The sequence below is a fragment of the Corynebacterium striatum genome (genome assembly GCF_016728105.1).
Classification (GTDB): domain Bacteria; phylum Actinomycetota; class Actinomycetes; order Mycobacteriales; family Mycobacteriaceae; genus Corynebacterium; species Corynebacterium striatum.
In genome coordinates, this window is sequence record NZ_CP068158.1 from 1,140,415 (window position 1) to 1,255,757 (window position 115,343).

91 protein-coding genes, 1 tRNA gene and 7 pseudogenes (2 of these 99 only partly in view) are annotated in these 115,343 nt (G+C 59.5%); 48 read left to right on the forward strand and 51 right to left on the reverse strand.

Annotated elements, in window-relative coordinates; genetic code table 11:
* From I6I72_RS05390 to I6I72_RS05400, 3 genes are all read left to right on the forward strand, one after another.
* Window positions 1–1,243 carry the 3' portion of a long-chain-fatty-acid--CoA ligase gene (locus I6I72_RS05390; protein WP_049145107.1) on the forward strand. It extends 491 nt beyond the left edge of the window, so only the last 1,243 of its 1,734 coding nucleotides appear in the window; its start codon lies off the left edge, out of view; the stop codon is at window positions 1,241–1,243.
* 245 nt (window positions 1,244–1,488) lie between these two features.
* Complete coding sequence (locus I6I72_RS05395) at window positions 1,489–3,297, forward strand: long-chain-fatty-acid--CoA ligase (protein WP_236592694.1); 1,809 nt, start codon at window positions 1,489–1,491, stop codon at window positions 3,295–3,297.
* Window positions 3,298–3,589: 292 nt separating this feature from the next.
* On the forward strand, window positions 3,590–12,640 hold the full coding sequence (locus I6I72_RS05400) for a type I polyketide synthase (RefSeq protein ID WP_201807640.1): 9,051 nt from the start codon (window positions 3,590–3,592) through the stop codon (window positions 12,638–12,640).
* 117 nt (window positions 12,641–12,757) lie between these two features.
* Here the strand turns inward: I6I72_RS05400 and I6I72_RS05405 are convergent, their stop codons facing one another.
* Window positions 12,758–13,132, reverse strand: a complete 375-nt coding sequence (locus tag I6I72_RS05405) for a hypothetical protein (RefSeq protein ID WP_201807644.1) — start codon at window positions 13,130–13,132, stop codon at window positions 12,758–12,760.
* Window positions 13,133–13,698: 566 nt separating this feature from the next.
* Window positions 13,699–14,926, reverse strand: a pseudogene (locus I6I72_RS05410) (IS3 family transposase).
* A gap of 170 nt (window positions 14,927–15,096) precedes the next feature.
* Between I6I72_RS05410 and I6I72_RS05415 the strand changes: the two are divergent.
* From I6I72_RS05415 to I6I72_RS05430, 4 genes and pseudogenes are all read left to right on the forward strand, one after another.
* Entirely contained in the window at window positions 15,097–16,596 is a 1,500-nt protein-coding gene (locus tag I6I72_RS05415) for an integrase core domain-containing protein (RefSeq protein ID WP_046646292.1), read from the forward strand.
* 318 nt (window positions 16,597–16,914) lie between these two features.
* Window positions 16,915–17,499 (forward strand): annotated as a pseudogene (locus I6I72_RS05420) (IS1634 family transposase); the annotation flags it as partial.
* A 63-nt stretch (window positions 17,500–17,562) separates the two neighbouring features.
* Window positions 17,563–18,756, forward strand: a pseudogene (locus I6I72_RS05425) (IS3 family transposase).
* A gap of 253 nt (window positions 18,757–19,009) precedes the next feature.
* Window positions 19,010–20,239: a hypothetical protein gene (locus tag I6I72_RS05430; RefSeq protein WP_005531803.1), complete on the forward strand. Its 1,230-nt coding sequence runs from the start codon at window positions 19,010–19,012 to the stop codon at window positions 20,237–20,239.
* On the opposite strand, the gene I6I72_RS05435 is transcribed toward I6I72_RS05430, so the two are convergent.
* Complete coding sequence (locus I6I72_RS05435) at window positions 20,229–21,410, reverse strand: HtaA domain-containing protein (protein ID WP_049063270.1); 1,182 nt, start codon at window positions 21,408–21,410, stop codon at window positions 20,229–20,231. The two genes, I6I72_RS05430 and I6I72_RS05435, sit on opposite strands and share 11 nt — an antisense overlap.
* Before the next feature lie 84 nt (window positions 21,411–21,494).
* On the reverse strand, window positions 21,495–22,166 hold the full coding sequence (locus I6I72_RS05440; protein ID WP_201807650.1) for a phosphate signaling complex PhoU family protein: 672 nt from the start codon (window positions 22,164–22,166) through the stop codon (window positions 21,495–21,497).
* A 139-nt stretch (window positions 22,167–22,305) separates the two neighbouring features.
* On the opposite strand from I6I72_RS05440, the gene I6I72_RS05445 reads away from it, so the two are divergent.
* Complete coding sequence (locus tag I6I72_RS05445) at window positions 22,306–23,847, forward strand: IS1634 family transposase (RefSeq protein ID WP_201807653.1); 1,542 nt, start codon at window positions 22,306–22,308, stop codon at window positions 23,845–23,847.
* Between the two features lie 120 nt (window positions 23,848–23,967).
* Here the strand turns inward: I6I72_RS05445 and I6I72_RS05450 are convergent, their stop codons facing one another.
* The 5 genes from I6I72_RS05450 to I6I72_RS13660 all read right to left on the reverse strand — a co-directional run bounded on the left by I6I72_RS05450 (window position 23,968) and on the right by I6I72_RS13660 (window position 27,104).
* The gene (locus tag I6I72_RS05450; protein ID WP_114975880.1) at window positions 23,968–24,273 is read right to left on the reverse strand and encodes an IS3 family transposase; all 306 of its coding nucleotides are present in this window, start codon (window positions 24,271–24,273) and stop codon (window positions 23,968–23,970) included.
* Window positions 24,270–24,404 carry a hypothetical protein gene (locus I6I72_RS13820; protein WP_265342603.1) on the reverse strand — a complete coding sequence of 45 codons (135 nt, stop codon included), beginning with the start codon at window positions 24,402–24,404 and terminating at the stop codon, window positions 24,270–24,272. Before I6I72_RS13820 ends, I6I72_RS05450 begins: the two co-directional genes overlap by 4 nt.
* Window positions 24,405–24,612: 208 nt before the next feature.
* Complete coding sequence (locus I6I72_RS05455; RefSeq protein WP_080986236.1) at window positions 24,613–25,380, reverse strand: ATP-binding protein; 768 nt, start codon at window positions 25,378–25,380, stop codon at window positions 24,613–24,615.
* Window positions 25,377–26,315, reverse strand: coding sequence for a Mu transposase domain-containing protein (locus tag I6I72_RS13655; RefSeq protein WP_236592675.1), 939 nt, complete (start codon window positions 26,313–26,315; stop codon window positions 25,377–25,379). The genes I6I72_RS05455 and I6I72_RS13655 overlap by 4 nt, the downstream gene beginning before the upstream one ends.
* Window positions 26,316–26,483: 168 nt before the next feature.
* Window positions 26,484–27,104 (reverse strand): hypothetical protein, encoded by a 621-nt coding sequence (locus I6I72_RS13660; protein ID WP_236592676.1) that lies wholly within the window; start codon window positions 27,102–27,104, stop codon window positions 26,484–26,486.
* Here I6I72_RS13660 and I6I72_RS05465 point away from each other — a divergent pair.
* On the forward strand, window positions 27,049–27,510 hold the full coding sequence (locus tag I6I72_RS05465) for an MFS transporter (protein WP_407644964.1): 462 nt from the start codon (window positions 27,049–27,051) through the stop codon (window positions 27,508–27,510). The two genes, I6I72_RS13660 and I6I72_RS05465, sit on opposite strands and share 56 nt — an antisense overlap.
* A 262-nt stretch (window positions 27,511–27,772) precedes the next feature.
* Here the strand turns inward: I6I72_RS05465 and I6I72_RS13665 are convergent.
* Window positions 27,773–28,873, reverse strand: a pseudogene (locus tag I6I72_RS13665) (IS3 family transposase); the annotation flags it as partial.
* Window positions 28,874–29,074: 201 nt separating this feature from the next.
* On the opposite strand from I6I72_RS13665, the gene I6I72_RS05480 reads away from it, so the two are divergent.
* Complete coding sequence (locus I6I72_RS05480; protein WP_034657440.1) at window positions 29,075–30,352, forward strand: Fic family protein; 1,278 nt, start codon at window positions 29,075–29,077, stop codon at window positions 30,350–30,352.
* Window positions 30,353–30,489: 137 nt separating this feature from the next.
* Here the strand turns inward: I6I72_RS05480 and I6I72_RS05485 are convergent, their stop codons facing one another.
* On the reverse strand, window positions 30,490–31,650 hold the full coding sequence (locus I6I72_RS05485) for an RtcB family protein (RefSeq protein ID WP_049063227.1): 1,161 nt from the start codon (window positions 31,648–31,650) through the stop codon (window positions 30,490–30,492).
* A 161-nt stretch (window positions 31,651–31,811) separates the two neighbouring features.
* Here I6I72_RS05485 and I6I72_RS05490 point away from each other — a divergent pair, with 161 nt between their 5' ends.
* Together I6I72_RS05490 and I6I72_RS05495 are read left to right on the forward strand one after the other, a co-directional pair.
* Window positions 31,812–32,075, forward strand: a complete 264-nt coding sequence (locus tag I6I72_RS05490; RefSeq protein WP_152908270.1) for a hypothetical protein — start codon at window positions 31,812–31,814, stop codon at window positions 32,073–32,075.
* A gap of 141 nt (window positions 32,076–32,216) precedes the next feature.
* Window positions 32,217–32,546 (forward strand): annotated as a pseudogene (locus I6I72_RS05495) (hypothetical protein); the annotation flags it as partial.
* A gap of 1,764 nt (window positions 32,547–34,310) precedes the next feature.
* Here I6I72_RS05495 and I6I72_RS05500 read toward each other — a convergent pair.
* Window positions 34,311–34,616 carry an SDR family oxidoreductase gene (locus tag I6I72_RS05500; protein WP_049062434.1) on the reverse strand — a complete coding sequence of 102 codons (306 nt, stop codon included), beginning with the start codon at window positions 34,614–34,616 and terminating at the stop codon, window positions 34,311–34,313.
* Between the two features lie 76 nt (window positions 34,617–34,692).
* Here I6I72_RS05500 and I6I72_RS05505 point away from each other — a divergent pair, with 76 nt between their 5' ends.
* Both I6I72_RS05505 and I6I72_RS05510 read left to right on the forward strand, forming a co-directional pair.
* Window positions 34,693–35,079 (forward strand): hypothetical protein, encoded by a 387-nt coding sequence (locus tag I6I72_RS05505; RefSeq protein WP_049062435.1) that lies wholly within the window; start codon window positions 34,693–34,695, stop codon window positions 35,077–35,079.
* A 55-nt stretch (window positions 35,080–35,134) separates the two neighbouring features.
* The gene (locus I6I72_RS05510; protein WP_201807669.1) at window positions 35,135–38,389 is read left to right on the forward strand and encodes a DEAD/DEAH box helicase; all 3,255 of its coding nucleotides are present in this window, start codon (window positions 35,135–35,137) and stop codon (window positions 38,387–38,389) included.
* On the opposite strand, the gene I6I72_RS05515 is transcribed toward I6I72_RS05510, so the two are convergent.
* A complete protein-coding gene (locus tag I6I72_RS05515; RefSeq protein ID WP_005531161.1) occupies window positions 38,386–39,600 on the reverse strand; it encodes an ATP-binding protein in 1,215 nt (404 codons plus the stop codon). The genes I6I72_RS05510 and I6I72_RS05515 overlap by 4 nt on opposite strands.
* Before the next feature lie 155 nt (window positions 39,601–39,755).
* Here I6I72_RS05515 and I6I72_RS05520 point away from each other — a divergent pair, with 155 nt between their 5' ends.
* Window positions 39,756–40,838 carry an alpha/beta hydrolase gene (locus tag I6I72_RS05520; RefSeq protein WP_049062437.1) on the forward strand — a complete coding sequence of 361 codons (1,083 nt, stop codon included), beginning with the start codon at window positions 39,756–39,758 and terminating at the stop codon, window positions 40,836–40,838.
* Window positions 40,839–40,876: 38 nt separating this feature from the next.
* The gene (locus I6I72_RS05525; protein ID WP_046645682.1) at window positions 40,877–41,335 is read left to right on the forward strand and encodes an S-ribosylhomocysteine lyase; all 459 of its coding nucleotides are present in this window, start codon (window positions 40,877–40,879) and stop codon (window positions 41,333–41,335) included.
* A gap of 16 nt (window positions 41,336–41,351) precedes the next feature.
* On the opposite strand, the gene I6I72_RS05530 is transcribed toward I6I72_RS05525, so the two are convergent.
* The 3 genes from I6I72_RS05530 to I6I72_RS05540 all read right to left on the reverse strand — a co-directional run bounded on the left by I6I72_RS05530 (window position 41,352) and on the right by I6I72_RS05540 (window position 44,445).
* A complete protein-coding gene (locus tag I6I72_RS05530; RefSeq protein ID WP_065420371.1) occupies window positions 41,352–42,263 on the reverse strand; it encodes an aldo/keto reductase in 912 nt (303 codons plus the stop codon).
* Between the two features lie 120 nt (window positions 42,264–42,383).
* Complete coding sequence (locus I6I72_RS05535; RefSeq protein ID WP_049062440.1) at window positions 42,384–43,229, reverse strand: PDDEXK family nuclease; 846 nt, start codon at window positions 43,227–43,229, stop codon at window positions 42,384–42,386.
* Window positions 43,230–43,341: 112 nt separating this feature from the next.
* Window positions 43,342–44,445, reverse strand: coding sequence for a UDP-N-acetylmuramate dehydrogenase (locus I6I72_RS05540; RefSeq protein ID WP_049062441.1), 1,104 nt, complete (start codon window positions 44,443–44,445; stop codon window positions 43,342–43,344).
* A gap of 24 nt (window positions 44,446–44,469) precedes the next feature.
* On the opposite strand from I6I72_RS05540, the gene I6I72_RS05545 reads away from it, so the two are divergent.
* Genes I6I72_RS05545 through I6I72_RS05555 form a run of 3 tightly spaced genes read left to right on the forward strand, consistent with a single transcriptional unit; the run spans window position 44,470 to window position 46,638 of the window.
* Entirely contained in the window at window positions 44,470–44,961 is a 492-nt protein-coding gene (locus I6I72_RS05545) for a DUF2505 domain-containing protein (protein WP_005531167.1), read from the forward strand.
* 18 nt (window positions 44,962–44,979) lie between these two features.
* Window positions 44,980–45,792: a class I SAM-dependent methyltransferase gene (locus I6I72_RS05550; RefSeq protein ID WP_049062442.1), complete on the forward strand. Its 813-nt coding sequence runs from the start codon at window positions 44,980–44,982 to the stop codon at window positions 45,790–45,792.
* A gap of 51 nt (window positions 45,793–45,843) precedes the next feature.
* Window positions 45,844–46,638: an LmeA family phospholipid-binding protein gene (locus I6I72_RS05555; RefSeq protein ID WP_049062443.1), complete on the forward strand. Its 795-nt coding sequence runs from the start codon at window positions 45,844–45,846 to the stop codon at window positions 46,636–46,638.
* A 12-nt stretch (window positions 46,639–46,650) separates the two neighbouring features.
* Here the strand turns inward: I6I72_RS05555 and I6I72_RS05560 are convergent, their stop codons facing one another.
* The 8 genes from I6I72_RS05560 to I6I72_RS05595 form a co-directional block, all read right to left on the reverse strand.
* The gene (locus tag I6I72_RS05560) at window positions 46,651–47,121 is read right to left on the reverse strand and encodes a deoxyribose-phosphate aldolase (protein WP_049062444.1); all 471 of its coding nucleotides are present in this window, start codon (window positions 47,119–47,121) and stop codon (window positions 46,651–46,653) included.
* Window positions 47,122–47,123: 2 nt separating this feature from the next.
* Complete coding sequence (locus I6I72_RS05565) at window positions 47,124–47,414, reverse strand: DUF2516 family protein (RefSeq protein WP_005531171.1); 291 nt, start codon at window positions 47,412–47,414, stop codon at window positions 47,124–47,126.
* Window positions 47,415–47,427: 13 nt separating this feature from the next.
* Window positions 47,428–47,889: a hypothetical protein gene (locus I6I72_RS05570; protein WP_049062445.1), complete on the reverse strand. Its 462-nt coding sequence runs from the start codon at window positions 47,887–47,889 to the stop codon at window positions 47,428–47,430.
* Window positions 47,890–47,910: 21 nt separating this feature from the next.
* Complete coding sequence (locus I6I72_RS05575) at window positions 47,911–49,197, reverse strand: DUF445 domain-containing protein (protein ID WP_049151243.1); 1,287 nt, start codon at window positions 49,195–49,197, stop codon at window positions 47,911–47,913.
* A 102-nt stretch (window positions 49,198–49,299) separates the two neighbouring features.
* The gene (locus I6I72_RS05580) at window positions 49,300–49,671 is read right to left on the reverse strand and encodes a hypothetical protein (RefSeq protein WP_049062447.1); all 372 of its coding nucleotides are present in this window, start codon (window positions 49,669–49,671) and stop codon (window positions 49,300–49,302) included.
* 47 nt (window positions 49,672–49,718) lie between these two features.
* On the reverse strand, window positions 49,719–50,468 hold the full coding sequence (locus I6I72_RS05585) for a succinate dehydrogenase/fumarate reductase iron-sulfur subunit (protein WP_049151245.1): 750 nt from the start codon (window positions 50,466–50,468) through the stop codon (window positions 49,719–49,721).
* A complete protein-coding gene (locus I6I72_RS05590; RefSeq protein ID WP_049062448.1) occupies window positions 50,468–52,483 on the reverse strand; it encodes a fumarate reductase/succinate dehydrogenase flavoprotein subunit in 2,016 nt (671 codons plus the stop codon). The genes I6I72_RS05585 and I6I72_RS05590 overlap by 1 nt, the downstream gene beginning before the upstream one ends.
* 14 nt (window positions 52,484–52,497) lie before the next feature.
* Complete coding sequence (locus tag I6I72_RS05595; protein ID WP_005531187.1) at window positions 52,498–53,253, reverse strand: succinate dehydrogenase cytochrome b subunit; 756 nt, start codon at window positions 53,251–53,253, stop codon at window positions 52,498–52,500.
* Window positions 53,254–53,644: 391 nt separating this feature from the next.
* Here I6I72_RS05595 and ramB point away from each other — a divergent pair, with 391 nt between their 5' ends.
* Window positions 53,645–55,051 (forward strand): acetate metabolism transcriptional regulator RamB, encoded by a 1,407-nt coding sequence (gene ramB, locus I6I72_RS05600; RefSeq protein WP_005531188.1) that lies wholly within the window; start codon window positions 53,645–53,647, stop codon window positions 55,049–55,051.
* Between the two features lie 203 nt (window positions 55,052–55,254).
* On the opposite strand, the gene lpdA is transcribed toward ramB, so the two are convergent.
* Window positions 55,255–56,667, reverse strand: a complete 1,413-nt coding sequence (gene lpdA / locus I6I72_RS05605) for a dihydrolipoyl dehydrogenase (protein WP_049146106.1) — start codon at window positions 56,665–56,667, stop codon at window positions 55,255–55,257.
* A gap of 610 nt (window positions 56,668–57,277) precedes the next feature.
* Between lpdA and I6I72_RS05610 the strand changes: the two genes are divergently transcribed.
* From I6I72_RS05610 to rfbA, 7 genes are all read left to right on the forward strand, one after another.
* Entirely contained in the window at window positions 57,278–58,690 is a 1,413-nt protein-coding gene (locus I6I72_RS05610) for an alpha/beta hydrolase (protein WP_201807671.1), read from the forward strand.
* 39 nt (window positions 58,691–58,729) lie between these two features.
* Window positions 58,730–59,815, forward strand: coding sequence for an alpha/beta hydrolase (locus I6I72_RS05615; protein WP_049146103.1), 1,086 nt, complete (start codon window positions 58,730–58,732; stop codon window positions 59,813–59,815).
* Window positions 59,816–59,876: 61 nt separating this feature from the next.
* Window positions 59,877–61,229: a M1 family metallopeptidase gene (locus I6I72_RS05620; protein WP_049146101.1), complete on the forward strand. Its 1,353-nt coding sequence runs from the start codon at window positions 59,877–59,879 to the stop codon at window positions 61,227–61,229.
* Between the two features lie 108 nt (window positions 61,230–61,337).
* Window positions 61,338–62,768: an HNH endonuclease signature motif containing protein gene (locus tag I6I72_RS05625; protein WP_049146100.1), complete on the forward strand. Its 1,431-nt coding sequence runs from the start codon at window positions 61,338–61,340 to the stop codon at window positions 62,766–62,768.
* 100 nt (window positions 62,769–62,868) lie between these two features.
* The gene (rfbB, locus tag I6I72_RS05630; protein ID WP_193391045.1) at window positions 62,869–63,867 is read left to right on the forward strand and encodes a dTDP-glucose 4,6-dehydratase; all 999 of its coding nucleotides are present in this window, start codon (window positions 62,869–62,871) and stop codon (window positions 63,865–63,867) included.
* A gap of 53 nt (window positions 63,868–63,920) precedes the next feature.
* The gene (gene rfbD, locus I6I72_RS05635; protein WP_049146098.1) at window positions 63,921–65,264 is read left to right on the forward strand and encodes a dTDP-4-dehydrorhamnose reductase; all 1,344 of its coding nucleotides are present in this window, start codon (window positions 63,921–63,923) and stop codon (window positions 65,262–65,264) included.
* A gap of 10 nt (window positions 65,265–65,274) precedes the next feature.
* The gene (gene rfbA / locus I6I72_RS05640; RefSeq protein WP_049146097.1) at window positions 65,275–66,141 is read left to right on the forward strand and encodes a glucose-1-phosphate thymidylyltransferase RfbA; all 867 of its coding nucleotides are present in this window, start codon (window positions 65,275–65,277) and stop codon (window positions 66,139–66,141) included.
* 27 nt (window positions 66,142–66,168) lie between these two features.
* Here the strand turns inward: rfbA and I6I72_RS05645 are convergent, their stop codons facing one another.
* The 3 genes from I6I72_RS05645 to I6I72_RS05655 all read right to left on the reverse strand — a co-directional run bounded on the left by I6I72_RS05645 (window position 66,169) and on the right by I6I72_RS05655 (window position 68,847).
* Window positions 66,169–66,789, reverse strand: a complete 621-nt coding sequence (locus tag I6I72_RS05645; protein ID WP_049146096.1) for an MBL fold metallo-hydrolase — start codon at window positions 66,787–66,789, stop codon at window positions 66,169–66,171.
* A 19-nt stretch (window positions 66,790–66,808) separates the two neighbouring features.
* Window positions 66,809–67,924 carry an S-(hydroxymethyl)mycothiol dehydrogenase gene (locus tag I6I72_RS05650; protein ID WP_049146094.1) on the reverse strand — a complete coding sequence of 372 codons (1,116 nt, stop codon included), beginning with the start codon at window positions 67,922–67,924 and terminating at the stop codon, window positions 66,809–66,811.
* Between the two features lie 110 nt (window positions 67,925–68,034).
* Entirely contained in the window at window positions 68,035–68,847 is an 813-nt protein-coding gene (locus I6I72_RS05655; protein WP_049146092.1) for a GDSL-type esterase/lipase family protein, read from the reverse strand.
* Between the two features lie 232 nt (window positions 68,848–69,079).
* On the opposite strand from I6I72_RS05655, the gene I6I72_RS05660 reads away from it, so the two are divergent.
* The gene (locus I6I72_RS05660) at window positions 69,080–70,729 is read left to right on the forward strand and encodes an AMP-binding protein (RefSeq protein WP_049146091.1); all 1,650 of its coding nucleotides are present in this window, start codon (window positions 69,080–69,082) and stop codon (window positions 70,727–70,729) included.
* Window positions 70,730–70,870: 141 nt separating this feature from the next.
* Here I6I72_RS05660 and nagE read toward each other — a convergent pair whose 3' ends face one another.
* The 5 genes from nagE to I6I72_RS13670 form a co-directional block, all read right to left on the reverse strand.
* Window positions 70,871–72,994, reverse strand: coding sequence for an N-acetylglucosamine-specific PTS transporter subunit IIBC (gene nagE, locus I6I72_RS05665; protein WP_049146090.1), 2,124 nt, complete (start codon window positions 72,992–72,994; stop codon window positions 70,871–70,873).
* Between the two features lie 42 nt (window positions 72,995–73,036).
* Window positions 73,037–73,816, reverse strand: coding sequence for a glucosamine-6-phosphate deaminase (gene nagB, locus I6I72_RS05670; RefSeq protein WP_046647861.1), 780 nt, complete (start codon window positions 73,814–73,816; stop codon window positions 73,037–73,039).
* 19 nt (window positions 73,817–73,835) lie between these two features.
* Complete coding sequence (locus I6I72_RS05675; RefSeq protein WP_049146086.1) at window positions 73,836–74,993, reverse strand: N-acetylglucosamine-6-phosphate deacetylase; 1,158 nt, start codon at window positions 74,991–74,993, stop codon at window positions 73,836–73,838.
* A gap of 177 nt (window positions 74,994–75,170) precedes the next feature.
* Entirely contained in the window at window positions 75,171–75,854 is a 684-nt protein-coding gene (locus I6I72_RS05680; RefSeq protein WP_235590987.1) for an alpha/beta hydrolase family protein, read from the reverse strand.
* A complete protein-coding gene (locus tag I6I72_RS13670) occupies window positions 75,833–76,048 on the reverse strand; it encodes a hypothetical protein (protein ID WP_235590986.1) in 216 nt (71 codons plus the stop codon). Before I6I72_RS13670 ends, I6I72_RS05680 begins: the two co-directional genes overlap by 22 nt.
* Before the next feature lie 336 nt (window positions 76,049–76,384).
* Here I6I72_RS13670 and I6I72_RS05685 point away from each other — a divergent pair, with 336 nt between their 5' ends.
* The 3 genes from I6I72_RS05685 (at window position 76,385) to I6I72_RS05695 (ending at window position 79,627) form a co-directional block, all read left to right on the forward strand.
* Entirely contained in the window at window positions 76,385–77,533 is a 1,149-nt protein-coding gene (locus I6I72_RS05685; protein WP_236592677.1) for an MFS transporter, read from the forward strand.
* A gap of 136 nt (window positions 77,534–77,669) precedes the next feature.
* Entirely contained in the window at window positions 77,670–78,251 is a 582-nt protein-coding gene (locus I6I72_RS05690; protein ID WP_080986250.1) for a hypothetical protein, read from the forward strand.
* Between the two features lie 818 nt (window positions 78,252–79,069).
* Window positions 79,070–79,627 (forward strand): DUF4442 domain-containing protein, encoded by a 558-nt coding sequence (locus tag I6I72_RS05695; RefSeq protein ID WP_236592678.1) that lies wholly within the window; start codon window positions 79,070–79,072, stop codon window positions 79,625–79,627.
* Window positions 79,628–79,773: 146 nt separating this feature from the next.
* On the opposite strand, the gene I6I72_RS05700 is transcribed toward I6I72_RS05695, so the two are convergent.
* A complete protein-coding gene (locus tag I6I72_RS05700) occupies window positions 79,774–80,790 on the reverse strand; it encodes a DUF3644 domain-containing protein (RefSeq protein ID WP_070433096.1) in 1,017 nt (338 codons plus the stop codon).
* Window positions 80,791–81,244: 454 nt separating this feature from the next.
* Here I6I72_RS05700 and I6I72_RS05705 point away from each other — a divergent pair, with 454 nt between their 5' ends.
* Genes I6I72_RS05705 through I6I72_RS05715 form a run of 3 tightly spaced genes read left to right on the forward strand, consistent with a single transcriptional unit; the run spans window position 81,245 to window position 82,729 of the window.
* Window positions 81,245–81,451, forward strand: a complete 207-nt coding sequence (locus I6I72_RS05705; protein WP_049146082.1) for a type II toxin-antitoxin system Phd/YefM family antitoxin — start codon at window positions 81,245–81,247, stop codon at window positions 81,449–81,451.
* Between the two features lie 24 nt (window positions 81,452–81,475).
* Window positions 81,476–82,444 (forward strand): type I restriction-modification system subunit M, encoded by a 969-nt coding sequence (locus I6I72_RS05710; RefSeq protein WP_049146080.1) that lies wholly within the window; start codon window positions 81,476–81,478, stop codon window positions 82,442–82,444.
* A 27-nt stretch (window positions 82,445–82,471) separates the two neighbouring features.
* On the forward strand, window positions 82,472–82,729 hold the full coding sequence (locus I6I72_RS05715; RefSeq protein ID WP_049146078.1) for a hypothetical protein: 258 nt from the start codon (window positions 82,472–82,474) through the stop codon (window positions 82,727–82,729).
* Window positions 82,730–82,933: 204 nt separating this feature from the next.
* Here the strand turns inward: I6I72_RS05715 and I6I72_RS05720 are convergent.
* Window positions 82,934–84,160, reverse strand: a pseudogene (locus I6I72_RS05720) (IS3 family transposase).
* Window positions 84,161–84,294: 134 nt separating this feature from the next.
* Between I6I72_RS05720 and I6I72_RS05725 the strand changes: the two are divergent.
* Window positions 84,295–85,353: pseudogene (locus tag I6I72_RS05725) on the forward strand (recombinase family protein); the annotation flags it as partial.
* A gap of 44 nt (window positions 85,354–85,397) precedes the next feature.
* Here I6I72_RS05725 and I6I72_RS05730 read toward each other — a convergent pair.
* Window positions 85,398–86,590 (reverse strand): IS3 family transposase gene (locus I6I72_RS05730; protein ID WP_370633393.1). Its coding sequence is split into 2 segments (ribosomal slippage): window positions 85,398–86,308 and window positions 86,308–86,590, totalling 1,194 coding nucleotides; the frame shifts between segments, so codons are not numbered across the junction.
* Window positions 86,591–86,689: 99 nt separating this feature from the next.
* Here I6I72_RS05730 and I6I72_RS05735 point away from each other — a divergent pair.
* Entirely contained in the window at window positions 86,690–87,196 is a 507-nt protein-coding gene (locus I6I72_RS05735) for a hypothetical protein (protein ID WP_051879572.1), read from the forward strand.
* Here the strand turns inward: I6I72_RS05735 and I6I72_RS05740 are convergent.
* The 3 genes from I6I72_RS05740 to I6I72_RS05750 form a co-directional block, all read right to left on the reverse strand.
* Entirely contained in the window at window positions 87,165–87,683 is a 519-nt protein-coding gene (locus I6I72_RS05740) for a ClbS/DfsB family four-helix bundle protein (protein WP_011273047.1), read from the reverse strand. The two genes, I6I72_RS05735 and I6I72_RS05740, sit on opposite strands and share 32 nt — an antisense overlap.
* 190 nt (window positions 87,684–87,873) lie before the next feature.
* A tRNA-Thr gene (locus I6I72_RS05745) sits at window positions 87,874–87,949 on the reverse strand.
* A gap of 102 nt (window positions 87,950–88,051) precedes the next feature.
* Window positions 88,052–89,299 (reverse strand): DNA polymerase III subunit delta', encoded by a 1,248-nt coding sequence (locus tag I6I72_RS05750; RefSeq protein ID WP_080986266.1) that lies wholly within the window; start codon window positions 89,297–89,299, stop codon window positions 88,052–88,054.
* Between I6I72_RS05750 and I6I72_RS05755 the strand changes: the two genes are divergently transcribed.
* A complete protein-coding gene (locus I6I72_RS05755) occupies window positions 89,298–90,830 on the forward strand; it encodes an adenylate/guanylate cyclase domain-containing protein (protein ID WP_049147246.1) in 1,533 nt (510 codons plus the stop codon). The genes I6I72_RS05750 and I6I72_RS05755 overlap by 2 nt on opposite strands.
* 60 nt (window positions 90,831–90,890) lie before the next feature.
* The gene (locus I6I72_RS05760) at window positions 90,891–92,159 is read left to right on the forward strand and encodes a DUF418 domain-containing protein (RefSeq protein WP_235590984.1); all 1,269 of its coding nucleotides are present in this window, start codon (window positions 90,891–90,893) and stop codon (window positions 92,157–92,159) included.
* On the opposite strand, the gene I6I72_RS05765 is transcribed toward I6I72_RS05760, so the two are convergent.
* Together I6I72_RS05765 and topA are read right to left on the reverse strand one after the other, a co-directional pair.
* The gene (locus I6I72_RS05765; RefSeq protein ID WP_049147250.1) at window positions 92,107–92,766 is read right to left on the reverse strand and encodes a hypothetical protein; all 660 of its coding nucleotides are present in this window, start codon (window positions 92,764–92,766) and stop codon (window positions 92,107–92,109) included. The two genes, I6I72_RS05760 and I6I72_RS05765, sit on opposite strands and share 53 nt — an antisense overlap.
* Before the next feature lie 2 nt (window positions 92,767–92,768).
* A complete protein-coding gene (gene topA, locus I6I72_RS05770; RefSeq protein WP_049147252.1) occupies window positions 92,769–95,729 on the reverse strand; it encodes a type I DNA topoisomerase in 2,961 nt (986 codons plus the stop codon).
* Between the two features lie 279 nt (window positions 95,730–96,008).
* Between topA and I6I72_RS05775 the strand changes: the two genes are divergently transcribed.
* A complete protein-coding gene (locus I6I72_RS05775; protein WP_049147268.1) occupies window positions 96,009–96,638 on the forward strand; it encodes a DedA family protein in 630 nt (209 codons plus the stop codon).
* A gap of 36 nt (window positions 96,639–96,674) precedes the next feature.
* Here I6I72_RS05775 and I6I72_RS05780 read toward each other — a convergent pair whose 3' ends face one another.
* Window positions 96,675–96,878 (reverse strand): cold-shock protein, encoded by a 204-nt coding sequence (locus I6I72_RS05780; RefSeq protein WP_005531231.1) that lies wholly within the window; start codon window positions 96,876–96,878, stop codon window positions 96,675–96,677.
* Window positions 96,879–97,067: 189 nt separating this feature from the next.
* Between I6I72_RS05780 and I6I72_RS05785 the strand changes: the two genes are divergently transcribed.
* Window positions 97,068–99,431, forward strand: a complete 2,364-nt coding sequence (locus I6I72_RS05785) for a DEAD/DEAH box helicase (protein WP_049147254.1) — start codon at window positions 97,068–97,070, stop codon at window positions 99,429–99,431.
* On the opposite strand, the gene I6I72_RS05790 is transcribed toward I6I72_RS05785, so the two are convergent.
* The 7 genes from I6I72_RS05790 to ssd all read right to left on the reverse strand — a co-directional run bounded on the left by I6I72_RS05790 (window position 99,428) and on the right by ssd (window position 103,791).
* Window positions 99,428–99,751, reverse strand: coding sequence for an Rv3654c family TadE-like protein (locus I6I72_RS05790; protein WP_005531234.1), 324 nt, complete (start codon window positions 99,749–99,751; stop codon window positions 99,428–99,430). The genes I6I72_RS05785 and I6I72_RS05790 overlap by 4 nt on opposite strands.
* Complete coding sequence (locus tag I6I72_RS05795; protein WP_005531236.1) at window positions 99,748–100,065, reverse strand: hypothetical protein; 318 nt, start codon at window positions 100,063–100,065, stop codon at window positions 99,748–99,750. Before I6I72_RS05795 ends, I6I72_RS05790 begins: the two co-directional genes overlap by 4 nt.
* A 3-nt stretch (window positions 100,066–100,068) precedes the next feature.
* On the reverse strand, window positions 100,069–100,260 hold the full coding sequence (locus tag I6I72_RS05800) for a DUF4244 domain-containing protein (RefSeq protein WP_005531238.1): 192 nt from the start codon (window positions 100,258–100,260) through the stop codon (window positions 100,069–100,071).
* A gap of 66 nt (window positions 100,261–100,326) precedes the next feature.
* A complete protein-coding gene (locus tag I6I72_RS05805; protein ID WP_049147255.1) occupies window positions 100,327–100,857 on the reverse strand; it encodes a type II secretion system F family protein in 531 nt (176 codons plus the stop codon).
* The gene (locus I6I72_RS05810) at window positions 100,854–101,591 is read right to left on the reverse strand and encodes a type II secretion system F family protein (RefSeq protein ID WP_236592679.1); all 738 of its coding nucleotides are present in this window, start codon (window positions 101,589–101,591) and stop codon (window positions 100,854–100,856) included. Before I6I72_RS05810 ends, I6I72_RS05805 begins: the two co-directional genes overlap by 4 nt.
* A 32-nt stretch (window positions 101,592–101,623) precedes the next feature.
* The gene (locus I6I72_RS05815) at window positions 101,624–102,769 is read right to left on the reverse strand and encodes a TadA family conjugal transfer-associated ATPase (protein ID WP_049147258.1); all 1,146 of its coding nucleotides are present in this window, start codon (window positions 102,767–102,769) and stop codon (window positions 101,624–101,626) included.
* Entirely contained in the window at window positions 102,766–103,791 is a 1,026-nt protein-coding gene (ssd, locus tag I6I72_RS05820; RefSeq protein ID WP_049062465.1) for a septum site-determining protein Ssd, read from the reverse strand. The genes I6I72_RS05815 and ssd overlap by 4 nt, the downstream gene beginning before the upstream one ends.
* A 421-nt stretch (window positions 103,792–104,212) precedes the next feature.
* Here ssd and I6I72_RS05825 point away from each other — a divergent pair, with 421 nt between their 5' ends.
* Complete coding sequence (locus I6I72_RS05825) at window positions 104,213–105,112, forward strand: HAD family hydrolase (protein ID WP_370876094.1); 900 nt, start codon at window positions 104,213–104,215, stop codon at window positions 105,110–105,112.
* On the opposite strand, the gene I6I72_RS05830 is transcribed toward I6I72_RS05825, so the two are convergent.
* The gene (locus I6I72_RS05830; RefSeq protein WP_049147260.1) at window positions 105,109–105,822 is read right to left on the reverse strand and encodes a hypothetical protein; all 714 of its coding nucleotides are present in this window, start codon (window positions 105,820–105,822) and stop codon (window positions 105,109–105,111) included. The genes I6I72_RS05825 and I6I72_RS05830 overlap by 4 nt on opposite strands.
* 109 nt (window positions 105,823–105,931) lie before the next feature.
* Here I6I72_RS05830 and I6I72_RS05835 point away from each other — a divergent pair, with 109 nt between their 5' ends.
* The 7 genes from I6I72_RS05835 (at window position 105,932) to I6I72_RS05865 (ending at window position 115,122) form a co-directional block, all read left to right on the forward strand.
* Window positions 105,932–106,426, forward strand: coding sequence for a phage holin family protein (locus I6I72_RS05835; RefSeq protein ID WP_049147261.1), 495 nt, complete (start codon window positions 105,932–105,934; stop codon window positions 106,424–106,426).
* Between the two features lie 121 nt (window positions 106,427–106,547).
* Window positions 106,548–107,483 carry an alpha/beta fold hydrolase gene (locus I6I72_RS05840; protein ID WP_049147263.1) on the forward strand — a complete coding sequence of 312 codons (936 nt, stop codon included), beginning with the start codon at window positions 106,548–106,550 and terminating at the stop codon, window positions 107,481–107,483.
* Window positions 107,484–107,718: 235 nt separating this feature from the next.
* Window positions 107,719–109,317, forward strand: coding sequence for a peptide ABC transporter substrate-binding protein (locus tag I6I72_RS05845; RefSeq protein WP_201807673.1), 1,599 nt, complete (start codon window positions 107,719–107,721; stop codon window positions 109,315–109,317).
* Window positions 109,318–109,573: 256 nt separating this feature from the next.
* Complete coding sequence (locus I6I72_RS05850; RefSeq protein WP_049151271.1) at window positions 109,574–111,148, forward strand: peptide ABC transporter substrate-binding protein; 1,575 nt, start codon at window positions 109,574–109,576, stop codon at window positions 111,146–111,148.
* Window positions 111,149–111,543: 395 nt separating this feature from the next.
* Window positions 111,544–112,470, forward strand: coding sequence for an ABC transporter permease (locus tag I6I72_RS05855; RefSeq protein WP_005531255.1), 927 nt, complete (start codon window positions 111,544–111,546; stop codon window positions 112,468–112,470).
* Window positions 112,463–113,422, forward strand: coding sequence for an ABC transporter permease (locus I6I72_RS05860; protein WP_005531257.1), 960 nt, complete (start codon window positions 112,463–112,465; stop codon window positions 113,420–113,422). The genes I6I72_RS05855 and I6I72_RS05860 overlap by 8 nt, the downstream gene beginning before the upstream one ends.
* The gene (locus I6I72_RS05865) at window positions 113,422–115,122 is read left to right on the forward strand and encodes a dipeptide ABC transporter ATP-binding protein (protein WP_046645709.1); all 1,701 of its coding nucleotides are present in this window, start codon (window positions 113,422–113,424) and stop codon (window positions 115,120–115,122) included. Before I6I72_RS05860 ends, I6I72_RS05865 begins: the two co-directional genes overlap by 1 nt.
* A gap of 202 nt (window positions 115,123–115,324) precedes the next feature.
* On the opposite strand, the gene I6I72_RS13905 is transcribed toward I6I72_RS05865, so the two are convergent.
* Window positions 115,325–115,343: the 3' portion of an integrase core domain-containing protein gene (locus tag I6I72_RS13905; RefSeq protein WP_201807675.1), read on the reverse strand. 452 nt of this gene lie beyond the right edge of the window; 19 of the gene's 471 nt are visible here — the last part of the coding sequence; its start codon lies beyond the right edge, outside the window — the gene reads right to left on this strand; the stop codon is at window positions 115,325–115,327.

A 115,343-nucleotide genomic window follows, 5' to 3' on the forward strand; every position in this document is an offset into this window, starting at 1 on the left:
GCGCCGCCAGCAACTCCTGTTGCGCATCCCAATTCCGCCGATTACGGAAAAGCGCGATCAGCTCACTGCCGCTGCCCCGAATACGGTTCCATGGAACGTGCTCACCGGCACCGCCATCGGCGGCAACGGCCACAAGCTCGAGGACGCCACGGTAAAACCCGATGACACCGCGATCATCTTGTACACCTCCGGTACCACCGGTAAACCAAAGGGTGCTGAGATTACCCACGCGAACGTGTGCGCCAACGTCAAGCAAGGCGTGGCCTGGGTTCCTAACTTCGGGGCTAAGCCCGAGCGCATGCTCGCCGCCTTGCCCATGTTCCACATCTACGGCCTGACTCTCCTCGCAGCCCTCGGCGTGTATGTAGGCGGCGAGTTGGTACTTACTCCTGCCCCCAAGATCCCGCTCATCATGGACATCATGAAAAAGCACCGCCCAACCTGGTTGCCTGGTGTTCCTACTTTGTACTCCAAGATCATCGAGACAGCAGAGGAAAAGGGCGCAGACATCACCGGCATCCACAACTCCCTGTCAGGTGCTGCGGCGCTTCCCCCAGAAACCGTGGAGAAGTGGGAGTCGCTCACTGGCGGTCTGCTGGTTGAGGGCTACGGCCTCACCGAGACCTCGCCGGTCCTCACAGGTAACCCGATGAACAATAACCGACGCCCAGGCTACATCGGCATTCCGTTCCCGGACACCGAAATCCGCATCGCCAACCCAGAAAATCTTGACGAAACCATGCCCGACGGCGAGGCTGGCGAGTTGCTAGCCCGCGGCCCGCAGGTGTTCAAGGGCTACTTCAAAAACCCCGAAGCTACGGAGAACACTTTCCACGACGGCTGGTTCCGAACTGGCGATATGGCTGTCATGGAATCAGACGGCTTTATCAAGATCGTCTCCCGCATCAAGGAAATGATCATCACCGGCGGCTTCAACGTCTACCCAGGCGAGGTTGAAGAAGTCATCGCCACGCACCCAGACGTGGAAAACGTCGCCGTCGTTGGCCTGCCGCGCGCGGACGGTTCCGAGGACGTCGTCGCCTGTGTCATTCTGCGCGACGGTGCCGCGCTTGACCCCGAGGGAATGAAGGACTTCGCCCGCAAGAACCTCACTCGCTACAAGGTGCCGCGCACCTTCTACCACTTCGAGCACCTCGCCTCCGATCAGCTGGGCAAAATTCGCCGCCGCGAAGTCCAGGCAGACCTCATCGCCCTTCTCGAAAAGAATAAGGCGAAGAACTAAAGCATCCACACACTAACGTCGATTCGCTTTTTGGGCGAAAATTTCAGTTAATTCCCCGTTTGCACCTTTTGCGAACGGGGCTTTTTCTAGCTAAAACAAGGCGAATTCGCACCTTATAGTGACTTCCCCCCAGAAACTCACCAATATTAGCAAGTTTTTCAAGACTTAACACGTTAGTTAACTCACATTAGCAACTACACTGTGTTGCAACTAATACTTAGCCTCAGAAACTGAAAGGCATGATCATGGGAGCTTTTGACAACGCCGCTTGGCTTCAGCACTACGCCGAGTGGACCCCTCATTCCATCGACTATGGCGACACCACGTTGGTTGATATCTACACCAACAGCCTCGCGGTCAATGCCGCAAACCCTGCGACCTACTTCTTCGGCAAGACAATGACCTACGCGGATCTCGACGCCCAGGTTCGCGCCGCCGCCGCCAGTCTCAAGGCCTTCGGCATCCGCCCAGGCGACAACGTCGCCATCCTTCTACCCAACTGCCCGCAGCACCTCATCGCCTTCTACGCCATTACCCGCCTCGGTGCGACAGTCGTGGAACACAACCCGCTGTACACCGCCCACGAGCTCGAGTCCCTGTTCCAAGACCATGGCGCCCGCGTAACCATCGCCTGGGACAAAGCCGCCTGCACGCTCGAAAAGCTGCGTGACGTCACCAACCTCGAGACGGTCATCTCTGTGAACATGATCGACGAGATGCCACCCCTCCAGCGCCTCGCGCTTAAACTCCCGCTCCCACCGCTGAAGGCCAAGCGCGAGGCCTTGTCCGCCGACGCTCCAAACACCGTCCCGTGGTCCACCTTTATCAGCACCGCCATCGGTGGCGACGGCCGCCGCATGCAGTTCCCCGAGATATCGAAGGATGACATCGCTCTCATCCTCTACACCTCAGGAACTACCGGCAAGCCCAAGGGCGCCCAGCTCTCTCACGGCAACCTCGCCGCCAACGCCTTGCAGGTCGATGCCTGGGCCCCAGACCTCGGCCGCGGCCACGAGCGCTTCATGGCTGTGCTGCCCATGTTCCACTCTTATGGCTTCACCATGTCCATCATCTTAGGAATCCTGGCTGGTGCGGAAATCATCCTCCTTCCTTCACCGCAGCTCCCGCTCATCATGGACATCTTGAAGAAGCACACCCCCACTTGGTTCCCAGCCGTACCCACTATTTACGAAAAGGTGCTCGCTGCCGCCAAGGAAGAAGGCGTCGAGGTCAACGGCATCCGCTACGCCATCTCGGGCGCTGCCACCCTGCCCGTACACACTGTCTCCGAGTGGGAGACTGATACGGGCGGCACGTTAGTTGAAGGCTACGGTCTTACCGAAGCCTCGCCGGTCGTCACCTGCAATCCGCTGACCGACGCCCGCCGTGCCGGCCACATCGGACTCCCCTTCCCAGACACTGAGGTCCGCATCGCGAATCCAGATAACCTCGACGAGACTCAGCCGGACGGCGTCGAAGGCGAGCTTCTCGTCCGCGGCCCGCAGGTCTTCCAGGGCTACCTCCACAACGAAGAAGCCACCGCTGCCAGCTTCCACAACGGTTGGTTCCGCACTGGCGACATGGCCGTCATGGACGAGGAAGGCTTCATCCGCTTGGTCTCCCGCATCAAGGAAATGATCATCACCGGCGGCTTCAACGTCTACCCGGCAGAAGTCGAGGCGATCATCAATCAGCACCCCGACGTGGTCAATGTCGCGGTTGTGGGACGCCCACGACACGACGGCTCCGAGGACGTCGTGGCTTGTGTCATCCTGCGCGAAGGCGCGGCGCTCGATCCGGAAGCCCTAAAGGACTTCTGCCGTGAGCGTCTCACCCGCTACAAGGTCCCGCGCACCTTCTACCACTTCGAGCACCTCGCCTCCGATCAACTGGGCAAGATCCGTCGCCGCGAGGTACAGGCTGATCTCATGGCACTTCTGGAAGAGCCCGACCAACGCCGCCCGGACCACCACGGAGACTCTGCCACCGACACCAACGCCGACGCACACGCCGCAGCCAGCCCGGCAGATGCCAAGGCACCTATCTCGGACTAGCCCACCAGCTGGCGTACCAAAACTCATCGTTTGCGCTAAGTCAGCGATGAGCCGCAAAGACACCTCCGCAACGCCATAGCGTGTGTTCTCCTTCTTCCGCCGCGCCAAGCGCAACCCCGCGCCGCGCGGCAGCGTCACGCCATCGTCACCCCGCTCAAACATGAGAAAAACCTCACATTAAGACGCGTCAAGCACATACCTACGCCCAAGTAGGCTACGGTGGCGTAATCGCTTTTAGTTTTTTCACACTAACTAAGCGCATTTCAAACGTCACCAGACTTTAAGAGGGAAAATGTCTTTGACTCCATTACATTCCATGCCTAATCCAGCCGTCATTTTCGCAGGACAAGGCTCCAATTGGCAGGCCACGCTAAGCGATGCCGCGCAGGCCCCCGCCACCGCACAGAACCTGCGGGAGGTGCTCGCTGAGGCCCGCCGCATCACCGGCCCTGCCGCACGAACCATCGCCTCGACCTGCCCAGGCGCCATCGAGCGCCTCGAGCAACTGCTCGAAGGGGATGCTGCCACTGCCGCCGCGCTCGATGCCTCCCCGGCCGTATCTATCCCCGGCATCGTGCTCAGCCAAATCGCCACCATCGAACAGCTGCGCAACCTCGGAGTCATCATCGACGAGACCGCCGGACACTCCCAGGGAACCTTGGGCGAAATGGCCGTCGACAAGCCTGCGGAAGCCCTAGCCCTCGCCCTGCTGATGGGCACCGCCGCCAACGCCGTAGGCGGTTCCGATACCCGTTCCCAGATGTTGTCCATCCGTGGCCTTTCCCGTGAATTCATCACGGAGAACCTGCGCGGCACCACGGTAATCGCCGTGGTCAACGCCCGCCAGCATTTTGCGCTCTCCGGCTCCCCGGAGGATCTCGCTGCAACCCGCACAGCGCTCGACTCCGCAGTACAGGCCTTCAACGATTCCCTCGAAGAGCGCACCATCGGCGGCGACCCCCTTGAGCCGCAATACACCGAGCTGCCCGTGGCTCTTCCTTTCCACAACGCCATTCTCGCGCCCGCTGCCGAGCGCACCGTCGAACTGGCCACCGCCTGTGGCCTCGACGCTGAAAACGCTCGCGAGCAGGCAGAATCTATCCTGGTCAACGAGCACAACTGGCCGCAGGTCCTGGCTAAGCTGAAGTCTCGTCACTTCATCGTGCTGGATCGCTCGCTGGCCAACATCACTAAGCGCGTCGTCGAAGGCAGTGGCATCGTCGTGGTGTCTGCGGGCAGCCCGCAGGATCTCGATGCTCTAGCAATCCCCGGAAATTCCCTCCCCACGTCCGTGGACTACTCCGAATTCGCGCCGCGCGTTGTCGAGCTGCCGGGCGGCCGCGCGTTTACCCAGACCCGCTTCTCTGATCTCACCGGCCTGTCCCCCATCATGCTGGGTGGCATGACGCCGACCTCAGCTGATGGCGAGATCGTGGCCGCAGCAGCCAACGCCGGGCACTGGACCGAGATGGCCGGCGGCGGCATGTACTCCGACGAGGTCTTCCGTGCTCACCTCGCCGTGATGGAAAAGCACCTGGAGCCAGGCCGCACTGCGCAGTTCAACACCATGTTCTTCGACCGCTATCTGTGGAACCTGCAGTTCGGCCAGGCTCGCATCGTGCCGAAGGCCCGCGCCGCTGGTGCTTCCTTCAACGGCGTCTGCATCTCCGCGGGTATCCCGGAGGTAGACGAGGCCGGCGAGCTCCTCGCCCAGCTTCACGCCGATGGCTTCCCTTACATCTCCTTCAAGCCGGGCACTGCGAAGCAGATTCGCGACGTCCTCAAGATCGCTGCCGCTTACCCGGATGACCAGATCATCATGCAGGTCGAGGACGGCCACGCAGGCGGTCACCACTCGTGGGTCAACCTCGATGACATGCTGCTCGAAACCTACGCCGAGGTCCGCGCGCACCGCAACGTCGTTCTCGCCGTCGGCGGCGGCATCTACTCCCCGGAGCGCGCGGCGGACTACCTCACCGGCGAGTGGGCACAGGCTTATGACCTGCACGCCATGCCTGTCGACGCCGTGTTCATCGGCACCGTCGCCATGGCCACCAAGGAGGCTAAGGCCACCGACTCCGTCAAGGACCTGTTGGTGAAAACCTCCGGTATTTCACCAACCGAAAATGATGGTTGGGTCGGCCGCGGTGCCGGTACCAACGGCGTGGCCTCCTCCCAGTCGCACTTGTTGGCAGACATCCACGACCTGGACAACTCCTTTGCGGCTGCCTCCCGTCTCATCACTTCTTTGAGCATCGAGGACTACCCCGCCCACCGCGAAGAAATCATCACCGCGCTGAACAAGACGTCGAAGCCTTACTTCGGCGACGTCGAGAAAATGACCTACGCCGAATGGCTCGAGCGCTTCGTCGAACTGGCTCACCCGTTCGTGGACCCCACGTGGGATGACCGCTTCTTCGACCTCCTTCACCGCATCGAGGCGCGACTCAACAGCGCTGACCACGGCGAGATCGATACCCTCTTTGACTCCATCGACAAGGTCCACGACGCTCCGGCCGCGGCGGCGCGTTTACTGGCGGCCTACCCGGAGGCGACGTCGACAAGCGTGTCCCCGCGCGACGCCGCATGGTGGATTTCCCTGCACTACAAGCACGTCAAGCCGATGCCGTGGGTGCCTGCCATCGATGGCGACCTCAAGGTCTGGTTCGGCAAGGACACCCTGTGGCAGGCACAGGACGAGCGCTACACCGCAGACCAGGTGCGCATCATCCCGGGCCCAGTGGCCGTCGCTGGCATCACCAAGAAGAACGAGCCGGTAGCCGAGCTGCTTGCCCGCTTCGAACAGGCCACCACGGACTCCCTGCTGGCCGCGGGCCAGACCCCGCAGCAGGTCTTCTCCCGCCTGCAGGCCGCACAGGACGAGGCCGCCTTCATCAAGGCCGCACCGACCTTGGTCTGGCATGGCCACCTCATGGCCAACCCGGCCTATGAGATGGACGATAACGCCTACAGCCTGCGCCAAGACGCGGACGGCAACTGGGAGATCGTCATCACCGCCGATTCTTATTGGGACCACCTGCCGGAGGACCAGCGCCCGTTCTACGTCCGCGAGGTCACCGTTCCTGTCGACCTTCCCGAGGGCGTTGCTACCGGCGGCTCCCCGGTGGTCTCGGAGGAGCGCCTCCCGGCCTCCGTCTTCACTCTGCTTGAGGGCCTGGCCGGCGTGGGTTCCATGTCTGAGCAGGGCGACGAGATCACGCAGATGCCGCGCATTGAAGAAGGTTCAATCAGCGAGGACGCACCTTATGGCGTGGCCCACTACTCCTTCCACCTGCCGGCCTCCTTGCTGGAGGCGCACACCGCAGTCACCGGTGCCGCGCTTCCTGCCAGCGAGGACGCCACCGTGGGCACCCCGGACGTCCTCGTCGGCCCCTGCTGGCCGGCCATCTACACCGCGCTAGGTTCGGGCCTTTTGGAGGACGGCTACCCCGTCATCGAGGGCCTGCTCAATGCTGTGCACTTGGACCACGTCGTGGACGTCCGCGTTCCGCTTGCGACTCTCGCCGACGGCCGCCGCATCGACGTCATCTCCAAGTGCACCGCCATCGACGAGTCCGTCTCCGGGCGCATCGTCACCGTAGAGCTAGAGCTCAAAGACCACAGCACCGAAGAGATCGTCGCAACCCAAATGCAGCGCTTTGCCATCCGCGGCCGCGCCACCGGCACCGCGATGCCGAAGCCTGCGCCTGAGTGGGGCGGCGGCAAGTCGGCCTCCAAGGTCGAGTCCACGCCGCGCTCCTTCGTGGATCGTGCCACCGTCACCGCGCCGCACGACATGACCCCATTCGCGCTGGTCTCCGGTGACTACAACCCCATTCACACCTCCTACAACGCCGCACAGTTGGTGAACCTCCAGGCACCGCTGGTCCACGGCATGTGGCTCTCGGCCACTGCGCAACACCTGGCCGCGCGGCACGGCCAGGTCGTGGGCTGGACCTACTCCATGTACGGCATGGTTCAGTTGCACGATGTCATTGACATCGTCGTCGAGCGCGTGGGCCGCAAGGGTATCCACGTGGCCCTCGAAGTCACGTGCCGCATAGGCGGCGAGGTCGTTTCCCGGGGCCAGGCACTGCTTGCGCAGCCGCGCACCGCTTATGTCTACCCAGGCCAGGGCATCCAGACCGAGGGCATGGGCAAGGGCGACCGCGACGCTTCCCCAGCCGCCCGCGAGATCTGGCGCCGCGCCGACCAGCACACCCGCGAAGCACTGGGCTTTAGCATCCGTCACATCATCGACGGCAATCCCACGTCCCTGCGCGTCGGCGAGCAGACCTTCGTGCACCCACAGGGTGTTTTGCACCTGACCCAATTCACCCAGGTCGCCCTGGCAGTCGTGGCGTACGCACAGACCGAGCGCCTGCGTGAGAACAACGCCATCGGCTCCAACTCGATGTACGCCGGCCACTCCCTCGGTGAGTACACTGCTCTGGCATCGCTGGCTAACATCTTTGATCTTGAAGCGGTCATCGACATCGTCTACTCCCGCGGCTCCGCGATGGGCAGCCTCGTTCCACGCGACGCGGAGGGGAATTCCGAGTACGCCATGGCCGCGCTGCGTCCGAACATGATCGGCGTGAGCGGCGATGAGGTGGACGCCTACGTCGCCTCCATTGCGGAAGAAACCGGCGAGTTCCTAGAAATCGTCAACTACAACATCCGCGGTCAGCAGTACTCCGTGGCTGGCACCAAGGCCGGCCTGCGCGAGCTGGTCCGCCGCGCCAACGCTGTCAAGGAACGCGCAGCCGTGATGGTTCCGGGCATCGATGTCCCGTTCCACTCCCGCGTGCTGCGCGATGGCGTGGCCGCGTTTGCGGAGAAGCTCGACGAGCTCCTCCCGGCTGAGCTTGACCTCGACGCGCTGGTCGGCCGCTACGTGCCGAACCTCGTGGCAGTGCCGTTCGAGCTGACCCAAGAATTCGTCGACACCGTGGCCCCGATGGCTCCTTCTGGCAAGCTCGACGGCCTCGACGCCTCCTCGCTTGGGCCGCAGGCACTCGCCCGCCTGCTTCTCATCGAGCTGCTGTCCTGGCAGTTCGCCTCCCCGGTGCGCTGGATTGAGACCCAGGAACTGCTCTTCGACGAGGTCGATCAATTAATCGAGGTCGGCCTTGCCGCCTCCCCAACCCTGACCAACTTGGCCAAGCGCTCCCTGGCCGTGGCAGGCCGCGACCTGCCCGTATTCAACGTCGAGCGTGACCAAGACCAGGTCATGCTCCAGGACGTCCAGGCAGCACCAGAGCCCGAGACAGAGGAACCGGCTGTCGAGGCCGCGTCGGTCCCAGCTGCTCCAGCCACCCCAGCCGCTGAATCCGCGCCAGCCCCGGCCGAGTCCGCTCCCGCAGTTCCTGCCCCGGCTGCGCCTTCCGCAGGTGCCGCCCCCGAGCTCACCTTCCGCGCGGCCGAGGCCATCATGGTGCTCTTCGCGTTCCAGAACAAGATCCGCATCGACCAGATCAACGACTCCGAAAACATCGAGGAGCTCACCAACGGCGTTTCCTCGCGCCGCAACCAGCTCCTGATGGACATGTCCGCTGAGATCGGCGTGCCTGCAATCGACGGCGCCGCAGACGCCGACGTCGCCTCGCTGCGCGAAAAGGTCAACGCCGCCGCCCCTGGCTACGCGCCTTTCGGCAGCGTCCTTGGCGAAGCCGTCACCGCACGCCTGCGCCAGCTGCTCGGCGCTGCGGGCCTCAAGCCCACCGCGGTGGCCGAGTACGTCACCGGCACCTGGGGCCTGCCCGAGTCTTGGGTCGCCCACGTCGAGGCTGAAATCCTGCTCGGCTCCCGCGACGAGGATTCTGTCCGCGGCGGCAGCCTGAACACGGTTCCGTCCAGCGCCACCAGCAAGTCCGCGGCGCACGAGCTTATCGACGCCGCCGTCCAAGGCGTCGCCAATGCGCACGGCGCCAGTGTCTCCAAGGGCGCTGCCGCAGGTGGAGCCTCCGGCGGGGTCGTGGATTCCGCTGCCCTCGAGGCCTACGCCGAGACCGTGACCGGTGAGAACGGCGTGCTCGCCACCGTGGCCCGCCAGGTCCTCACCCAGCTCGGCCACGTCGCCGAGCCTGCCGAGGCCACCGCCCCAGACACCGAGGTCATCGAGACCGTCGAAGCCGAGCTCGGTTCCGGCTGGCTCAAGTCCGTCACCCCTTCTTTCGACGCGGCACACGCCGTGCTTTTCGACGACGCCTGGGCCACCGCCCGCGAGCGCCTCGCCCGCGTAGCACTTGGCGAGATCGCGGCCGACGACGAGCGCGCGCAGCCTGCCGCTTTCCAGGGCGCCGGCGCCACCGTGGCTGAACAGGCCCGTTGGTGGGCACGCTCGGGCAACACCGCCGTCGAGAATGCCCACTTCGAGCAGATAGCCGCAGCCGCCGAGTCCACCGCACACGGCGCTTACGCCGGTGACGTCGCCCTCGTCACCGGTGCCGCTCCTGGTTCCATCGCCACCGCACTTGTCGAGCGCCTCCTCGCAGACGGTGCAACCGTCATCATGACGGCATCGCGAGTGACCCAGTCCCGTAAGGAATTCGCCCGCCGCCTCTACGCCGAGCACGGCCGTCAGGGATCTGCCCTGTGGTTGGTTCCGGCCAACCTCACCAGTTTCCGCGACGTGGACTCCCTGGTGGAGTGGATCGGCTCCGAGCAGCGCGAATCCGTGGGCAACGAGGTGAAGATTCTCAAGCCAGCGCTCACCCCAACCTTGGCATTCCCATTCGCGGCACCGTCTGTTTCCGGCTCGCTTGCAGACGCCGGCTCCTCCACGGAGACCCAGGCTCGCCTGCTGCTGTGGTCGGTCGAGCGCCTCATCGGCGGTCTCTCTGACCTCGCGGTTAAGGCCCCGAGTCCCACCCGGTGCCACGTGGTCCTGCCGGGCTCGCCCAACCGCGGCACCTTCGGCGGCGACGGTGCTTATGGCGAAGTCAAAGCCGCGCTCGACGCCATCCTGGCCAAGTGGAACGTCGAGGCTGGTTGGCCTGCCGGCGTCACCCTTGCGCAAGCCAAGATCGGCTGGGTCGCAGGCACTCACCTCATGGGCGGCAACGATGTCCTCGTTCCAGCCGCGCAGAAGGCCGGCATCCACGTGTGGTCGCCGGAGGAAATCTCCTCTGAGTTGCTAGACCTAGCTTCCGCCGAGTCCCGCGCCCGCGCCACCGAACGCCCGATCGAGGCAGACCTCACCGGCGGTCTCGAAGGATTCTCGCTGACTTCTCTAGAGGTCGAGAAGCCTGCTGCACAGTCCGCTACAGAAAGTGCCGCCAAGGACACCACCGCCCGCATCAAGGCACTGCCTTCCCCGGTGCGCCCGGTGCAGCCGCAGCTGGCTGAGGAACTTGGCGACATCACCACCGATCTCGACGACATGGTGGTCATCGCCGGTATCGGCGAGGTAAGCTCCTGGGGTTCCGGCCGCACCCGCTTCGAGGCCGAGTACGGTCTGCAGCGCGACGGCTCCGCCGAGTTGACCGCCGCCGGTGTCATCGAGCTCGCGTGGATGACCGGCCTCATCGCATGGCACGAGGAGCCCACGCCGGGCTGGTTCATCGGTGAGACTGACGAACAGATTGCGGAAGAGGACATCTACGAGCGTTTCCACGACGAGGTCGTGGCCCGCGCCGGCATCCGCGAGCTCACCGATAAGTACCACCTGGTTGACCGCGGCTCCATCGACCTGACCACAGTGTTCTTGGACCGCGACATCACCTTCACCGTCGATTCCGAGGCCACCGCCCGCGACATCGCCGGGGCCGACCCAGAGTTCACCAGCATCCGCGAGGCTGACGGCGAATGGGAGGTCACCCGCCGCAAGGGCGCCATCGCAAAGGTGCCGCGCAAGGCCACGCTCACCCGCACCGTGGCCGCGCAGATGCCAGACAACTTCGACGCCGCCCGCTGGGGCATCCCGGACCACATGCTCGACGCACTCGACCGCATGGCGGTCTGGAACCTGGTCACGGCCGTCGACGCCTTCATCCAGGCCGGCTTCTCCCCTGCTGAGCTGCTGCAGTCCATCCACCCAGGCCAGGTTGCCACCACGCAGGGCACCGGCATCGGCGGCATGGAGTCCCTGCACAAGGTCTTCGTCTCCCGCTTCCTCGGCGAGGAGCGCCCATCCGACATCCTGCAGGAAGCACTGCCGAACATCATCGCGGCTCACACCATGCAGTCCTTGGTCGGCGGATACGGCTCGATGATCCACCCCATCGGCGCCTGCGCCACGGCCGCGGTGTCCATCGAGGAGGGCGTCGACAAGATTGCACTGGGCAAGGCCGACGTCGTGGTCGCCGGTGGCATCGACGACGTTCAGGTCGAGTCGCTGCAGGGCTTTGGCGACATGAACGCCACCGCGCAGACCGCAGCGATGACTGCGAAGGGCATCGACGAGCGCTTCATCTCCCGCGCCAACGACCGCCGCCGCGGCGGCTTCCTCGAGGGCGAGGGTGGCGGCACCGTCCTGCTTGTGCGAGGTAGTCTCGCGCAAGAGCTGGGCCTTCCGGTGCTCGCCGTGGTCGCCCACGCCGCTTCCTACGGCGACGGCGCCCACACCTCCATTCCAGCTCCGGGCCTCGGCGCCCTGGGCGCCGGTCGTGGTCGCGAGAACTCTCGTCTCGCACGCTCGCTGCGCGGGCTGGGCTTAACGCCAAACGACGTCTCGGTCCTGTCTAAGCACGACACTTCCACCAACGCCAACGACCCGAACGAGTCTGAGCTGCACTCCCTGCTGTGGCCGGCGATCGGGCGCGACGCGGAGCAGCCGATGTTCGTCATCTCGCAAAAGACGCTCACCGGCCACTCCAAAGCCGGCGCGGCGCTGTTCCAGACCGGCGGTATCATCGACGTCTTCCGCACCGGGCGCATCCCCGCCAACGTCTCGCTGGACTGCGTTGATCCGCTCATCGCACCGAAGGCGAAGAACCTCGTGTGGCTGCGTTCGCCGCTGGATCTGGCAGCCTCGGGCCGCAGCGTGAAAGCCGCGGCGCTCACCTCGCTCGGCTTCGGACACGTCGGCGCACTCATCGTGTACGCGCACCCGGGCGTGTTTGAGAAGGCCGTCGCCAAGCAGCGCGGCACTGACGCTGCAGCTGCTTGGCGCGAGCGTGCCGAGCAGCGCCTCGCCGCGGGTCATGCCCGCTTCGAGGCCGGCATGCTGGGCCGCGCGCCGCTCTTTGAGATCATCGACGGCCGCCGCCTGCCGCACGCCGACGCCAAGGTGATGATTGACGGCTACGGCCTCGTCGACGCCGACAAGGCCGCGGAAATCTCCATGCTCCTCGACGCCGGTGCGCGCCTGGGCAGCAACGGTAAGTTTCCGAGTGCGTAGCCTCTAGCAATCAGGGCCAGTTCGTACTTGAACTGGCCCTTTACTTTTGACCAAGCATCGTTTCGCTCTATGTCGCGACGATGTTTGCTCACCGACTCTTTTCAATTAAATGTTCCATCACACGCTTTCAAACATCCGCCGAAAAATATTGACAAGCATGATTACGGAATCAGCGATTATGCCAGCTTCACGGCGCGATGAGTTCGGTGCGTGTTTTATCGAATGAGCTAACGAAACTGCCTTACGAACAAAACTACGCAGTTCACTATTCGCTGGTCCTGGAAGTTCTACTTCAACAACTCGTGCCAGCCGATTTTTTGAGTTTCCCTCATTAAATCTATCCGCATCATCACCATTCCGTAAGTGACGAGTTTCGTCAAAGGCTACGCGGTTCAATTCATGTTGGCGGACATGAATAACTGACCAGTGGCGGACACGGGATTTAGGGGGTTGGGGGTTTTTATTGGGGGTAGGAAAATAAGGGGTCTTCATCCGATGTTCGATAGAAGAGTCTAACCGGACTCATCTAGCGAAAAGCGCGGTCGGACCTGACTCCGTCTCTAATCAGCAGCAATTGTCTTCTAGAAGAAGTAGGGGTGAAGTTGAGGTGTCAGGTCTGTGGCCCCGCCGGCGCCGATGGTGACTCCAACACCGGGTTCCTCGTGCCTATCGAAGGCAACCACAGCACGCGGCCGCGCCGTCGGCACGTTCCGTGAAATCACATGTGCCAAGCTTCACGGACCTCATGCCACAGGTGCGCCCGACACCGAACAACACGGCTCCCATCGGTCGGCTGATGCACCACGTCATCGTCGTTCGAACTCGAGGAGCATCCCAGCGCTAGATCGACGTCACAACAGGGCTCTGAACCAGAGGGGATAAGTTCGCTTACCATACTCCAACAGGACGAGTCAATCATTCGAACACGCCCTGCCCCCGTGGTGTCCGCCACTGGTCAGTTTCTCATGTCCGCTAACAATTCATCGAGAATGCGAACCCCCCGATTACCGACATCACTGAAGTCACTTTGAAGCGTCCTGGGTTTAGTTCCGCTTCTTTTACGGCCCCGTGTTGATGGGCTCGGTGAGATAGTACTCGGTTTCTACTTCCTGTGGGGTAGCGTAGTCCAAAGCTTCATGAAGCCGCTTGGTGTTCCACCAATGCACCCACCGCAAGGTGGCCAATTCGACTTCTCCGACCGACGTCCACGGGCCCCGGGCATGAATCAGTTCAGCCTTGTAGAGACCATTGACTGTTTCGGCTAGAGCATTGTCATAAGAATCGCCGACTGTTCCCACACTCGGACGGATTCCGGATTCGGCTAGCGCGGTGGAATACTTCAGTGACACGTACTGGCTGCCCCGATCACTATGGTGAATTAACTGGTTTCCATGGATTCGCCCTGCAGTCGTTAACGCATGCTCCAAAGCTTCCATGGGCAGCGCATCGGTACGCATCGTCGAGCGTGTAGCAACACCAACAATTTTTCGGCTAAATACATCCACGACAAACGCGGTATAGGCGAATGCTGACAGGGTGCGAACGTAGGTAATGTCGGCAACCCAAAGCCTGCCTGGTGCCTGCGCACGGAAGTTTCGGCGGACAAGGTCTGGGCGATGATCCGGTGCCTTCGGGCTAATCGTTGTCACAGGGGTTCGCCCACGTCTGCGGCCAGAAACACCTGCTAGCTTCATCAGGCGTGCAGTCTTGTCGCGGCCGATATGAAAGCCTTCACGGTTCATCGCGTGCCACATTTTGCGGATTCCGTAGACCGAGAAATTCTCCGCGTGAACACGCTGTATTTCTGGGATGAGCAGGCTATCGCTTAAGGCCCTTGCGCTGGGAACACGAGTGGTCGCCTTGCGGTAGCCGCGTGAAGTAATGAATCCACGATCTGCTTGTTTAAGGACTCGGCAGATGGGCCCGGGCCCCAAACTGATCTTTATACGTGTCGATGTAGGAGATCATTTGGTCGTGGATCGGTCGAGTTCCGCTGCGAAAAAAGCCGAAGCTGTCTTAAGAATCCCGTTTGCGCGTTTTAGTTCGCGGTTTTCACGGCGCAGACGCCCCAAGCTCTTCTTCCATTGTCTCGCCGCCTGAAGCGTCAGAGTCATCACGTACTGAAGCGCTGTCACGGTACCAAGCCCGCAACGTGTGGTGAGATACTCCAAGGAGCTCGCCGACCTCCGTGTAGGCGCGTTGCAGTGAGCAAGACTCCAGGCGGACCATTTCGATGATCTGATGGACCGCCTTCTCCTTGAACTCGACGGAATACTTTCTAGGCATAGTTCAATCCTTCCTTAGCTGAGGTATGTGATGTCTATGGAGTTTTTGGTCACGGAGTCTAATGGCTTTTTGGACGGGGAGTCCAGATAGTTTTTGGTCACGGAGTCCAAAGACTTCCTTGTCGTGATGTCTCAAGACTTTTTGGACAGTCGGTGGGTTGGAATACCAAGATGGCTATTTCAACCCATCTCCGCAAGAAAATAGCGGACTTCGACCCAGTAAGAGACGGACGAACCGTCACCCAATTCTGCAAGGATATTGGCGTATCTCGCCAAACCTATGCCAACATCAAACGCCGCGTTGAACAACGCGGCCGTGCAGGCATCCTGCCTGACTCCACCGCCCCGCATTCCCCAGCCAGAATCTACGATGATCACCTTCGTCAGAAAGTCATCACAGCTCGATCAGTGCTCAAGGCCCAGGGACGGGACTATGGCCCGTGGTCAATCTATTACTACCTCATTGATGACCTTGGTTTAGAGCACCCACCGGCACGGTCTACGATTGCGCTTTGGCTCCACGAAGCTGGTGTTGCTGAGGCCAATGCCCGTAAACGTCCTCGTAAAAGCTTTAAACGCTGGGCACGCGATAAAGTCGATGAGCTGTGGCAACTCGACGGGTTTGTCTACCGACTCTTTGACACTCCACATACCCAGATCACTATCTACCAGCTGGTTGATGATGCCAGCCGGTTTGATCTGGGCTCACAAGCCTTCGCCGCCAAAGAAAACGGATTCGATGCTCGCACTACCTTGGCCGCAGCAATAGAAACGTATGGTCGCCCGCAGGAACTTTTGACCGATAACGGTGAAGCTTTCGCCACCTATCACCGGGGCCGGTTGTCCGATACCGAGCGCTGGCTCGCCGCCCAAGGTATCTGGTCCATTGCAGGTTTTGGCCCGCAAACCCAAGGCAAAGATGAACGCTCGCATCAAACCATGACCAAGTTTCTCGATGCACGCCAACCTACAACACTTCAGCACGTCAAACAGCTGTTGGACGACTACCGCGAGTTTTACAACACCAGGCGCCGCCATCAAGGCCTGCTAGTCGGCAAAATGCACATCACTCCAGCCCAAGCCCGTGAGCACTTCGCCCACGCTCAATCCCCAACACAACCCATTGACCCGGATGTGCTGTGGGCCAAGATTGTGAAGTCATACCGGGATACACACTCAGAAAGCGCGATACACCACGAGCATCGTATCGAGAATGGGGTTAAAGAGGCGATGGCGCCGGTTGTGGGAGAAGTTGCAGCTTCTCCCACAACCATCGATGACGATAACGAACCAATCCAGCAAGAATCATCTCCTACCATCAGTCCCACCGTAGACGGTCTATCCGCCCAGTCAAGCAACGCCTGGGGTATCCCCGACACACTGTGGATCAACAAAAGCGGAGTGGTGCGCATCCTGGGCTATGGATTCTATGTAGGACTCCGGTTTAAAAACCGGCTCATATACAGCCACGTTACCGATGACACCGCTGAGTTCTTCACTGATCATGATGGTGAAGCACTGTTTTCATTCCCACTGCCCATCAAGCTACTTGAGCGTCCAGCCGGCGGACAGATCAACATCGGGCATGTCGAAGGAATGTGGCACCGCCGGCCACCAGAGATCAAACCAATCCTGTCGCGTCCGCGCCCGTCGAGACGAAAGAAACCATAACCGGTAAGACGAGCTAGAGACTGTCCAAAAACACCAAAGACTCCCTGCCCAAAAAGCAGGGAGACTCCACGTCCAAAAAGTCATTGGACTCCTAGCCCAAAAAGCTACTGGACTCCGTGTCCAAAAAGCCCATGGACATAACATCCTTAGCTGAGGTAGGAACTAAACCTAGGACGCTTCATTCGATCACGGCCTGACTTGGCTCATTTTGGTGTGTTGTAGTTCATATTGACGTTTCTGCCTGTGGGGTTGGGTATCAGAGTGCGGGTTTTGTCTGACTAAGCGGGTAGCGGTGGGGGTGCCGGTAGGCTGTTGAATATGTCACCGAGTATCCGCCGGGTCCCGACGGCGTCGGGTGCGACCGCTGTTCAAATCATCTGGCGGTACCGCAACCGCAAACCTGAAATCGAACACGTCGGCTCCGCCCATACCGACCACGATCTCGCAGCGCTGATGGTCAAGGCTCAGCGGCTTGTCGATGGCGAGCAAATTTCACTTGACCTCAAAGTGTTGCCTTCTGCGGTTGCTGTGTCTGGAACAGGCACGGTTGATAATCCCGTCACGGTATCCGGTGAACGCGCAGGTCTTCTCCTGGACGCGATTCGCGGGGCCTTCCAACTCCTTGGCCTGGATACGGCAAGCGGCAAGGACGAGGTGTTTTTCAACCTGGTCCAAGCCCGTATTATCTCGCCGGGTTCCAAGTTTGATTCCATTGAAACTCTGGCAGAAGTCGGCGTGGCCTCGGCTTCATACGCGACTATAAAGCGCTACCTTCCGCGGTATGCCGACAAAGACTTCCGCGACCAGATAACCCACGCCCTAACCACACACGCGGCCATTGGTCCTGGTGTGATGGTTCTCTACGATGTGACAACCTTGTATTTTGAAACTGACGGACCTGACCCCTTTTTGGTGGACACCTGATATCCAGCCCGGTTGGGTTGGGAAGAAAGGTAAACTACCACCATGTCCAGGTACTCCGAACAGTTCAAACGTGATGCTGTGGCCCTCTATGAAAACAATGAGGACCTTTCACTTCACGCGGCTTCAGCAGAGCTCGGTATCAACCGTGCCTCGCTTCATTCTTGGGTCAAGAAGTACGGCACCGGCAAACGTGCCCGCATTAAAGCCGCGCATGATAAAGCCCAAGCGGCGAATGATTCCGAGCGAATCCGCCAGCTCGAAAAAGAAGTCTCGAAGCTGCGCGAAGAACGCGATATCCTGCGCAAGGCCGCGAAATATTTTGCTTAAAGAGACACGCTGGTGATCCGCTTCCAGTTTGTCTATGACCACCGAACCGAGTACTCGGTCAAGCGGATGTGCCACGTGTTAAAGCTCAATCGCTCCTCGTTCTACAAATGGGTCAACACCCGCGAAAAACGCAGGTTAAAGACGTGTTCCGATGCCCTTATTGGTGCGAGAATTACAACCATCTTCGATGATGAGCACGGGCTTTATGGTGCTAAACGCATCGCTGCAAGCCTCAACGACGATACGAGCTTTGGCCCGATAAATCACAAGAAGGTTGCACGCATCATGAAATCCATGGGGCTAAAAGGCTTTACCAAGCGCCGCCGATGCGTCACTACCAGGCGCAAGCCTGGACACCGTGTCATGCCGGACTTAGTAGGCCGCACATTCACAGCCAACGAGCCAAACCGCGTTTATGTCGGCGACATTACCTACCTGCCCTGTAAGGGTGGCAAGAACATGTATTTGGCCACAGTCATTGACACGTATTCACGGAAACTTGCAGGTTATGCGCTCGCAGACCACATGCGCGTCTCACTGGTCGTCGATGCACTAGCCCACGCGCGCGGTGTGCGTAGCAGTCTTGACGGGGCTGTATTCCATTCCGATCACGGCAGTGTGTACACCTCACAAACCTTTAGAAGCTATTGCTCGTCGTTGGGTGTGCGCCAATCCATGGGCGCGGTAGGAACGAGTGCGGATAACGCCCTAGCAGAATCTTTTAACGCCACCTTAAAGCGGGAAGTCTTGCGTGATAGGAAAGTCTTTGACAATCCGATCGCCTGCCGCCAGGAAGTCTTCCGGTGGTGCATGCGCTACAACACACGCAGGCGACACTCGTGGTGCAACCTTCTAGCCCCCGATACCTTCGAAGCACTCACATCAGCTACACTGACCAAAGCAGCATAGCTAACCCCCGACGTGTCCACTTTCCGGGGGTCGGGCCCGATCAAGCCAACACCAGCCCCTACCACACGCTGCTGTCCCACTCCGGTATTTCGCCGCCCCGACGCGGATATAAGCTCCAGGAGCATATACTTTCCGGATTACCCCTGATCAACCCAAACAAATCGACGAATCCGGACACACTTTTTGTCGTTTAACCCCCACTTGACTAAGGTGAACCTAACTATCCTTCCAACTATAGATTGAGAGGTTTGCTTTGAACGCTTCCCTTCGGCGCCGCCTTGTCATTGGCGCCACCGTGCTTGCGCTCTGCGCCCCCGCCTCTGTCACGGTGAATGTGGCGCACGCTCTTCCGACGATCGACGCAGCCGATGCTCCTGGCTGTGCCGGTGAACGGGACACCCGCCACCCGAACATCGGCGTGGAATTGGATGTCACTGGTCCTGATGAAATCGACGTGACCAAGGACATGACCTTCAAGCTCAAGGGCACCGGCATTCATCCGAAGTCCACCCCAGGTGCCTCCAACGGTATGTACGTGGTACTCACACCCACGAGCGTGTGGCGCATTGGGCACTGCAGCACCATGACCGGTGACGGTGATGCGCTCATCGCACGTTGGGTCCCTGCTGGCGAGTTTGAAAAGAATGGCGGCAAACTCGACTTGGATCTGAAGGTGGAAGCGAACTCCCTCCAGCCAGGGCAGACCTATTCCCTCGGGTTCATGGCAGCGCACGGTCTCGCGCTCAGCGAGCGCTACTTCGACCGCGGCATCACCTTTAAGGTTCCCGCGGTTGGGTCGGACAAGGTGGAAACTCCCTTTGGCGTCCGTGGTGAGGTCAACGACAAACGCGACATCACCGTGAAATGGGACTACTCCCAGTCGGTGCCAGGCACCGCGTGGCGTGCCCAGGTTGAATGCGTCGAGCACTGCACCAGCGCAAAGACGCTGCGCACACTGGACAACAATGACCCCAATACCCGCTCTGTCACATTCGAGGACGGTGATGCGGGTGTCTACCAGGCTTCCGTTAACGCGAGCCGTTGGGTGAACGGTAAGTATGTGACGACAGATTTTGGGGTGTCGTCGAGGTTTGTGGTGGGGGACGTCGATAAGCCAATCAGTCAGCGACTCCACGCGACCGGAATTGAGCATGACTACGGCGAGTACGTGGCGCCTGGCACTGAAATCACCCTGAAGTCCCCGATTGAGGGGAAAACGGAGTGGACTGTCGCCGGTGTGAAGAAATACACGGTGGATCCGGCAACGCAGGCGCTGCGCTTCACCATGCCCACCAACCCGGTGCAAGTGGAAGCTGCGGCAGCGAAGGAGGAGCCGGCGCCCGTTGCTCCCGCGGGTTCGGCGCAGCTACCCGCATGGGGTGCTGCGCTGATCGGGATGGCAGCAACCTTGCTGGCAGTAGTTGCCGGCTTGGCTGCCCATTCCCCCGTGCTGAAAGAGCTATTGAAGCGCTTTAACCCTTAAACAGGTAGGCGGCCGCGATCGTGTGGATCGCGGCAATGCCACCGAGAAGCGTCGCGATGACACCGAGCACGATCGCCACGATCGACTCCGGCGCCATCGGCTGCTTCGCAGGGGCAGGCATGTCCACCGGGTCCAGCATCGTACCGTCCGTCAGGGTGATGACGAGCTGACCCGCCGCATTCGTGGTTACGGAGGCGATGCCGCGCCCCTCTTTGCCGTTATTACCGTCCTTACCGTCCGCGCCAGCCTGGCCGTCCTTACCGTCCGTGCCCGGCTTTCCTTCGGCGCCGTCCTTACCGGTGACCTTGCCTAGGTCCTTCGTCGTGCCGTCGGTGAAGGTGAGGATGAGGTGGCCAGCGTCGTTGATCCGCGCGTCCTTGACGCCGTTGGTGGCCCCAGTGTCGGACCCAGTGTCGGAGCCAGTACCGGGCTTATCTTCACCCAGCGTCAGCGTCGCGGTAAACGGCGACGGCTTCTTCTGGTCGTCCCAGCGCGAGCCGGAAGCATAGAACCAGGAGCGGACGGAGTCCGTGATGTTGTTGATCAGCTCGGTCGGCCACGCGTCGTCGTAGGAGATGTCCTCGTCGCGGACGTAGGTCACGCCTTCGTAGTTGGGGGTGGCGGTGATGGTGGCGGTGGTGCCGTCGATAGCAATTTCGGCGCCTTTAAACGTTGCCACGGTGACGCGCTTTGCGTCCTTGTTGTTGGCGGGCTGGTTGGGGTCCGTCGAGCTCACGGTGGCGGTGATGATACCGGAGCCCCCGGTGACCTCCAGTGCGAAGTCTTGGAAGGTGATGGTCTGTGCCCCGTTGATGGTGTAGGTCACGCTGCCCGGCCACTGGACCGAGGCGTCCTTGGTGTCCTTGTTTACCCAGCCGGTGGCTTTGGTGAGTTTGAGGCTTCCGTTGGCTGGCTCGAACTCGTCGGCGGGGACGATGGAGACTCCTTCGCCACTGGCCTTCGCGTCCCAGAGGAGTGCACGCTTGCTCAGTTCCCACTGCAGGGTCTGCTCGGCGGTGGCTGCGAGTGGGGTCGTGCCGGAGGCGACAGTGACAGTGGCCGCATTGTCCACCGCCTGCGCGGGAATGGCGAGTGGTGCGAACGTGAGGCTTGTAGCAACTGCTGCTGCGGGGAGGGCCGTGTGGACCCAGCGACGGGAAGAAATGAACATCAGGAATTATCCTCCTTTAGTTGTAGTAAGTTTGGCTAACCTTAACAGAGAGGGAGGGGTTCCTGGAAGTCAGCTCGTGGTGAGCTATTTGCGCCAGTATTGCTCCAGGTTGCGCAGCCTTTCTTCCATCTCAGACGTGGGTGTTTCATCGCGGCTTTGCGCGTACACCTCGGAGGTGAGGCCGGTGACCAGGTAGACGATGCGCGCGCCGGCGTTCACGCAGTGGTCGGCGTAGCGCTCGTAGAACCGGCCGATGAGGGCGGCGTCCACGGCCGCACGGCTGGAACCTTCCCAGTCTTTGCCGGTCACGGTGGTCAGGAGGTAACGGTGGAGCTCGTCGACATGATCGTCGATTTCGTTCATCTCCAGGGCCAGGTCCGCGTCCGGGCTGATCAACTGGTCGTGGATGAGCTCGCCCATCGTGTCCACCATTTTGGCCAGCTCTCTGACCGTCGATTGCAATTGCTTATCGACGACCTCCTCCGGATACCTCAACCTCGCCGTATTCGCCACGTGCTTGGCCAGCGCCCCCATCCGGCTGAAGTCCTCCACGATGTAGATGGAGGTGAACACTTGGCGCAGCTCGGTGGCCACGGGGTTCTTCCGGGCGAGGAGTTGCATACTGCGGTGTTCGCAGCGCTCACGGATCTCCTTGAGGGAGTCGGCCGCGGTGAGGGCTTCCTCGGCGTCTTCGAGCGAGGCCTCAAAGAGAGCCTTCGTGGCGGACGCCATGATGCCCCGGACTGTGTCACTCATGATCTTCAGGTCACCTGACTTGGCTCATTTTGGTGTGTTGTAGTTCATATTGACGTTTCTGCCTGTGGGGTTGGGTATCAGAGTGCGGGTTTTGTCTGACTAAGCGGGTAGCGGTGGGGGTGCCGGTAGGCTGTTGAATATGTCACCGAGTATCCGCCGGGTCCCGACGGCGTCGGGTGCGACCGCTGTTCAAATCATCTGGCGGTACCGCAACCGCAAACCTGAAATCGAACACGTCGGCTCCGCCCATACCGACCACGATCTCGCAGCGCTGATGGTCAAGGCTCAGCGGCTTGTCGATGGCGAGCAAATTTCACTTGACCTCAAAGTGTTGCCTTCTGCGGTTGCTGTGTCTGGAACAGGCACGGTTGATAATCCCGTCACGGTATCCGGTGAACGCGCAGGTCTTCTCCTGGACGCGATTCGCGGGGCCTTCCAACTCCTTGGCCTGGATACGGCAAGCGGCAAGGACGAGGTGTTTTTCAACCTGGTCCAAGCCCGTATTATCTCGCCGGGTTCCAAGTTTGATTCCATTGAAACTCTGGCAGAAGTCGGCGTGGCCTCGGCTTCATACGCGACTATAAAGCGCTACCTTCCGCGGTATGCCGACAAAGACTTCCGCGACCAGATAACCCACGCCCTAACCACACACGCGGCCATTGGTCCTGGTGTGATGGTTCTCTACGATGTGACAACCTTGTATTTTGAAACTGACGTGCCCGAGGAGCTACGCAAACCCGGTTTTAGTAAAGAACGCCGACTCGAACCCCAGATCACTGTCGGGATGCTCACCGACTCCACCGGCTTGCCCTTGGCGATCGGCGCGTTTGAAGGCAATCGTGCTGAAACGCACACCATGTTGCCAATGATCCTGCGTCTTAAAGACGCCTACCACCTTGACGACATCACGATTGTTGCTGATGCTGGCATGTTTTCAGCCGCCAACAAGACCGCGATTATCGATGCCGGGTTGGACTACATTCTGGGCACGAAAGAACGCGAAATCCCAGAACCAATTAAAGCCTGGCTAGATGCAGCGGAAGGGCGCAGCTACACCGACTACGAAGACGGACACATCTGGACCCACCGTCACCACAGCGACAAACGCCGCACCAGCGGCAAACCGCAGGCAGTGACCTATTACCAGTATTCCTACGATAGGGCTCGGCGCACAAGGCGCGGCATCGGCGAACAACTAGATAAAGCCCAGCGTGCTGTTGACGGAAAGATACCCGTCAAGCGGAATCGATACGTCAACCTCAAGGCCCCGAATAAGCAGGTCAACCACACCCTAGCCAACAAGCACCTAACCCTGGCCGGGATTAAAGGATACGAGACCTCACGCACAGACTTAAAACCCCAGGAAGTCATCGGTGCCTACCGGCGCCTGTTCACGATCGAGAAATCGTTCCGAATGGCGAAATCAGACCTGAAAGCCCGACCGATTTATCACCGTAAAGAAGACTCCATCCACGCACACCTAACCATTGTGATGGCCGCGATGGCCACAGGCCACGTGTTGGAACAAGCCTCGGGCCTGTCGTTGAAGCGATTAGTGCGAACCCTGAAGAAATACCGGACGTTTACCGTCGAAATCGCAGGCCATACCCTCCATGCACAAACCGACCTGCCCGCTGACATCCGCGAACTCACCGAAAAGCTGCCCCAACCGTCTGACTAAATTGAGCCAAGTCAGGTTAGCTGAGGTAGGAACTAAACCTAGGACGCTTCATTGCGGCCTACTAAATCTGGCATGACTCGATGACCAGGCTTGCGCCTGGTAGTGACACATCGACGTTGTTTAGTAAAAGCCTTTTAGCCCCATGGATTTCATGATGCGTGCGACCTTCTTGTGATTGATCGGAGGAAAGTCCTTATCGTCGTTGAGGCTTGCAGCGATGCGTTTAGCACCATAAAGCCCGTGCTCATCATCGAAGATGCTCTTGATTCTTGCACCAATAAGAGCATCCGAACACGTCTTTAACCTGCGTTTTTCGCGGGTTTTGAGCCATTTGTAGAACGAGGAGCGATTGAGCTTTAACACATGGCACATCCGCTTAACCGAGTACTCGGTTCGGTGGTCATAGACAAACTGGAAGCGGATCACCAGCGTGTCTCTTCGGCAAAATATTTCGCGGCCTTGCGCAGGATATCGCGTTCTTCGCGCAGCTTCGAGACTTCTTTCTCGAGCTGGCGGATTCGCTCGGAATCAGTCGTCTCCTTGGCGTTGTCGCGCATGGCCTTCGTGCGGGCACGTTTGCCGGTGCCGTATTGCTGAAGCCAGGAGAAAAGCGAGGAACGATTGACTCCAAGCTCTGCTGAAGCCGCGTGAAGTGAAAGGTGTTTAGAAGACTGAAATGGTAGCGGCGTGGTGAGTATCCGGTAGCACCTGAGTGAGTACCCGGTAGCGCAGGGATCACCCAGGTGCCACGGAGACGTTGGAGGGTTACTCGTTGGCTTCTAAGCGCATATTCGGTCCTTCCAGTGTGATGATCTCAGCACCAACGACAAGCCGGTTGAGAATCGACTCTGCAATGACCGCGTCAGGAATCGACGCATACCAGTCTTTCGGGGTGAACTGGGAGGTCACAATCGTCGAGCCGGTATGTTCGCGCGCGGCGAGGATATTAAATATCTGATGCGCCGTGGCAGCATCAATCGGCGTGGTTAAAAAGTCATCCAGGACAAGTACGTCCACGTTGTGGAGTTGCTCAATGAACTTCAACCGGGTGGGGTCATCGGGCTGTAAGACTGCAAGTTGTGTTGCAAGCATGTCCGTGCGGTAGAAACTCGCGGAGTAATCGTTGCGGCACGCCGCGTTGATTAATGCTTGGGCCAGGTAGGTCTTGCCGACCGAGGATTTGCCCAGGATGACAATGTTTTGTCCCAAATGGCACCATTGACCATGAGCGAGTCGGCTGATTTGCTCCGGGTTGATGTTGCTGGCAGGTGTGCACACCACGTTTTCAAGACAAGCATCAAGGTTTGGCGATCGGGATGCTTTCAAAAGTTTGTTGATGCGTCGTTCACGCCTGGCCGCGACTTCCTTATCTAGTGCGTAGAGCACCTTTTGTGAAAACGTCCACGTGTCGAATGCTGGGTCATTAGCAATGTCGATCACTGTTTTACCGAACGCGGTCATACGCAACGCTGTGAAGTCAGCAAGGACAGATTCATCAAGAAATCGATCCATTGGCGGGGTTGAGTTTGTCATGAGTTTCGGGTTCCTTTCTTCATAAGGTTGTCCATGCTGAACTGGTCTGCGCCGCCAAGTAGTGCCCCAGTGGTATCGCGAGGTTCAATCACAGCCGAATCAGGCAAGATTGGTGTAGTAGTGCGTTGTGCTTGGTCGAACCCGCGGGGTCGGGTGGTGTGCTCTTTGCGTACCGCGGCCATCATGTTTTTCACTGCGGTATAGGACACGGCACGTCGGCTGCCATCATGGGATGTCAGGCGCAGGCAGGCCTCTTCCAAAATGGGTTTGTTGGCGTGTTTCCCCATCGACAACACGTTCCGACACGACTGGTAAGCCTGGGCCGGGATTGCTTTTGCTGCGATGAGCTCTTCGATGACTTTGCGTGTTGCCGGCCCAACTTTGCTGGCTTCGCGGTAGAAGTACTCACTCGTCCACAACCCGCGTGTGGTATCCATGCCTGAGGGAATGTGGTCGCAGTCAGTGACATAGGCCCCGCGTGTATGTGAAACCCGGTGGGTTGCAACGGTTTGACCTGCATCAAAGACTGTCAGTACCTGGCCGGTGATACGCACATCGACGGTGCGCCCAACGAGTTGATGCGGTACCGAGTAGCGCACCGTGGCAACAATGATGTGGAAATCTGGTGCGACTTTCGCGCGTTTCCATTCGGTGTGCTGCCATGGTGTTTGCGGCAGATCGGCAAGAAGATGCTGCTCATAGGTTTCAAACAGGTCCCGGCGGCTTGATTGCTGACTCCGAAACGGCGTGACATCGTTAATTACATCGACAAGGCTGACAATCTTGCCATTGAGCTCGTCAAGATCAACGCACTGGTGACCATCGAGTGCATGGATGATCTTGTGTGTGACGATTTTGACTGCGGCTTCCACATTCGCTTTATCTTTCGGTCGACGCGGGCGGGCAGGAAGAGCTGCAGTGTTGTAGTGCTCCAAGAACTGTTCGTAGGTGTCATTGACCTTCCGGTTTCTATCTGACGTACTGATTGCGTTCGACGCAGTCGACGCGTTATCAGGCACGACGACCTGGCAGACACCACCGAAGTATTCGAATGCACACCGGTGAGCATCAAGCCAGGCCTGTTGGCGTTGGTCAGCACACGCTCAGGCAAACAGCATCCCTGAATATGGAAGAGAGGCGACAAAGATACTGACTTTTGCACCCGGTTTCCCGGTTGGGTCAAACAGTCGCATCTTGGTGCCTGCCCAGTCGACTTGCATGGCGTGTCCTGGTGCGTGTGTGATGCGTGCTGAAAGCCCGGTCGCGTCGACATGTGCTGCGACAAGTTGGCGGAACCTGTCGTAGCTGTAGTGCCGCTGCCCCGGCCCGGCTGGGGTGGTGGTGTAGCGTGCCCATAAGACTTGCAGGGTCTGCTTTGTACGTCCTGTGCGGGCTTTGACGACTTTTTCGAAGTCAATCGGGACGAATTCACCTTGCCCGGTACTTCGTTTGTCAACGAACAACTCGTCTAGCTCGTTGTCTGTCAGCGCTGCGACTTGCTCAACGGTGCTAAACCCACAGGTTCGCAGTGTGTGGTTCGCGCGTGCGATTACACAGTGCGAGCACCCGAGTTGTTGTTCTATTTGGCGATAAGAACGCTGTTTGATCAGCAACGTCATTCTGATTTTTTCATACCGCGCTACAGGAGAATCTGCATTCATTATCGGTTTGATTTCAGCATCTTTTGGATCCGGTGTCATCGTAGGTTCTTTTTTGGCCAGCAAGCTAGCAGAGGTTGTACCACTAGGAAAACTTGGCACTATAGCTTTACTTACCTTCACAATAAGCCTTATTGTGCTTACCACACTACATAGCAATACGGTCGCCACCATCATTGCTTTGTTTATCGCGGGTCTACCCCTAGCGTCTTTTAATACTGCAATTGGGGCTTTTACTGCCGCCATTACCCCTGACTACCGAATGGGCGCAGTAACCACAGCTTCTACCATTCCTGGAATATTTCTCATGCCATTCGGAGCATTTCTCGCTGGCTTTGGATTTGAGCACTGGGGAGCTCCAACAACACTCGGACTCATTTCAACAATCGCGCTCATTGCCACCATGATGACGCTAACCTCAGCGGTTCGCGGAATACCATTGCTATCTCAACTCGACGAAGTTCAATCCTGATAGTTCCACTCTGCACTGTAATGCTCTTAAAATAAGGATTACCCCATAGAACGATTAAGCCAAATAACTTTCGACGACATATACCTCATCTCCCCGTCCAGTTGGAATGATTGAAACACCGTAATGCTCCCAGACCTAATCAAAATTCAGGACTTCCAGAAAGAGAACTCTGGGCGGCTGGTGAGCGACGGTTTCAAGGAGCCCGACCCCGGAAAGTAGACACCGTGGGGTGAACAAAATGTAGGTGTAAGCCTATCAGACCTTAAGCGGCTTGGGACTCGAACTCATCGGGAGTTTTATACCCGCACCAAGTGTGCCGACGGCACGTGTTGTAGCGCACGCACCACCGGAAGACGTCTCGGCGGCAGATCAGTTGATTGGCGAATGTCTTCGCATCTTTGAGGACCTCCCGTATCAGAGCCGCGTTGAACGACTCAGCCAGCGAATTATCCGCGCTGGTTCCCACCGCGCCCATCGACTGGGTAACGCCCAAGCGCTTGCATGTTGCCTGGAACTGCGACGAGGTATACACGCTTCCATGATCCGAGTGGAAAACCGCACCATCAAGACCTCCACGCAGATGGGAAGCGTTTTCGAGGGCTTCTTCTACCAGTTCGCAACGCACGTGATCTGCGATAGCAAAGCCGACAAGTTTGCGGGAAAAACAATCAATCATTGTTGCCAAGTACATGTTCGTTCCGTCTGCGATCGGCAGATACGTAATATCGCCAACAAGCACACGATTTGCAGCGCAGGCTGTGAAGTCACGGTTGACCAAGTCTGCAAACACGCGCCGGCCTTTGTCGCGCACAGTGGTCTAGACCCTGCGCTTCTTTTGAAATCCGAACAGGTTCTGGGCCCGCATCAAACGTGCCACCTTTTTGCGATTGATCCGCTTGGCAGGGGTTGTAGCACCGTCGCGACGTGTGGGGTCGTTGAGTTCGGCGGTGATGCGACGAGCGCCCCACACGCCGTTTTCAGCGTCGAAAATGGTCTGGATCTCCGCGGCCACCACAGCGTCATCTAAAAGGCGCGCACGGCGCCGCGGAGCCGAGTTCTTCCACTTGTAATACGAAGACCGATTTAAGCCCAGGACTGTGCACATCCGCTTGACCGAGTAGTCGGGGATATGGTCACAAGTGAACTGGAAGCGGATCACCAGGTCGTCTCTTTAAGCAAAATACTTCGCGGCCTTGCGCAGAATATCGCACTCTTCACGAAGCTGCTGGCTTTCGCGCTCTCGCCGACGGATTCTTTCCGTATCAGCCAGCTTTTCTGTGGGCGACGCTGCATCATCATCCTCGGCGACGTTGGTGCCGAATTGCTAGTACCAATACCCCAAAATCGAGCGATTGGTTCCGATAATCTTTTCCACTCATCCAGAACCATACGAAGCATAGGACCGTATCAAGCGTCTTTAACAAAGCAGTGACTCACGATAAGAGTTATCTGGCGCATTGCGCTCGCAGTCCACCGGGATAACGGCTATCCCGGTAAACTAGGATATCAATCTACCAAGATAAACCTTATCCCCAATGCCCCAAGCGCATGAGAGGAGTCAACTGTGGCAAAGACAGTCGAATTGGAATGGATCCCCGCTGATGGCAGCGGTCTTTCTCGACGCGCCAAACAGGGAGGTAAGTATCACGCTTTCGTTCCCGATTCCCTTGCAGGCATGTCGTTGAAACTGCCGTCCGAGCTCTCGCGACGTATCGTTCGCATCGAGCGGGAGATTCACAATCTCGGGATGAGAGACAATACCCACTCCCTTGAAGGAGTTGCGCGACTCCTGCTCCGATCTGAGGCCGTCGCCTCCTCCCGGATCGAAGGAATCGCTCCCAACTCCGACAAAGTGGCCATGGCGATCCTCGCGCGTGAATCAGATGCCGAAATTCGGGGATTCAAAGAATCCGCAACAGCTGTCGCCCGCAATGTCGCCATCCTCGACACCATCAATGCAGACTTGGCTTACAAAGACGAGCTGGTCCTGGATGACATTGTTGCAATGCAGACAGCGCTCGTTGCAGAAAAGCCTTTGCAAGGAGTACGTACTACTCAAAACTGGATTGGTGGGTCTGACTATCACCCCATCGATGCGGCTTTTGTCCCCCCGCCTCCTGTACAAGTCCCAGGACTCCTCGACGATCTCATTGAATACTTCAACGGGGCAGACCACGCCGCGCTCGTTCAAGCAGCACTCGTTCATGCACAGTTCGAGACCATCCACCCATTCCCGGATGGGAATGGACGCGTGGGGCGAGCCATGATTCACGCGCTTTTGCAGCGCAGAGGGCTCACCGATGCTGCGGTTCTCCCCGTCAGTATGGTTCTGGCAACGCTCGGTGACCGTTACGTCGACGGACTCACGAAATTCCGCGAGGGTGACGTGCTGGCATGGATCTCTTTCTTCGTCGAGGCTGCACAAGTCGCCACCACCAAAGCAGCTGAACTTGCGGATAGCGTCGCCGCCCTAGAAGCAGAATGGATGGACAAGGTCAATCACCACCGCACTGCGCAAGGAAGCAAGCGCGCATTGAAATCGAATTCGACAGAGTTCCAACTGCTCAAGAAACTACCTGCCATGCCTTTGGTCACGGTGCCCATCGTGAAGTCCGAGCTGGGGATTTCATCGACAAGCACGGCCCGAGATGCTCTCGATTCACTCACCGACGCTGGCATTCTGCGTAAGAAAGTCATCGGTGTGGGCGGGCTTCTCGGTTACTTCGCTGACGATGTTTTCATGTTGGTCGACGATGCTGAACGCCAACTCGCCTCGACGCAGTTTAATACTCGGCTTTCACCTCCGACCGGCCGAGCGGTTCCAGCCCTTCGCGATAAATAAGCAGTAATCATTAGTAGTCACGCGCTTCGTTTCCTTACATAAGGCAAAGCGTCGTGCTGGTGCGACGGTGCAGGAGGGGGCATCGGAAAGCGCAAAAGGGACCGTCACTCAAAGTGACGGTCCCATCATGGCGCAGGTTAGGTGCCCTTAACGTTGAGAATCTGGCGCAGGGTGTGCTTGACCTCAACGAGCTGGGTGGCATCGGCCATCACGCGGTCGATGTCCTTGTAGGCGTCCGGAATCTCATCGACGAACTCGGCGCCGGGACGATAGACGATGCCTTCCATGCGTGCGGCAAGGTCCGCCTCGGTGAAGCGGGCCTTGGCCTGGGTGCGCGACATGACGCGACCTGCGCCGTGCGGCGCAGACTTGAGGCCCGGCGCGTAGCCCTTGCCTTCCACGACGTAGCTGGCGGTGCCCATCGAGCCGGGGATGAGACCGCGGTCGCCCTCATCCGCCTTGATGGCGCCCTTGCGCGTGAGCCACACGTTCTTACCGTAGTGGTTCTCGCGCTGGGTGTAGTTGTGGTGGCAGTTGATGCGCTCGAGCTCGAGGTTCTCGCGATCCGCGCCGGACCAAGTGGCGACGCAGTCGAGGAAGCGGTCCATCATCTCATCGCGATTGAGCAGCGCAAAGTGCTGTGCCCAGTGCAGATCCGCAATGTAGGAGTCGAACTCTTCCGTGCCCTCGACGAGGTAGGCCAGGTCCTTGTCCGCAAGCTGGATCCAGTGCTTCTCACAGTGGCGCTGCGCGGCCTTGATGTGCTTCTGTGCAATCTTGTTACCCACGCCGCGCGAGCCAGAATGCAGGAACAGCCAGACGCGGTCGGATTCGTCGAGACACAGCTCGATGAAGTGGTTGCCACCGCCCAGGCTGCCCAACTGCTGGCGCCAGTTCTTCGAATGACTAAGGTCCACGCCGGTGTCCTGGGCCAGCTGCGCGAGCTCGCGCGTGCGGGCCTCGGTGCGCGGGTCCATGATCCAACCGTTGTAGTTTCCGGGCGAGAGTGGAATGGAGTCTTCGACCGCGGTGCGCAGGTCCTCGAGAGCGAAGTCCTGGATATCCGCGTGCGTAAGGTGGGTCCGCACGGCAATCATGCCGCAACCGATATCCACGCCGACGGCCGCCGGGATGACGGCACGCAGCGTACCGAAGACGGTGCCGACCGAGGAGCCCTTGCCGAAATGGGCATCAGGCATGAGCGCCACGTGTGGGTAGACGAAGGGCAGGTCAGCGACGAGTTGTGCCTGCGCCACCGTCTTGTCTTCAACAATGGAGGCGAAGTTGTGCAGGCGCATAAAAGAGCCTTTCTCTGCGTTTGCGTAACGCAGTTCGTGAGAAAGGGCCTGCTTTGGCGGCTGACTTATAGGTTTGCGCGCGGGTCGCGCGGCTGGCACCAACGTCCGGGATAAGCAGGGCCGCTTTCCCGGGAAATGGTCAAGTCAGCCTGTTAGAAGAGTTGCTTAAAGAAGAGTTGCTTAAAGAAGCGTCCGAGCGGCTGATTGTTATAGGTCATCATCGCGGGTTCGCCTCCTTTATGCTTTCTTGTTCTTCTTTCGGGCTGTTAGTGCTGCGTGTGAGCCTACACGATGTACGCGATTTCTTCATGCGATTGATGATGCAAGGGAATTCACCCAGCCACGAAAACTTGACACCGTCCATTCAACAGCATTCGCTGCCTGCTTATTTGTTCGTCCGTCTGGCGGAGTATCGTGCGCCGTGATGAGCTTCATTTGATCGTTCAGCCCGCCTCGACCTAGTCGAGAGTGGGCTGGATCTTTATCTGGGTTATGCAGCAAGATTGCGCTGGGTAAAGCCGACGTCGTGGTCGCCGGCGGCATCGACGACGTGCAAGGCGAGTCCCTCCAAGGCGGGTGCCGCGCTCTTCCAGACCGGCGGTATCATCGACGTCTTCCGCACCGGGCGCATCCCCGCCAACGTCTCGCTGGACTGCGTTGATCCGCTCATCGCACCGAAGGCGAAGAACCTGGTGTGGCTGCGTTCGCCGCTCGACCTAGGGGCCGCTGGCCGTCCGGTCAAGGCCGCGGCGCTCACCTCGCTCGGCTTCGGACACGTCGGCGCGCTCATCGTGTACGCCCACCCGGGCGTGTTTGAGGAGGCCGTCGCCAAGCAGCGCAGCACTGACGCTGCAGCTGCTTGGCGCGAGCGTGCCGAGCAGCGCCTCGCCGCGGGTCACGACCGCTGACAAATGAGCGGCCTGCACAAACCTGGCATACATTATTGGGGATAAGAGACAATTGTTGAAGACCCATCTGCTCACTAACGGCGAAGCCGCCCCCTTCCAACTTGCAAGGTCCCATATAAGTTTGATGCTAGACACAGCAATGACCCAAAACAAAGTGATTATGATGGTGCATTTCTCGATTGGGTTTTTAGTGGTATCGCGCCACGGTACAGCTCATCGAACGGCTGCTGGAACGATAAAGCAGCACACTACAAGACAAAAGTTCATGAAAATTTGGGTAAGAGTATTGCCATCTCTTGAATTCTTCAGTAATCTCCTCGACAAAACCAGATTGACAAGAGAATTAAGGAAATGAAGTTGAAGAATACATTCCAAAAAGTCTTTCCCGTTCTTGTTGTAGCCGCAACAATATTCGCTACCCCCCACCGGAAGTTTTGCCCTGGAGACCACCCCAACAGTATCCGCCGCATCCCCAGCTGATAGCACGCAAGACAAAAACTTAGTTGGCAATCAAGCTTTAGCAATCCCTGCAAGCGAGGTATCAGAGTCAACAGATTTTGATACTGCGATGGCCACACTGTCTCACTACCTCGTATATCGGGCGGACGGACAACGCCATTTCGACACCGAAAAAGCCAAAGAAGAAAATGCGTCGCATTATTTACTCGTCGCAGGAGAAAACCTCAACCGCGTAGCCGACAATAACGAGGTCATGATATATAGCCTTGAAACGCGCGACATGCCTGGGTATGGAAACTGGTGCGGCCCAGGGCACAGTGGTCCGGGTGCCCCCAATCAATACTCTCGACTCTCTCTGCCAAAAGCATGATAAATGCTATGGTTCGCGAGGATACTTCGCTTGCTCATGCGACAGGGAGCTGGTTCAAGGAATTCGTAAAACCGGGGCAAATTCAATGGAGTCGGAGAAAACGCGATGGCCCTTGCTATTGCTACATATTCCAATTCCGCCCCGTGCAATCCATTAGCATAGTGGGTCCCCAACGGTCCAGGAAGGAGAAAGAAATGAACAGGCACAAAAGCAACAAGAGCCTAAAGTTAAGTAAACTTCTCTCAGCTTTACTCTCAACAACTGCGATTGCGTTCCCGTATCTTTTTCCTTCCATTTTTCCGGAAGGGACCATGCCATATTACATCATTACCGTACCCATAGGTGTAGCAGCTGGAGTCCTTGCATACAAAAGCCAATCGTGGTTGCTTGTTGCATTTTCTATTCTTGCCGGATTATCCCCTCTACTGTTCGCTTGGATAATTTGGGTTGTTATCGGGATCATATATTTTGTCACGGACGGTCGCTTCCCCAGCGCTGAATGGCTCTAAAGAATTCAGAGCCGCAGCACACCCTCGGCGAACAAAATATGCCTGAAATTTCCAGATCCCGCGCCCCCTACTGCGGTGCGGGCTTTCCGCAGCTTTAACCGTAAAGGTGTCAAAAGTGAACTGCTCCCCATAATCCGGACTGAAAAATCAGAAACCAGATTGTGGGGAGTTTTCTATGCATCCAGCAGCAAGTTGAGCCAGGCTCAGCGTGAACAAGCAGTGGAACTATTTGAGCAGGGCTATGGCGCTAGAGCGGTCTCTAATCCTCTCGTCTCATACGCTTCGCTAGGTCTATCCTCCCCGGACGCGGCTGCCCTACTTTCGCCCTCATCACCAAGCTCTGGCGAACAGCACATGTCATGTCAGCGCACCTAAGTTTTCCAACGATCATTTCACGGATAGTCGACCTGCGGTTTAGTGGAAGACCATGCCACCGTCGACGATGATGGTCTGGCCGGTGATGTAGTCAGAGTCAGGACCAGCGAGGAATCCGATGATCTTGGCGACGTCCTCGGATTCGGAGAGGCGCCCCAAGGAGATGTCCTTGGTGAACTGCTCCCAGCCCCACTCAGCGGGCTTACCGGCGTTTTCTGCGAGCTCCTCGGCCAGTCCCTTCATGATCAGAGTACGCACGATGCCCGGCGCGATTCGGGCGGCGGCACGCGAGGGGGCATCGGCAGCGCTGACGGCGCATACGGAAGCTCGGATTCGGCGCAGCACACGTAACGTACGCGCAGATGAAGGTCCTCTTTCGAATCCCACAACGCCGCAGCAGGGGCGCCAGTATGATGAGAGAATGTCTGCTCTCACTTGCTCGGCACGGCTCGCCCAGGCCGCCGCTGCCTCATTCCTTGCCCTCGCGGCGCTCGCCCCGACTACGGCGTCCGCTCAAGAAGTTACACCGCTGCCTGCACTGTCCTCGACAAGCCTCACCGAGGTCATCGACTCCTATGCGGGCGCGTCCATGTTTATCAATATCAATGCTGGCTATCGGGTCATTCATCCCACGAGTCCCGCCGAGGAGCAGCTCATCCGCTGCATGGATTCGGTACCCAGCAGCTCGCGGGACCGCTGGAGCACGGCCGGCATGATGAGCAGTTATGCCGCGGGCTGGTGGTGCATTTTGAGCAACCCGCAGCTCTCTCTAGCGTTAGATAGGCACATCGCTCGCCCCATGAATTAGCAGCGCTTTCGCCGTCAGCGACCTCGTGTCGGCACCCTCCCGTAGCATGTGCGGTGTGAGGACCGAGACACTCAATAACTTCGTAGACCCGCGGGTCGTCCAGCGCGGGGTTGCGCTGGCCACGCAGAATGCCGCGCGCATCGAGTCCATCGAGGCTGCCCGAGGCGAGGGCGCCAAGGTGTCGGGCTATTGCACCGGGTCGCGTGGGGACGAGTACTTCGTCACGGTCGACTACACGCTGGGCACCGACGGGGTGGTCACGGCTTTTAACTCGTGGTGCGCGTGCCCATATGGCGAGCGGTGCAAGCATGCGGTGGCGCTGGCGCTCAAGCACCACCTTGACTATCGCGAGATAGGCAAGCGCGAGCCGTTGGGCGCGTTCGGCGAGTTTGTTGACCACCTTGTGGAACGCACGGACAGCTTCCGCGAAACACGGGAGGTGCTCAGCGAAGTACTGGGGTGGGAACGGCGCCGCCGGCCTGTACGACGCGAGCCGACGTGGCAGGAATTGTTAGAGGAATACCTGCCTGTGGAATCCGCAGAGTCCTCGGCCGCCACGCCAGTCGCGGTGGTCTTCGAGACCGACTTTAACGTTGTGGGGGATCATGCGGTGTTGCGCAACCTCAGCGTCACCGGCGGCCGACCGCGTAAAAACGGACGCGGGTGGGTGAGCTCTGACATGACGCTGGCTAAGCTGCAGAACGGCACCGGTCATCCCGTCGCAGAACGAGACCGCGACCGACTCATTGAAATTCTTTCCGAGGCTGGTTCTTACGACATTCATAGCCAGCCTCAGTCATTGCGGAGTCTCCGCAGTCCCAAGTTCTTTGCGCTTCTCGACGAAGCCCAGGAGCACGGCATCGAGCTCACCACGGCAGACGGAGGGCTCGTCATCCTCCATGAAGAGCCGCTCACCCCAACCGTGTACGTCACCGAGAATGATGAGGGGCTGCGCATGGACGCCGCGATCGTAGAGTCCGGCGACCATCCCCCACTCATTCTGGGATATGAGGCGCGCGGTGCGGCATGGTTCGATGATGACGGGTACCTGAACCTGGGACGCTTCCGGCACCGCGCACCAGCGGAATGGCAGCGCCTACGGGAAGCCCGCCGCCCCATCACGGTGCCGCCGGAGGGCCGCGCCGAATTCGAAGAGAAGTTCCTGCCGCGACTGCGTGCAACCGGGTGGAGCAGTCCGGACGAGTCGTTTGTGCCCACGCCACCGGCACCGCCCGTGGTGCGGGCGTTTGTCACGGCCACGGCCCACCTGTTGCGCGGGGCCGTCGAGTTCCGCTTCGCCTACTCCAACGGGCGCACGTACGCGCTGGGGACGGAAGCGGACCCGACGCGCAACGGGGAATCGGAAAGCGAGCTGCTGGCGGGCCTGGAAGGCTTCAACCTCACGGACCGCGAGATGATCGGCGCAGAACTCATGGAATTCCTGCATGAGACGCTGCCGCAGCTGGAAGCCGCGGATGTCGATGCACGGTTGTCGCCCGGCGCGCGGGAGCTCCTCGGGCTGGAGACGGCCGAGTCCATCGATCTCCACGCGGGACTCAAGGGCCAGGACAAGGACTGGCTCGACTTGTCGATGGAAGTCCGTGTCGACGGGCAGGGCGTGCCGCTCGCGGAGGTCATCCGAGCGCTGCGTTCGCAGGCGCGCATCCTCATCGTGAACGGGCACTACGCACACCTCGACTCCCCGCAGTTCGATAAGTTCGCGCAGCTCCTCGAGGACGCGCAGGGGCTTTCCGACGCCCGCCGCAACGCCGTCCGCGTGCCGAAGACGCGCGTGGACTGGTGGGAGCAGCTGGGCGAGCTCGACGCGCTCCAGGTCGATGAGCGCGCGTGGCTCGACAAGGTCGTGGCAGCAGCGCACACGGAGCTGCCCTCGTTCGACGTGCCGGCTGCGTTGGACGCGACGCTGCGCCCATACCAGGAAGACGGTTTCCGCTGGCTGGCAAGCCTGCGGCGGCGTGGATTCGGCGGCGTGTTGGCTGACGACATGGGCTTGGGCAAGACCATCCAGATTTTGTCGATGATCCTCGATTCTGGCGCCGGTCCCTGGTTGGTCGTGGCGCCGACGTCCGTAGTTTCCAACTGGAAGGCCGAGGCCGCGAAATTCGCGCCGTCACTGCGGGTGACGGTGGTGGAAGCGACGGTGAAACGACGCCAGGATTCTCTGGCATCTCTGGCGGAGTCTGCGGATGTGCTCGTCACCTCGTATACGCTTCTGCGTCTCGAGGCATCCGAGTACCAGGCATTGGGCGTGGCGGGCGTGGTTCTCGACGAGGCACAGAACGTGAAGAACCCGACATCCAAGATCTACGCAGCGGTGCGCGACCTGCAGGCGCCGGTGCTCTACGCGGTGACGGGTACACCGATTGAGAACTCGCTCAAAGACGCATGGAGCCAATTCTCCCTCGCCGCGCCCGGTTTGTTGGGGAGCTTCCAGCAGTTCCGTGAACGTTTCGAAAAGCCCATCGCAGGCAACGACACAGAGCTGTCCAAGACGCGCATGGCGGAGCTGCGCCGCCGCGTCGAGCCGTTCCTGCTGCGTCGGCGCAAAGCTGACGTCGCGCTCGACCTGCCGCCCATCCAAGAGCAGGTCGTGCCGGTGGAGCTCGCGCCCGCGCATCGCAACCTGTACGACGTGCACCTCGCCCGCGAGCGCCAGCGCGTGCTTCGCCTGCTCACCGAGGATCCCGAGTCCAACCGCGTCGAGGTGCTCGCCGCGCTCACCCGTCTGCGCCAGCTCGCGATTTCGCCGACGCTCGTGGAACCCGAGTCCGGTGCACCCAGCTCCAAGCTCGACGCGATGACGGGGCTCCTGCGCGACATCCTAGCCGAGGAACACCGCGTACTCATCTTCAGTCAGTTCACGAGCTACCTCGCGGAGATTCGTGCCCGCCTCGAGGCCGAGGGAGTTTCCTTCTCCTACCTCGACGGCGGCACGCGCGACCGCGACGCCGCGATCCGCGCGTTCACGGAAGGTAACACGCAGGTCTTCCTCATTAGCTTGAAGGCCGGCGGCGTGGGCCTCAACCTCACGCAGGCGGACTACGTCATCGTCGCTGACCCATGGTGGAATCCGGCAGCGGAGGCCCAGGCCATCGACCGCGCCCACCGCATTGGCCAGACGCAGCCCGTCACGGTCTATCGGCTGGTCTCCGCGAACACCATCGAGGACAAGGTCGTCGCCCTCCAGGACACCAAGCGCGCGCTGTCCAGCGCCTTCCTCGAGCCCACCGGTTCCGCGACCGGCGGGGCAGCGCTCGATGCAGCGGCGATTAGGGACCTGCTGGCCTAACGCAACGGGGCGCCGTCGAGGAAATCAGCGGCATGGAGATGTACTACCTCTCCAGTGTTCAGAGGCATTGCATCGAATGTGAGGAGAATGCAATGGCTGCCAGCGGGCAGGCCACGGAAGGAAGACAGCTCCCGATGCAGCGTCTTATCATCCAAGGCCGTGAGCGCGACCTGCACATAATAGCGTTCCTTATCCCGCGTCACCACGAAGTCGACTTCTCCCTGCGGCGCATTTCCAACTGCAACCGAGAACCCCCGCCGAAGCAGCTCGAGATAGACCATATTTTCCAGATCGTGCCCGGCATTCGACGAGTTCGCTCCAAGTAACACGTCACGCAGTCCTGGGTCGACAAAATAATACTTGGCACCGCCTTTGAGATGTGCTTTCCCACGGACATCAAAGCGGTCACAGCGATAGAGCATGTGCGCATCGACCAAAAGACCGAGGTACCGCTCCACCGTTGGTTGCGTCGTTTTTGCGCCCGCAGATGTCAGGTAATTGGCAATCTTGTGTGCCGACAGCTGCGAGCCCACATTATCGAATACGAATCTCGCGACCCTCATGAAGATGTCAGGATCTTTAATTGCACCTCGCAGTGCAATGTCGCGCGCGAAAATAGAGTCGAAAATGGCGTTGTTGATCTCCCGTCGGATTTTCGGAGATCCTACTTGCGCCGCGGCTGGCAACGTACCGCGCATCCATTCCGCGTAACGAGCCGAAGGCTGAGAAGGAGCTTCCGGAGCGAAAGAGGAGTACTCATGAAGCGAAAGAGGAAACATCTCCAGCTGTATATAACGCCCAGCTAGGTATGTAAGTCCCTCGCCCACGAACATGGAAGCATTCGAACCCGTCACCGTGATGGTGAGATTCTCGTGAAGCCGCAGCGAGTTAATAACCTGTGACCAATCGTCGAGCTCCTGAACCTCATCCACATGAAGATGCGTCGCCCCCGTTGCTGCAATTCGTGCCGTCATTTCCTCGTGAAACCGCTGGGCTTCACGAAGCCCCAGAGTGGAAAAATCCTCAAAGTTGACAGAAACGACCTTTTCAGAACCAACGTGTTGCTTATAAAGCTCCAGTAGAGACGACTTTCCCGAACGTCGCACACCACTTATTACTCTCACCATACCGTTAGTAGCCGGATCCGCGTCCCAATCCACCAATGTCTGCAGGTAGTCCTTGCGGGTGCGAAGTTCATGTGCGCGAGTCATGACTTAAAGTTTAGTTCAGATTTTCACCAATGGCGACAACAATTTAAAGTTAACTTTAGTTTTATTCCAATTCTGGATGGAATTTAAAGTTAACTTTGGTACTGTTGCTGTGCTGCCATTAGGAAAGAACCCCGCCACCGGCTACATTCGTTGCCATGCCTCTTACTTTCTCCCGCGCGGCTGCAGCCTGCGCTACTGTGCTCCTTGCTGCGTCGACCGCCGCCCCGGCGCTCGCGCAGTCCTCGAACTTCGCGCCTTCGGAAGTCCTGTCTGGACTCGCCCCGGGATTTGAGCCTTCGCAATTCCCGCAAGGCTCCTCAACGGTGCTGCCCAAGGTGGACGGTACAAATGTCCCGACCACGGATGGCTCGGGCGCGCGCTTGGTCGAGACCCGACACATCGAAAAGAACGTCTACCAAATCGACATCTACTCGCCGTCGATGGACCGCGTCATCACGAATTACTACTTGAAGCCTTCTGTTGACGGACCGCGCCCGACGGTCTACCTCATGCAGGGCTCCGAGGGCGGCGAGTTCGGCTCCACTTGGTACACCCAGACCAACTATGAGGACTTCTTCGCGGACAAGCCGGTCAACGTTGTCTCCGCCGTCGGTGGCCGGGGCTCCCAGTTCGCGGACTGGCGCCGCACGGACAAGGAATTCGGCATGAACAAGTGGGTGACGTACTACTCGCAGGAGCTTCCCTACGTCATGGAGCATGAGTTCCACGGCGACGGACGCTCCGCCATCGCGGGCTTGTCCATGTCGGGCTCGGCGGCGCTCAACATCGCGGCAAAGTCGAACGGTAAATTCTCCGCCGCTCTGGGTTTCTCGCCGTACCCGGCGCCGTCCTCCGTCATCGGCCGCGCGTTTAACACGGTCATGACCGCGCGCCTGGGCGGAGACCTCGTCAACGCCTTCGGCTGGCCGGATGACCCGGCGTGGGACGACAACGATCCGTCCGCTCACCCGGAGCGCCTGCGCGGCATCAAGGTCTGGGTGACCACCGGCAATGGCACGCCTATGACGAAGGACCCGTACGACCTTGATGACTTCCAGGAGATGCTCGCCGAGACCATTGCGCGCCCCATGACCGACCAGTTCGTGGCCAAGGCCCGCGCCGCCGGCGTGGACATCACCTACGCACGCGAGAACTACGGCTCGCACTCTTATGAGTTCTTCGAGCATCAACTGCCGAAGGCGTGGTCGCAGGCCATCGCCCCGGCACTGGGACTTTAAATCGGGCTTCGCGGAAGTCGAACGATAGACTCGATCCCATGACAAAGAGCAACGTGGAATCCTTTGAACTCGACCACCGCCTAGTCAAGGCCCCGTACGTACGCGTGGCCAAGCGCGAGCGCCTCAGCGACGACGTGGAGATCATCAAGTATGACCTGCGTTTTTGCCAGCCCAACGAGGAGCACCTAGAAATGCCTACGGTGCACTCCATTGAGCACATGATGGCCAACTTTATGCGCGACTACACGGATAAGCTCATCGGCTTCGCACCGATGGGCTGCCAGACCGGCTTCTACGCCATTACGTACAACATGGAGCAAGACGAGTTGCTGCATGCCCTCGAGAACGGTCTCAACGACATCCTCAACGCCACCGAGGTTCCGGCCGCCAACGAGCGCCAGTGCGGCTGGGGCGCCAGCCACTGTCTTGAGGGTGCACAGGCCGCTGCCCGCGAGTACCTCGCGCACAAGGACGAGTGGCTCGAGGTTATGGCTTAACCTTTATCCGCGGGTCTTATCTACGGCTCTTATCCACGAAGCCTTCGTGCAGTTGCGTCAACCGCGCGCCCTGCACGGGCTTTCGGCTTAGTACCTCGTCAATGGCCTCGCACTCCTGCGCGCTCAGCGCAGTGACTGCGAGGTTTTCTTTGATCCGTGCGAGGTTCGTCGAACCGGCAATCGGCACCACGTCCTTGGACAGCAACCAGCCCAGCGCTATCTCGGAGATGTTGCGGCCGGGCACTGCTGCCGCCACCTCCTGCGCCAGCTGCTTGTTGGCCGCGAAGTTCGCAGAGTGCAAACGCGGCGAGGAAGAATCATCATCTGGCTCGCTGCGGCCTGCCAAAAGCCCCTTCGCCAGCGGTGAATAGGCCAAAAACTCCGCGCCCAACTCGCGGGCTAGCGGGATGATTTCTTCTTCTACGTCGCGGCTAAAGATGGAGTATTCATACTCCAGATACTTCACCGGGCAGACCTTGTGCGCGCGACGAATGGTCTCCGGGCTTGCCTCGCACAGCCCGAAAGCGGCCACGTCACCTGCATCGATAAGTTCTTTCACTGTGCCCGCTACTTCCTCAATGGGCACGTCTTGGTCCACGCGATGCTGCATATACACGTCCAAGCGCTCCCGTTTTAGCCGGCGTAACGAACCATGGGCGCTCGCGCGAATAACCTCCGGGCGCGAGTTCAAAGCGCCGGTGGGCTTTCCTCCCTCAATTTCCCATCCGAACTTGGTGAGGACGCGGGCGCGGTTGCCCAGGGCGTCGCCAAGCATTTCTTCGCCCGTGAAGGGCCCCTGGATTTCAGAGGTGTCGAAAAGCTCTACGCCTGCCTCCGCCGCGCCACGCAGGACATCGACCATCTCGGCGCGACGCGGGGAATTGGAATAGGAGTGCGGAGTCATTGAGGTACAGCCAAGCGCGATCATGGACACCACCGTAGCTGCTTCCCTCGTGTGCGTGTACCTCCCTGTGTAAATAGCCCCCTTAAACCGGCCCGATTTCCTGCGCTAAATACACACAGAAGTACGGTGCCGCGGGCACAGCGTTCACCACGGCGCGTTCTCGTAGCGGAAATAGTAATGCCACTTCCACGCTGGCGGCAGAAACTGCCCTCCCCCGCAGGCCACGGCGATAACCTGGTCGACGGCCACCTGCAGATGATGCTCAATCATGCCTGCCGTGAAATGCAGGGGCTTCCACCCGCGCTGCACCGCGTCGTTGAGCTTCTGGCGGTCCAGCTCAAAACGCTGGATGCGCTCACCTTTGTGATACTCGTAGCCGTCGATCTCGATCGCGACCTTCTCCTTTGCCAGCACGATGTCCCAGTAATAAGGGCCGATGCGTTGGTTGTTGGTCACGGTGAGGCAGGCATCGGCAAGGGCTTGGGTGAGAAGACGCTCGTATTTGCTATCACTGCCGATGACGCTACGCTGCATAATCCGCCGCGTGCGCGCGGGAAAGCGCTGGAAATCCTCCCTAAAAAAGGCCAACCTTTGGTGGCCATCCTTGCCGTTGCAGAAACGCTCCAAGAACTCGATGGCTTTGTCTTCTTCCACAATCTCCAGCGCTTGCAGCGGATTGCATGCGTTTAGGCCGTTGACCATATATGGGCCCTTGGGTGTGGCGCGCCGCGTGGTGAAATACTCACAGGTACGAGCGTGACGTGCCGCCATGAGCTGCAGCGGAAACTCCAGCTTGCGCTCGGCATAAGCGGCCATGGCCGAGCCTCCATCCAGAACGGTGCCGGGATAGCGCTCGTTCAGAATCCCCGCGAGTTCGCGCGGGGTGGGTTGGCGCGGCAACGTCAGGCCCGGCGTGATGCGCACGGCTTTGCCCTTCGCCACGAGGCGATCGATAGTGCGCGAGTGTTTCCCCCGAATTGGTTGCAGCATCCTCTACTTCCCCCAAGTGTGCGTGCTCCCCCAAGCATGCGGATACCTCTCAATGTAAATAGGCCCGTCAATTCGCGCAATTGGGAGGCCTATTTACACACAGCGGTACGTTCTAGATGGATACCCCAATCCAGACCGGCTCCGGCACGAGCTCCACGCCGAAGCGCTTGGCGACGCCCGCGCGAATCTCGCGCGCCAACGCCACCACATCGGCAGCCGTCGCGGTCCCGCGGTTGGTCAGCGCGAGGGTATGCTTCGTGGACAAGGTAGCCGGACCAGCACCTGGATAGCCCTTTGCGAACCCGGCGCGCTCGATGAGCCAGGCGGCCGAGAGCTTTATTTCCTCGCCGTCCGAGCCTGCGTGGACTGCGTGGCGCGGCATGCGGTCTGCGTCCTCGGCGCCGCGTTCAGTGCGCACGATCTCCTGGATTCTATCGGCAACCGCAGAGTCCACGATGGGGTTGGTGAAGAAGGAGCCGGCGGACCAGGTGTCGTGGTCGGCGTCGTCAAGCACCATGCCCTTGGACCGACGCAGCGAAAGGACCTGCTCGCGGACCTCAGCCACGGGCCGGCGCTCGCCTGGGGTCTGCGTGAGCTGGCCAAAGCGCAACGGCTTGGACAGGCCATCGGTGGTCAGCTGCAGCTCGATGGCCAGCACCACGCCGCGGCCGGTGAACTTCAGGTTGGAGTAGCGATACGCCAGCTCCAGCGCCGCGGCGGGCACCCAGGAGGCCTCGCCGGTCGCGCGATCGAAGAGGTAGACCTGCGTGAGGACGTCGGAGATCTCGGCGCCATACGCGCCCACGTTCTGGACCGGAACGGCACCGGCGTCGCCCGGAATGCCGGACAGGCACTCGATGCCGCCCAGGCCGCATTCCACGGTCATCGAAACGACGTCGTCCCAAGTAGCGCCTGCATCCGCGCGGACCAAACCGCTGGCCACGGAGACGTCGATATCGTCGAAGTCGAGGCGCACCACAACCTGCTCAAGCTCGCCCTCTGCGACCACGAGGTTTGAGCCGCCCCCGACAACGAGGTACGGGACTTCCTCGAGCACGCGCAGCGCCGCCACTGCAGCCTCCGCGGTCTCGCAGTGCACCGTGGCCCGCGGCGAGCCGCCAATGCGCAGGGTGGTCAGGTCCTTGAAAGTGGTCTCATGTTCCACCGTCACGCCCGTGATCTCTTGCAGCTTCTGGGTCATAAATTCGTCAAGCACGTCTACCAAGGTAGTCTGTAAAGCATGTCAACCCGTAGCGAAAACACCGTAACGATCAATCAGCCCATCGAAAAGGTACACCAGGCGTTGCTCACGCAGGGTTACTGGGAGCACATTGTTGCTAACCTTTCTCCGGATCCGGGCCAGGTTCACGACTTCACCAACAACGTAGCCATCCTCTTCGAGGTGCTGCCAACCACCTTGCTGCCTGAAGCTGTCCGCGCCATGGTTTCCCAGGACCTCAAGGTCAAGCGCGTCGTCACCATCGGTGACCTCAACGGCAACGCTGCCGACGTCAAGTACACCGCTGACGTCAAGGGCACCCCTGTTGACTTCGGCGGCGACATCGCCCTGACCGGCGAGGGTGATACCACCACCCTGTCCTACGTCAACGAAATCTCCGTGAAGATCCCGATGATGGGCGCTGCCATCGAGCCGAAGGTTGCCGATGCCCTAGGTGAGCTCTTCAATAACGAGGGCAAGCTGACCGAGCAGTGGATCGCTGACAACCTCTAAACGCTACTTTTAACAGAAATGGCCGATCACGCACATAACCTGCGCGCAAGCGCGAGTGCGGGTCGGCCTTTCGGCGTTATTACCCGCGGCACCACCAATCAAAACAGGCTTCGTCGCTGCGACAGGTGGGTCGCGGCGCACCCCGCCATCACGACTTTGCTGCGGTCCGTGGAGGAGCCGCTGGCTCTCGACGTCGGCTATGGCGCGTCCCATTTCACCACCGTGGAGTGGGCGGGCTGGCTGCGCCGGGTGAATCCGCGCGTGCAGGTGACCGGCCTGGAGATTGCGCCGGAGCGCGTGCTACCGCCGCGCGACGGCGTGACGTTCGAGCTGGGTGGATTCGAACTGGCGGGCTATCGTCCGCAGCTCGTTCGCGCGTTCAACGTGTTGCGCCAGTACGACGTCGCCCAGGTTCCGGAAGCCTGGCACGAGGTTACCTCGCGCTTGGCCCCGGGCGGATTCTTCATCGAGGGCACCTGCGATGAGCTGGGTCGGCTTTCTACCTGGATTCTGTTAAACGCGGACGGGCCGCAGTCTCTGACGCTCTCGTGGGACCCGTTTGCTGTGGAGAAGCCTTCGGATTTGGCCGAGCGCCTGCCCAAGGCGCTCATCCACCGCAATGTGCCAGGCGAGCCCATCCACGACCTTCTCAAGGAGGCTGACCGCGCCTGGGAGTACTCGGCGGGCTGGGCGCCGCATGGACCACGCGTGCGATGGCGCATGGCGCACCAATCGCTTATCGACGCCGGGCTTCCCCTCCACCCGATCCGGCGCCGACTTCGCGACAATGTTTTGAGCGTTGACTGGGAAGTCGTTGCGCCGAAGCTGTGAAGGCCCCACCCGCATTGGCCATCTGCCGCCACATGAGTAACACTAGTAGGCATGGCTAAAAAGAAGACTTCACTAGCATGGAAAATTCTCATCGGGGTGCTCGTCACATTCCTCATTCTCGTGTTGGTGGCGGAATTCGGCATGCGCTGGTTCATAAGAAACCAGATGAAAGACCAATTCGTGCAGGCAGCCAAGGACGAAGGCGTTGAGACTCAGGAGGAGCCGGACGTTAGCTTCGGCGCTACCCCGCTGTTGATTGGCATGCTGGGCGGCAAGCTTTCTGAGATGAACATGACCACGCCGTCCACGCTGAAGATCGAGGGCACCGAGATCAAGGGCCAGCCGGCCACCGATATCCACATCGAGGACATGACGCTCTCTGATGACCCGGTAGCCGGCTCGTTGCGTGCTTCGACCAAGGTTCCGGACGATTTCCTGCTGGCCACCTTCCAGAAGGCCATCGCGGAGAAGTCAGGTAGCGATCAGATAGCGAACCTAGCGGTCTCTGACATCACGGCTAACGACGCTGATAACGTCCTCAACGTCGAGTTCGCTAATGGCTTGGCTAACCTGGCGCTGGAGCCTGTCGCACGCGACGGCGGCCTGTCCATCAAGGCAAAGAACGCTTCCCTGCTCGGCTTTGAGTTGCCGCAGGAGGCTACCGGGGCCATCTCCTCCGCCTTGCAGGAGGGCATGAAGGACCAGTTCATTGGCGAGGGGCTTAGCGTCGAAGCAGTTGACGTGGCAGACGGCGAGCTGGAAATGACCATCGTGGGCAAGGACGTTCCGATGAGCAAGCTGGGCGCTGTGACCGCGGGCGGCCAGAGCGCCCCTGCGCAGGGATAGCGAATCCGCGGCCTAAGCGGTAGTCCACACGAGAGCCGGCAGTACACCTGCCGGCTCTCGTGCTATCTGGGTTTCGGCTTCAGCGAGGTGTTCCTGCGTGGCATAGATAAGCTTGTCAAAGCCCGCCTGGGCTGCCGCGCGTGCCGCGGCGGCCGCATGCTCGCTAGATGGGACGATGAGCCCCAATGCGACTGGCTGAGGGCAGGCCTCGCGCACGGTGATGAGATCGGTGAGGAGGGCGGTGGCGTCGCCAAGCAATGCATCAACTGCAACCCAAACCTCCGCCGCACCGGATTGCACCGCAAGGCGCGCCTCGGAGGCCTTGATGAGGCTGTGGTGGCGGCCGGTGGGATAGCCCGCCACGGTGGCTACGTGCGGCGCCTGTGCAGCGGCGAGCACGTGCGTGGGCGAGACGAGGAGGGCGCTGTCATTCTGCGCCGCTTCGCGTACATCTGCGATTGTTGCTTCAAGCAGGTTGCGCATTTTTAATAGCTGTAGTCGCCGTTGATGATGGCCTTGAGCTGGGGGCGGACATCAAACCAGTACACGCCGGTGACCACGGCGCCGATCCACTCGATGAACGGCAAGTGCAGGTTCATCGCCACTGCGGAGCCCACCAGCAGGCCCACCCACGTCCACTTGCCCTGGCGGTCTCCGGCACGGAATGCGTCTTCGCGGGTCGTGGCGGCCACGACGGCGCCCACGATCGCGAAGATTGAAACGGCCATGAAGATCCAGTGCTCCATGTTTGCGAGAATATAATATGCAGTGTTCATACGTTAGAACAGTCTAGCTGGCGGAACCGAAGGGGTTGGAATTGTCGTCGTCGACGACCTCACCTTCGACGATGTTTTCATCCAGCGGAGCCTGCGGCGCAGTCTCGGCGGCCTTCTTTGGGGTGGCGCGCTTTTCCTTCGCATTGGAGATAGCCTCGGCCACGCCCTCGCGGCCTTCTTCAAAGGCGGCGGTGACGTCCTGACGGGCGCGCGCGAAGGACTCGGATTCGAAGGTCTCAGTTGCGGCGCTAACGACGGTCTCGCCCAGTTCGCGGACGGTTTCGGTCAACTTATCGATGAAGGGCTTCTCCCCCTCTGCGGAGCTTGGCTCGTCGGCTGCGCGGGCGACGCGCTCGGCCTTCGCCTGCTGCGCCTGCTGCTGGCGCTCCTCCTTGAACCGGTTGCCAAAGTTCTTTGCCACCTCAGCGCTGGAGGCACCGGCGGTTTTCAGTGAGTCGAGAAATGAGTTATCCATGGAGTTCTCCTTCTAAGGCCCTTAGGCTCCAAAAACTAGATGGTTGACGGTATAGATAACCAATCCTGCCAGTGTTCCCACAACCGTGCCATTGAGGCGGATGAATTGCAGGTCTTTTCCTACCAAAAGCTCAATGTTTTCGGAGGCTTCCGTGGCGTCCCAGCGCTTGATGGTCTCCGGGATGATGCTGATGATGTCGCCGGCGAAGTTCTCGGCGGCCCAGCGCGCGGCCTTGTCCACGATGTCATTGGCCTGCTGCAAAAACTTCGGGTCCGTTTGCACGCGCGTGCCGAAACGCTGGGCTTCGGTGGCGATCTTCGTGCGCAAGAAGGACTCGGGATCCGCAGCCTGCTTGGCGACGCCGCTCCTAAAGGCCTCCCACGCCGCCCCCGGCATGGCTTGGATCTGCTCGGAGCTCATCATCTCTTGCTTGATGCCTTCGACACGAGCGACCATCTCGGGATCGTCTTGGAGCTTCTGCGCGAACAGAGTGAGGTTGCGGCGGATAGCTTGGCGCACATCGTGGTTCTTGTCGTACTTGACCTCGGAGGCCCACTCGACGATGGCCACATAGACCTTGTCGCCTGCCATGCCGCGGGCAAAACGAGGCAGCCAGGCGGGCATCTTTTCATCGACGAGCTCGATGACGGCATCCTCCATGGTCAGTACTTTGCCATGGGCCCAGTCGATGAGGTCGTCGACAAGCGGCTCTGCTTTGCCATCGGCGATGTAGCCCTCGAGCAAACGCCCGACCGGCGGACCCCATTCGGGCTCCATCATGCGGTCGAGGATCTGGGTGCGGATGAGTTCCTCGGCCTCGGCGTGGTCAAAGCTGTTGACGGCGCGGGAGGCCATGTCTGCGGCCTTGTGCGCGGCGAGCTCCGCGTTGCGCGGCTGGGCCAGCCAGGCGCCGGCCTTCTCGGGGATGTTGTTCTCCGAGATCTTCGCCGAGAGCGCATCCGGGGTGAGGAACTGTTCCTCTACGAAGGTGCTCAGTGCCTCGCCTACCTGGTCCTTCTTCCTGGGGATCAGCGCGGTGTGCGGGATCGGGATGCCCATGGGGTGGCGGAAGATGGCGGTAACCGCGAACCAGTCCGCGAGGCCGCCGACCATGCCAGCCTCGGCGCCCGCGCGCACATAGCCCACCCACGTCGGGGCGTCGGGGTTGTGGTGCTGCCACCAGGAGCACGCGAAGAAGATGACTGCGGCGAGGATGAGCAGGCCGGTGACGCCCCACTGGTACTTGCGCAGGGTGCGGCGGCGCTCGGCGACGTCGGCTGGGTTGGGGCCTGGGACGGCGATGGTCATTGGTACTCCTTGGTCGAACCTAAAGACTAACCCTGTTATGTCCCTAGAGACTAACGAAGCCCCCGCGCCACGAGGGCTGCGGGGGCGTCCGATGCACAGAAACTAGTTGATACGACCGGTCTCAGAACGATACTGACGGTAGTAACGACGACCGTAGTGGATGAGACCAACGCAAGCGACAGCAATGACGACGAGCAAGGCAGCACCGACGATGATGGAAATCTGGGAGCTCTCCTGGCCCACGCCGTACTGGAAGGCACCAACGCCGAGGCCCCAAATCAGGGTGCCGGCTGCCGGCAGTAGAGAAAGGATCAGGCCCATGCCGACCCAGGTGGAGGTTCGCAGCAAAGAAGAGTGCGGTGCGCCGAAGGATACTGGGTCGTATCCCTCAATGTAAGAGTCCTGGATCTTGCCGGAGAACTCCGGGTAGGTCTCACTTGCGTGATCAGCAACTGCATGGGTGTTGTCGCTCATGGCTGAAACTTTCTCTCGTTCCTGTTATTCCTGTGAATGACTATATCTTAGTCGTCCTTGCCGCGGAAAGCAGCACGTGCACGTTCGCGGGTAACCGCGGACACGGCGGTCAGTGGGACGCCTGCCGGGCAGACGTCAGCGCACTCACCGTAAAGGGAGCAGTGACCGAAGCTCTGCTCAAGGTCGTCGACCATGTTGCGGGCGCGGCGGCCACGCTCTTCCTTGCCCAGCGGCATGAGGGAGAGGTGAACCAGCTTGGCGCCCGTGAACAGGTGTGCTGCACCGTTCGGGCAAGATGCCACGCAGGCACCACAGCCGATGCAGGCAGCGTGGTCGAGGGAGTACTCAGCGGTCTCGTGGTTGAGGTGCAGAGTATCTGCGTCCGGTGCGGTACCGGCGTCCATGGATACGTAGCCACCCTGCTCCATGACGTGGTCCAGCTTGGCGCGGTCCACGATCATGTCCTTGATGACGGGGTATGCAGCGGAACGGAATGGCTCCAGCTTGATGGTGTCGCCATCCTTGAACTGGAACAGGCGCTGCTGGCAGGCCGGGGTGTTCTGGCCAGGGCCGTGCGGACGGCCGTTAACCAGCAGGCCACAGGTACCACAGATGCCCTCACGGCAGTCAGAGGCAAATGCGAAAGGCTCGTTGCCAGCCTCGATCAGACCATCATTGACGTGGTCCAGCAGCTCCAGGATGGACATCTGCTCGGCGGCGTCAGCGACCTGAATGGTCTCGAACTTGCCTTCTTGCGTCGGTCCGGCTTGACGCCAGATCTCAAGTGTCAGTTTCATTACTTGTAGTTCCTTGTCATCAGCGGGATCGAATCAAAGTACAGAGGCTCTGCGTGGCGGATAAACTCGCCAGCGTTTGCACCCGGCTCCCAGGCGGAAACGAAGCACCAGTTCTCATCATCACGCTCAGCCTCGCCATCCTCAGAGAGGTGGTCGTCGCGGAAGTGCGCACCACAGGACTCATCGCGGTCCAGAGCGTCAACACACATGAGCTCGCCCAGGTCGATGTAGTCAGCAACGCGCAGACCGTACTCGAGAACCTGGTTCATGTCATTTGCATTGCCGGTGATGCGGACGTTTGCCCAGAACTCCTCACGCAGAGCGCGGACCTTGTCGATAGCAACTTTAAGGTCCTCGACGTTACGGGAAACGCCGCAGCCCCAGTACAGAATCTCGCCAAGCTGGCGGTGGTAGTAAGCCGGGCCGTGCGGGTTCTCGCCGCGAACGCTCATGAGGCGGTCGATGCGGGACTGCGCGCGCTCAACAGCCTGTGCTGCCTCTGCGGAATCCTCAGCCAGCTTGGCCTCACCGAGGTGGTGAGCCAAGTAGTTCGGGATGGTGAACGGCAGGGTGAACCAGCCGTCGACGGATGCGGACAGCAGGGAGTTAGCGCCCAGGCGGTTCGCACCGTGGTAGGTCCAAGAGCACTCACCGGCGGCGAACAGGCCGTCGATAGCGGTCATCTCGTTGAAGTCGGTCCACAGGCCACCCATGGTGAAGTGGCAGGTCGGTGCGATACGCATCGGGGTCTCGTATGCGGATTCGCCGATTGCCTCTTCATACATCTCGATGAGGTTGGAGTAACGCTCACGGATCTTGTCCTTGCCGAGGCGCTGGATAGCGTCACGGAAGTCCAGGTAAACGGAGTTGTGCAGCGGTCCGACGCCGAGGCCCTTGTTGATCTGCTGAGAGATCGCACGGGAAGCAACGTCACGCGGAACCAGGTTGCCGAAGGCCGGGTAGCGACGCTCCAGGAAGTAGTCGCGCTCCTCTTCCGGAATGTCGTTGGCGGGGCGGTCGTCGCCTTCCTTGATCGGGGACCAGATGCGGCCGTCGTTACGCAGGGACTCAGACATCAGAATGGTCTTGGACTGCCACTCGGAGTTGACCGGAAGACCCGTCGGGTGGAACTGGATGAATGCCGGGGAAGCAAGGTATGCGCCCTGCTCGTAGGCACGCATCATGGCACCAGCGTTGGAGTTCTTGGCCAGCGTAGACATGTGGTAGACGTTGCCGTAACCGCCGGTACCGAGGATAACTGCGTGGCCGGTGAAGGCCTTCAGCTCGCCGGTGATGAGGTTACGGGTGACGATGCCACCTGCGCGCTTCACACCATTGTCGTTGTAGGTGATGATGTCCTGCATGTCGTGGTGAGCAAAGAGCTCCACGTTGCCCAGACCGATCTGGCGGTACAGCGCCGAGGTGGTGGACAGCTGCAGCTGCTGACCTGTTTGACCACGGGTGTAGTAGGTACGAGAGACCTGCACACCACCGAAGGAGCGGGTAGCCAGGGTGCCGCCGTACTCACGGGCGAACGGCGCACCAATGGCGTTCATGTGGTCGATAACACGGACGGACTCGTAAGCTAGGCGCCAGCAGTCGGACTCGCGGCAACGGTAGTCGCCGCCCTTCACGGTGTCCTTGGTGTGGCGGTAAGCGGAGTCGTTGTCAACCTTCTTATGACGGGAAGAGTTAACACCACCCTGTGCAGCAATGGAGTGCGCACGACGTGGGGAGTCATGGTAGGTGAAGACCTTGACGTTGTAGCCCAGCTCGCCGAGGGCGGCAGCTGCAGAACCGGCCGCCAGACCGGTACCAACAACGACGATCTCGAACTTGCGGCGGTTCAGCGGGGAGACCAGCTCCATGTGGTCTTTCTGGTAGCTCCACATGTCCTTCATTGGGACGCCGTGTGGCTCGTGGGACTCCAGAATTCGGCCAGCGGTGACGCCAGGAACAATCGACGTCGGGTGCGAGAACGTTGGGTGCTCGCGCTTGAGTTCAGTGTTAGACATACTCAAAAGCTCCTTTAGCTGACCCAACCCAGGGCGATGGACAGCGGCATAACGATGTTTGCGATGCAAACGACTGCCGGAATGACATAGGCTAGGATCACGAAGACCTGACGCCACTTTGCACCGGTGATACCCAGGTCAGAAGCAGCCAGACGGATGCCGTGGGTCAGGTGCAGGAACAGGCAGCACATTGCCAGCACGTAGAAGATGGTGACAGGCCAGCGGCTGAAGGTGGCAATCATGTTTGCCTTAACCTCACCGTGGACGAATGCCTCAGGGGCAATCGGCTGCACACCCATCGTCAGATCCAGCAGGTGGAAGATGATGAACAGCAGCAGGACGGCACCGGTGACCAGCATGGTCTTGGTGGCAAAGGAATCCAGGCCACCCATGAGGTTGGTGCGCTTGAACTTACCGCGGGACTGCTTAGAACGGGCTGTCAGGGCAAATGCGCCATAGATGTGAGCGATAACGCAGGCGAGAAGGACGATGCGGATAATCCACAGCATGTGGCCATGCGGAATCAGCGGCTCGCCGAGTCCACGCAGGAATTCGCCGTAGATGTCCAGCGCCTCATCGCCGTCGTGAGCCGGCAAGTAAAGCTTCAGGTTGCCGGCCATGTGGCCAACAACGAAGAGCGCAAAGAACAGGCCCGTAACGGCCATGGTGAGCTTCAGTGCCCAGGTGGGAACGGAAGGCTTGGTACGAATTGCTTCATTAGTGATACGGCCGTGAGCGAGAGCTTCACGGTCAGGATTTTTTACAGACATGACACCTCCATAGTCGCTTTTACCTTACGCAGCCTTGTTCGCTGGCAACTAGTCAATTTGGGCCTTCTTTAGCCCGCCAAAGTGCCACTAAGCATTCCGTAGAAATTTCTTTAGGTAAGGATCGCCTAAAAACTAACTTTCGAAAAGCCGTTTACCTTGCATGCTGCCCTTTACGCAATACGGACGTTGCGAAATTCCCAGCAATTTATGAGGTTGATCACAGGCGACGATTCAAGTGACAGGGTTACCCCTTTAGGTGTCAAACTTTCGCAGGAGTCACACCACCCACACCCCACGCAAAATACCCCCAGTCGCAGGGTCGTTAAGAAGCTTCACACAAACTTTGCAAAAATCCTGTTACGACCGGGCCTGCGCCGGTAACCTTTCTCACATGAGCAAGACATACGTGGGTTCGCGCCTTCGCCAACTGCGGCGCGAAAGGGACCTTAGCCAAGCTTCCCTAGCAGCTACGCTAGGCCTTTCGGCCAGCTACGTGAATCAAATCGAACACGATGTTCGCCCATTAACGGTACCTGTCTTACTCCGAATAACGGAAGTCTTCGGTGTCGACGCCACGTTCTTCTCACGCGACGACGATTCACGCCTCCTCGCGGAAATCCAAGACGTAATTCAAGACAAGGAGCTCTGCCCCTCCCCCGTTGAGCTCCAGGAGCTCTCTGAATTGGTCTATAACCACCCCACGGTGGCACGAACCCTCGTGGACATCCACCGTCGCTATCGCAATGTGCGCGACAAGCTCTCACTGGCTACCGATAGCCGGCGCACTGCTGGCACCCAAGCCTTATCCATGCCGCACGACGAAGTCCGCGACTTCTTCTACGCTCGCCAGAACTATCTTGACGAGCTTGATCTACACGCCGAGGCCCTTGCCTCCAAGCTCAACGTTTCCCAGTTCCGCATCCGTGACACAGAGGCCGCCCTAGCCGTGCGCCTCACCGAAAAGCACGGGGTGGAGATCCTCACCACACCCCAAATGGACGGAACGCTGCACCGCTTTGATTCCGAAGAGGGAACGTTCCGTCTCGCCAGCCGCCTTACTGAAGGCCAGCGCGCATTCCGTATGGCGGCGGAGCTAGGGTTCCTAGAAGCCGGCTCGCTTATCGACGCCCTCGTCGACGAAGAGCCCTTCACCTCAGAGGCCTCACGTAACTTGGCTAAGCGCGGCATCGCCAGCTACTTCGCAGCGGCCACCATCCTGCCATACACGACTATTCACGCAGAGGCCGAGCAATCTGGATACGACCTTGAGTACTTGTGCCAGGTCTTCGGCGTGGGCTACGAGACGGTTGCGTCTCGTCTTTCAACCCTCCAGCGCCCAAACAAGCGAGGCATTCCTTTTACTTTTGTGCGCGTTGACCGTGCAGGAAACATGTCCAAGCGCCAATCAGCCACGGGCGTTCACTTTTCCAACTCTGGCGGCACCTGCCCGTTGTGGAATATTTACGAGACCTTCTCTAAACCCGGCGTAATCTCCCGCCAAGTGGCCCAAATGCCCGATGGCCGTAATTACTTGTGGATCTCTCGTTCGGTGCAGCATCACCAGGGCCGCTATGGCGATACGAATAAGCTCTTCGCTATTGGCTTAGGATGCGAAGCTCGCCACGCAGACCGCACGGTGTACGCCGAGGGGCTTGATTTAGGCGACCTCTCTGCAGCAACACCAATTGGCAATGGCTGCCGAACCTGCCCGCGTGCGAACTGCGCACAGCGCGCTTTCCCTGCTATCAACGAGACGCTAAATATCGACGCCCACCGCTCTTCCGTAGCCCCCTACTAAGCACGCGACATCCCGGGCTTGCGGCGCCGCGCTTCGCTGCCGGAACGCAAATACCCAGCCCTGAAAGACAAGACCTCGTGGTCGTACAAGCATCCCGTTTGTTCTCGCGGGATCGCCACCAGCAGGTCTGTGTTTCCAGGGCTGGGTATTTGCCAGAAGATGCAGAAAAGGCCCCCTCGCGGGGGCCTTAACGCAAAAAGCGCTTAGAGGTTAATCATGTGGCCGCCGATGCCCTCGGCAGCTTCCTTCATGGCCTCAGAAAGCGTCGGGTGGGTGTGGATGTTGCGTCCGATTTCCTCTGCGGTGAGGTCGAAACGCTGTGCCAGCGTGAGCTCCGGCAGGAGCTCGGAGACGTTGGAACCAACCATGTGGCCACCGATGAGTTCGCCGTACTCGCCATCAGCGATGAGCTTGACGAAGCCGGCGGTCTCGTTGAGACCAGCAGCCTTACCGTTTGCGGAGAACGGGAAGGTAGCGACCTTGATCTCGCGGTCAGCAAACTTCTCCCGTGCCTGCTCCTCGGTGTAGCCGAAGGAAGCAACCTGCGGGTTGCAGAAGGTAGCACGTGGCATGTTCATGTAGTCACCCAGCAGCTGGGTCTCAGCGCCCGCGATGACCTCAGCGGCAACAACGCCCTGTGCCTCAGCCACGTGTGCGAGCTGCAGCTTCGCGGTGACGTCGCCAATAGCGTAGATGCCCGGAACGTTGGTGCGCATGTAGTCGTCGATCGCGATTGCACCGCGCTCGGTGAGCTCAACACCGGTGTTCTCCAAGCCGAAGCCCTCCACGCGAGGTGCGAAACCGATGGAGACCATGCAGCGGTCAACGGTCAGGGTGTCGGTCTTGGAGCCGTCCTTGGACTCGACCTCAACGGTGACGTTGTCACCGTTGTCCTTGATGGAGGTGGTCTTGAAGCCGGTCAGCAGCTTCACACCAAGCTTCTTGTACTGCTTAGCAATCTCCTTGGAGACGTCCTTGTCCTCGTTCGGCAGAACGCGGTCCATGAACTCGACGATGGTGACGTCCACGCCGTAGTTAGCCAGGACGTATGCGAACTCCATGCCGATTGCGCCGGCACCCACGATGACCATGGACTTCGGAGCCTCGTCCTTCAGGATCTGCTCCTCAAAGGAAACGATGTTGCCGCCGATTTCGACGCCCGGGAGGGACCGAACGACGGAGCCGGTTGCGATGATGCAGTTGTCGAAGGTGACGGTCTTACCCTTGTCATCACCCTCTGTGATTTCAATGGTCTTTGCGTCCTTGAAGGAGCCAAGGCCGTTGATCTCGGTGATCTTGTTCTTCTTCATCAGGTAGTGGACACCTTTGACGATGCCCTCAGAGACCTTGCGGGAGCGCTTGTGAGCAACACCGAAGTCGAAGGAGACATCACCAGAGATGCCGAAAGCCTTAGCCTCATGGTTGAAGGTGTGTGCAACCTCGGCGTTCTTCAACAACGCCTTGGACGGGATGCAGCCAACGTTGAGGCAGACGCCTCCCCAGTACTGCTTCTCAATGACAGCAACCTTCTTACCGAGCTGGGCTGCGCGGATGGCGGACACGTAGCCGCCTGGGCCCGCGCCGAGTACTACAACGTCATAATGTTCTTGAGTCACGCGTACAAGAATACGGAAGATTATCCGCGCTGTCTCACTCTCCCCCAAGATTGAGTGCCTTTTAACTTCTTAAGGCGAAAACGCAGCCCTCGCAGGAATTAAAAAATCTCCCTTTCCTGCCTTAAAAGCAAGGTAGGAAAGGGAGATTGGTTCAGCCGAAGCAGTGTCTTAGAACAGACCCATGCCCAGCGCAGCCTCGGAGGACATGGAAGAGCCAGCGTGTACCCAAGCGCCGAGGACGTTGTTGATGGCGACAATGAAGGAATCAAAAGCGTTCATGAAGTCTTACTTTCTGTTGTTGCTGCACAAATGCAGGGAGGCGGAAAGAAACCTGCTGGTGGGGATGGTTTCCTGCGAGCAAATTGCACTCTTTATAACGGCATCTTAGGCACATACGTTACGCAGTGCGCTAATTCCAGCCGAAATTATGACACAAAAGCCACATGTTCACCAGCATTCACTTTTGCTACTTGATAGTTTGACTGTAGCCCCCTCGTTGTCTCCCTCTTTCCTGCCTCTTGCCTTTGGCGAGGGCACAAGGGAATATAGTCAACGAAAATGCGCGTACCCTCTCACGCATTACCGACTCCCTCTAAGGAAGCAAACCTAAATGAAGACTCTCCACTCATTGGTCAAAGTCGCTGCCTCTGCAGCGCTGATTTTGGGGTGTACGACCATTCCGGCCACCGCATCTGAAGTGCCTGCTGCCCCTGTGGCAGGCGACGCCACCCCTTCCACCATCACCGAGGATTCCGCCTGGAAAGTCCTTAACGCAGATCCCTCCATTCAGGGCCTTTTGGTCTCCGAAGACGAATACCGAGAAAGCATCGAAACCTACCGCGCAGCCGCAGCGGACGGCACTCTCGATGCCGCGAAGTACAAGGAGCTGAGCTTCGACCTAGATCTGGCGAAGTTGCCAGACGAGTTGAAGTGGTACGGCTACGTTTACAAGTACCCGGACTACCGCGCCAAAATCGTCACCATGCAGGCCTCTTCCCCTGCCATGGATGGCCGCGAAATCCCGCTCGCCGTCATCACCCCTGACGGCAAATTCGATTCGCAACGCCCGACGCTATACATGCTCAACGGCGCAGGCGGCGCTGACCAAGGCATGGATTGGATCGTCAGCACCGCTGGCCGCGACCTAGATCCGGAAAAGCCGGGCACTCAAGACATCGATGACTTCTACGGAGACCGCAATGTCAACGTCGTCATCCCGCAGGCCGGCGCATTCAGCTACTACACCGATTGGCTCGAGGAACCGGACGGCAAGTACGGGCTTAAGGGCCCACAGAAGTGGGAGACCTTCCTAACCAAGGAGCTGCCTGGCCCGCTGGAGGATCACATCAACGGCAACGGGCAGCGCGGCATCGCTGGCATGTCCATGTCCGCCACCTCTTCACTGCTGCTGGCTGAACACAACCCACGCTTCTACGACGCAGTCGGCTCCTACGCCGGCTGCGCCGCTACCTCGAGGCCGCTGCCGCACTTCTACCTCCAGCTAACCCTGGGCCGCGGCGGCGCTACCCCAGAGCAGATGTGGGGCGAAATGGGTGGCGAGTACAACCGTTATAACGACGGTCTCATCAACGCGACCAAGAACAACCTGGGTGACACCGACATCTACGTGTCCGCCGGCTCCGGCCTCGCGGGCGCAACCGATTTAGGTTCGACCAAGTCTTCTTCCACCCTCGTGTTTGAAGGTGGTGCCATCGAAGCCGCAATGAGCGCTTGTACCCATGACTTGCAGGCAAAACTCAACCACGAAGACGTGCCGGCTACATTCAACTTCCGCAACACCGGCACCCACTCCTGGCCGGGCTGGTTGGAAGACATCAACGCTTCCTGGAAGGTCTTCGGCACGGCATTCAACGCCCCAGAATCGGAGGCTCACGTCGCCGAGGCAAACAATGCTGATGAAGTACTTGCTAACGAAAAGCTTGACGACGCCGATATCCCTAATGTTGAGCAGCCTGCCCCCGCTGACTCCCTGCCGGTAGACCCAGCAGCGCCAGCACAGTAAGCTCTCCTTAAAACTCTCGACACGTTGGGAAAGAAGTTAATGAAGCGTATTAGCTCTATTATCGCCGCAGCCGCAATCGCTGCTGGCGCACTCGTTGTACCATCTGCTGGTGCTGCTACCGTTGCACCAGCAACCATTGCAGGTGACACCGCGCTGTCCACCATCACTGAGATCGACCCGAGCGCCGTTCCTGCCGATGTGGCAGGCACCAAGTGGTACAAGAAGTACAAGGATGACGGCCGCGTCGAGAAGCTGCTGGCCCATTCGCCTTCCATGGATCGCGATATCCCGCTGGCTGTCATCAAGGCTAATGCCGCTAACCGCCCAACCATCTACCTGCTCAACGGCGCTGGATCTGCAGAGCAGGATTCTGACTGGCTGAGCTTGTCCGACGCGGTTGACTTCTACCACGAGAAGAACGTCAATGTCGTCGTTCCGCAGGCTGGTGCTTTCTCCTACTTCACTGACTGGGAGCAGGAGCCAAACGGTAAATACCTGCAGGGCCCGCAGAAGTGGGAGACCTTCCTGACCAAGGAGCTGCCAGGACCAATCGAGCAGCGCCTCAGCGCTTCCGACAAGCGTGCAGTGGCTGGTATGTCGATGTCCGCTACTTCTTCCCTGCTGTTCGCAGAGCACAATCCAGGCTTCTACGACGCAGCCGGCTCCTACGCGGGCTGTGCCGCAACCTCCTCCCAGCTCCCTTATGAGTTCCTGCGCCTGACCGTCAACCGTGGCGGCGGCCAGCCGGAGCAAATGTGGGGCCCAATGGGCAGCGACTACAACCGCCACAATGACGCCCTTCTGAATTCCCACAAGCTGAAGGACACCGCTCTGTACGTCTCGTCTGCCTCCGGCCTGGCTGGCAAGACCGATATGCCTTCTTACTACACCGCACAGGGCATGAACCCGGCCGCCGCATTCGTCGGATCCGCACAGCTCCAGGTCGAGGGCGGCATCATCGAGGCTGCGGTTAACAGCTGCACCCACAACCTGAAGGCCAAGCTGGACCAGCAGAACATCCCGGCTACCTTCAACTTCCGCAATACCGGCACCCACTCTTGGCCGGGCTGGCGCGAGGACATCGAGAAGTCCTGGCCCGTATTTGCATCGGCTCTCGGCGTATAGGCCTATAAGGCCTCAACGCGAATAGGGTTTCATCCTTAAAGGGCGGTAGGATCGCAGCATTATGAAGCTGCTTTCCACCGCCCTTTCGCACGTCGCACCCACCGCCGGTCAACTATCTGAACAGCGCGATAGCTACACAGGTGTCGCGTTCAACTTAGGTTATGAGGTCACCCATTATGACCTGGACCTTACCTACCGCGTTGAGCCCAACCTTTTGCAAGGTGAAGCGGTGCTGCATATCCGGGTGCTAGAGGACGTCGACAAGCTCACGCTCGATCTCGGCGGCGCCATGGTAGCCCGCCGCATCACCGCCAAGGGCGCACCGCGGGTGGCGAAATTCCGCCAGTCCGTGGGCAAGCTGCGCCTGATTTTCGCGGATACCATCGCAGATGGAACCGAGTTTGAGCTACACATCCGCTACGGCGGCTCCCCACGCCCCATCCGCACCCCGTGGGGCGAACTCGGCTGGGAGGAAACCGAATCCGGCGCTCTAGTAGCTAGCCAGCCCAACGGCGCCCCGAGCTGGTTCCCATGCGACGATACCCCGAGCGAGAAGACCACCTTTGACATCAAGATCACCGCAGATAATCCGTTCCGCGTGATTTCGAATGGAAAGCTGGTTTCCCGCAGATCCGCCAGCGGTTCGATGACGCGCTGGCATTACCGCACCGAACACCCCACGGCTACTTACCTGGTTACGGTTCAGATAGGCGAGTTTAGCGAGGTCAGGCTTGGCGACTCGGTGCGCGCCTGGGTTCCGCCGGCGCTCAAAACGCCTGTCCAAGAGGTCTTTGCCCAGCAGCAGGAGATGTTGGACTTCTTCTCTTCCTGCTTCGGCGCCTATCCGTTTGACGAATATCAGGTTGTCATCACCGAGGACGAGCTGGAAATCCCGCTGGAAGCCCAGGGCCTTTCGATTTTCGGCTCCAACCATGTCTCGCCTACCTTCGAGCGTCTCATCGCTCACGAGCTTTCCCACCAGTGGTTTGGCAATGCGGTGGGCCTTAGCGAGTGGAAGGATATTTGGCTCAACGAGGGTTTTGCCTGCTACTGCGAGTGGTTGTGGATGGAGCACGCGCATGGCCGGGCGGTGCATGAATCTGCGCGTTCGCACTACAACGTGCTCGCTCGCAAGGCGCAGGATGTGTTGCTGGCAGATCCGGGCACTCAAGACATGTTCGATGATCGCGTGTACAAACGCGGCGCGCTCACGGTACATGCAGTACGCGTGCTGCTTGGCGACGCCGCCTTTTTCGACGCCGTTCGCTCCTACCTGGCAGAAGGCCGCCACGGCGTGGTTACGCCGGAAGACCTGCTTTCGAAGCTGCGCGAGCGCGCGGAAGATACGGCCGCGCTCGATGACCTGCTGGAGCAGTGGCTGGAACAAGAAAAATTGCCGCACTTCCCGGCTTAAGCACCACCCCCCAAAATTTCGAACTTATTTTCCAATTTACCCTTGACAGGTCGTTGTATGTGGATAAAATAGAACATGTAATCGAAACACCGAGGGGGATGGGGTGCCATGCAAGACAAACACGAAGCGATTATTTCCACAGTCAACGAAATTGCCACATCGCTAACAGACCTGCGGGAGCTTATGAAAGAACCCGCGGACCTATACTTCGGCCGTCTGCACCCTGCTTTCGAGCACCTCGAGAATGCAATGGGAAAGAAGACCACCATCGATGCCGCCTTTGCCTTCCTTGCTGCCCGAGATGACGCTGGCCGTACAGTCGGCTCCAGCAAGCCGGAAGATTATCTCACCGCACGTTTGGGCCTGACCTATCCGGAGGCACAGGCGCGCATAAAGACCGGGCAATCGCTCTTTGCCCCGCTTTCAGAGGAAGCGGCCGCAGATGCGCCAGCTTCTGCCCATACAAGCGCGACGGGCAGTGATAGCGAAACGGTAGAACAAAAGCGTGAGGACGCCACCCCGGAACGCGCCCGTCGGGAGCGGGAAGCCGCAGAAAAGCGCCGCCGGCAAATGCTTGAAGAAGAAGCCGCACACGCGCGCACTATCGCACTCATCGAACAGGAACTTGAGCACCTCACGGAGGGCGCGCTCCCTGGCCGGCAAGAGCTTAGCCAGCGCGCTTTGGAGAAGTCTCGGGAGATGTCACATACTGCGCTCCGAGCCTGGCTGCGCGAGGCCATTCGTGCAGCAAACAAATCAGTCTCCGATGCAGACGCAGTTATTAAAAAGCGTCGCTTGCGCATCTCCCAGCCAGATGCTGATGGTGGCGTCTTCATCAGTGGATACGTCGATGCCGCCACGGCAGCAATGCTAAAAGCCGCATTTGCCCCAGCTCGCCATCAGGGAGGGCCAAATCTTCCGGCAGAGGAAGATTCCCGCACATACTCCCAAAGAATGGCAGACCAGCTTTCTGCCATCGTCCACAGCTATCTCGAATCACATCAGCACGGCACTGGTGGTGTGGGTTCCTTGCTTATCACCACCACGCTGAACGAGTTGGAAGAGATGGATTCTTCCACCCGGTTCGCCACCAACACTGGCGTGGAGCTCTCCCCGCTGGACCTGCTACGTATTGGAGCGGCATCACACGATTTCATCTGTGTGGTTGATGATAAGAAATTCCCGCTGGAATTGGGCCGCTGCAAGCGCAGCGCAAGCCTTTATCAAAAGATAGCCTTGGCGGCCTCGGAGTTGGTATGCACCCATCCCGGCTGTGACCGCCCTTGGGTCGAATGCGATGTCCACCACCTCCATGCGTGGGCAGCAGGTGGAGCAACGGATCTCAAGAACTTGACGCTCCTCTGCAGAAGACATCATGCGGATAACAATGACCGACGTGACGGTTTCCGCAACATGGGGCATGCAGAGCGAGACCCAATAACTCGAAGAGTTGGTTATCGTCCGGCGGGGTCGGAAAGGATCCATTTCAACGACAGCCCAACTGCACATAAAGCCCCGGCCCACAAACTCAGCGCCTAATCGCAGGATACTTGTGCCCTGCGGGCGGATTGCGCTTGCGTTTTATCGCGAGGTGAAAATAGCGAAGGAAGGTAGCCTAAAATTGTTATCCATGCGCAGAATGCTAGTTACTGGCGGCGCCGGATTCATCGGCGCCAACTTCGTCCGCTTGGTCGCTGCCACGCGCCCAGAAGTCTCCATCACGGTGCTGGACAAACTCACCTACGCGGGTAACCGGGCGAACCTCGAGGGCGTAGAGTGCCGCTTGGTTGTCGGCGATATCGCCGATGCCGCGCTGGTGGATGAGCTGGTGGTGCAAAGCGACATCGTGGTGCACTTCGCAGCAGAGTCCCACAACGATAATTCGCTGCAGGATCCCTCCCCGTTCATCCAGACCAACGTCGTAGGTACTTTCACCTTATTGGAAGCCTGCCGCAAGCACGATGTGCGTTTCCACCACGTCTCTACCGACGAGGTCTTCGGTGACCTCGAAATCGGTGCCGCTACCAAGTTCACCGAAACCACCCCTTATGTGCCTTCCTCGCCGTACTCCGCGTCGAAAGCCAGCTCCGATCACCTGGTCCGCGCCTGGGCGCGCAGCTTTGGGTTGCGGGCAACCATCTCGAATTGCTCCAACAACTACGGCCCTTTCCAGCACGTAGAAAAGTTCATCCCGCGCCAAATCACCAACCTGTTAGACGGCCAGCCGGCCAAGCTATACGGAACGGGTGAGCAGGTCCGTGACTGGATTCACGTCGACGATCACAACAGCGCGGTCCTCGCCATCCTCGATCGCGGCGAAATCGGCGAGACCTACAACATCGGCGCTGACCAGAAAGACATCAACAACAAAGAGGTCATCGAGCTCATCTGCGAGATCATGGGCGCGACCAATGCTGCAGGCGGCGCGCTCTACGAGCACGTAGCTGACCGCCCCGGCCACGATCAGCGCTACGCCATGGACGCTTCCAAGCTGCGCCGCGAGCTGGGCTGGCAGCCGCACTACACTGACTTCCGCGAAGGGCTGGCACAGACCATCCAGTGGTACCGCGACAATGAGAAGTGGTGGCGCCCGGATAAAGGCGACGTCGAGAAGCATTACGCCCAACACGGCCACTAAACCGGCAGCGCAACCCCATTAAACGAAACCTAGACAGGAAGAAACGAGCACACGTGCAGGTAACCAAGACGGCCATCGAGGGCCTACTGTTCATCGAGCTTGACGTCCACGGAGACAATCGCGGCTGGTTCAAGGAGAACTGGCAGCGCGCAAAGATGGTTGAGGCCGGGCTGCCCGATTTCCAGCCGGTGCAAAACAACGTCTCTTTCAACGCCGCGGCGGGCGTGACCCGCGGTCTGCATGCCGAGCCCTGGGACAAACTGGTAAGCGTGGCCCACGGCAAGGTCTTCGGTGCGTGGTGCGATCTGCGCGAAGGCTCCGAAACCTACGGTGAGCTGGTCACCCATGAAGTAAGCCCCGATACCGCCGTCTTCGTCCCGTGGGGCGTGGCCAACGGCTTCCAGGCACTTGAGGAAACCGCGTATTCCTACTTGGTCAACGATCATTGGTCACCTGACGCGGAGTACACCTTCGTCAACCTCGACATGGTGGACTGGCCGCTCGATCCCACCGAAATCTCCGACAAAGACCGCGCGCACCCGCAGCTAGCGGACGTCACGCCCATGGCGCCGCGCAAGGTGCTGGTCACCGGCACCAACGGCCAGCTGGGCCGCGCGCTGCGCAAGGTGCTACCGAACGCGGAGTTCTGCACGCGCGAGGAATTCGACATCACCAATCCGCCGCAGCGTCCTTGGCGCCGCTACAGCTCCATCATCAACTGCGCCGCCTACAACGACGTCAACGGCGCAGAAAGCGACCGCGCCCGCGCCTGGGAAGTCAACGCGCTGGCACCTGCCAAGCTGGCGCGCATCGCCGCCGATAACAACTTGACGCTTGTGCACGTCTCCAGCGACTACATCTTCGACGGCGAAACCGAATTACACACCGAGGAAGAAAGCCCTAGCCCGCTGAGCCTGTATGGGGCGTCGAAGGCGGCGGGTGAGGCGTCGGCAAGCGTGGCACCTAAGCACTATGTGGTGCGCACCTCGTGGGTCTTTGGCGAGGGCAACAACTTCATCAAAACCATGGCTCAGCTGGCAAATAAGGGCATCGAGCCGAAGGTCATCAATGACCAGCGCGGCCGGCCTACCTTTGCAGAGGACCTGGCCAAGGGCATCGCGCACCTGCTGGAAACCCAGGCGCCTTATGGCATCTACAACCTCTCCTCCGGGGGCGATACCGTGGGCCGCGATGAACTCGCCATGGCCACGTTCATCGGCATGGGGCACGACCCCGCCGAGGTCCACTCGGTCAGCACCGCGGAGTACGGCGTCGAGCCTGCCCGCCGGCCCAGCGAATCTACGCTGGATCTTTCCAAGATTGAAGCCACCGGCTTTAGCCCGATGAATTGGCGCGCCGCGCTAGCGCTCTACCTTGCGCTTTATCCTTTGGATTAGGCTTTCAAGCATGAAAGGCATCATCCTCGCGGGCGGTTCAGGCTCACGCCTCTACCCCATCACCAAGGGCATCTCGAAGCAGCTCATGCCGATCTATGACAAACCCATGGTCTATTACCCGCTCAGCACCCTGATTCAGGCGGGCATTCGGGAGATCCTCATCATCACTACCCCCGAGGATTCGGCGTCTTTTGAGCGCCTGCTTGGCGACGGCTCCCAACTAGGCCTCATGCTTTCCTACGCGGTGCAGCCACGTCCAGAGGGCCTGGCGCAGGCCTTCCTCATTGCGGAGGATTTCATCGGCGATGACTCCGTAGCCTTGGTGTTGGGCGATAACATCTTCGAAGGCCACGGCTTTGCCACCGCCTTGGGCCAGTGCCGCGACCCAGAAGGCGGAATCATCTTCGCCTACGAGGTCTCCGATCCGCAGCGCTATGGCGTGGTGGAATTCGACGCGGCAGGCAACGCGCTGTCCATCGAAGAAAAACCAGCCCAACCCAAGTCCAATCATGCCGTGGTTGGTTTGTATTTCTACGATAACTCAGTAATCGACATTGCCAAGGGCATCCGCCCGAGCGCCCGCGGCGAGCTGGAAATCACCGCCGTCAACGAGGAGTACCTGCGCCGCGGCAAGCTACGGGTGCAGCGCATGCAGCGCGGCGACGTGTGGCTCGATACCGGAACGGTGGACTCGATGAGCGAGGCCTCCGCCTACGTCGAGGTGATGCAAAAGCGCACCGGCACCGTCATCGGCTCGCCGGAGGTGGCGGCCTACCGGGAAGGTTTCATCTCCCGTCCGGCCTTGGCCGCGCTGGCAGAGCCGCTCATGAAGTCCGGCTACGGCTCCTACCTGCTGGCCTCGGCGCGCGAGGATTAATCAGGCGGTTTTAATAGTCAGCCGGGTTTAGTAGCCGCGGGCGACGTATTCGTCGATGCGCGCGGCCTCTGCGCCCACGGTGGTCTCATCGCCGTGGCCCGGCAGCACGCGGGTCTCGGCGGGCAGGTTGAAGACCACATTGCGCAGGGATTCGATGATGACGTCAAAGTCGGAGTACTTGCGGCCGGTGGCACCAGGGCCGCCGTTGAAGAGCGTATCGCCGGAAAGCAGCACGCCCTCGCTCGGCAGGTGAAGCACCACGCAGCCCGGCGAGTGGCCCGGCGTATGAAAGACGGTGATGTCTTCGCCGCTGACCTGGAACTGCTGGTTATCCTCCAGCGGGTGGAACGCGGCGCCGCCGTTGGATTCTTCCCACAGCATCTGGTCATCTGGGTGGAGGTAGACCTCGGCGCCAAAGCGCTCGGCGGCCGCCGGCGCCAAGTCGCAGTGATCGTTGTGCGCGTGGGTGAGCAGGATGCCCTTGACCGGGCGATCGCCCACGAGCTCGGCCACCGCATCCAAGTCGTGGGAAGGGTCCACGACGTACACACCCGAAGCATCGCCTACGACGTAGACGTTATTGTCCACGTCCCACTCTCCGCCGTCTAGGCGGAACTTGCCTTTGGTTACGGCCTTGTCGATCTGCATTAGCTTTAGTTCTCCTAATCTATGCGAATTCAACGACGGAGCGCAGCACCTTGCCGGACTTCATGGTGGCGAAGGAATCTTCGACCTCGTCCAAGGAGATGCGCTCGGATACGAACTTATCCAGCGGGAACTGGCCGTTGCGGTGCAATGCCACATATGCAGGGAAGTCGCGCTCTGGCAAACAGTCGCCGTACCACGCCGGCTTGATGGAACCGCCGCGGCCGTAGAGGTCGATGGCTGGGATATCGACGTGGTCGGTGAGGTTAGGCACGCCCACCATCACCATGCGGCCGGCATGGTCGCGGGAGTAGAAGGCCTGGCGCCAAGTCGGCTGGATGCCCACGGCGTCGATGGAAACGTCGGTGCCGAAGCCGCCGGTTAGCTGGCGTACGGCCTCGATGACCTCATCCTCACTCATGTCCTTGGAGTTGACGACATCGGTGGCGCCGAATTCACGCGCGGTCTCGAGCTTTGCCTCGTCGATGTCGACGGCGATGATCTTGGCCGCGCCCGCCAGCTTCGCGCCGGCGATGGCTGCGGTGCCGACGCCGCCGCAACCAAAGACGGACACGGACTCGCCGAGCTGGATTTCCGCGGTGTTGACGGCCGCACCCAAGCCAGCCATGATGCCACAGCCCAAAAGTCCCGCCGCCGCCGGATCCTCCTCCGGATCCACCTTGGTGCACTGACCTTCGTGAACGAGGGTCTTCTCCGCGAAGGAGCCGATGCCCAGGGCCGGGGTCAGCTCGGCGCCTGCGTCCTTATCATCTTCGGCCAGGTACATCTTGGCGGAGGCGTTGTGGGTATTAAAGCAGTACTTTGGCTCGCCCTTCTTGCAGGCGCGGCACTCGCCACAGACTGCGCGCCAGTTAAGAATGACGAAGTCGCCCTCGGCAACGTGGGTAACGGCGGAGCCTACGCGCTCGACGACGCCCGCGGCCTCATGGCCAAGCAGAAATGGGAAGGCGTCCTCGATATCGCCGTCGCGATAAGCCAGGTCCGTGTGGCAGACTCCGCAGGCCTGCACCTTGACGATGACGTCGTTTGCGCCTGGCTCAGGGATCACGATGTTGACGGTCTCGACCGGTGCTCCCTTGGAGCGGGCAATTACGGCTTTAACAGTGTTGTTGCTCATGCGGCCCCAGCGTACACAAATTTCCAGCAAGGCCGAACTAATGAAAATCCATTTCAGCAGATATGCGAAAGCGTGCGCGGGTTACCCCAGCGCACGCCGAAAATTAGAAATTAAGAGCCAGCAATAACGTTTGCCGCATGCTCGTGGCCGCGCGCATTTACGTGAAGCGGCAGGTTGCCGTCGCCAGCAGTGAAGTCAACCAGGCCAGCCCACATGCGGCGATCTGCGGTGGCACACATGCCTTTATCGCGGGTGCTCGGCTTCAAATCGAGGAACTCGGTCCCGGTACGAGCGGCCAAGTCCACCTGCATCCATTGGGAAGCATTCTCCCAAGCCTGCACATTCGGCAAGAAGGTGTGATCGAGCGGTGCTGGACCCACGTGCAGCAGGCAGTAGCTACCAGCAGAGCCGATAGTGGGATACCCGACGATCTGAATGCGTGCATTTGGCGCCGCAGCACGGATGCGGCCGATGAGCGGAGCGTTCGCATCCACGAAGCGGCGGCGCAGCTCGCCCTCGCTCATGCCTGGGTTGTTATACGTGTCATTAAAGCCCGTGGTGTAGAGAACGCGGCGGGTATTTGGGCTCAACGCGCCGGTCTGGATCGCGCGATCAACCTGGGCGAACATCTGCGGGCCGCGCGAGAAGGAAACAGCGCCGGAGCAAGAAAAGTCCGCGACCGGCAGGCCCAGCTTCGCGCCAGTGCGGCGGGCATAGTTATTAGACTGCGGACAATTCACGCCGCCAGCACTCTGGGAGCTCAGGCGCGCGGTGAGATAAGCACCCGCGTCTGGGTCGGCCAACACGGAATCACCAAAAGCCACCAGATTTACATCGGCTGCCACCGCTTGAGGTGCCGTGCCCAGGCCTACCGCGATGCAGGTCGCAGCAAAAGCTGCCATTACCTTCTTTTTCAGGTTCATGGATTTCCTCTCAAATTTTGCTGCCCATCATTTTAGCCCAACCTGGACGGTCCGTTCAGAATCAATATATGTTCTATGACAAAAATATACTATAGTCCACAGGGGCAACTTCTGTAACATTAGTAACAATCTTCCGAGCCGTGCAACAGCCTGTGCAGCCCACACGATTAACAAGCCGGTAGCCTAACTGTCGCGCTAGCTTTCTCTTATTGACGTAGGACTTTTACTCAACATGCCTTTTAATTTCTCTGATTTAACCTTCCACACCGCTGCCCTGAGCCGCTTTATCCCGCAGCTTTTTAAGTCCGGCATCATCACCCACCGTGATGGCATTACCCCGCTACTCAAGGCCGGCCCCATCTTAAGCCGCTACCGCTTTACCACTGCCCGCGAGCTCGAGCAGGGCTATATCACCTGCCCAGAGCGCCTCGCGCTAATCGACGACGACGGCACCCTTACCTACCGCCAACTGCGCGACAACGCACAGACCCTGGCCAAGCACCTACGCAGCCTCGATCTGCCAGAAATCCGCCTCGGCGTGATGGCCCGCAACGGCCGCGGCATCATCACCCCATTAGGTGCCAAGGGATACGCGGGCGCGCATATCTTCCTGCTCAACGTCGGTTCTTCCCCAGAGCAGCTCGCAGGCTGCATCGAGGAAAACAACATCAACGTGCTCGTCATCGACGACGAATTCATCGACCGCCTCGATCCCGCCTATCACGAGAGGATCGCCGTTATTATCGGGCACGACTCGGGCGCGGAACATTTCGGGCTGCCGACGCTAGACGGCATCGTCAAGCACGCCGAAGCAGTGCGCGACATCCGCTTGCCAAAGTATCCGAAGCACGGGCACATCGTGCTGATGTCTTCTGGCACCACCGGCATCCCCAAGGGCATCATGCGCCCGGAGCCGACGCTGCCGGTCGTGCTGGCATCCATCGTGGAAAACATCCCCTGGCGTGCCAACCAGAAGGTGCAGATGACCGCATCCATCTTCCACACGTGGGGCTGGGCCTGCCTCAATATCGCGCTGGGACTGCGCAATACCATCGTGACCCGTCGCGTCTTCGACCCGGCGGCCGCGCTCGATGACATCCAGCGCTACCAGCTCGATGGTCTGCTTTCCTCCCCCGTCTTCTTCCGCCAGATGGTTGAGGTTGACCCGGATTCGGCGTATGACACCTCTTCGCTGAAGTTCATTGCCTCCGCCGGGCATGCGCTGACCCCGGAGATCGTGAAGGAAACCCACGAGCGCTTCGGCCCGATTCTCTGCAACGTCTATGGCTCCACGGAGCTGGCGCTGGCGTCGACGGCCAGCATGGAAGAGGTGGCTAAAGACCCGACCATCGGCGGCAAGATTGCCTCCGGCACTAAGCTGCGCATCCTCGATGAGGAGGGCAATGAGGTTCCGCGCGGCGAGGTCGGCGAGATCTACCTGACCAATTCCACCGCGCTCATTGGCTATACCAATCCGAAGATCCCACTCCACAAGGTCGATGGCCTCATTTCCATCGGGGACTTGGGCTATATCGACCCCGAGGGCTACCTGCATGTGGTGGGCCGCGCCGATGACATGATCATCGTCGGCGGCGAGAACGTGCACCCGCAGTCGGTGACGGAGGTGCTCGAGGCCATGCCGGGCATCGCGGAGGTGCATGCCGGTGGCGTGGAGGATGAAACCACCTTCCAGCGCATCGCCGTGTGGGCGGTGACCACGCGGGACGCCCTAGGCAACGCCGTGACTGCCGACGCCATCCGTGCCTGGGTCCGCGAGAACCTGGCGGACCACTCCGTGCCGCGCGATGTCCACTTCCTGGACAAACTCCCGCGCAATGCCACGGGCAAGGTGGTGCCGCGCCTGCTGCACGGCACCGACTAACCCACGCCTATTCCTCTCAAGACGTAGAACCCTCCGAGCCAAAACTGCCCGAGTTGCCAAAACCTTCGCTCCTAACCGCAGGGAACAACGTTGTTTTTGGCAACTCGGGCAGTTTTTGTGTCTGGGATTTAATCCAGCCGGCTAGCTGCTGCGCTTGACGGTTGCTGCGACTTCGCCTGGCAGGGCATGGCCCTCGCGAGCGATGTCGACTCCGGCGACCTGCTTGGCCGTCGGGCACACCACCGGGGTGATGAGGTTGACGCCGCGCTCGCGCAGCTTCTGCGCCTCCACCGCGATGATCGGTGTGCCGGCGGTGACTGTATCGCCCTTCTTGGCCAGGGCCGTGAAACCTTCGCCCTTGAGCTCCACCGTGTCGATGCCGATGTGAATGAGCAGGTCCAGCCCATCCGCGGTCTTCATGCCGAAGGCGTGGCGCGTCTTGAAGACCATGGTGATGGTGCCGTCGACCGGGGCGCAGACGTCGAAGGCATCGACGGCATCGGGCATCACAGCGAAGCCTTCGCCCACCATGCCCTGTGCAAAGGACGCATCCGGGACCTGGGAGAGCGCGACGACGTCACCGGCGAACGGGGCACGCACGTCCACGTCAACGGCATCACCGCTGGTGCTCTGAGCGGAAGCGGCGCTGGCTCCAGCGCCTGCGGCGCTCGCAGCACCCGCCGTGGCGAGGACCGGAGAACCGTGGCGCAGCTGGTGGCTGACCTCGTCATACATGAATTGCACGGCCGGGCCTACGATGACCTGGACGCTCTTCTCCGAGGGGTGGATGACGCCGGAGACGGCGGCGCGTTTGATCACGGAGTCGTCGACAAGCCCGCGCTCCTTCACGCCCACGCGCAGGCGCGTGGTGCAGTAGTCCAGTGAGTCAATGTTGTCCTTGCCGCCGAGGCCCTCGATGATGCGCGCGGCATCACGAGCAGTCTTGTCATCGCCGGTAGCGGAATCCTCCATGGGGTCTGCTACCGCATCGTCCTCACCGCGGCCCGGGGTCTTGAGGTTGAGCCAGCCGATAAGGAAGTAGAAGATGACGAAGTACAGGGCGAAGAAGCCCACACCCATGACCAGCAGCATGTACCACTTGTTGGCCAGCGGGTTCTGCGAGGAGAGCAACATGTCCACGAAACCGGCCGAGAAACCGAAGCCGGCGGTCCACTCCATAGTGGAAGCGATGAAGACGGACAGGCCCATAAGCAACGCGTGCACCACGTAGAGCAGCGGGGCGACGAACATGAAGGAGAACTCTAGCGGCTCGGTCACGCCGGTGAAGAAGGAGGCCAAAGCACCTGCGGCCATCAGGGAACCAACGACCTTGCGCTTGCTCTTATCCGCTCGCAGGTACATGGCAAGTGCCGCGCCCGGCAGGCCGAACATCATGACCGGGAAGAAGCCCGCCTGGTAGCGGCCGACGACGCCCTCGACCGTGCACTGGCCGTTGGCCCAGATGCCCGGGCAATCGGCGGCGGAGGTGGCGGCCGCGGCTGCCTCGATGGTCTTCTGGCCGGCCTGGAAGTTGCCGATGTCATTGATGCCGATGACATCGAACCAGAAGACGGAGTTCAGCGCGTGGTGCAGGCCGGTCGGGATGAGCAGACGGTTGGCCACACCGTAGATGCCGGCGCCCGCCGCGCCCAGGCCCTGGATGGAGGTACCGAAGTTAAAGAGCGCGTTGTAGATGAACGGCCACACGAAGTAGAGGATGCCGGAAATCACTATGGCGATGACGGCGGTAAGAATCGGCACGAGGCGCCGACCTGAGAAGAAGGCCAGGAAGTCCGGCAGCTTGGTGCCGTGGAAGCGGTTATATACCCAGGCCGCCATGACGCCGGCGAGGATGCCGAAGAGGACGTTACCACCGCCCACGGCGTTCCAGCCTTCCGAGGCCCATTCCAGAGCCTCATCGCCGGTCAGCGCGGTGGGGTCTTCGATGCCGCGGTAGCCGGCCACGGCCTCGGGGCCGAGCAGTTTCATAAACGTGGCGAAGGCCAGGAAGCCAGAGAGTGCCGCGGCACCGTTGGAATCCTTGGCCAGGCCGAAGGCAATGGCGATGGCGAAGATCCAGCCCAGGTTGGCCAGGACCGCATCGCCGGAGCTGATCAGCAGCTGGGCGGCGAGGTTATCCGGGCCAGCCGCGCTGGAAATCCAGTATCCAACGCCACTGAGGATCGCCGCGACGGGCAGCACCGCCACAGCGCCCATGAGGGCTTTTCCGAGCCGCTGCAGCGGCCCCATGACATCGATTTTCATGCGAGGAGTCCTTTCACACTAGTAAGGAATTAGATGGAGTTTTTAGGAAAAGAGTGGGCGGTGCGGACGGTGCTTGTCCGCGAAAACGTAGTACTCGCGGTCCTCCAGCTGGGAGGCGGCGGCTTCATCGAGGATCACCGTGGCGCGCTGGTGCCACTGCAGGATCGACGCGGGGCAGTGCGCGGAGAGCGGGCCTTCCACCATGGCGTGGACCGCGCTGGCCTTGTTGCTGCCAGTGGCCAACAAGAGCAGGTGGCGGGCCTCACTGATGGTGCCCAATCCTTGGGTCAGCACGTGGCGCGGGACCTCGTCTTCGTTGTCAAAGAAGCGGGCATTGTCCTGCACGGTTTGCGGGTGCAGCGTCTTGATGCGGGTGCGTGATTGCAGGGAGCTCGACGGCTCGTTGAAGCCGACGTGCCCGTTGGCCCCGATGCCCAGCAGCTGGATGTCCACGCCGCCGGCATCACGGATGGCCTTGTCATAGGTGGCCGCGGCGGTGGCGGGGTCATCGGAGTCACCAGCGGGGCTTTTTACCAGGTCATCATCGAAATCCACGTGGCTGGTGAATTCGCGGCGGATGGTGGAATAGTAGGACTGCTCGTGGGTACGCTCCAGCCCGATGTATTCATCAAGCAGGAATGCGCGGCTGCGGGCAAAGCTCACCTCGCCGCGCTCATGGCGCGTAATGAGCTCCTTGTACATCGCTACCGGGGTCGATCCTGTGGCCAGGCCCAAGGTGGCGCCGGCGTTGGCGTAGTGCGCGAAGATGTCAGCGGCCTCCACGGCCACTTCGGCCGGCGTGGAGCGGATGAGGATTTCCATGAGATGCCTTCCTGTGTGTTTAAGAGAGTGGGATGTCCGCGCCGTCGACGATGACGCGCACCGGTTGGTAGTGAGAGTTAAGGCCAACCAGGTTGGCGCGCGCGCCAACCGCGATGCGGCCTAGATTCGTCTCCCCCAACACGTCGGCTGCCGTGGTGGAGGTAAAACGCACCGCCTCGCCCAGACCATGGCGCTCGGCGAAGCTGGCGAATTGCTGGGACAATGTAGAGGTGCCGCCCGCGATAGCACCGCTGGGCACGCGCGCGACTCCCCCGCTCACGGTGACAGGCAGCGAACCCAGCTCATAGTCACCGTCGGCCATGCCGGCCGCCGCCATGGCATCAGTGATGGCGAAGGCGCGGTGACTGTGAGCCATGTCCACGGCGCCGTCAACAAGATGCACACCATCTGCGATGAGCTCGACGGACACATCCCCCGCCTTCGCTGCGGTGAGCAAAGCCGCTACCGGGCCCGGCGCGCGGTGGTGAATAGAAGGCATGCCATTAAAGAGGTGCGTTCCAGTCACGGTCAGGCCGAGCTCCTTAGCCTTGGCGATAACGCTCAGCGTGGTGTCATAATCGGCCTCGGTGTGGCCCAGGCTGGCGATGATGCCATGCTCCGCGCAGACGTCGAGCAGCTTGTCGACGTTCTCCGTTTCCGGCGCGAAGGTAATCGAACGCAGGTGGCCGCGGGCCGCGGCGATGACCGCGCGGAAGAAGTCCGGGTCACCGGGCACGATGCGCGATGGGTCCTGTGCGCCGCATTTGGCCGCAGCGATGAAGGGGCCCTCCATGTGGATTCCGGCGATCTCGCCTTCTTCAGCCAGCTGGGCTAAAAGCTCCGCCCGGGCGCAGAGTTCTTCTTGCGTGCCGGAGACCAAGCTGGCCAGCAGTGTCGTTGTGCCGTGCGCGCGGTGGAAGCGGGCGGCGGCTAGGCACTGCTCGTAGTCGCCGTTGGGGAATCCCCCGCCGTTGCCGCCGTGGTTGTGTAGGTCCACGAAGCCGGGCACCCACAGCAACGCATCCGAGTCCCCGGCGCGCCAGGCAGCCTCGGCTTGGGGGACGTCGCCAAGCACTATGCCCTCAATACTCTCCCCGAACGTGACGGCCCCAGCGCGCAGCTCGAAGTTTTCATCAATATAGAGGCCCTCGACGTGGCCTTTCTCCTTTGTCTGCATGGTTCATTCGGTCCCGCTTGTACGGGCTGACGTGGCGCAGCCCGGTTGACAATTCACTTGAGATTTATCAGGGCTACCAATTTTTGTGAACCACACTTCCTCCGAAGGGGGTGTGTGAGCGCAGATGGCTTTTAGCGCGTTAGGTGCACCGCGCGGAATGTCGAAAGGCCCGGCGAGCTACCAGCCGCGGGTGACCACTCGGTCCCAAAGCGCGTTGCTCGCTAGCTCACCGGCGCCCGCTGGTGAGGTGCCAACGAACACATCTCTCGCATCAGGATCATCAGCAAGAATGTAGCGGAACCACGCGGTGGCGTAACTGTCCCCGAACTCTAGAACGTCCTTGTGGTCCGCGCCCAGGCGGCGGGCAATGATTGCCGGACCACCAGCTGATTCAAAGTTCTCCTGCAAGTCTGACCACGGACTAACAAGCCAGCGGTCCGAACGGCCATCGCTCGTCATCAGGAATAGCGGTTCCTCTACGTCAGCCGTGTTGTAGTCCCAGTCATTGGACTGTGCCACTTTGTGGGAGGCCGGGCTCGCCGCATACACAGCTGCTACCTCCGTGTGGGCCGCAGCGTTGATGGCACCCGCACCACCCTGTGAGTGGCCAAAAATACCGACTCGTGATCGGTCCGCACGAGAATCCAGTTCCGGCAAGCGCTCAATCAAGTGCACGACATTCTCTCCTGTACCTGTGTGGGGAGTCTCATCGCCGACAACCACGAAGCCCCAACTAGCCAGGTGCTCCGCCACGGGCAGGTAGCTGCTCAGCGGCGTGTTCGTGCCATTAGCCATGACCGCCGCCGGAAACGGTCCCGCGCCTGTCGGTGCCGCGATGGTCACGTCGCCATCACGCCGCACGTCGACCTCGTGCGGCCCTCGCCCGCAAACGACGCTTCCAGCGGGCCACCTGTCTCAGCGCTATATCCGGCAGCCACGCCGTCATCACCGGTCACGCTGTCTGCGTCCACCCACTGCATGAATCCCACAAACCCTACAAACGCCACCACAATCACGGCCACCACGGCAATCATGCCAACCACAAGCTTTTTCATGCTCTGTATTGTGTTTCGCACGAGAGCGAAGGTCACTAGCGCTAGCACTACTTTTTCCTGTACACAGTGCAAGAGCTGCCTCCGCTACGCCCTTGAAATGAGAGACTCACATCATTACCTTGTTGTATGTAATCGTCATCACATATGGGAGAAATAATGCTTACCTCCGAAACGCTTTCCGAAGTAGTCACAGTAGGAGGTTCAGGTCCGTTCAGCGGCCAGGGCAACGAAACAGTTGCAGCCTAAATGCATCCCCCTAGAAACAGTGGTGACGAAGGACTTTCATCTATCTACACCTTGACCGCCACATATTTTTTATTGTCAGTGTGCGGGTCAATGACCAGCCTCTCGATTTCACTCCACTTCGCCGAACTCAACAAAGGCGAACTGTTGGTGGCAAGCATCTTCATCTCGGGTACTTGCGCTCAAGTTTTTGCAGTCCCCTTTCTGGCCCCACTCTTCAACAAATTCAACAGCTATCACATTGCGCTTGCTGCACTCTTCTTAGATCTTCTGGGCCTGTTATCAATGGCAGCCTATCCAGAGCCATTGATCCTCATTGTCGGAAATCTCGTCACCGCATGCTTAAGCGGACTGTCAATTCCATCCATTTTCACCATCGCTGACTCTCAGGTCGGCGAAGGACAGCAGGCGAAAGCCTTCTCCCTCTTGGACACAGCCCGACTGGGCAGTGGATTCCTTGGACCACCTCTAGGTGGATTACTACTGGACCAAAGAAACCTGCAGACAGCGCTCTTCGTTGAAGCTTGCGCCGTTGGAGTCTCGCTACTTGCTTTTTATTTCCTTTATAAATCCTCGCCCCCGAAAACACTGCTTCATTCAGAAACCAAAGATTCTTCACCGAGTTTTCTCCAGAAGGTCCTCGAAGCACCTTCCCTTTTGCTGAAGAATAGAAGCGCTCGGTCCGCGTTAACCAGCATTTGGGGAGCAATTATCTGCACCTCGGTTTTCAACGTTTCGCTTGTCTTCTATGCGACACAGACCCTCCACGTCAGCGGTACGTTATATGCCATCATTGCCCAAGCATTTATCGTGGGCCGCATCTTTGGCGCACGGCTTTCAGCTCGCCTTCACTCACAGAACGCTGGGAAAGTCCTGGCCGGGGCAGGATTCGCTATGGGGTGTTTCATAGCTTTACCTGGACTATTTCCCTCATTGTGGCTCTGCATCCCATGTTTCCTCCTGGGCGGAGTCTGCAATGCTGCTCAGGTGGCCGCACTACGCATAATCGTTGTCGGATCCGTACCTGATGAAGTGAAACCCAAAGCCCTTTCTACGATGGGTTCAATTAACAGCTCCGCAATGCTTATTGGATACATCATCGGGGCACCTGTTGTAAGTGCCATCGGCCCAGCTGCGGCCCTTGTCGTATCAGGGTTTGGCACCTCTATCCTCACTCTGGGGCCAATTCTGAAGACCACCATGTACGGTGCCTCCGGTGACCAAGACTACGACAACAAATAGCATTCAATTCTGTAGTAAATCTACTGTCAGATGCGAGTTTTTGGTACCGGTGTTCTGGGGACTCGGTACTGCCGTGTTCCGGGTAGTTGGTACCGGGCCGAGGGGTGCGTCGGCCCGGACGGGCTACAATTTCAGGGTGGAATCACAGCTAGTCGCCTACATCGATGAGTCCTCCGCCCTTAGACCCCCAGACCGGCAGGAGTACATGGTGTGTGCAGCCATCATCGACACTCAAGACTTGGAAAAAATACGCGAGGAGCTGCGTCCACTACGACTTCCTGGCCAGGTCAAACTTCACTGGACCGACGAACGTAATAGCCGACGCCGAAAAATCGTGGACACCCTTTCTGAGATCGACTCCATGCAAGCGATCATCACCCACCAGAGTGAAGTGAGCAAGAAGACGGAGAGGCACCGCAGGAAATGCTTGGAGCAGATGTACTTCGAGCTCTCCGAGATGCACGTCCACAACGTCACTTTGGAAAGCCGGCAAGAAGCACAAAACAGGCGAGACGTCGCCCATATAGTTGCCCTGCAGGGCCAAGGACAAAGTGCTGGTATCCGACTGCGACACGTACGCGGTGGCGATGATCCCCTGCTCTGGATTCCAGATGCCGTTCTGGGAGCACTGAACTCCGTCCATCTAGGGGAAGAGCAGTACTGGGAGAAGCTGCACGAGAAAGTGGTCCTCAACCGTCCCACCCCGGATTCCCTCTAGAGGCAGGCGAAGACCCTGAGTCCAGTCGTCCGGCTGGGATCCCAGGGTCTTCTTCCGATCCTGTCGTAACAGGTGGCAATAACACTAGGGTAGCACCATTTGGCACCATTTAGCACCATTTGACACCATTTGGCACCATTTGGCACCGATAGGCCCCGTCCGTTTCCTTAGCTGGATCGGCGGCCTCATCCTGGTTTCCTGACCAAATCCACATCGACCAAGCCGAACGCAGCGGGCTAAATATCACTCTGCTCAATACCCCTAGACGTTGACGCCGACATGCCCCGCCGAGATACAGCAGGTCATAGGACAAAGACCTCTTACTCCGGCCATCACTGAATCGATCATCAAACCACCCCGGCGGGAGCTGACGGAAAATCTCTGAAGTCAAACCCTCATCAGAGATGACTTTCTTTGCACGGGATACTTCCCGTCGTGAACACCCCAATGCGTGTGTGATCTGCGCCTAGCTAGCACCATCAAGGCACATCGCAATGATCTGCTTGAAGTTGACCACAAGGACCAGCTCCTTCCAAGTAGAAGTTGACGCAACACCAGCGGATTGTGGTGTCGCCAACATCAACTATGAAAGAAAACCCCTTGTAGTACCGGATACACGGAACACCGGTACCAACTGCGCGGACTCGCGGTACCAACTACCCCAAATCGACATCTACTTCGCCAGTTATCTGGAGATATAGCCAAATGTCACCATGGCAAACGGCACGCTACGGACCGAAACTATCCCCTATCCCGTAACGGTAGAGTTGGCGCCATTTAGCCCACCTGTCCCCCACAACTCATACGGAGCTTTCCTCATGGCCCGCTTTTCTGCACGCCAGCTCAAGCGCTTCATGGGATTCTGGCCGCCCTTCTTGGGCGCTGGCATCAAGATCCAAGAATTTGCTGATGACGGCACTCGCGTCGTTGTCAGCCACAGGCCAAACATGCTGACCAAGAACGCCATGGGTGTTGCCTTCGGTGGCACGCTCTCCGCCATGACGGACCCGTTCTTCATGCTTGCGTCCATGCATCGACTGGGCAAGGAGTACCGCATCTGGGATGCCGCTGGTGAGATTAAGTACCTGAAACCCGGCCGCGGCACGGTCACCGCCGATATGCGTATCCCCGAGGAGACTTACGCGCTCATCGAAGAAAAGACGGCCAACGGTGAGAAGTATTTGCATTGGTTCGACGTGGACATCATCGATGAGGAAGGCGATGTCGTCGCTCATGTGCGCCGCCAAGTCTATTACCGGCGCAAGCAGAAACAAGCTGCACTTGGCCACAGACGCTGGCTAGTGACGCTTGGACTACTGAGGGTGCTTCCCGAAATTCTTGTGCTGTGTTTATCTAGTGCTTTGAGGCCATTTTGAGCACACCGGGAAAAATTGTGTTGTAGAAAGCCTCACGCCCAACTATTCTTGCGGGTACAGCGCCAACCCAAGAAGGATAAAGCTGGGTTCCCGAATGGGAGTAGGGCTTCGGCCTGAGAATTCCTTTGCTCCGAGGGTTGGCGTTTTTACTTTGCTTTCGCCTTGGCCTGCAAAGCATCAATACACGTCCCTGGCTCTTTTTCGAGTTGTGCAACGATAAACTCGATTGCTCGCTGAGAGTATGTCCAGGATGAATTGGGTTCTCCAGCGGTGCTGCGATCGTGTGCGTACCTGGCATCCTCTCTAAATTGGAATACCTTATTGAAGAGATTGAAGTGCCACCGGTTGAATAACTTTTCCTCGCCTCGGAAGTAAATAGTGGTTTTCGACTTCCTTAACCGGTTTCGCACCTCTTTTACTGCATTACCAACTGTGTAAGGGTAATAGGAAGCAGCATCTCGGATGTCTTTAACGATGGTGACGCCGGCTTCCGCGTCTTTGTCGACATAGACGTTAAGGTCGGCATCCTTCGCCTTCTTGACGATGCGCAGGTTTGTCTCGTAGATGACGGCAGCAGCACCTCCTTCTCCGGTTCCTGCCGCGTCGGCGGCTAGCTGCCTCATCTTAAGAAGCTTCTCTGCGACATGAGGCTCGTACTTCGTCCGAATCACGTCAGGGTCAATTGCACCGCGGCGCACGGCCAACGTCAAGTGATTCTCCGGTATTAAATCACTAACGGATTCACCATGAAGATCGAGGAGCTTATCTGCATAATTCATGACAGACTTTTGCAGGAACGGTCCGATGAAAATCTCATACTCATCAGTGATGAAGTGAGTATTGACATTGCGGAAGCGAATGATTTCCGCCATGTTGATGCGCAGGGGATCTTTATCATTCGTAAAAATCTTCTTGAGACAGTCTGCTAGAGCAATTGTCTTTCCAGATTCGTCCGAGTAATAGATCGACTCGATTCCCCGCTCTCGGATCAGGTACGCCTTGAGCATTAGTTCCCATGCGTTGCAGAGAAAAATTGAACAGGTCTCCACGTGGTATTTCAACGTTGGCCTGTTGTACAGCTCCACTGCAAGAGCAAAAGCTTCCTTGCTCTTTTCTAGGAGCCGCTCAATAATCTCTTCCTGTCCCTTATCCACAGGAACCATTCTAACTTCTGCCCCGAGTCATCTCTTCGGCGTTCTCAGCCTGTTCCCTGCCTACGCTCGGTAATAGCACGGACGATCCGGAAGTCAGTGATGATAGGAAAATACCCCAGCTGAAACACTGTTCTAGCTGGGGCTTAATGGAGACTAAGACGTCGGATTTGATAAGTGCGGCGTGAGAGCAAGAACTCTTGTTGAGCAGGGGTTTCGTGATTCTGAAGTAATTTCATTCGCTACAGGGCGCGGTTTCTTGCTGTTGTGAGGTGGTTCTCTAACCGCACTCAAGGTGAGTGCTGGTGTTCAGGGGGTGTGGTTTGCGTTTTCCGTTAGCGGGTATCGACTAAGGGGGGCGTTGTTCTTTCCACGGTCCTCTTTGTTAGCGTAGAATAGTGAAGATGGTAATGACTTTTAGGGTCGCTAACTTAACTACCTGCTCAGTTAGGTGAGGGAGGCGTGAATGGAAGCGGAACCTGAGAAGACGACGATGGATTTTTATAATATGTCGGATTTTCTGCGTGGTCAGTCATCGAAGATCATCACGAAGCTGTCCGAGGAAGATGAGGCGGCTTTCGTGTTGAAGAATGGCAGGCCCATGGCGGTGTTGATATCGATTGACCGGTATGAGCGGTTGATGAAGGCCGGCATAGACATCACTGATTACTAAATTGTTTTCTACGAGGGATTTTGGATGGCAGTGAAAAAGACAGAGCTTTACTCGTTGCTGTGGGAAGCAGCTAATAAGCTTCGTGGAGGTGTGGAGCCTGCACGCTACAAGGACTATGTGCTCACCTTGCTGTTTTTCAAGTACGTATCCGACCGCTACAAGGGGCAACGCTTCGGCGACTTCACCATCAGCGAGGGAGCGTCTTTTGATGACCTGTCCAAAGCCAAAGGCAAGAAAGACGTTGGTGAGCGCGTCGATAAAATCCTCTCCTCGTTCTTAGAAGAAAACCGCCTTCAGGGCTCACTACCCGAGGTGTCGTTCAACAATGAGGACGAGCTAGGGCGCGGCAAGGAACTCATCGACAAGGTCTCCGGGCTGATCCGAATCTTCGAAAACCCTGCCATCGATTTCAAATCGAACCGCGCTAGCGGCGATGACATCATCGGGGATGCCTACGAGTATTTCATGATGAAGTTCGCCCAAGAATCCGGCAAGAGTAAGGGCCAGTTTTATACCCCGTCCGAGGTTTCTCGCACCATGGCCCGCCTGCTAGGTATCAGCCGCATTGACGGAAACTCAAAGCGGTCTTGGACGCTGTACGATCCTGCGTGTGGCAGTGGTTCCCTGTTAATCCGCGCTGCCGACGAAGCTCCGGTTAACGAGTACGGCGAGTCTGTGGTGACTATCTTCGGTCAGGAGAAAGATAAATCCACGGCAGGTCTAGCGAAGATGAACTTAGTTCTCCACCAGCAAAACACTGGAGACATTAAGACTAATTCGACTCTATCTAGCCCGCAGTACAAGGATGGCTACGGGCAGCTTCAGAAGTTTGATTTTATCGTGATGAATCCACCATTCTCCGATAAATCTGTTATGTCCATAGGGTTTTTGGACATGGAGTCCGGTGTCTTCTTGGACACGGAATCCATGGTGTTTGTGGACACTTCTAGCGGTTTATGGTTGTTGCCTGCGTTTGGGCCGGGGTTTGGATAGTTTCGGGTTCATCCGGGGTGGTTGGCGATGTTTCATTCCTTCAACGAGGTTGATGTTGATCTGGCCACCTGGCGGCCTGTGACTCAACGTGATCGGCAGTGGCACGCTGAAGAGGAATTCACCGTCATGGGCTGTGTAGAACTCCGCAACGTTATCGGCTGTGACTGTGGAGTAGAGCCTGCGGTTTTTAAACCTCAGACCGATGTAGAGACCGAAGCCGCACACGCGTACAACGCCATCTTTGTTCACACAGAGTTGGTCTGGGATGCCCCAGTGGTTTGTTGATTGTGTCGTCGATGCCGTTAGTGTTGGGGTATCGGTGGGAGGTATGCCTTGCAAAGCTGCCATGTCATCGGTGTTGGCCTCGTGTGAAGTTGCCGCTTCCGCGGGGCCGTTGAGCTTTTCGGATACTGCTTGTGGGTTGTGTGCCTGGTTGTAGGCGACTACGCGTTGCCAGACTGAAGCGTCCTGGGTTTAGTTCCGCTTCTTTTACGGCCCTGTGTTGATGGGCTGGGTGAGATAGTACTCGGTTTCTACTTCCTGTGGGGTGGCGTAGTCCAATGCTTCGTGAAGTCGCTTAGTGTTCCACCAATGCACCCACCGCAAGGTGGCCAGTTCGACTTCTCCGACCGACGTCCACGGGCCCTGGGCATGAATCAGTTCCGCCTTGTAGAGACCGTTGACTGTTTCGGCTAGAGCATTGTCATAAGAATCGCCGATTGTTCCCACACTCGGGCGGATTCCTGACTCAGCTAGCGCGGTGGAATACTTCAGTGACACGTACTGGCTGCCCCGATCGCTGTGGTGAATTAGTTGGTTTCCATGGATTCGTCCTGCAGTCGTTAACGCATGCTCCAAAGCTTCCATGGGCAGCGCATCGGTGCGCATTGTCGAGCGTGTAGCAACACCAACAATTTTTCGGCTGAAGACATCCACGACAAACGCGGTGTAGGCGAATGCTGACAGGGTGCGAACGTAGGTAATGTCGGCAACCCAAAGCCTGCCTGGTGCCTGCGCACGGAAGTTTCGGCGGACAAGGTCTGGGCGATGATCCGGTGTCTTCGGGTTAATTGTTGTTACCGGGGTTCGCCCACGTCGGCGGCCGGAAACACCTGCTAGCTTCATCAGGCGTGCAGTCTTGTCGCGGCCGATATGAAAGCCTTCACGGTTCATCGCGTGCCACATTTTGCGGATTCCGTAGACCGAGAAATTCTCCGCGTGAACACGCTGTATTTCTGGGATGAGCAGGTTATCGCTTAAGGCTCTTGCGCTGGGAACACGTGTGGTAGCTTTGCGGTAGCCGCGTGAAGTAATGAATCCACGATCTGCTTGTTTAAGGACTCGACAGATGGCCTCGACCCCAAACTGATCTTTATACGTGTCGATGTAGGAGATCATTTGGTCGTGGGTCGGTCGAGTTCCGCTGCGAAAAAAGCCGAAGCTGTCTTAAGAATCCCGTTTGCTCGTTTCAGTTCGCGGTTTTCGCGGCGCAGACGCCCCAAGCTCTTCTTCCATTGTTTCGCCGCCTGAAGCGTCAGAATTATCGCGTACTGAAGCGCTGTCACGGTACCAAGCCCGCAACGTGTGGTGAGATACTCCAAGGAGCTCGCCGACCTCCGTGTAGGCGCGTTGGAGTGAGCAAGATTCCAGGCGGACCATTTCGATGATCTGATGGACCGCCTTGTCCTTGAACTCGACGGAATACTTTCTAGGCATAGTTCAATCCTTCCTTAGCTGAGGTAGGAACTAAACCCAGGACGCTTCACGGTCATGAAAGACAAGTTAATCTTCACCCATGACGATCAGCGCCAGACAGTCATTGCGCTGGCCCAGCTGGAAGGAGAATAACAGTGGCTACGGTTACCGCGATACCAGCAACCAAGACACGCATCCACGACAGCGCGCTTTCAGGTTTTAGCTCCAAACGCCGGGTGGCAGCCTACGCAAGGGTGTCCACCGATATGGAAGAACAAGCCACCAGCTATCAAGCCCAAATCGATTACTACACCGTCCACATCCAATCGCGTGCTGATTGGGTGTTTGCTGGCATGTATGCCGACGAAGGCATTAGCGGTACTTCTACCAAACACCGTGAGGGCTTCCAAGCCATGATCGCCGACGCGTTAGCCGGGAAAATTGATCTGATCCTCACCAAGAGTGTCTCGCGGTTTGCTCGTAACACCGTCGACTCCCTGACCACCGTCCGACAGCTAAAAGAAGCCGGTGTGGAGGTGTATTTCGAGAAAGAAAGCATCTGGACCCTTGATTCTAAAGGCGAACTACTCATCACCATCATGAGTAGTCTTGCCCAGGAAGAATCTCGCTCCATATCTGAGAACGTCACCTGGGGACATCGCAGACGCTTCGCTGATGGGAAAGTCATGGTGCCCTACTCCTCGCTACTGGGATATAAGAAAGGCGCTGACGGTAACCTCGCTATTGATGAGACTCAAGCCCCGACCGTGCGCTTGATCTACCAGCTGTTTCTAGACGGCTCATCGATCACCGAAATCCGTGCCGAGCTACAGCGTCGCGGTATTTTGACTCCGCGAGGTAAAACCAACTGGTCCACCTCAACCGTGCGCTCCATCTTGACCAATGAGAAATATAAAGGCGACGCCCTGCTCCAGAAAACGTTCACCGCTGACTTCCTAACCAAACGAATCGAAGTAAACGAGGGCGAAGTCCCGCAATACTACGTCACCGGAAACCACGAGCCGATTATTGATGCGCCCGTCTGGGATCAGGTTCAATACGAGTTGGCCACCCGCCACGCAACCAACAGCTCCAAAATCGGCCTATTTGCCAGCCGACTCAAATGCGCAGATTGCGGATCCTGGTACGGACGCAAAACCTGGGCATCCAACACTAAATACAAGCACACGATCTGGCGGTGCAACCAAAAATACGACCATGGGCCTGACCCCCGGAAAGTAGACACGTCGGGGGTTAGCTATGCTGCTTGGGTCAGTGTAGCTGATGTGAGTGCTTCGAAGTCATTGGGGGCTAGAAGGTTGCACCAGGAGTGCCGTCTGCGGGTGTTGTAGCGCATGCACCATCGAAAGACTTCCTGCCGGCAGATAATGGGATTATCAAAGACTTTCCGATCACGTAGCACTTCACGTTTTAAGGTGGCGTTAAATGATTCTGCCAGGGCATTATCGGCACTAGTTCCCACCGCGCCCATGGATTGGCGTACACCAAGTTGGGCGCAGTGGTCCCTAAACGCCTGTGAGGTGTACACACTTCCATGATCAGAATGGAAAATAGCCCCGTCAAGGCTTCCGCGGACTGTGCTGGCATGGGACAAAGCCTCGATGACCAGTGAGACACGCATGTGGTCTGCGAGTGCATAACCTGCAAGTTTTCGTGAATAGGTGTCAATGACCGTGGCCAGGTACATGTTCTTACCGCCCTTACACGGCAGGTAGGTGATGTCGCCTACATAAACACGGTTCGGCTCGTCAGCGGTGAATGTACGGCCTACTAAATCTGGCATGACACGGTGACCAGGCTTGCGCCGGGTGGTGATGCATCGACGCCGTTTGCTAAAGCCTTTTAGCCCCATGGATTTCATGATGCGCGCAACCTTCTTATGGTTGATCGGGCCGAAGTCCGTATCGTCGTTGAGGCTTGCAGCGATGCGTTTAGCACCATAAAGCCCGTTCTCATCATCAAAGATGGCCTTGATTCTTGCACCAATAAGGGCATCGGAACATATCTTTAACCTGCGATTTTCGTGGGTGTTGACCCATTTATAAAACGAGGAGCGATTGAGCTTTAACACATGGCACATCCGCTTGACCGAGTACTCGGTTCGGTGGTCATAGACAAACTGGAAGCGGATCACCAGCGTGTCTCTTCGGCAAAATATTTCGCGGCCTTGCGCAGAATATCGCGTTCTTCGCGCAGCTTCGCGTTCTCTTTTTCTAGCTGGCGGATTCGCTCGGAATCAGTCGTCTCCTTGGCGTTGTCGCGCATGGCCTTCGTGCGGGCACGTTTGCCGGTGCCGTATTGCTGAAGCCAGGAGAAAAGCGAGGAACGATTGACTCCAAGCTCTGCTGAAGCCGCGTGAAGTGAAAGGTCCTCATTGTTTTCATAGAGGGCCACAGCATCACGTTTGAACTGTTCGGAATACCTAGGCATGGTGGTAGATTACCTTTCTTCCCAACCCAACCGGGCTGGATATCAGGTGTCTACCAAACAGGGGTCAGGTCCCATCCCCGTCCCTGCCAGACCGCTACCTTGCGTGATGAGCAAATCCAGACCGCGTTCCTCGCCGCGCTAAACCAGCTGGCTGAACAATATCGCGGACAAAGCCACCTACCACAGGTCATCGACGCCATGTTTAATACAGACCAGCTCGAAGCGGAGTCCAAGCGCCTAGACGAGAAAATCCGCGCTCTTGCCAGCGAGATTGAATCATTGGTTGCAGAAAATCAGCGGGTAGCGCAAGACCAGGACCAATACCTCGCCCGCTACACCCAGCTAGAAGCGCGATACCAGAAAACCCTGGGCCGCAAACAAGCCATCGAGGCCGAGATTGCTGCCAAGAGTGCCAAGGCCACTGCGATCAAAACCGCCTACACCCAGTTGGCCGACAAGCCCATCCAGCATTTTCAACCATCCCAGTGGACAGCGCTTATCGACCATGCCGTTATCGGAGCCAACGAGATCCAGTTCGTCTTCAGAATCGGCACTGAAATCACCGTGCCTATTGCTAGCAGGCTGCCAGTTTCTTCCACTTCCTGATTTTGGTGCGAAACGTCGTAAATGGCGCGACGGTGTTGATATGCACCCATTTCCACACCGGCCACGCCGACGGGGTGGAAGAAGCCCACGCACGCTGACCCGAACTAAACAATTCTGATTCGGTTAGACCGCCCACCATTTTGACTATCTCACCAAGCAGGATCTTGAACCTGTCGATCAAATCCTCAGTAGATACCTGCTCCCAGCGTTGGTAGAACGATTCATACAATCCGCCCAGTTGATTCCACTTAAAACCAGGTGCCGGAGTCACCACGTCAAGACCGGCTTGTTCGTCACGTTCCCAGCCGAGCAGTAATTCCATCCAGCCAAGCTGGTAGGCGATCATCTGCCGGGGCGTGCGGTCAACACCGTCAACCAGCCGGTCCCAACCATCGCCAGGAACGCCTACGAACTCGCCGATAAAAAGTTCGCCACGCTTAGTAATCTCTGCGGCTAGTTCATCGCCGGACGCATACGATCTCACCACACACCTCCTCGTGAAACGGCCTTAGGTTTAACGCTTCGTTAGCGCGTTAAACCCTGAATACGCATTTTACTAGGGCAAACAAGATACCCGCTAACGCAAAACCCAAACCCGCTAACGCAAGCGATTTTTCACACCCCCCTAAGCGATACTCGCTAACGCAAAAGGGTACTTATCAAATCCGACGTCTAAGTGGAGCCGCCTGCGAGAATCGAACTCGCGACCTTCTCATTACGAGTGAGATGCTCTACCGACTGAGCTAAGGCGGCACGATGCAGTGTGTATATGCACCGCCTGAGAGTTTAGCCTAGGCCTGGGCTGATAAAGAAATCGGGCTATCACCTGTAGTGTGCACGCAGCACACGTGCTGGTTAGCGCGCGCCACAGGCCAGGCGCAGGCGGCCCACCATGCCGTCGAAAGCCACCTGCGGGGTGACGTTCTGCGGCAGCTGCTCGCGGCAGGTACGGATGGCGGACTGAGCGGCAAGCAGCCCATCCTCGCTCACGCGTTGGGCAAGTTCGCCCGCCAGGCCGGCGAAGTCCGGGTGGGTCATGTCCACCTCAGCGCCAACTTTGAGCATGAGCGCATCGCGGTAGATACCGGCAAGATCCACAAGGACAATATCGAGGCCGTCGGCGATGCGGCGTTTAGCGCGCTTCTTATGGAGCTCCTCCAGTTCTTTCAGGGCACTGCGGGCGTCGCGCTGCGCCTTGCTTGCTCCCTTACCCTTGGCGCCGATGCCGAAGGACTGCTCAATTTTGGAGCGCTCCGCTTCTTCGGATTCAGCGTGAGAATCCTTGGCGTCCTTCTCAATGAACTTCAGCAGAGCGGTAACGGATTGGAAGGCCTGGGAGCCGTGGAAGACGTCTTCGGCCAGGTTGATGGCCATGGCGCGACGCTTTTGTGCGGCCGCATCCTGTACCAGGTGGCGGGCACGGCCCACGTGCTGCAGGCTCGTGACGGCGGCCAGGCGAGCATCGTGTTCGCTGGCGCCCTCGGCGACGAGCTGTTTGACCACGCCTTCCACGCTGGGCGAAGGAATATATAGGTGGCGGCACCGCGAGCGCAGGGTCTGGGAGAAATCTTGTGGGTCCTCGGAAGGAGCCACCATGACGATGACGGTGCGCTCCGGCGGCTCCTCCACTGTTTTCAGCAAAGCGTTGGCGGCCTCGTTGCGCAGGCGGTCGGCTTTGTTGAAGATAACCACGCGCCACGGCGCCACGCTGGGCAGGCTCGCCGCACGGCCGATGACATCGCGGGCCTCGCCGACAGTGATGAATTGTTCCTTAGGATCGACGAAAACTAGGTCGGTGTGTTTTTGTTGTTCCAATACCGCCCGGCAGGCCGCGCACTGCCCGCAACCGGGGTCCCCGTTTTCGTCTTTGCTCGTGCACATCAACGCCGCCGCAAAGCACAGCGCCGCCAAAGAGCGGCCCGCCCCGGGAGGACCCGTAAGCAGCCAAGAATGACTCATCGCCCGCAGATCCCCCTCACCTCGGGCGGCCCGAGCTGCGGCCAAGATGGTCTGGGCCACTGCTGGGGTATCTGCCAATCGTTGCGCAACGCTTCCGGTATTCACTCGCCCTAGCCTACTGGGATAACTAAAGTAATAAATCATGAACAGACTACTGCGTGGCGCCCGCTGGCTCATGGGCACCCAATGGCCTATGTACGCCACGCTCGTTCTGGGATCCAACATCTTAGGCGCCGTGGCGATCATGACCTTCGTGGTCTTCTTCCTGCCGATGCCGGAGATTAAGGACTTTACTTCCGACGTCCCGCACTTAGCGTTAATCGGCGTCCTCTATGTTTCCTTCGCCGTGCTCATCGGCATTTCGGTAACCCTGTTACTCTTCCGGCCGGTGCTGGACTGGCAGCGCAATCCCGAAGCCCACGATCCAAACATGGTGCGCAACCTGGTGCTGCGCATCCCCATCTACCAAGCCGCAGTGGCCGGCCTGGTGTGGATCATTGGCATCGTCTTGGCCATCATCATCGCCACCCAATCCTCCGGCAGTCTGGGCCTAGTCGTGGGAGTTTCCACGACCTTGGCCGGCCTGTTGGTGGTGTTGCTTACCTACTTGCAGGCAGAACGCCTCGTGCGCCCCGTGGCGGCGCAGGCAGTGGCCCGCCGCTTCGAGGACTCCACTCTGGAGCCGCCGATTAAGTACCGCCTCATCTATACCTGGGTAATGACCTCCGGCATTCCGCTCGTCGGAATCGCACTGGTGCTCGTGGGCCAGCGCACCGGCATGTTCACGGATAACGCCAACGACATCATGCCCGCGGTCATCGCCCTAGCGCTGACCGCCCTGGGAACGGGTTTTACTGGCACCGTCTTCGCGATGATGAGCGTCGTTGACCCCATCGTCGAGCTACAGGATGCAATCAACCGCGTGCGCCGCGGCGAAAATGATGTGCAGGTCGATATTTATGACGGTTCCGAGTTGGGCGTGTTGCAGGCAGGCTTTAATGAAATGATGCGCGGCCTGCGCGAGCGTCAACGCGTGCGCGATATCTTCGGCCGCTACGTCGGCATCGAGGTCGCCCAGCGCGCACTGGAGGAACGCCCCGAGTTGGGCGGCGAGGACCGCAAGGTAGCCGTTCTTTTCATCGACGTCATCGGCTCCACCACCTTCGCGGTCAACCACACCCCAGAGGAGGTCGTCGAAGAGCTCAACAAGTTCTTCGAGCACGTAGTCGAAGTGGTGCACCGCAACAAGGGCATCATCAACAAGTTCCAGGGCGATGCCGCGCTGGCCGTATTCGGCGCTCCGCTTAACGTCTACGACGCTAACTCCATGGCGCTGCAGGCGGCGCGCGAGCTGCGCCAGGAGCTGCGTGGCTTGGAGCTGCAGGCAGGCATCGGCGTCGCGGCGGGTCACGTGGTGGCCGGCCACATCGGCGGCGCGGATCGCTTTGAATACACCGTCATTGGCGATGCAGTAAACGAGGCGGCCCGCTTGACCGAGCTAGCCAAGGACACCCCGGGCCAGGTGCTAACCAACTCCGCCACGCTGCGCGGCGCCAACGAGGCCGAGCAGGCACGTTGGACCATGATGAAGTCCATTGAGCTGCGCGGACGACGCCGCATGACGCGACTGGCACGCCCTATCCGTTCCACGCTTGCTGAGCGTGCGGAACAATAGCGGAGCAACCGCGGCACAGTAACCGAGAACTAATTTCATAAGTTCTGTAACATGCGGCCCATGACTTCCGCAGTGTCTCAGTCTCGACCTCGCATGATCGTGCCCGACGTAGCTCGTGGCATGGCTCTTCTCGGCATCGCCCTAGCCAACGTCTGCACTGGGTGGATTACCACCACCCATCCAGACGGCCAGTATTTCGGCGGCATCGATTCTGGCAACGTGTGGGATAAAGCAACTGTGCTCTTTACCGCGATGTTCGCGCATAACCGCGGTTTGCCGATGTTCTCCACGCTCCTGGGCTTCGGTATCGGGCTTATCACCCTGAGCCTTTGGCGCCGCGGCTTCCCGCTCGGCCAGGCGCGCATGGTCATCATCAAGCGCTACGGCTTCCTGGCCGTTTTCGGCATTATCCACCTGGTGTTTATCTTCTATGGCGACATCATGTTTTTCTACGGCTGCTGTGCTTTGGTCATCAGCATGTTTATTTCCCTGCACGATAAAACTCTCAAGAAGATCGCTTATACCCTGCTGACCATCATTACGGTCCTTGGAATCGGTGCGTTTGTGTTTACGCTTTTGGTTCCGGAATCAGGCATGAATTACGTCCTCTTTTCCGAGCTTCCCCAATCCTATGGGAAGTTGGTGCTGGATGGATTATTGATGCTGTTGGGGCAGGCTGTTAGCGCCGTGCCGTTCATGCTCATGTACGGACCCATCATGTTGGTGGGCTTTACGTGGGCGCGCCAGGGCACGCTTGCCGACGTCGCGTCTCACCGCACCGAGCTGCGCATCTGGGCAGGCATTACAGCAGTGATCATCTTGGGCGTGGGCCTGCCGTGGGGCCTTGCTACTATCGGCGTGCTCCCCGCGGAAGTCGAGGGGGCCTTCTTTCAGCTCAACACCTTCGTCGGCGTGATTACCGGCCCGGGCATCCTGGCGATGCTCGCGCTGGTGCTAGAGAAGGTGCAGACACTGCCTTGGTGGCTGTGGCCATTTAGTGCGCTGGGTAAGCGCTCGATGAGCGGCTACATCATGCAGTCGATCATCTTCTTCGCGGTGATTTTCCCGTTCACCTTGAACATCGGCTCCCAGTTCTATGCCTCCGGCTTGGCCTTGTTGGCGGTGGGCAACTGGCTGCTCACTCTGCTGCTGGCCTGCCTTCTCGAATACTTTGGCAAGCCGGGCCCGTTCGAGTGGCTGCATCGCCGAATTTCTTATGGCAAGACGATGCGGCCAGAACTAAAAAGGCAGCCGCCTAGTGGCATTGAATCACCCGTCAGTGGCGCTCCAGTGCATCAACCAGAAGGAAATGTCCAAGCACGCGGCTAGCGGCCTCGGCGGCGCCCAGCAGGCGGCTATCGCGCAGCGGGTTGACGGGCAGGGTGCGTGCAAGGGTAAGCCCCTCTGAAAAGAGGATGAGGTTGGCGCCGTGGCTCGCTCCCTTCGTGGCGTCTGCACGCAAGGCTGGATCCCCTGCGAGCGCCGAAGTGGCGGCAACAGCCGCACCAGCCACTGCGGTGGCCGCGCGGTAGCGGCCCTTAGAAATGGCAAGGCCGCCAGCCCACGCGCCGATGCGCAGGCCCCAGCCCAGCTTGTCGTTGCGCTGCGCGCGCAAAAGATACAGATAAGCCCCGTGATGCAAGGCAATGGCGGCAATGCCCAGAGCATTCGGTTCGCCGCGCTTGCAGTACTGGCCCACCGAACCGGCAGCAAGGCCACCGCGCAGCACCGGGTTCGCCGTTTGGGTGCAGAGAGTAGCTATTACCGCGGCGTCGAGAAGCCGGGGCTCAAACCCGAAGATGCGTGCCCAAGCGCTGGCCTCCCCGGCGGCTAGAAACCCTAGGCGCGCGGGGTGGCCGGCGGGATCGGTGATTGCGGGATATACCGCCCGCCACAGCGCGGCGGCGCCCTGTTCAGTGCGTTGCAGGAAGTCCATCGCTACTTGCGGCTGCCTGCCTTGACCACGTTCTTAGTGCCTGGCGAAGGCTTCTTCGCCGTCGACTTCTTCGTGGATTTCTTGGTTGCCTTCTTCGTGGATTTCTTAGTCGATTTTTTGGTCGACTTCTTACCAGCCTTCTTGGTGGTCTTCTTCTTACCACCATCCGCGGCTTCCTTGGCACGGCGCTCGGACAACAGCTCGTTGGCACGGGCGTCGGTAAGCGTTGCGGGATCGTCGCCGCGGCGCAGCGAAGCATTCGTGGTGCCATCGGTGACGTACGGGCCAAAGCGGCCATCCTTGACGGACATCGGCTTGCCGGAGACGTCATTGTCACCCAGCTGCTTCAGCGGCGGCTGCGCGGCGGCGCGGCCACGGCGCTTCGGCTCCGCGTAGATGCGGCGCGCCTCGTCCAAGGTGATGGAGAAGATCTGCTCTTCGTTAGCCAGCGAGCGGGAATCACTGCCCTTCTTCAGGTACGGGCCATAGCGGCCGTTCTGTGCGGTGATGACCTCGTTATCGGAAGGATCCACGCCCACCTCACGCGGCAGGGAAAGCAGCTGCAGGGCCTGCTCCAGGGTGACCGAAGAAGGCTCCATGGAGCTAAACAGCGAAGCGGTGCCAGGCTTGAGCTTTTCGTCGATGTACTCGGCGATGCGCTTTTCCTTCTGCTTTTCCGCAGTCTTGGTCTCCCAGTTCTTGGCGCGCTTGCCTTCCTCGGCGCGCTGCTTATCCTCAGCCTCGCGCTCCTGCTTGACCACCTCGAGGGCCTCGGCCTCAGCCTTCTCGCGCTCATCCTCGCGCACCTGCTCGGTGACATACGGGCCGAAGCGGCCTTCCTTGGCCACGACCATGCGCCCGTTAGCAGGGTTCTCACCCAGCTCGCGGCCGCCCTGCGGGGTGGCGAAGAGCTTCTCTGCGAACTCCTCGTTGAGCTCATCCGGGGTGGTGGTCTCAGAAAGGTTGGCGCGCTGGTACTCAGGCGTGCCGTCCTCGTTGGTGCCCACGACGCGCTCGATGTACGGGCCATAGCGGCCCACGCGCACGAAGACGTCGCGGCCTTCCGAGTCGGTGTAAAGCTTCAGCGAGTTGACCTGGCGGGCGTCGATGGCCTCGAGGTTGATGTCGATGAGCGACTTCAGACCGCCGTGGCGGGCAATCGAGTCCGCCTTCTGGTCCTTGGCTGCGGCGTTGCCGAAGTAGAAGCCATTGAGCCAGTCGGTTCCGTTCTCGGTGCCGGCGGCAATGGCATCGAGCTCGTCCTCCATGGAGGAGGTGAAGTCGTAGTCCACCAGCTCGGTGAAGTTGTTTTCCATCAGGCCGATGACCGCGAAGGCAACCCAGGACGGAACCAGGGCGTTGCCGCGGGAAAGCACGTAGCCGCGGTCCTGGATGGTCTTGATGATGGAGGCGTACGTCGACGGGCGGCCGATGCCTAGGTCTTCCATCTTCTTAACCAAGCTGGCCTCGGTGTAGCGAGCCGGCGGGTTGGTGGAGTGGCCGTCTGCTGTCACCTTGGTGGCGGCGAGGTCATCGCCCTCGTCCAGGTGCGGCAGGCGGGACTCGCCGTCGGAATTCTTGGCAGCCACATCTTCGTAAGCCTTGAGGAAGCCCGGGAAGGTGATGGTGCGGCCGGTGGCAGAGAACTCCACGTCCTGAGCGCCCTCGGAGGTGGTGGCGGTGGACGCCACGGTGACCTTCATGGAGGTGCCCTTGGCGTCAGCCATCTGGGAAGCCACGGTGCGCTTCCAGATGAGCTCGTAGAGCTTGAACTCCTCCGCGTCGAGCCTGCCGGAGAGCTCGCCCGGGGTGGCGAACTTCTCGCCGGCTGGGCGGATAGCCTCGTGGGCCTCCTGGGAGTTTTTCACCTTGCGGTCGTAGATGCGCGGCGCCTCAGAGACGTACTCCGAACCAAAAATGGAGCTTGCGGCCCCACGCGCGGCGTTGAGCCCCTGCTTGGACAGCGAGGTCGAGTCGGTACGCATATAGGTGATGTGACCGTTTTCGTAGAGACGCTGCGCGATACGCATGGTGCGCTCGGAGGTGTAGTGCAGGCGACGGCCTGCCTCCTGCTGCAGCGTCGAAGTCATGAACGGCGCATAAGGCTTGCGGGTATATGGCTTGTGCTCGACGCTGGAAACGTCGAAGGTGGCGCCCTGGAGGGCGTCGGCAAGCGCGTGCGCCTGCGCCTGCTTGACGACGACCACCTCATCACCCTTGAGCTGGCCCCTATCGTCGAAGTCACGACCCAAGGCAACGCGCTTGCCGTCGATGGCGGTCAGGCGGGCGTCGAACTCCTCCTTAGCATTGCCCTGCGTCTGCAGGGAAGCGGTCAGGTCCCAATACTCAGCAGAGATGAACGCCATGCGCTCACGCTCGCGCTCGACGATGACGCGGGTAGCAACGGACTGCACGCGGCCGGCGGACAGGCGCGGCATGACCTTCTTCCACAGAACCGGGGACACCTCGTAGCCGTAGAGGCGGTCAAGGATGCGGCGGGTTTCCTGGGCATCGATGAGGTTCTCGTCGAGCTCACGGGTGTTTTCTGCCGCCTCCAAGATGGCGGACTTGGTGATCTCGTTGAAGACCATTCGGCGCACAGGGACCTTGGGCTTGAGAACCTCGAGCAGGTGCCAAGCGATGGCTTCGCCCTCGCGGTCCGGGTCTGTTGCGAGGTAGAGCTGATCGCACTGCTTCAGCTTGGCCTTGAGGTCTGCGACCTTCTTCTTTTTCTCCTGGCTGATGACGTACAGCGGGGTGAAGTTGTCCTCAGGGTTCACGCCGAGGCGGGCCCAGGATTCCTTCTTGTACTTCGCAGGGACGTCAGCAGCGCCGCGTGGAAGATCGCGGATGTGCCCCACGGAGGCTTCAACAATGTATTTGTCGCCTAGGTAGGGCTGGATCTTCTTAGCCTTGGTCGCTGACTCGACGATGACCAGGGTTTTCCCGGCTGCTTCTGCCACTCGACTTCATCCCTTTCGATGACGCGATATCATGTCGCTGTTTCAAACCCTTTTTAGCGCTTCAGGATCGCGCACAATAAAAGGCAATTGAGCAATAGCGTACACAGTTCTTTTTCTCTGTACTTATTAGGGCAGCTGCGCTGCCTTGTTTAAGCGCGGTTATACTGGTCGCTTTACAGCCAGCTGTAGCTTTGGGGGCCACGTTTCCTGACAGCGCCTCAGCACAGGGCACAATAAAAGGCACACTAACACGAACAGCACGCCCGATGGGGAGGAATGATGGTTGCATCCGTCACCGCATGGATCGAAATGGTCATGCTCACCCAATGGGTATACCCGCTGGTGGGAAGCCTAATCTTCCTAGACTGTTTCTTCCCCGTCCTCCCCTCTGAAATCCCACTCAATATGGTGGGTGCTTGGTCCGCGTCGCAGGGGTACCCGCACGTCCCCACTATGTTCTTCGTCGCATTGGTGGCAGCCATTCTGGGCGATAATCTCTGTTTCCTTCTGGGAACCCGCTTAATGGCCTTGGTCAACCGCGTTCAAAAGGGCTCCAAAGCCTACGAGGGCCTAGCGTGGGTCAAGCGCAACATGCGCCGCGGCGGTGGCGCCGCAATCATCATTGCCCGCTTCATTCCCTCAGCGCGACTATTCATGACCATTCTGTTGGGTTCGATGCGCTATCCGTGGCCGCTGTTTTTCTTCTTCGACACCATAGGCGTCTCCATCTGGGCTGCCCAAGCGCTAGCCATTGGCTATGTGGGAGGTATGGCCTTCTCCGATTCGCCGGCGCTCGCGATGGTGGTCAGTATTATCGCCGCAATCATCATCGGCTTTGGCCTACAGAAGGTTCAAAACGCTCTGCTGGAATGGTGGGATACCCACCGCGGATACGCAGAAACCCCCTAGGAAAATCATTCCTAAGGGGTTGCGCGAATTAAAGTTTTAGAGAGCAGTCACGTTCTGTGCCTGCAGGCCCTTCTGCCCCTCAGCTACCTCGAAAGAGACCTTCTGGTTCTCTTCGAGGGTACGGAAGCCGTTGCCCTGAATCTCGGAGTAGTGAACGAAGATGTCGCCGGAGCCATCTTCCATCTCGATAAAGCCGTAGCCCTTTTCTGCGTTGAAGAACTTGACGGTACCTTGTGCCATGGTGTTAAACCTTCTATGTGAGTGTCCACTCGGTGTGGACGAAAAATTGGATTGTGGAAAACAAATCTTCGCCAGCACTAACAAAAAGAAAAACACTGAGCCAAGAATTCATCGGCCTGCCTCCCAGTGTGGCACGTTTGTTCAGTGGGCGATAGTTTGACGCAAAAGATTTTCGGGAAAGGGGGTAGCGTGACCAACCCTCTTGGTGAAGAACTCGTCGAGCTCCTGCAGCGACGCTACGACGAATCCACATGCACTTTCACCACCACCCTGCCGGCGAAACCGGCCAGCTATGCGCCGTGGCCCGAATGGGTTCTCCCTGGGCTGCGCACCTTCCTTGAGGGCCGTGACGTGCACAAGCTCTACTCCCATCAGGTCGCGGTAGCCGAGCACGCCTGGCAGGGAAACGACGTCGTGGTGGCCACAGGCACGTCTTCGGGCAAGTCCTTGGGATACCTGCTTCCCATCCTCACTGCGTTGGCAAGTGACCCTACTGCGTGCGCGTTGTATCTCACCCCCACAAAGGCACTGGGCTCGGACCAGCTGCACTCCGTTTTGCAGATGAGCAGAGAGGTCGAGGAGCTGCGCGGGATGGTTGCCGCGCCTTACGACGGCGATACTCCCACCGAGGCGCGCGCCGGAATCAGGGATGACGCGCGGTTCATTTTCTCCAACCCAGACATGATTCATATGTCGATGCTGGCCTCACACCAGCGCTGGGCACGCTTCCTGCGGCATCTGCGCTTCATTGTGATCGACGAGTGCCACTCCTACCGCGGGGTCTTTGGCGCGAACGTGGCGCTGGTGTTGCGCCGCCTATTAAGGCTGTGTGATCACTACGGAGCGCGCCCGGTGGCCATTTCTGCCTCCGCCACAATGAAGGACCCGGCCATCCATACGCAGCGTTTGACGGGGCGTAAAACCCGCGAGGTGACCGAGGACGGTGCGCCGACGGGCGCGCGAACGGTGGCGTTGTGGGAGCCGGGCTTCATCGAGGGCGCTGAAGGCGAAAACGGTGCCCCGGTTCGCCGCGCCGCAACCACGGAAGCTGCCGGAATGATGGCGACCTTCGTGGCAGAGGGCGCGCGCACCTTGACTTTCGTGCGTTCCCGGCGCGCCGCGGAGGTAGTGGCGCTACGCACGGCGGAAGACCTTTCGGGCGCGTTGGGTCGGCCGGATTTCGCCCGCCGCATCGCTGCGTATCGCGCGGGCTACCTGGCAGAAGACAGGCGCAAGTTGGAAAAGGCCCTCGATTCCGGTGAGCTGTTGGGCGTGGCGACGACTTCGGCGCTGGAGCTAGGTATCGATGTGGGCGGATTGGATGCCGTCATCACCGCGGGGTTTCCGGGCACGGTGGCAAGTTTTTGGCAGCAAGCAGGCCGCGCGGGCAGGCGCGGGCAAGGCTCCGTGGTGGTGTTGGTGGCACGCGACGAGCCGATGGATACCTACCTGGTGCACCACCCTGACGCGCTGCTGGGCAAGCCAGTTGAGACGAGCGTGTTCAACCCGGCGAATCCCTATATCCTGTTCGGGCACGTCTACTGCGCGGCCGTCGAGAAGCCGCTCCAGGATGCGGAAATCGAGCAGCTCGGGGCGCACGACGTGGTGCATGCTCTGGCGGAGCGGGGGCTGCTGCGCCGCCGCGACCGCGGATGGTTCGCCGCGCCGATTCCGGCTGGGGAGGAGCTCACGCCGGAGACTGCCCACGCGGCGGTGTCGCTGCGCGGTGGTTCGGGCGAAGAGGTCATGATCGTGGATGCTTCTGACGGGCGTTTGCTCGGCACAATCGACGCCGCACGCGCCGCCAGCCAGGTCCATCCCGGCGCGGTGTATCTGCACCAGGGCGAGAGCTACGTCATCGAGGAGCTGCACTTCGCCGACTACCTGGCGCTGGCTAAGCCGGACACCCCGGAGTACACCACGACCCCGCGCTCGACCACGGATATTCGAATCGTGCGCGAGGCCGACGAACTGGTGAACTACGCGCCGGGGCTGTGGGTAGCCAACGTCGAGGTAGAGGTCATCGACCAAGTGACGGGTTATCAGGTGCGTTTGCCTGATGGCACGGTGGGCGATGACATTGCCCTGGAGATGCCGCAACAGCGCCTGCATACCCGCGCGGTGGCGTACACCATCGATCCGCTGGCACTTGCAGCGATGGGCGTCACCGCAGCGGATACGCCTGGCACCTTGCACGCGGCGGAGCACGCCGCCATCGGTCTGCTGCCGCTGATTGCAACATGTGACCGGTGGGATATCGGCGGCGTCTCTACCGCGCAGCATGCGGACACGGGCTTGCCCACGGTGTTTGTGTACGACGGTCACCCCGGCGGCGCCGGCTTTGCCGACGAGGGCTTCCGCCGCTTCCCCGAGTGGATAGCCACCACCTACGAGACGGTGGTCTCCTGCCCGTGCGAGTCGGGCTGCCCGTCCTGCGTGCAGTCACCGAAGTGCGGCAACGGCAACAACCCGCTGGACAAGGCAGGCGCCATCAAGCTGTTGGGCGCGCTGGTGACGATGACGCAATCAGGGCCCATGCCTGCCGACGCTTAGACAGGCCCGGCCCGCGCCACCGCCTCCACCCGCCGTACGGCAACGGTGACGATGACGTCGCGTTCGACCACTCGGCACTCCCGCAGCGTCGATTCGTTGTGCGCGGCCGTCTCCCGCGCCTGGGCGCACGCGTCCCTGCCCCGGGCGTGGTCCCAAGCAGCCGCCACGGCAGCCATGTCCGCCGCAACCTGCGCTTCGTGGCGCGCAGCCACCCGCCCCGCTACGGCGGTGACGCCGAGCAAGAGGGACACGATGGCCACGATGATGCCCGCATTGGCCACGGTGGCATAGCCAGCATCGGAGTTATGCCAGCGGTTCATCGCGTGGACCCGATCTCAGCAGGGAACACAGCACGCGCCTTCATCGACCCGAGCGGGGCCGGCACCGTGGCTTGTGCGGTCACGAGCCCGCCATGCTCAGCAACGTCGACGCTTGCCCCGTCACTCGAGAAGGGCTCCCCGATGGCATGTGCACGGGCGGCTGCCCCAGCGGCGTCGACAGCCGCGAGGTGTGCCGCCATCGTTGCCACCCCGGCGACTGCGCCCGCGGCCACGATGACCAGCGAACTTAACCCCAGAGCCGCCTCGATGGTGACCGAGCCCGTGTCATTACGCAGGATGCGGATGAGTTGCATAGCCTAGCGCGGAGTATTGGAGAGCGCGTCGGTGATGATGGATTCGATGGCGTCGGGAACCTGTCCGCCATTGATGACTGCATAAAGTACCGCAGCCAGCGCCGCAGCAGCGAGTGAGCCCATGGCGTATTCGATCGTCGACATACCCTCGTCGTTGCCTAAGACGGCTTTCATGCGAGTAGCTAGAACTTTCATATTTTTCTCCTTTGTAGTGCTGGTTTCTGTAGTTGATGTGTGAGATTCGTATTAGTGGATAGGTTGCTAAAGCAGCTGGGTCCCCAGGCTGATAATCACGGGCACGAGCCCCAAGACGATGAACGCTGGCAGAAAGCACACGGCTAGCGGAACCGCGATGAATACCCCGGCGCGCTCAGCGCGTGCCACAGCATTCGCGGCGGCCTCCGCGCGCAGCGTCTCCACCAGGCGGTGACAGCCCGCGGCAATCGCGGCGCCGGATTCACCCGAGAGATCAAGCAGACCCGCCAGATCCGCCAACTGCGGTTGTTCACGCAGGACCGCGATGGCCGAAGACATCGGCGCACCAACCCCCAGCAGCGCGGCAGCTTCCTGCCACGCGGGGCAGGCGCTTGTCGACGCCACCCCAGCCAACGCATCGCGCACCGACAGGCCCGCCTCCACGCACACCGCGAAGAGCTCGAGGTCAGCCGCAACATCAAGAGGCGCTGGCTGCTGCCGCGGACCATCGCGTGGCGTCTTTGGCCGCACGAGACGACGCAGCGGCGGGGCCGTGGGAATAAGAAGCGCTAGGGCCAGACAAAGCAAGGTCATCATGCCGCAGCCCTCCGCAGGATGTAGCGCGACCAGGCAAAGCCTGCACAGGCAAGGGCCACACCGACGTCGAGAAGCAGGCCCCCTAATCCCCCGCCTAACAGGAACGATAATGAATCCGCTCCCATCGCCCCTCCCATCGCGATGCCGGCCAACGGCAAACAGGCCAGGATAAGCGCGGTGGCCTGCGGGCCCTGCAGCGAAGACTCCGTGGATTTGGCGTGGCGGCGCGCGGCATCGAGCTGGGCCTGGGCCTGCTCGATAAGTTCTGCGAGCGCGACCCCGTGCGCCGTCGACATGCGTATGACGTGGCCAAGGCGCACTACCGCCGGGTCCGCGGCCTCCACGAGCGGGGCGTGAATATGCCCACCGTGAGCAGCCAATCCAGCCGCAGTTTGAAGCGGCAGCCGCACTGCCGCGGGGCATTCTGCAGGGACCGAGTTCACACCGCGTTGCAACGCACCCGCCGTGGTGGCACCCGCCCTGAGATCCGCGGCAACCGTGCCGAGGAAGGTAGCCAGATGTTCCCGACCGCGCCGGGCTTGGCGGCCTTGATTGACGTCGCGGATGTACCAGACCGCACAGACCACAACGAACAACACGGCCATTGCGACGCTGACACGCCCGAATACGTAGCAGCCGAGCACCCCGCAGAAGACCACCGGAACCACAAGTAGCCCGGCAGGGCGAGTCCGCGCGTTGCCTGGTTGCAGCCGGCGAGCTGCCGGAGGCTGCATCACAAGGGCCGCTCCCGCTAGGAGTAAGCAGGTCATGGCGCAACCCCCAGACGCTCAGCGAACTCCCTGTAACCGGGCCCCTTGCCGGTATCGATGCTCCAGATAAGCTCGGGCACCACGGGGTTTCCCTCGAGCAGCCCGATGTGCGCCAGGCACCGGCCCTCTGGCCGCCGTTCCATCGCAAGCACCACGTGTACCGCCGCCGCCAGCTGCGAGTGCAGTGCGTCGCGGTCCAAGCCGCCGAGCCCGGCGAGGGCCTCCATGCGCGCTGGTACCTCCCAAACCGAGTTCGCGTGCAGGGTCCCAGCACCGCCGTCGTGGCCGGTGTTGAGCGCGGCAAGCAAGTCCACAACTTCCGCTCCGCGAATTTCTCCCACCACGATGCGGTCGGGGCGCATGCGCAGCGATTGCTGCAGGAGCCGCGCCATCGTGATTTCACCGCGGCCTTCCGCGTTAGCGCGCCGCGCCACCAGCGTCACCACGTGCGGATGCAAAGGCGCAAGCTCCGCGGTGTCCTCAATAACGAGGATGCGCTCAGAGTCTGGCACCGTACCCAGCATCGCTGAGAGCAAGGTAGTCTTGCCCGCTCCCGTTCCGCCAATGACCAGGAAGGAAGCGTGGCGTTCCACAATCGCCCGCAGCAGGGGCTCGACCTCTGCTGCGATGCTGCCGCTTGCCACCAGTTGGTCAAGGCTCGTTTGTGCTTGGCGGAGCACGCGCAAGCTAATGCAGGTGCCGCCCGCAGAAGGCGGGGCAAGCAGCGCGTGCAGGCGCAGGGCTGTGCCATCGGGCCGCGCGAGCCTTCCATCGGCGAAAGGCTGCGCGTCATCGAGGCGCACACCCGCCACCGCCGCAAGGCGGGTGGCAAGCTGGCGTACCTCGGCGTCGCTGGCAAAGCTGACGGGCACCGGCTCCAAGCCGTTGCCGCGGTCGATGAAGCAACTGCGTGGACCGTTGACCACGACGTCGCTCAGCCCCGGCTGCGCCAGAATCGGTTCCAGCACCCCGAGCCCAAGCGAGTCATGGCGCAGGCGGCGCAAAAGGTCGAGAACATCACCATCACTGATGACGCCTGCCTCTGCCCGGATACGCCGGGCCAGTGCCGTGGTGTCGGCCACGAGCTCCGGCTCGGCAGCCACAATTCCGCGCAGCTTATCCAGGAGGCTGGTGTTACTCATGAAAGCACCTCGTCGATCACTCGCTGGGCAGCTGCGCGCAACGGGCGCGGTATGCTGCGCAAACCGCCTGTCTCCACGGCCTTGGTCAACCCGCGCACAGTGGGAATCTCCGCAATCGGGTCGCAGTGCACGATGTTCGCAATATCCTCTGGCTCAAGCCCCGACCACTGCCGATGCCGAACCACAACACTGCACGCCATCTGCTGCGCACGCAGCTCCCCAACCAGCTGTGCACACGCCGCGGCGGAGCGCACCTCGGCAGCACAGACGATGATCACGTGTTCACAGACTTGCGGAATATCGCCCGGCGCGGCATCAAAGACAGCACCTTGTGGGTGCAACGCAGCTGCTTGGAAAATGGCCTCGCGCCGCGCTGGCTTAAGGGTCGCTACCTGCGCATGTGCGCTTCGCGACGCCGCCAGCACCCCCAGGTTTCCGTGCCGCGGCACCGCCCGATGCAGGTCCGTGGCGTTTACGGCGCCACTTCCCGCTGCAAGATCCGGCCACCTTGCCCCTGGTTCCTCCTCGATGCCAGCGAGAAGATCGAGCCCACCGGAGTAAGGAGCGGCGTCGACGAGCAGCCCTGCTCCCGCCTCCACCGCGAGCGCATAGGCAAAGGTAGATGTGCCCACTCCCCCGGCTGCGCCAACCACTGCGAGCGCGAAAGATCCGCCGCTTTGCTCACGTGGGCTCACCTGATCCGCAAGCGCACTCAAGAGCTGCTTCGACTCAGCAGGCACGATGAAGGCTTCGGCGCTGCGGCATTTCATCGCGGCCTCGTAGTCAATGGGGCCGGGGTCGGCCACAACGAAGAAAACCGGGGCAACGCTGTGTTTGGCCACGAGAGCCGCGGTGAGCTTGTCTGCGATGACAACGCTGGCCTTGGGCAGGTGCCGCGGAAAGTCGCGTGGGTCTTCCACCGTGGTGACGTGCACGCTGGTAGCAGCGGCTGCTGCAAGAACCTCGGCGCGCAACGCGGAATCTCCCACGGCGATGGCGATGGTGACGTCTTGTGAACTCATGCCTTAAGCCTGCGGGTGACATAGCCGCTGTTTCTAGAGGCAATTTTCTCGCTGTGGATAACGCACCTATTGGAAACGCGTTGTAGCGATGCAGCGTGACGTGTCAGCAAATATGTGTGGAAAACAGCCGTTTTGTGCTTTCCTTTGCCTTGACCTTCGCGTGCACAAACAGGGCGGAAATAGATGATGACCCGCGCCTCGGGGGGGGTGTGCGCGGGTCATCGGTAACCCGGCATCGGGGGGGGTGAGCCGGGGCAGGCCGCACAGTATATCGGGGCCTTGCACCGCTCATTATGGCATGGAAGCGGGCCATTGACAACAGCAACCACGGCGCAAGGCACCCAAGGCCCCAGACCAAATGCCGCACGAGAGAAATCACAAAGTTCCGCCAACCTTGCCGCCACCGCGTAACACCCTTAACATTGGTCACAGTATGATTCCCGATCCCCACCGTGCTGAAGCTATCGGCACGGAAGCCGCCTCCACCGCTGCCGATTCCTCCGTGCCCAGCGGTGATTCCCGCGTGGCTGCTTTCTTCGATCTGGATAAAACCATTATCGCCACTTCCTCCGCATTCGCCTTCGGCAAGGAGTTCATGCACAACGGACTCATCACGCCGTCGGAAGCCCTGCAAATGTCGATTGCAAAAGCGGGCTACATGTTTGCAGGCCAATCCAGCGAACAGATGGACGCCACCCGCGACCAGTTAGCAGCAATGGTCGCAGGTTGGTCGGTGGATGAGGTCCACAACATCGTGGCTGAGACGATGCACAACGTGGTCACCCCGGCCATTTATGCCGAGGCCCGCGAGCTCATCACGTTCCATCAATCGGCGGGCCACGAGGTGGTCATCATCTCAGCTTCCGCATCAGCGCTGGTGCGCCCCATCGCCAAGGAGCTCGGCATCACGCGCGTGGCAGCCACCGAGCTAGAAGAAAGCGACGGCCGCTTTACCGGGGAAATCCTCTTCTATTGCAAAGGGCCTGCCAAGGCGCAATCAATAAGTGACATCGCGGAGGAACTGGGCGTCGATCTCGGTGAGTCCTATGCATACTCCGATTCGGCGACAGACATCCCGATGCTCGCAATGGTGGGCCACCCCGTTGCGGTCAATCCTGACCGACACATGAAAAAGCACGCCTTGGAACAAGGCTGGGACATCCGCACTTTCAAGGACCCGGTCCCCCTCTTTACGATGCCCGGTGCGAAGGAAGTAGGCATCGGTTCCGCGGTGGTGGCCGGAATCGCAGCAGTTGTGGCGGCTGGCCTGTGGCTGTCACAACGCCCCTCGGCCTTCTGGGAACCCAAGAACAGCGCCTAGGCCGACCGCGCGATGCCGTCCGCTTCTTCCCCGCCCGCAGCCCATGCCTTAAGCAGAAACTCCAAAGTTTTGCCAGGCTGCTCCGGATAAGCGCTGATGGCTTCCCAATGCTCATCGCGGTGGCGGTTGTAGTAGGTTTCGGGGACCGCAAAGCCACGCGGGTCGAAGCCACTGTGTATCGCCGCGATGCGGGCTGCAACCATGCCGATGAGGTGACTGCGCGATCCGAAGACGCCGTAGGCAGCGAGCTCCGCATGCAACACCACTGGGAGCAACCGGTCAAAAGCCATTCCGCTACCACTGCTGATGAGACGCGCCAAGGCTTGGACACGCGCGGCGCCCGACGCCGCCGGAATGCCTGTTCCGCCCGCCGCAACGTCGAGTCGCGCGAGAACTTGGAGCGGCGAGCGCGCAAAGGTGCGCACAGTAGTCGATTGCACCTCGGGCGCCAGCACCGAGTAGGCACTAATAGCGTTTGCAAGGGGCCCGTCGACCGCATCTTCGGGCTGCAAATTCGGGGAGATATTTAGGCCTTCGACGAACACCGCGGCCCGTGCGCCGCGCATCGCGGACTCTGCGGAAATAACATCGAATTTCCGTAAACCCGCCGGGCGGCGATGTGCGCGAGAAATTTTCTGAACCGCTTGCGCAGCCGCATTTTCCACCCCAGGCAATGCAAAGAGCGGGGCCAACGGGTCATTTTCTGCCATATCCTCTAGGATAGACCTGTGCGGCCTCTGCGATTCCTCACACACGCAGTTGTCAGGTTTCACTACTATGGCCACTACAGATTTAGACAAACGCTAGGAGTTACTAACCGTGAGCAACGACGGACTATTCACTGACGGATCGGACCAATTTGCACCGAAGGTCAATACTATCCCGCTCAGCGATGCAGATACCTCGAGGCCCGGTGAGGTATCCGTGGGACAGCTGGTCTCCAACGCTACCGAGCAGATGTCTCAGCTCGTCCGCTCCGAGGTTGAGCTCGCCAAGACCGAGCTTGCTCAATCCGCCAAGAAGGGCGGCATCGGTGCCGGCATGTTCGGCGTCGCTGGCACCATCGCGCTGTACAGCTCTTTCTTCTTTTTCTTCTTTCTTGCGGAGCTGCTCGACCTCTGGCTCGATCGCTGGGCAGCGTTCCTGATCGTCTTCCTCATCATGCTGGTTCTCGCAGCCATCGTGGGCTTTATCGGCTTCAAGAACATCAAGAAGGTTAAGGCACCTGAGAAGACCATCCAGTCCACCAAGGAACTCAAGAAGTTAGTCCCAGGCAAGGCAACCAAGTCCGTTGAACGCGGCCTGTACACCTAAAACCATTTAGCAGCACTTTCCAACTTCGCTTGTCTCCGCCCGAGGCCTTATCTCCGCCCGAGCTCTCTAGCTCGGGCGGGTTTAGCTTTTATAAGGCAAGGAAAGAAAGGAAACCGTTCCCATGGCCCAGACTCCTGCGCCGTTGCCCCCTTCAGTAGTTGAGCTCGAAGGCCCCTTCACGCACGAGTTTGTGCACACCCGTGGCATCAGGCTGCATGCAGCGACCGCTGGGTCACCGAGCGATCCGCTCGTCCTCCTCCTGCATGGTTCCTTCGGCGGGTGGTTCGATTTCAAGGACGTCATCGCCCCCATTGCTGAGCAAGGCTTCCACGTCGCTGCCCTCGATATGCGCGGTTTCGGAATGTCGGACAAGCCCCCAGTGGAGGTAGGCCAGGACATTCGCGCGATGGTCGGTGACATCACGGGCGCCATCCAGGCATTGGGCCACGATTCCGCATACCTAGTCGGTGCAGATTCCGGTGGTGCCATTGCATGGGCCGTGGCCTGCGAACGCCCCGAACGTACCTTGGGACTAGTCTCTGTTTCCGCGTCCCACCCCGTCGATCTGCGCCGCGCCATGGCCGCCCGCCCATGGGACTTCGGGTGGCTGCTACTGCGCGCAGGCCTATGCCGCCTAGCAGGGCCCATCCGCCGGCATAACCCCTTAATGCGTCCCTCCACTTATGAAAAGGAGCTGGCCCTCAACACGGATTCAAAGTTCCCAGCTGAGCGCCGGGGCGACGTCGCCAAGCTGCGCATTCAAGCCTCGCAGATAGGAAACGTCCGCCGAGGGATCCTGTGGAACCACCGCATGCGCACCGCCGTGCCACCGTTAAGCTGGATCGACTCGAAGGTCGAAGCGCCGGTTTTGTACCTGCATCCCAAGCAACAACTGTGGCGCCCACTCCTGCGTCGCGCCGAGAAACGCACGGCAAGCGCGTTCCGGAACGCCACCATCGCTCAGACCAAGAACCTGCCCCACATTGAGTCGCCCGCAGCCTTCGCAACGATGGTCAGCGAATGGCTCAACTCGCATGATTGGGAATGTGCGAAATAAGTAACAGTTAATCTATCCCGAGCGCCACCCCACACAGGGGGTGGCTTTTTCTTTATTATTAAGCCTAAAATCCCAGTTCACGGGATACTAACTAGCGACTTATAGTTTTTATCACATGTTTATAAATTACAAACTCTTGAATGTGTGCGTGAACACAAGGTAACTTCATTTCAAACCTAAAAGGTTCGCAAATGTTCATCCAATGCTCTACGCAATTCGGAGGTCTCTCCCCCTTATGACGATCAAAAAGACGCTTGCTGTCGTATCGGCAGCTTCCGTAGCCCTTACCCTCGCGGCATGTGGCAGCGACAGCAACGACAGCGCCGCAGGTGGATCCGCTAGCGGCGACAACCTAATCACCGCTTGGGGCAGCGAGCCACAAAACCCGCTGATTCCTGCAAACACCAATGAGACCGGCGGTGGCCGCATCGTTGACTCCATCTACTCCGGCCTCGTGTACTACGACTCCGAGGGCAAGACTCAAAACGAAATCGCCGAGTCCATCGAGCCCAACGATGACAACACCGAGTTCACCATCAAGCTCAAGGAGACCAACTTCTCCGACGGCTCCCCGGTTACCGCAAAGAACTTCGTTGACGCTTGGAACTACGCCGTAGCAAACGACCAGCTCAACGCATCCTTCTTCGGCAACATCAAGGGCTACAAGGAAGGCGTCAAGGAGCTCGAGGGCCTCAAGGTCGTCGACGATCTGACTTTCACCGTTACCCTGACCAACCCAGAGCAGGACTTCCCGGCTCAGCTCGGCTACTCCGCGTTCTACCCGCTGCACGAGTCTGCTTTCGAGGACATGGACGCCTTCGGCCAGAACCCAATCGGCAACGGCCCATACAAGCTCTCCGAGTGGAACCACAACCAGGACGCAACCGTCGTTCCTAACGAGGAATACAAGGGTGGCCAGAAGGTTGCCAACGACGGCGTGAAGTTCGTCTTCTACACCGACAACGACGCCACTTACGCTGATCTACTCTCCGGCAACCTGGATCTCCTAGACTCCATTCCGGACTCCGCTTTCGACGTCTACGAGGCTGACCTCGGCGACCGTGCAGTCAACCAGCCTTACGCTGGCTTCCAGTCCTTCACCATCGGCGAGAACCTCGAGCACTTCTCCGGTGAAGAGGGCAAGCTGCGCCGCCAGGCCATCTCCTACGCAATCAACCGCGAGGAGATCACCGAGACCATCTTCAAGGGCACTCGCACTCCTGCCAAGGACTTCACCTCCCCAGTTCTCCCGGGTTACTCCGAGGACATCAAGGGCAACGAAGTCGTGAAGTACGACCCAGAGAAGGCTAAGAAGCTGTGGGCTGAGGCTGACAAGATCAACAAGTGGGCTTCCCCGTCCTTCGAGATTGCCTACAACTCTGACGGTGGCCACAAGAGCTGGGTTGATGCAGTGTCCAACTCCATCAAGAACACCCTGGGCATCGAGGCCGTTGGCGCTCCTTACCCAGACTTCAAGTCCCTGCGTGACGAGGTAACCAACCGCACCATCAAGACCGCTTTCCGTACCGGTTGGCAGGCAGACTACCCATCCCTGGGCAACTTCCTTGCTCCGCTGTACCAGACCGGCGGTTCCTCGAACGACGGTGACTACGCCAACGAAGAGTTCGACAAGCTGCTCGTTGAGGCTGCAAAGTCCTCCTCCCAGGAAGAGGCCGCTAAGAAGTACAACGAGGCTCAGTCGCTGCTGTTCGAAGATCTCCCAGCCATCCCGCTGTGGTACCCGAACGCCACTGGTGGCTTCTCCGAGGCTGTAAGCAACGCTTCCTTCAACTGGAAGGGCGTCCCGGTCTACTACGAGATCACCAAGAACTAAGTTCTGCGTTAAGCTTTAGACTCGCGCAACGCAAAGCTCCGTCTCCTGTCTGGGAGACGGAGCTTTTTGTTCGCTTGGCGACGCCCCCTTAGCTTCGCCATTTCCTGAGTCTTATTCATAAAATATGCACGGTTTTCCGCCGTTGCATGCTCGGAAGCAAGAATAACTTTCATCCCGCTAATTTTTGGATCTTCTATGCAGTGCTTCTAGTCTAAATGCGATGTTTCCCTACGCACCGCGTGAAAGGTACAACTGCATGAATCTCAAGAAGACTCTCGCTTTCCTAGCCGTAGCCACGGCCTCGGTTTCCCTGGCTGCTTGCGGCTCCTCCGACAACGGCGGTTCCTCTGACGGAATCGTCTTGGCCAACGGAGCGGAGCCGCAGAACCCGCTAATCCCGGCAAACACCAACGAAAATGGTGGCGGACGCCTAACCAAGCTGATCTATGCCGGCTTGGTCTACTACGACAACGCCGGCGAGACCCACATGGACGTCGCCGAGTCCATCGAGCCAAACAAGGACAACACTGTCTTCACAGTCAAGCTCAAGGACACCAAGTTCTCCGATGGCTCGCCGGTCACTTCGAAGGACTTCGTCGATACGTGGAACTACGCCGTTGAGAAGAACTTCAACAACGCGTACTTCTTCGAAATGATCAAGGGCTACAAAGAGGGCGCTAAGTCCATGGAGGGACTGAAGGTCATCGATGACTCCACCTTCACCATCGAGCTGGCCGCACCCGACGCCGACTTCGTCAGCCGCCTGGGCTACGACGCCTACTTCCCGATGCACGAGTCCGCCTTCGCCGACATCGATGGTTATGGCGAAAACCCAATCGGCAACGGCCCATACATGCTGGATTCCTGGAACCACAACGTTGACGCCACAGTGGTCAAGAACCCGGAGTACACCGGCGAGCGCACAGCTCAGAACGAAGGCGTGAAGTTCACCTTCTACGCCCAAGGCGACGCCGCCTACGCTGACCTGCTCTCCGGCAACCTCGACGTATTGGATGCCATCCCAGACTCCGCATTCTCCACTTACGAGCAGGAGCTCGCCGGCCGTTCCACTTCCGACGCCTCCGCCCGCCAGGTTGCTTTGACCCTTAACGAAAACCTCGACCACTTCTCTGGTGAAGAGGGCAAGCTGCGCCGCCAGGCCATCTCCCACGCCATCAACCGCGACGAGATCACCGAGGTCATCTACAAGGGCACCGCAACCGCAGCCAAGGACTTCACCTCGCCGGCGATCCCGAACTACAACGACTCCATCAAGGGCTCCGACGTGCTCAACTACGATCCCGCCAAGGCGAAGGAGCTGTGGGACAAGGCGGACAAGATCAGCAAGTTCGAAGGGACGCTGCCGATTTCCTACAACGCTGACGGCAACAACAAGGCTTGGGTCGACGCCGTGGCAAACTCCATCAAGAACGCTCTGGGCATCGAGTCCGTGGGTAATCCGTACCCTGACTTCAAGTCCTTCCGTGACGAAGTTAAGAACCGCACCGCTAAGGGCGCAACCCGATCCAGCTGGTCCGCCGACTACCCGGCCACCAGCGCCTTTATCGGCCCCCTGTACGGCACCGGCGCCGGCAACAACGATGCCGACTACTCCAACCCAGAGCTCGACTCCCTCATCGACAAGGCAGCGTCCAGCTCCCCCGAAGAGGCCGTAAAGGTTAACGAGCAAATCCAGCAGATCCTTTTCGAGGATCTGCCCGCCGTCCCGCTGTGGTACCCGAACACCACGATCGGTTGGTCCGAGTCCGTCAACAACGTCGCGGTCAGCTGGAACGGCACTATCCCGTTCTGGGAGATTTCTAAGGCCTAGCCTTTCCGCAGCAGCATCGCCCAATATAGGGTGAGCCTGCTCACCACATAGGGCAAAGGGCACCCCCATCTGTCGTTTCAAGGACAGATGGGGGTGCCCCTATTTTTACCCCCATGAATAAATTGAAAATGCCTGCATATTCCACATTTACGCGGCTACCAGCGGCTAAAATATACCAACCTGCCAACCACTAGAAACCACACTTTTCTGTGATGCGCACAGATTCAGAGATTACTCATTGAGCGAGATCACAAACTAGGATTCCCTGTAGCCACGACAGGCAAACTCTCAAGACACGCGTAGCAGCCTCTGCCACAACCCTTCCCCAGGGTCGCGACCTTCTCGGTCGCGCGGCGTCGGCAAGCGCATGCTCACAACTAGTAAAGGACAACACTATGTTGCGCTATATCGGGCGACGAGTGCTCCAGATGATTCCGGTGTTCTTCGGAGCTACCCTCCTCATCTACGCACTTGTCTTCTTGATGCCCGGTGATCCGGTCGAAGCCCTGGGCGGCGACCGCGGTCTCACCGAGGCAGCTCGCGCTAGGATCGAGGCCGAATACAACCTCGACAAGCCATTTATTGTCCAGTACCTGCTCTACATCAAGGGCATTTTCATGCTGGACTTCGGAACCACCTTCTCCGGAATCCCCGTCACCGAAGTTATGGCCAATGCTTTCCCAGTTACGGTGAAGCTCACTCTCATGGCCATTGTCTTTGAAACAGTCTTCGGCATCCTGTTCGGCGTCATCGCCGGTATGCGCCGCGGAGGAATCTTCGATTCCACCGTCCTGGTCGCTTCCCTGCTCGTCATCGCAGTGCCTTCCTTCGTCATCGGCTTTGTCTTCCAGTACCTCGTGGGTATTAAATGGCAGCTCCTTCCGGTGACGGTGGGCGCGAAGGCCAGCTTTGAGTCGCTCCTCATGCCAGCAATGGTGCTGGGTGCGCTCTCCTTGGCATATGTCATCCGCCTGACCCGCCAGTCTGTTGCTGAGAACCTCCGCGCAGACTACGTGCGTACCGCCCGCGCAAAGGGCCTTTCCAGTGGTGCCGTCACCCGCCGCCACGTCCTGCGCAACTCCCTGATTCCAGTGGCTACCTTCATCGGTGCCGACATCGGCTCCCTGATGACCGGTGCCATCGTTACCGAGGGCATCTTCGGCATCAACGGCGTTGGCGGAACCATGTACCAGGCCATCCTGCGTGGTGAGCCGACCACCATCGTTTCCTTCACCACGGTCTTGGTGATCATCTACATCATCGCCAACCTGCTGGTTGACCTCCTCTACGCAGTACTCGACCCGAGGATCCGTTATGCCTAATTTCGAAAAGACTACTCAGTACCCTGGCCAAGAGCACTACGTCAACGAGGTCGACGAAACCGGTCTCGGCGCTGTCGACGCCGTCAAGGACGAGTCTGCTCCTTCTTCCCAATGGGGAGAGGCATGGCGCTACCTGCGCCGCCGCCCGCTGTTCTGGGTTGCGGCCACCATGATCGTTATCGCAGTCCTGCTGGCGCTGTTCCCAGGTCTGTTCACCAACACCGATCCACGCATGTGCGAGCTGTCTAAGTCGCTCGCTCCTGCCGAGTCCGGTCACCCCTTCGGATTTAACCGCCAAGGTTGCGACATCTACGCTCGCGTCATCTATGGCGCACGTGCCTCTGTCACCGTGGGCGTGCTGACCACGATTCTCGTGGTCATCATCGGCGCCCTAGTGGGCGCCGTAGCCGGCTTCTTCGGTGGATGGATTGACTCCGTTCTCTCCCGCATCACCGATATCTTCTTCGCTATTCCGCTGGTTCTGGCGGCAATCGTTGTTATGCAGATGTTCAAGGAGCACCGCACCATCATCACGGTGGTCTTGGTCCTTGGTCTGTTCGGCTGGGTCTCCATCGCCCGTATTACGCGTGGCGCCGTGGTCTCCATCAAGAACGAGGAATACGTGCAGTCCGCGCGCTCTATCGGCGCGTCGAACATCCACATCCTCTTCAGCCACATCCTGCCGAACGCTGCAGCGCCGATTATTTCCTACGCCACCGTGGCGCTGGGTACCTACATCGTCGCCGAGGCAACCCTGTCCTTCCTGGGCATCGGTCTGCCGTCCACGTTCGTCTCCTGGGGCGGAGACATCTCTGACGCACAGGCTTCCCTGCGTGTTAACCCGGCCGTCCTGTTCTACCCGGCAGGCGCCCTGGGCCTGACCGTTCTGAGCTTCATCATGATGGGTGACGTCGTTCGCGACGCCCTCGACCCGAAGGCAAGGAATCGCTAATGAATAAGCCGCTACTTGAAATGAAGGACGTCCACATCTCCTTCGAGACCTCCACCGGTACCGTCGAGGCAGTTCGTGGTGTCAACCTGAGCATCTACCCAGGCCAGTCCGTGGCAATCGTGGGCGAGTCCGGCTCCGGTAAGTCCACCACCGCTATGTCCATCCTGGGCCTTCTACCGGGCACCGGCAAGGTCACCAAGGGTCAGATCCTCTTCGAGGGCGAGGACATCACCCACTACAACAACAAGCAGTTCGAAGCCCTCCGCGGCAACAAGATCGGCTTGGTCCCGCAGGATCCAATGTCCAACCTGAACCCGGTGTGGCGTATTGGCACCCAGGTTGAGGAATCCCTCAAGGCCAACAACGTGGTTGAGGGTTCCGAGCGCGAGAAGCGCGTGGTGGAGATCCTTGAGGAAGCTGGGCTTCCCGACGCCGAGCGTCGCGCCAAGCAGTACCCGCACGAGTTCTCCGGTGGTATGCGCCAGCGCGCGCTCATCGGTATCGGCCTGGCCGCTCGCCCGAAGCTTCTTATCGCCGACGAGCCGACCTCGGCACTCGACGTGACCGTGCAGAAGACCATCCTGGACCACCTCGAGCACCTCACCGAGTCCCTCGGCAACGCGGTTCTGTTCATCACCCACGACTTGGGCCTCGCGGCAGAGCGTGCTGAGCACCTCATCGTTATGCACCGCGGCCGCATCGTGGAATCTGGCCCCTCGCGAGACATCCTGCGCGACCCTGAGCACCCCTACACCCGCCGTCTGGTCACCGCGGCTCCTTCCCTCGCTTCCTCCCGCATCCGTGCGGCCCAAGAAGCCGGAATCGAGACCGAGGAGCTCAAGACCGGCACTGCAAGCCACGCTGCCAACATTGAGGAAGAAACCGTCATCTCCGTACGCAACCTGACCAAGGAATTTGATATTCGTGGTCAGCGCGGCGAGAAGAAGCTGCTTAAGGCAGTTGACGATGTCTCCTTCGACATCCGCCGCGGCACCACCATGGCGCTCGTGGGCGAGTCCGGTTCGGGTAAGTCCACCGTGGCCAACATGGTCCTGGGCCTGCTGGAGCCGACCTCCGGCACCATCGAGTTCGAAGGCAAAGACACTTCCAAGCTCTCCAAGAAAGAACTGTTCAACCTGCGCCGCAAGATGCAGGTCGTCTTCCAGAACCCGTATGGCTCCCTGGACCCGATGTACTCCATCTTCAAGTGCATCGAAGAGCCGCTGGCTCTGCACAAGGTGGGAAGCCGTAAGGAGCGTGAGGCCCGCGTGGCTGAGCTGCTCGACATGGTGGCCATGCCGCGTTCTGCGATGCGCCGCTACCCGAACGAGCTCTCCGGCGGTCAGCGCCAGCGTATCGCCATCGCCCGCGCCTTGGCGCTGCGCCCAGAGGTCATCGTCCTCGACGAGGCAGTCTCCGCACTGGACGTTCTGGTGCAGAACCAGATCATCCAGCTGCTGGCCGAGCTGCAGTCTGAGCTAAAGCTGTCTTACCTCTTCATCACGCACGATCTGGCAGTTGTCCGCCAGACGGCCGATGACATTGTGGTTATGAAGAAGGGCCAAGTCATGGAGGCAGGCACCTCCGATTCCATATTCAACGACCCACAAGAGGAATACACCCGCAACCTCATCAACTCGGTTCCGGGCATGCACCTCGAGATCGGCACTGGCTCCAACCTCGGATTAGCCAAGGAGTAACACCTCCCCCCATTTCGTTATAAGAAGTTCCACCGGAGGGCTCCGAGGATTCATTACGTAGTCCTCTAATCGGGGCGGGTTATGTTTACTCCGTTCCCTCATTCCCTTCGGGACTGGAGGAACTAGTCGCTGGCTTCGGTATGGCTCTTATTCGCCCTGTCTGAAAATGATCCGGGGGGGTGAAGTGCCCCGAGTTTTGTTCCTAGGCATTTGCCTTGATT

What these genes read in the sequence shown, in the direction of transcription:
- I6I72_RS05550 (WP_049062442.1), top strand. Translation starts at nt 44,980, where the DNA reads ATGGCCGATCACGCACATAACCTGCGCGCAAGCGCGAGTGCGGGTCGG.
- I6I72_RS05625 (WP_049146100.1), top strand. Translation starts at nt 61,338, where the DNA reads ATGCAAGACAAACACGAAGCGATTATTTCCACAGTCAACGAAATTGCC.
- I6I72_RS05585 (WP_049151245.1), bottom strand. Translation starts at nt 50,468, where the DNA reads ATGAAACTGACACTTGAGATCTGGCGTCAAGCCGGACCGACGCAAGAA.
- I6I72_RS05655 (WP_049146092.1), bottom strand. Translation starts at nt 68,847, where the DNA reads ATGAACCTGAAAAAGAAGGTAATGGCAGCTTTTGCTGCGACCTGCATC.
- I6I72_RS05620 (WP_049146101.1), top strand. Translation starts at nt 59,877, where the DNA reads ATGAAGCTGCTTTCCACCGCCCTTTCGCACGTCGCACCCACCGCCGGT.
- I6I72_RS05865 (WP_046645709.1), top strand. Translation starts at nt 113,422, where the DNA reads ATGAATAAGCCGCTACTTGAAATGAAGGACGTCCACATCTCCTTCGAG.
- I6I72_RS05590 (WP_049062448.1), bottom strand. Translation starts at nt 52,483, where the DNA reads ATGTCTAACACTGAACTCAAGCGCGAGCACCCAACGTTCTCGCACCCG.
- I6I72_RS05440 (WP_201807650.1), bottom strand. Translation starts at nt 22,166, where the DNA reads ATGAGTGACACAGTCCGGGGCATCATGGCGTCCGCCACGAAGGCTCTC.
- I6I72_RS05445 (WP_201807653.1), top strand. Translation starts at nt 22,306, where the DNA reads ATGTCACCGAGTATCCGCCGGGTCCCGACGGCGTCGGGTGCGACCGCT.
- I6I72_RS05780 (WP_005531231.1), bottom strand. Translation starts at nt 96,878, where the DNA reads ATGGCACAAGGTACCGTCAAGTTCTTCAACGCAGAAAAGGGCTACGGC.
- I6I72_RS05545 (WP_005531167.1), top strand. Translation starts at nt 44,470, where the DNA reads ATGTCAACCCGTAGCGAAAACACCGTAACGATCAATCAGCCCATCGAA.
- I6I72_RS05855 (WP_005531255.1), top strand. Translation starts at nt 111,544, where the DNA reads ATGTTGCGCTATATCGGGCGACGAGTGCTCCAGATGATTCCGGTGTTC.
- I6I72_RS05860 (WP_005531257.1), top strand. Translation starts at nt 112,463, where the DNA reads ATGCCTAATTTCGAAAAGACTACTCAGTACCCTGGCCAAGAGCACTAC.
- I6I72_RS05565 (WP_005531171.1), bottom strand. Translation starts at nt 47,414, where the DNA reads ATGAACACTGCATATTATATTCTCGCAAACATGGAGCACTGGATCTTC.
- I6I72_RS05615 (WP_049146103.1), top strand. Translation starts at nt 58,730, where the DNA reads ATGAAGCGTATTAGCTCTATTATCGCCGCAGCCGCAATCGCTGCTGGC.
- I6I72_RS05710 (WP_049146080.1), top strand. Translation starts at nt 81,476, where the DNA reads ATGGCAGTGAAAAAGACAGAGCTTTACTCGTTGCTGTGGGAAGCAGCT.
- I6I72_RS13670 (WP_235590986.1), bottom strand. Translation starts at nt 76,048, where the DNA reads ATGAAAAAGCTTGTGGTTGGCATGATTGCCGTGGTGGCCGTGATTGTG.
- I6I72_RS05695 (WP_236592678.1), top strand. Translation starts at nt 79,070, where the DNA reads ATGGCCCGCTTTTCTGCACGCCAGCTCAAGCGCTTCATGGGATTCTGG.
- I6I72_RS05800 (WP_005531238.1), bottom strand. Translation starts at nt 100,260, where the DNA reads ATGAAAGTTCTAGCTACTCGCATGAAAGCCGTCTTAGGCAACGACGAG.
- ramB (WP_005531188.1), top strand. Translation starts at nt 53,645, where the DNA reads ATGAGCAAGACATACGTGGGTTCGCGCCTTCGCCAACTGCGGCGCGAA.
- I6I72_RS05815 (WP_049147258.1), bottom strand. Translation starts at nt 102,769, where the DNA reads ATGAGTAACACCAGCCTCCTGGATAAGCTGCGCGGAATTGTGGCTGCC.
- I6I72_RS05795 (WP_005531236.1), bottom strand. Translation starts at nt 100,065, where the DNA reads ATGCAACTCATCCGCATCCTGCGTAATGACACGGGCTCGGTCACCATC.
- I6I72_RS05850 (WP_049151271.1), top strand. Translation starts at nt 109,574, where the DNA reads ATGAATCTCAAGAAGACTCTCGCTTTCCTAGCCGTAGCCACGGCCTCG.
- I6I72_RS05840 (WP_049147263.1), top strand. Translation starts at nt 106,548, where the DNA reads ATGGCCCAGACTCCTGCGCCGTTGCCCCCTTCAGTAGTTGAGCTCGAA.
- nagB (WP_046647861.1), bottom strand. Translation starts at nt 73,816, where the DNA reads ATGGAAATCCTCATCCGCTCCACGCCGGCCGAAGTGGCCGTGGAGGCC.
- I6I72_RS05515 (WP_005531161.1), bottom strand. Translation starts at nt 39,600, where the DNA reads ATGACTCGCGCACATGAACTTCGCACCCGCAAGGACTACCTGCAGACA.
- I6I72_RS05685 (WP_236592677.1), top strand. Translation starts at nt 76,385, where the DNA reads ATGACCAGCCTCTCGATTTCACTCCACTTCGCCGAACTCAACAAAGGC.
- I6I72_RS05790 (WP_005531234.1), bottom strand. Translation starts at nt 99,751, where the DNA reads ATGAACCGCTGGCATAACTCCGATGCTGGCTATGCCACCGTGGCCAAT.
- rfbA (WP_049146097.1), top strand. Translation starts at nt 65,275, where the DNA reads ATGAAAGGCATCATCCTCGCGGGCGGTTCAGGCTCACGCCTCTACCCC.
- I6I72_RS05535 (WP_049062440.1), bottom strand. Translation starts at nt 43,229, where the DNA reads ATGCTGCAACCAATTCGGGGGAAACACTCGCGCACTATCGATCGCCTC.
- I6I72_RS05810 (WP_236592679.1), bottom strand. Translation starts at nt 101,591, where the DNA reads ATGCAGCCTCCGGCAGCTCGCCGGCTGCAACCAGGCAACGCGCGGACT.
- I6I72_RS05700 (WP_070433096.1), bottom strand. Translation starts at nt 80,790, where the DNA reads ATGGTTCCTGTGGATAAGGGACAGGAAGAGATTATTGAGCGGCTCCTA.
- I6I72_RS05595 (WP_005531187.1), bottom strand. Translation starts at nt 53,253, where the DNA reads ATGTCTGTAAAAAATCCTGACCGTGAAGCTCTCGCTCACGGCCGTATC.
- I6I72_RS05755 (WP_049147246.1), top strand. Translation starts at nt 89,298, where the DNA reads ATGAACAGACTACTGCGTGGCGCCCGCTGGCTCATGGGCACCCAATGG.
- I6I72_RS05675 (WP_049146086.1), bottom strand. Translation starts at nt 74,993, where the DNA reads ATGCAGACAAAGGAGAAAGGCCACGTCGAGGGCCTCTATATTGATGAA.
- I6I72_RS05505 (WP_049062435.1), top strand. Translation starts at nt 34,693, where the DNA reads ATGTCTGCTCTCACTTGCTCGGCACGGCTCGCCCAGGCCGCCGCTGCC.
- I6I72_RS05750 (WP_080986266.1), bottom strand. Translation starts at nt 89,299, where the DNA reads ATGATTTATTACTTTAGTTATCCCAGTAGGCTAGGGCGAGTGAATACC.
- I6I72_RS05830 (WP_049147260.1), bottom strand. Translation starts at nt 105,822, where the DNA reads ATGGCAGAAAATGACCCGTTGGCCCCGCTCTTTGCATTGCCTGGGGTG.
- I6I72_RS05650 (WP_049146094.1), bottom strand. Translation starts at nt 67,924, where the DNA reads ATGAGCAACAACACTGTTAAAGCCGTAATTGCCCGCTCCAAGGGAGCA.
- I6I72_RS05400 (WP_201807640.1), top strand. Translation starts at nt 3,590, where the DNA reads ATGTCTTTGACTCCATTACATTCCATGCCTAATCCAGCCGTCATTTTC.
- I6I72_RS05645 (WP_049146096.1), bottom strand. Translation starts at nt 66,789, where the DNA reads ATGCAGATCGACAAGGCCGTAACCAAAGGCAAGTTCCGCCTAGACGGC.
- I6I72_RS05760 (WP_235590984.1), top strand. Translation starts at nt 90,891, where the DNA reads ATGACTTCCGCAGTGTCTCAGTCTCGACCTCGCATGATCGTGCCCGAC.
- I6I72_RS05845 (WP_201807673.1), top strand. Translation starts at nt 107,719, where the DNA reads ATGACGATCAAAAAGACGCTTGCTGTCGTATCGGCAGCTTCCGTAGCC.
- I6I72_RS05530 (WP_065420371.1), bottom strand. Translation starts at nt 42,263, where the DNA reads ATGATCGCGCTTGGCTGTACCTCAATGACTCCGCACTCCTATTCCAAT.
- I6I72_RS05580 (WP_049062447.1), bottom strand. Translation starts at nt 49,671, where the DNA reads ATGAGCGACAACACCCATGCAGTTGCTGATCACGCAAGTGAGACCTAC.
- I6I72_RS13820 (WP_265342603.1), bottom strand. Translation starts at nt 24,404, where the DNA reads ATGCGCGACAACGCCAAGGAGACGACTGATTCCGAGCGAATCCGCCAG.
- I6I72_RS05485 (WP_049063227.1), bottom strand. Translation starts at nt 31,650, where the DNA reads ATGCGCCTGCACAACTTCGCCTCCATTGTTGAAGACAAGACGGTGGCG.
- I6I72_RS05455 (WP_080986236.1), bottom strand. Translation starts at nt 25,380, where the DNA reads ATGACAAACTCAACCCCGCCAATGGATCGATTTCTTGATGAATCTGTC.
- I6I72_RS05705 (WP_049146082.1), top strand. Translation starts at nt 81,245, where the DNA reads ATGGAAGCGGAACCTGAGAAGACGACGATGGATTTTTATAATATGTCG.
- ssd (WP_049062465.1), bottom strand. Translation starts at nt 103,791, where the DNA reads ATGAGTTCACAAGACGTCACCATCGCCATCGCCGTGGGAGATTCCGCG.
- I6I72_RS05570 (WP_049062445.1), bottom strand. Translation starts at nt 47,889, where the DNA reads ATGGATAACTCATTTCTCGACTCACTGAAAACCGCCGGTGCCTCCAGC.
- I6I72_RS05555 (WP_049062443.1), top strand. Translation starts at nt 45,844, where the DNA reads ATGGCTAAAAAGAAGACTTCACTAGCATGGAAAATTCTCATCGGGGTG.
- I6I72_RS05660 (WP_049146091.1), top strand. Translation starts at nt 69,080, where the DNA reads ATGCCTTTTAATTTCTCTGATTTAACCTTCCACACCGCTGCCCTGAGC.
- I6I72_RS05395 (WP_236592694.1), top strand. Translation starts at nt 1,489, where the DNA reads ATGGGAGCTTTTGACAACGCCGCTTGGCTTCAGCACTACGCCGAGTGG.
- I6I72_RS05415 (WP_046646292.1), top strand. Translation starts at nt 15,097, where the DNA reads ATGGCTATTTCAACCCATCTCCGCAAGAAAATAGCGGACTTCGACCCA.
- I6I72_RS05520 (WP_049062437.1), top strand. Translation starts at nt 39,756, where the DNA reads ATGCCTCTTACTTTCTCCCGCGCGGCTGCAGCCTGCGCTACTGTGCTC.
- I6I72_RS05610 (WP_201807671.1), top strand. Translation starts at nt 57,278, where the DNA reads ATGAAGACTCTCCACTCATTGGTCAAAGTCGCTGCCTCTGCAGCGCTG.
- I6I72_RS05525 (WP_046645682.1), top strand. Translation starts at nt 40,877, where the DNA reads ATGACAAAGAGCAACGTGGAATCCTTTGAACTCGACCACCGCCTAGTC.
- nagE (WP_049146090.1), bottom strand. Translation starts at nt 72,994, where the DNA reads ATGAAAATCGATGTCATGGGGCCGCTGCAGCGGCTCGGAAAAGCCCTC.
- rfbB (WP_193391045.1), top strand. Translation starts at nt 62,869, where the DNA reads ATGCTAGTTACTGGCGGCGCCGGATTCATCGGCGCCAACTTCGTCCGC.
- I6I72_RS05765 (WP_049147250.1), bottom strand. Translation starts at nt 92,766, where the DNA reads ATGGACTTCCTGCAACGCACTGAACAGGGCGCCGCCGCGCTGTGGCGG.
- I6I72_RS05435 (WP_049063270.1), bottom strand. Translation starts at nt 21,410, where the DNA reads ATGTTCATTTCTTCCCGTCGCTGGGTCCACACGGCCCTCCCCGCAGCA.
- I6I72_RS05560 (WP_049062444.1), bottom strand. Translation starts at nt 47,121, where the DNA reads ATGCGCAACCTGCTTGAAGCAACAATCGCAGATGTACGCGAAGCGGCG.
- I6I72_RS05805 (WP_049147255.1), bottom strand. Translation starts at nt 100,857, where the DNA reads ATGATGACCTTGCTTTGTCTGGCCCTAGCGCTTCTTATTCCCACGGCC.
- I6I72_RS05715 (WP_049146078.1), top strand. Translation starts at nt 82,472, where the DNA reads ATGTTTCATTCCTTCAACGAGGTTGATGTTGATCTGGCCACCTGGCGG.
- I6I72_RS05775 (WP_049147268.1), top strand. Translation starts at nt 96,009, where the DNA reads ATGGTTGCATCCGTCACCGCATGGATCGAAATGGTCATGCTCACCCAA.
- I6I72_RS05405 (WP_201807644.1), bottom strand. Translation starts at nt 13,132, where the DNA reads ATGAAGACCCCTTATTTTCCTACCCCCAATAAAAACCCCCAACCCCCT.
- I6I72_RS05575 (WP_049151243.1), bottom strand. Translation starts at nt 49,197, where the DNA reads ATGACCATCGCCGTCCCAGGCCCCAACCCAGCCGACGTCGCCGAGCGC.